The sequence below is a fragment of the Lysinibacillus parviboronicapiens genome (assembly GCF_003049575.1).
Taxonomy (GTDB): domain Bacteria; phylum Bacillota; class Bacilli; order Bacillales_A; family Planococcaceae; genus Lysinibacillus; species Lysinibacillus parviboronicapiens.
Window position 1 is genome coordinate 57,672 of the sequence record NZ_PYWI01000003.1, and the last position, 115,343, is coordinate 173,014.

95 protein-coding genes (1 of these 95 only partly in view) are annotated in these 115,343 nt (G+C 37.3%); 16 read left to right on the plus strand and 79 right to left on the minus strand.

The window, feature by feature from the left end; all coding sequences use genetic code 11:
• Positions 1–25 precede the first annotated feature (25 nt).
• The 7 genes from C9J35_RS04605 to C9J35_RS04635 form a co-directional block, all read right to left on the minus strand.
• Complete coding sequence (locus C9J35_RS04605; RefSeq protein WP_107923592.1) at positions 26–439, minus strand: TIGR03826 family flagellar region protein; 414 nt, start codon at positions 437–439, stop codon at positions 26–28.
• Between the two features lie 381 nt (positions 440–820).
• A complete protein-coding gene (locus tag C9J35_RS04610) occupies positions 821–1,243 on the minus strand; it encodes a ComF family protein (RefSeq protein WP_235616195.1) in 423 nt (140 codons plus the stop codon).
• A gap of 164 nt (positions 1,244–1,407) precedes the next feature.
• On the minus strand, positions 1,408–2,775 hold the full coding sequence (locus tag C9J35_RS04615; RefSeq protein WP_107923594.1) for an ATP-dependent helicase ComFA: 1,368 nt from the start codon (positions 2,773–2,775) through the stop codon (positions 1,408–1,410).
• Between the two features lie 269 nt (positions 2,776–3,044).
• Positions 3,045–3,887 (minus strand): DegV family protein, encoded by an 843-nt coding sequence (locus tag C9J35_RS04620; protein WP_107923595.1) that lies wholly within the window; start codon positions 3,885–3,887, stop codon positions 3,045–3,047.
• Positions 3,888–4,118: 231 nt separating this feature from the next.
• Complete coding sequence (locus C9J35_RS04625; protein ID WP_235616196.1) at positions 4,119–4,667, minus strand: DUF3225 domain-containing protein; 549 nt, start codon at positions 4,665–4,667, stop codon at positions 4,119–4,121.
• Between the two features lie 260 nt (positions 4,668–4,927).
• On the minus strand, positions 4,928–5,602 hold the full coding sequence (locus tag C9J35_RS04630) for a response regulator transcription factor (RefSeq protein WP_107923596.1): 675 nt from the start codon (positions 5,600–5,602) through the stop codon (positions 4,928–4,930).
• A gap of 37 nt (positions 5,603–5,639) precedes the next feature.
• Entirely contained in the window at positions 5,640–6,788 is a 1,149-nt protein-coding gene (locus tag C9J35_RS04635) for a sensor histidine kinase (RefSeq protein ID WP_107923597.1), read from the minus strand.
• Positions 6,789–6,947: 159 nt separating this feature from the next.
• Here C9J35_RS04635 and C9J35_RS04640 point away from each other — a divergent pair, with 159 nt between their 5' ends.
• Positions 6,948–7,583 (plus strand): YigZ family protein, encoded by a 636-nt coding sequence (locus tag C9J35_RS04640; RefSeq protein ID WP_107923598.1) that lies wholly within the window; start codon positions 6,948–6,950, stop codon positions 7,581–7,583.
• Between the two features lie 326 nt (positions 7,584–7,909).
• Entirely contained in the window at positions 7,910–8,962 is a 1,053-nt protein-coding gene (locus C9J35_RS04645) for an LCP family protein (RefSeq protein ID WP_054767425.1), read from the plus strand.
• A 241-nt stretch (positions 8,963–9,203) separates the two neighbouring features.
• Here C9J35_RS04645 and C9J35_RS04650 read toward each other — a convergent pair whose 3' ends face one another.
• The 3 genes from C9J35_RS04650 to C9J35_RS04660 form a co-directional block, all read right to left on the minus strand.
• The gene (locus tag C9J35_RS04650) at positions 9,204–10,118 is read right to left on the minus strand and encodes an IS3 family transposase (RefSeq protein WP_107923599.1); all 915 of its coding nucleotides are present in this window, start codon (positions 10,116–10,118) and stop codon (positions 9,204–9,206) included.
• Positions 10,099–10,392 (minus strand): transposase, encoded by a 294-nt coding sequence (locus tag C9J35_RS04655; protein ID WP_107923711.1) that lies wholly within the window; start codon positions 10,390–10,392, stop codon positions 10,099–10,101. Before C9J35_RS04655 ends, C9J35_RS04650 begins: the two co-directional genes overlap by 20 nt.
• A gap of 290 nt (positions 10,393–10,682) precedes the next feature.
• Positions 10,683–11,759 carry a glycosyltransferase family 4 protein gene (locus C9J35_RS04660; RefSeq protein WP_107923600.1) on the minus strand — a complete coding sequence of 359 codons (1,077 nt, stop codon included), beginning with the start codon at positions 11,757–11,759 and terminating at the stop codon, positions 10,683–10,685.
• A gap of 225 nt (positions 11,760–11,984) precedes the next feature.
• On the opposite strand from C9J35_RS04660, the gene secA2 reads away from it, so the two are divergent.
• The gene (gene secA2, locus C9J35_RS04665; protein WP_107923601.1) at positions 11,985–14,345 is read left to right on the plus strand and encodes an accessory Sec system translocase SecA2; all 2,361 of its coding nucleotides are present in this window, start codon (positions 11,985–11,987) and stop codon (positions 14,343–14,345) included.
• A gap of 5 nt (positions 14,346–14,350) precedes the next feature.
• Positions 14,351–15,250, plus strand: coding sequence for an accessory Sec system S-layer assembly protein (locus C9J35_RS04670; protein ID WP_107923602.1), 900 nt, complete (start codon positions 14,351–14,353; stop codon positions 15,248–15,250).
• Between the two features lie 171 nt (positions 15,251–15,421).
• On the opposite strand, the gene C9J35_RS04675 is transcribed toward C9J35_RS04670, so the two are convergent.
• Complete coding sequence (locus tag C9J35_RS04675) at positions 15,422–16,315, minus strand: C40 family peptidase (RefSeq protein WP_107923603.1); 894 nt, start codon at positions 16,313–16,315, stop codon at positions 15,422–15,424.
• Positions 16,316–16,566: 251 nt separating this feature from the next.
• Between C9J35_RS04675 and brnQ the strand changes: the two genes are divergently transcribed.
• Both brnQ and C9J35_RS04685 read left to right on the plus strand, forming a co-directional pair.
• A complete protein-coding gene (gene brnQ / locus C9J35_RS04680; protein WP_107923604.1) occupies positions 16,567–17,874 on the plus strand; it encodes a branched-chain amino acid transport system II carrier protein in 1,308 nt (435 codons plus the stop codon).
• A gap of 105 nt (positions 17,875–17,979) precedes the next feature.
• Positions 17,980–19,365: a S41 family peptidase gene (locus C9J35_RS04685; protein ID WP_107923605.1), complete on the plus strand. Its 1,386-nt coding sequence runs from the start codon at positions 17,980–17,982 to the stop codon at positions 19,363–19,365.
• A 64-nt stretch (positions 19,366–19,429) separates the two neighbouring features.
• Here C9J35_RS04685 and C9J35_RS04690 read toward each other — a convergent pair whose 3' ends face one another.
• The 5 genes from C9J35_RS04690 to C9J35_RS04710 form a co-directional block, all read right to left on the minus strand.
• Complete coding sequence (locus C9J35_RS04690) at positions 19,430–20,065, minus strand: TetR/AcrR family transcriptional regulator (RefSeq protein WP_107923606.1); 636 nt, start codon at positions 20,063–20,065, stop codon at positions 19,430–19,432.
• A gap of 337 nt (positions 20,066–20,402) precedes the next feature.
• A complete protein-coding gene (gene murJ, locus C9J35_RS04695; protein ID WP_107923607.1) occupies positions 20,403–21,929 on the minus strand; it encodes a murein biosynthesis integral membrane protein MurJ in 1,527 nt (508 codons plus the stop codon).
• Positions 21,926–23,026, minus strand: a complete 1,101-nt coding sequence (locus C9J35_RS04700; RefSeq protein ID WP_107923608.1) for a glycosyltransferase — start codon at positions 23,024–23,026, stop codon at positions 21,926–21,928. The genes murJ and C9J35_RS04700 overlap by 4 nt, the downstream gene beginning before the upstream one ends.
• Entirely contained in the window at positions 23,023–24,168 is a 1,146-nt protein-coding gene (locus C9J35_RS04705; RefSeq protein WP_107923609.1) for a polysaccharide pyruvyl transferase family protein, read from the minus strand. Before C9J35_RS04705 ends, C9J35_RS04700 begins: the two co-directional genes overlap by 4 nt.
• 218 nt (positions 24,169–24,386) lie before the next feature.
• Positions 24,387–26,651 (minus strand): S-layer homology domain-containing protein, encoded by a 2,265-nt coding sequence (locus C9J35_RS04710; protein WP_107923610.1) that lies wholly within the window; start codon positions 26,649–26,651, stop codon positions 24,387–24,389.
• Positions 26,652–26,887: 236 nt separating this feature from the next.
• On the opposite strand from C9J35_RS04710, the gene C9J35_RS04715 reads away from it, so the two are divergent.
• The gene (locus tag C9J35_RS04715; RefSeq protein ID WP_107923611.1) at positions 26,888–28,783 is read left to right on the plus strand and encodes an S-layer homology domain-containing protein; all 1,896 of its coding nucleotides are present in this window, start codon (positions 26,888–26,890) and stop codon (positions 28,781–28,783) included.
• 675 nt (positions 28,784–29,458) lie between these two features.
• On the opposite strand, the gene C9J35_RS04720 is transcribed toward C9J35_RS04715, so the two are convergent.
• A complete protein-coding gene (locus C9J35_RS04720) occupies positions 29,459–30,739 on the minus strand; it encodes an oligosaccharide repeat unit polymerase (protein WP_107923612.1) in 1,281 nt (426 codons plus the stop codon).
• A 281-nt stretch (positions 30,740–31,020) separates the two neighbouring features.
• Between C9J35_RS04720 and C9J35_RS04725 the strand changes: the two genes are divergently transcribed.
• Positions 31,021–32,949, plus strand: a complete 1,929-nt coding sequence (locus C9J35_RS04725; RefSeq protein ID WP_107923613.1) for an S-layer homology domain-containing protein — start codon at positions 31,021–31,023, stop codon at positions 32,947–32,949.
• Between the two features lie 132 nt (positions 32,950–33,081).
• Here C9J35_RS04725 and C9J35_RS04730 read toward each other — a convergent pair whose 3' ends face one another.
• The 5 genes from C9J35_RS04730 to C9J35_RS04750 all read right to left on the minus strand — a co-directional run bounded on the left by C9J35_RS04730 (position 33,082) and on the right by C9J35_RS04750 (position 42,083).
• The gene (locus C9J35_RS04730) at positions 33,082–34,983 is read right to left on the minus strand and encodes an N-acetylmuramoyl-L-alanine amidase (RefSeq protein WP_235616197.1); all 1,902 of its coding nucleotides are present in this window, start codon (positions 34,981–34,983) and stop codon (positions 33,082–33,084) included.
• 317 nt (positions 34,984–35,300) lie between these two features.
• Positions 35,301–36,245, minus strand: coding sequence for a C40 family peptidase (locus tag C9J35_RS04735; protein WP_054767413.1), 945 nt, complete (start codon positions 36,243–36,245; stop codon positions 35,301–35,303).
• A 282-nt stretch (positions 36,246–36,527) separates the two neighbouring features.
• The gene (locus C9J35_RS04740) at positions 36,528–37,610 is read right to left on the minus strand and encodes a CAP and S-layer homology domain-containing protein (RefSeq protein ID WP_107923614.1); all 1,083 of its coding nucleotides are present in this window, start codon (positions 37,608–37,610) and stop codon (positions 36,528–36,530) included.
• A gap of 238 nt (positions 37,611–37,848) precedes the next feature.
• Positions 37,849–38,508 (minus strand): S-layer homology domain-containing protein, encoded by a 660-nt coding sequence (locus C9J35_RS04745; RefSeq protein ID WP_107923615.1) that lies wholly within the window; start codon positions 38,506–38,508, stop codon positions 37,849–37,851.
• A gap of 74 nt (positions 38,509–38,582) precedes the next feature.
• Positions 38,583–42,083 carry a hypothetical protein gene (locus C9J35_RS04750; RefSeq protein WP_107923616.1) on the minus strand — a complete coding sequence of 1,167 codons (3,501 nt, stop codon included), beginning with the start codon at positions 42,081–42,083 and terminating at the stop codon, positions 38,583–38,585.
• A gap of 418 nt (positions 42,084–42,501) precedes the next feature.
• Here C9J35_RS04750 and C9J35_RS04755 point away from each other — a divergent pair, with 418 nt between their 5' ends.
• Together C9J35_RS04755 and C9J35_RS04760 are read left to right on the plus strand one after the other, a co-directional pair.
• Positions 42,502–43,179, plus strand: a complete 678-nt coding sequence (locus C9J35_RS04755; protein ID WP_107923617.1) for a hypothetical protein — start codon at positions 42,502–42,504, stop codon at positions 43,177–43,179.
• A complete protein-coding gene (locus C9J35_RS04760; protein WP_193766973.1) occupies positions 43,176–44,435 on the plus strand; it encodes an efflux RND transporter periplasmic adaptor subunit in 1,260 nt (419 codons plus the stop codon). The genes C9J35_RS04755 and C9J35_RS04760 overlap by 4 nt, the downstream gene beginning before the upstream one ends.
• Before the next feature lie 609 nt (positions 44,436–45,044).
• On the opposite strand, the gene C9J35_RS04765 is transcribed toward C9J35_RS04760, so the two are convergent.
• The gene (locus C9J35_RS04765; RefSeq protein ID WP_054767409.1) at positions 45,045–46,541 is read right to left on the minus strand and encodes an S-layer homology domain-containing protein; all 1,497 of its coding nucleotides are present in this window, start codon (positions 46,539–46,541) and stop codon (positions 45,045–45,047) included.
• A gap of 193 nt (positions 46,542–46,734) precedes the next feature.
• Positions 46,735–49,887, minus strand: coding sequence for an S-layer homology domain-containing protein (locus C9J35_RS04770; protein WP_107923619.1), 3,153 nt, complete (start codon positions 49,885–49,887; stop codon positions 46,735–46,737).
• Positions 49,888–50,536: 649 nt separating this feature from the next.
• Between C9J35_RS04770 and C9J35_RS04775 the strand changes: the two genes are divergently transcribed.
• Positions 50,537–51,961 (plus strand): MBOAT family O-acyltransferase, encoded by a 1,425-nt coding sequence (locus C9J35_RS04775; RefSeq protein ID WP_107923620.1) that lies wholly within the window; start codon positions 50,537–50,539, stop codon positions 51,959–51,961.
• A gap of 10 nt (positions 51,962–51,971) precedes the next feature.
• Complete coding sequence (locus tag C9J35_RS04780; protein ID WP_107923621.1) at positions 51,972–53,153, plus strand: alginate O-acetyltransferase AlgX-related protein; 1,182 nt, start codon at positions 51,972–51,974, stop codon at positions 53,151–53,153.
• Between the two features lie 97 nt (positions 53,154–53,250).
• Here the strand turns inward: C9J35_RS04780 and C9J35_RS04785 are convergent, their stop codons facing one another.
• On the minus strand, positions 53,251–54,255 hold the full coding sequence (locus C9J35_RS04785) for an acyltransferase family protein (protein WP_107923622.1): 1,005 nt from the start codon (positions 54,253–54,255) through the stop codon (positions 53,251–53,253).
• Between the two features lie 174 nt (positions 54,256–54,429).
• On the opposite strand from C9J35_RS04785, the gene C9J35_RS04790 reads away from it, so the two are divergent.
• On the plus strand, positions 54,430–54,690 hold the full coding sequence (locus C9J35_RS04790) for a flagellin family protein (RefSeq protein WP_054767403.1): 261 nt from the start codon (positions 54,430–54,432) through the stop codon (positions 54,688–54,690).
• Between the two features lie 64 nt (positions 54,691–54,754).
• Here C9J35_RS04790 and C9J35_RS04795 read toward each other — a convergent pair whose 3' ends face one another.
• The 26 genes from C9J35_RS04795 to C9J35_RS04920 all read right to left on the minus strand — a co-directional run bounded on the left by C9J35_RS04795 (position 54,755) and on the right by C9J35_RS04920 (position 85,727).
• Positions 54,755–56,452 (minus strand): phospho-sugar mutase, encoded by a 1,698-nt coding sequence (locus C9J35_RS04795; RefSeq protein WP_107923623.1) that lies wholly within the window; start codon positions 56,450–56,452, stop codon positions 54,755–54,757.
• Positions 56,452–57,738 carry a glucose-6-phosphate isomerase gene (locus C9J35_RS04800; protein WP_107923624.1) on the minus strand — a complete coding sequence of 429 codons (1,287 nt, stop codon included), beginning with the start codon at positions 57,736–57,738 and terminating at the stop codon, positions 56,452–56,454. The genes C9J35_RS04795 and C9J35_RS04800 overlap by 1 nt, the downstream gene beginning before the upstream one ends.
• Before the next feature lie 102 nt (positions 57,739–57,840).
• Positions 57,841–58,803, minus strand: coding sequence for a UDP-glucose 4-epimerase GalE (galE, locus tag C9J35_RS04805; protein ID WP_107923625.1), 963 nt, complete (start codon positions 58,801–58,803; stop codon positions 57,841–57,843).
• Positions 58,800–59,684, minus strand: coding sequence for a UTP--glucose-1-phosphate uridylyltransferase GalU (galU, locus tag C9J35_RS04810; RefSeq protein ID WP_107923626.1), 885 nt, complete (start codon positions 59,682–59,684; stop codon positions 58,800–58,802). The genes galE and galU overlap by 4 nt, the downstream gene beginning before the upstream one ends.
• A gap of 61 nt (positions 59,685–59,745) precedes the next feature.
• Complete coding sequence (locus tag C9J35_RS04815; RefSeq protein ID WP_107923627.1) at positions 59,746–60,882, minus strand: aminotransferase class I/II-fold pyridoxal phosphate-dependent enzyme; 1,137 nt, start codon at positions 60,880–60,882, stop codon at positions 59,746–59,748.
• Between the two features lie 25 nt (positions 60,883–60,907).
• Entirely contained in the window at positions 60,908–61,534 is a 627-nt protein-coding gene (locus tag C9J35_RS04820) for an acetyltransferase (protein WP_054767400.1), read from the minus strand.
• On the minus strand, positions 61,531–62,127 hold the full coding sequence (locus C9J35_RS04825; RefSeq protein WP_107923628.1) for a sugar transferase: 597 nt from the start codon (positions 62,125–62,127) through the stop codon (positions 61,531–61,533). Before C9J35_RS04825 ends, C9J35_RS04820 begins: the two co-directional genes overlap by 4 nt.
• Before the next feature lie 40 nt (positions 62,128–62,167).
• Positions 62,168–63,292 (minus strand): glycosyltransferase family 4 protein, encoded by a 1,125-nt coding sequence (locus C9J35_RS04830; RefSeq protein WP_235616198.1) that lies wholly within the window; start codon positions 63,290–63,292, stop codon positions 62,168–62,170.
• A 29-nt stretch (positions 63,293–63,321) separates the two neighbouring features.
• Positions 63,322–64,503, minus strand: coding sequence for a hypothetical protein (locus tag C9J35_RS04835; RefSeq protein ID WP_107923629.1), 1,182 nt, complete (start codon positions 64,501–64,503; stop codon positions 63,322–63,324).
• Positions 64,504–64,626: 123 nt separating this feature from the next.
• Positions 64,627–65,694, minus strand: a complete 1,068-nt coding sequence (locus C9J35_RS04840) for a glycosyltransferase (RefSeq protein ID WP_107923630.1) — start codon at positions 65,692–65,694, stop codon at positions 64,627–64,629.
• 51 nt (positions 65,695–65,745) lie between these two features.
• The gene (locus tag C9J35_RS04845; RefSeq protein ID WP_107923631.1) at positions 65,746–66,999 is read right to left on the minus strand and encodes an O-antigen translocase; all 1,254 of its coding nucleotides are present in this window, start codon (positions 66,997–66,999) and stop codon (positions 65,746–65,748) included.
• 11 nt (positions 67,000–67,010) lie between these two features.
• A complete protein-coding gene (locus C9J35_RS04850) occupies positions 67,011–68,105 on the minus strand; it encodes a DegT/DnrJ/EryC1/StrS family aminotransferase (RefSeq protein WP_107923632.1) in 1,095 nt (364 codons plus the stop codon).
• Positions 68,102–69,073 carry a GNAT family N-acetyltransferase gene (locus tag C9J35_RS04855; RefSeq protein WP_107923633.1) on the minus strand — a complete coding sequence of 324 codons (972 nt, stop codon included), beginning with the start codon at positions 69,071–69,073 and terminating at the stop codon, positions 68,102–68,104. Before C9J35_RS04855 ends, C9J35_RS04850 begins: the two co-directional genes overlap by 4 nt.
• A 10-nt stretch (positions 69,074–69,083) precedes the next feature.
• Positions 69,084–69,926, minus strand: a complete 843-nt coding sequence (locus tag C9J35_RS24050) for a GNAT family N-acetyltransferase (protein ID WP_107923634.1) — start codon at positions 69,924–69,926, stop codon at positions 69,084–69,086.
• Positions 69,916–70,950: a dTDP-glucose 4,6-dehydratase gene (gene rfbB / locus C9J35_RS04865; protein ID WP_107923635.1), complete on the minus strand. Its 1,035-nt coding sequence runs from the start codon at positions 70,948–70,950 to the stop codon at positions 69,916–69,918. Before rfbB ends, C9J35_RS24050 begins: the two co-directional genes overlap by 11 nt.
• 2 nt (positions 70,951–70,952) lie before the next feature.
• A complete protein-coding gene (gene rfbA, locus C9J35_RS04870; RefSeq protein ID WP_107923636.1) occupies positions 70,953–71,840 on the minus strand; it encodes a glucose-1-phosphate thymidylyltransferase RfbA in 888 nt (295 codons plus the stop codon).
• Positions 71,837–73,666 carry a polysaccharide biosynthesis protein gene (locus C9J35_RS04875; protein ID WP_107923637.1) on the minus strand — a complete coding sequence of 610 codons (1,830 nt, stop codon included), beginning with the start codon at positions 73,664–73,666 and terminating at the stop codon, positions 71,837–71,839. The genes rfbA and C9J35_RS04875 overlap by 4 nt, the downstream gene beginning before the upstream one ends.
• 22 nt (positions 73,667–73,688) lie before the next feature.
• Positions 73,689–74,615 carry a Wzz/FepE/Etk N-terminal domain-containing protein gene (locus tag C9J35_RS04880; RefSeq protein WP_107923638.1) on the minus strand — a complete coding sequence of 309 codons (927 nt, stop codon included), beginning with the start codon at positions 74,613–74,615 and terminating at the stop codon, positions 73,689–73,691.
• On the minus strand, positions 74,599–76,161 hold the full coding sequence (locus C9J35_RS04885) for an O-antigen ligase family protein (protein ID WP_107923639.1): 1,563 nt from the start codon (positions 76,159–76,161) through the stop codon (positions 74,599–74,601). Before C9J35_RS04885 ends, C9J35_RS04880 begins: the two co-directional genes overlap by 17 nt.
• Positions 76,162–76,178: 17 nt before the next feature.
• Positions 76,179–76,676, minus strand: a complete 498-nt coding sequence (locus C9J35_RS04890) for a tetratricopeptide repeat protein (protein ID WP_107923640.1) — start codon at positions 76,674–76,676, stop codon at positions 76,179–76,181.
• A gap of 297 nt (positions 76,677–76,973) precedes the next feature.
• A complete protein-coding gene (locus C9J35_RS04895; protein WP_167395921.1) occupies positions 76,974–80,282 on the minus strand; it encodes an S-layer homology domain-containing protein in 3,309 nt (1,102 codons plus the stop codon).
• A 541-nt stretch (positions 80,283–80,823) separates the two neighbouring features.
• The gene (locus tag C9J35_RS04900; RefSeq protein WP_107923642.1) at positions 80,824–81,540 is read right to left on the minus strand and encodes a WecB/TagA/CpsF family glycosyltransferase; all 717 of its coding nucleotides are present in this window, start codon (positions 81,538–81,540) and stop codon (positions 80,824–80,826) included.
• A complete protein-coding gene (locus tag C9J35_RS04905) occupies positions 81,537–82,808 on the minus strand; it encodes a nucleotide sugar dehydrogenase (RefSeq protein WP_107923643.1) in 1,272 nt (423 codons plus the stop codon). Before C9J35_RS04905 ends, C9J35_RS04900 begins: the two co-directional genes overlap by 4 nt.
• Before the next feature lie 236 nt (positions 82,809–83,044).
• Positions 83,045–83,986 carry a nuclease-related domain-containing protein gene (locus C9J35_RS04910; RefSeq protein ID WP_107923644.1) on the minus strand — a complete coding sequence of 314 codons (942 nt, stop codon included), beginning with the start codon at positions 83,984–83,986 and terminating at the stop codon, positions 83,045–83,047.
• A gap of 249 nt (positions 83,987–84,235) precedes the next feature.
• Entirely contained in the window at positions 84,236–85,084 is an 849-nt protein-coding gene (locus C9J35_RS04915; RefSeq protein WP_107923645.1) for a flagellin N-terminal helical domain-containing protein, read from the minus strand.
• 169 nt (positions 85,085–85,253) lie between these two features.
• A complete protein-coding gene (locus tag C9J35_RS04920) occupies positions 85,254–85,727 on the minus strand; it encodes a transcriptional regulator (RefSeq protein WP_107923646.1) in 474 nt (157 codons plus the stop codon).
• Positions 85,728–85,957: 230 nt separating this feature from the next.
• On the opposite strand from C9J35_RS04920, the gene C9J35_RS04925 reads away from it, so the two are divergent.
• The gene (locus C9J35_RS04925; protein ID WP_107923647.1) at positions 85,958–87,532 is read left to right on the plus strand and encodes a hypothetical protein; all 1,575 of its coding nucleotides are present in this window, start codon (positions 85,958–85,960) and stop codon (positions 87,530–87,532) included.
• The gene (locus C9J35_RS04930) at positions 87,532–90,303 is read left to right on the plus strand and encodes a DEAD/DEAH box helicase (RefSeq protein ID WP_107923648.1); all 2,772 of its coding nucleotides are present in this window, start codon (positions 87,532–87,534) and stop codon (positions 90,301–90,303) included. Before C9J35_RS04925 ends, C9J35_RS04930 begins: the two co-directional genes overlap by 1 nt.
• Before the next feature lie 263 nt (positions 90,304–90,566).
• Here C9J35_RS04930 and C9J35_RS04935 read toward each other — a convergent pair whose 3' ends face one another.
• On the minus strand, positions 90,567–90,989 hold the full coding sequence (locus C9J35_RS04935; protein WP_054767386.1) for a single-stranded DNA-binding protein: 423 nt from the start codon (positions 90,987–90,989) through the stop codon (positions 90,567–90,569).
• A 318-nt stretch (positions 90,990–91,307) separates the two neighbouring features.
• Between C9J35_RS04935 and C9J35_RS04940 the strand changes: the two genes are divergently transcribed.
• Complete coding sequence (locus tag C9J35_RS04940; protein WP_054767385.1) at positions 91,308–91,733, plus strand: YwpF-like family protein; 426 nt, start codon at positions 91,308–91,310, stop codon at positions 91,731–91,733.
• Positions 91,734–91,951: 218 nt separating this feature from the next.
• Here the strand turns inward: C9J35_RS04940 and C9J35_RS04945 are convergent, their stop codons facing one another.
• The 27 genes from C9J35_RS04945 to rpiB form a co-directional block, all read right to left on the minus strand.
• A complete protein-coding gene (locus C9J35_RS04945) occupies positions 91,952–92,359 on the minus strand; it encodes a hypothetical protein (protein ID WP_054767384.1) in 408 nt (135 codons plus the stop codon).
• Between the two features lie 111 nt (positions 92,360–92,470).
• The gene (locus C9J35_RS04950) at positions 92,471–92,854 is read right to left on the minus strand and encodes a hypothetical protein (RefSeq protein WP_054767383.1); all 384 of its coding nucleotides are present in this window, start codon (positions 92,852–92,854) and stop codon (positions 92,471–92,473) included.
• A 152-nt stretch (positions 92,855–93,006) separates the two neighbouring features.
• Positions 93,007–93,450, minus strand: a complete 444-nt coding sequence (gene fabZ, locus C9J35_RS04955; RefSeq protein ID WP_107923649.1) for a 3-hydroxyacyl-ACP dehydratase FabZ — start codon at positions 93,448–93,450, stop codon at positions 93,007–93,009.
• 59 nt (positions 93,451–93,509) lie between these two features.
• A complete protein-coding gene (locus C9J35_RS04960; RefSeq protein ID WP_054767382.1) occupies positions 93,510–93,794 on the minus strand; it encodes a DNA-directed RNA polymerase subunit beta in 285 nt (94 codons plus the stop codon).
• A 45-nt stretch (positions 93,795–93,839) separates the two neighbouring features.
• Positions 93,840–94,679: a flagellar hook-basal body protein gene (locus C9J35_RS04965; protein ID WP_107923650.1), complete on the minus strand. Its 840-nt coding sequence runs from the start codon at positions 94,677–94,679 to the stop codon at positions 93,840–93,842.
• 24 nt (positions 94,680–94,703) lie between these two features.
• Complete coding sequence (locus C9J35_RS04970) at positions 94,704–95,537, minus strand: flagellar hook-basal body protein (protein WP_107923651.1); 834 nt, start codon at positions 95,535–95,537, stop codon at positions 94,704–94,706.
• A gap of 21 nt (positions 95,538–95,558) precedes the next feature.
• Positions 95,559–96,554, minus strand: coding sequence for a rod shape-determining protein (locus tag C9J35_RS04975; RefSeq protein ID WP_107923652.1), 996 nt, complete (start codon positions 96,552–96,554; stop codon positions 95,559–95,561).
• 168 nt (positions 96,555–96,722) lie between these two features.
• Positions 96,723–96,983, minus strand: a complete 261-nt coding sequence (locus tag C9J35_RS04980; protein WP_010858004.1) for a sporulation transcriptional regulator SpoIIID — start codon at positions 96,981–96,983, stop codon at positions 96,723–96,725.
• 383 nt (positions 96,984–97,366) lie between these two features.
• Positions 97,367–98,020: a M23 family metallopeptidase gene (locus C9J35_RS04990; protein WP_054767381.1), complete on the minus strand. Its 654-nt coding sequence runs from the start codon at positions 98,018–98,020 to the stop codon at positions 97,367–97,369.
• Positions 98,021–98,057: 37 nt separating this feature from the next.
• Positions 98,058–98,993 (minus strand): stage II sporulation protein D, encoded by a 936-nt coding sequence (gene spoIID / locus C9J35_RS04995; RefSeq protein WP_107923653.1) that lies wholly within the window; start codon positions 98,991–98,993, stop codon positions 98,058–98,060.
• Between the two features lie 183 nt (positions 98,994–99,176).
• Entirely contained in the window at positions 99,177–100,490 is a 1,314-nt protein-coding gene (murA, locus tag C9J35_RS05000) for a UDP-N-acetylglucosamine 1-carboxyvinyltransferase (protein WP_107923654.1), read from the minus strand.
• 402 nt (positions 100,491–100,892) lie between these two features.
• Positions 100,893–101,132, minus strand: a complete 240-nt coding sequence (locus tag C9J35_RS05005; protein WP_107923655.1) for a DUF1146 family protein — start codon at positions 101,130–101,132, stop codon at positions 100,893–100,895.
• A 57-nt stretch (positions 101,133–101,189) separates the two neighbouring features.
• A complete protein-coding gene (locus tag C9J35_RS05010; protein WP_107923656.1) occupies positions 101,190–101,597 on the minus strand; it encodes a F0F1 ATP synthase subunit epsilon in 408 nt (135 codons plus the stop codon).
• A gap of 24 nt (positions 101,598–101,621) precedes the next feature.
• A complete protein-coding gene (gene atpD, locus C9J35_RS05015; RefSeq protein ID WP_054767379.1) occupies positions 101,622–103,037 on the minus strand; it encodes a F0F1 ATP synthase subunit beta in 1,416 nt (471 codons plus the stop codon).
• Positions 103,038–103,086: 49 nt separating this feature from the next.
• A complete protein-coding gene (atpG, locus tag C9J35_RS05020; protein WP_107923657.1) occupies positions 103,087–103,944 on the minus strand; it encodes an ATP synthase F1 subunit gamma in 858 nt (285 codons plus the stop codon).
• Between the two features lie 47 nt (positions 103,945–103,991).
• Positions 103,992–105,500 carry a F0F1 ATP synthase subunit alpha gene (gene atpA / locus C9J35_RS05025; RefSeq protein WP_107923658.1) on the minus strand — a complete coding sequence of 503 codons (1,509 nt, stop codon included), beginning with the start codon at positions 105,498–105,500 and terminating at the stop codon, positions 103,992–103,994.
• Between the two features lie 28 nt (positions 105,501–105,528).
• Positions 105,529–106,065, minus strand: a complete 537-nt coding sequence (locus C9J35_RS05030) for a F0F1 ATP synthase subunit delta (RefSeq protein WP_107923659.1) — start codon at positions 106,063–106,065, stop codon at positions 105,529–105,531.
• Positions 106,062–106,580, minus strand: coding sequence for a F0F1 ATP synthase subunit B (gene atpF / locus C9J35_RS05035; RefSeq protein WP_054767378.1), 519 nt, complete (start codon positions 106,578–106,580; stop codon positions 106,062–106,064). Before atpF ends, C9J35_RS05030 begins: the two co-directional genes overlap by 4 nt.
• Positions 106,581–106,753: 173 nt before the next feature.
• Positions 106,754–106,966 carry a F0F1 ATP synthase subunit C gene (gene atpE, locus C9J35_RS05040; protein WP_010857993.1) on the minus strand — a complete coding sequence of 71 codons (213 nt, stop codon included), beginning with the start codon at positions 106,964–106,966 and terminating at the stop codon, positions 106,754–106,756.
• 63 nt (positions 106,967–107,029) lie between these two features.
• The gene (atpB, locus tag C9J35_RS05045) at positions 107,030–107,743 is read right to left on the minus strand and encodes a F0F1 ATP synthase subunit A (RefSeq protein WP_054767377.1); all 714 of its coding nucleotides are present in this window, start codon (positions 107,741–107,743) and stop codon (positions 107,030–107,032) included.
• Between the two features lie 34 nt (positions 107,744–107,777).
• On the minus strand, positions 107,778–108,149 hold the full coding sequence (locus C9J35_RS05050) for an ATP synthase subunit I (protein WP_107923660.1): 372 nt from the start codon (positions 108,147–108,149) through the stop codon (positions 107,778–107,780).
• Positions 108,150–108,686: 537 nt separating this feature from the next.
• Positions 108,687–109,808 carry a non-hydrolyzing UDP-N-acetylglucosamine 2-epimerase gene (gene wecB, locus C9J35_RS05055; RefSeq protein WP_107923661.1) on the minus strand — a complete coding sequence of 374 codons (1,122 nt, stop codon included), beginning with the start codon at positions 109,806–109,808 and terminating at the stop codon, positions 108,687–108,689.
• 178 nt (positions 109,809–109,986) lie between these two features.
• A complete protein-coding gene (upp, locus tag C9J35_RS05060) occupies positions 109,987–110,616 on the minus strand; it encodes a uracil phosphoribosyltransferase (protein ID WP_107923662.1) in 630 nt (209 codons plus the stop codon).
• A 266-nt stretch (positions 110,617–110,882) separates the two neighbouring features.
• Complete coding sequence (locus tag C9J35_RS05065) at positions 110,883–113,039, minus strand: EAL domain-containing protein (RefSeq protein ID WP_107923663.1); 2,157 nt, start codon at positions 113,037–113,039, stop codon at positions 110,883–110,885.
• A 299-nt stretch (positions 113,040–113,338) separates the two neighbouring features.
• Positions 113,339–114,580: a serine hydroxymethyltransferase gene (gene glyA, locus C9J35_RS05070; protein ID WP_054767375.1), complete on the minus strand. Its 1,242-nt coding sequence runs from the start codon at positions 114,578–114,580 to the stop codon at positions 113,339–113,341.
• Between the two features lie 61 nt (positions 114,581–114,641).
• Positions 114,642–115,184 (minus strand): TIGR01440 family protein, encoded by a 543-nt coding sequence (locus C9J35_RS05075; RefSeq protein WP_054767374.1) that lies wholly within the window; start codon positions 115,182–115,184, stop codon positions 114,642–114,644.
• A gap of 112 nt (positions 115,185–115,296) precedes the next feature.
• Positions 115,297–115,343 carry the 3' portion of a ribose 5-phosphate isomerase B gene (gene rpiB / locus C9J35_RS05080; RefSeq protein ID WP_107923664.1) on the minus strand. The gene runs 391 nt beyond the window's last position, so the window shows 47 of its 438 coding nt (coding positions 392–438); its start codon lies off the right edge, out of view — the gene reads right to left on this strand; its stop codon occupies positions 115,297–115,299.

The following is a 115,343-nucleotide window of genomic DNA, read 5'->3' on the forward strand; positions in this document are numbered from 1 at the left end:
TAGTTAAAGTTCGTCTCCTCCGTCTTCATCTTTTGCGATCAGAATGATATGTTACACGGTCACGTTGTGCAACACCATCACGGAATTCCTTTGCCGCATCAAATGTGCGAAGATCTGACTTTAATTCGTTCTGGCATTTTGTACAGAGTTTTCCCGTTGTCGTTAAATGACCACAGTTATCACATGGATAACCTAAGTTTGGGAACATCGCAGGTTGTAAACGACCTTTTCGAACCCATCTATATAATAGTTCTTCTTCTGCTCCTGTAGCTTCCACAATACGCTCAACAGTTGCTGCCCGGTTTTCCCGTTTACGCAAAAAGCGATAAACGATTTGATATAATTCTTCTTCAGATTGAGCGCATTTATGACAAACTTCTCTTACCCCTATATAATTAAAAAATTCATTACATTTTGGACAATTGCGAACCTCTGCCATCTACTCTTCCTCCTCTTGCATGATAATCATTATATAAAGTGAAACTTCAGTCAGATTCAGTGGGGGTGTCCTTCATCCCTCACTGATTGTTAGTTGAATCAATCAGGTTTTTACGGTTAGTTGATTGATCGCCTACTCTTCCCACTAAAGGTGGGCGTCTTACTGACCGTTACTGCGGGATAAAGTGAAACTTCAATCAGTGGGGGGGTTCTTCATCCCCACTGATTGTTAGTTGAATCAATCGGGCTTTTACGGTCAGTTGATCGCCCCTCTAATCTTTCCACTGAAAGTAGGCGTCTTATTGACCGTTACTGCGGGATAAATTGGCTAAATTATACTATACAATTTGCTCTATCTATTATACATGATGCTTTTTCATTTTCATCCATTAATTAACGTGAAACTACGAACATTTTTGGCACCAGCTTGTAGTAGAATTTCTGTGGCATGTCGTAATGTAGTTCCTGTAGTTTGTATATCGTCAAAAAGGACATATTCTTTATACGCTACAGTTACGCTAGGTAATAACTGAAAAAGTGACGCCGTTTGTAATCGTTCCTCTCTATTTTTCGAGCTTTGTGTTTCGGCCGTTGTTTTTTCTAATAGTTGAATATAGGGAATCTTTGCGGCTTTTAGTAGTTCCTCCATATGGGAAAAGGTACGCTCTTTTTGTTTTAAGGGATGCATCGGTATTGGGATAATAGGCGATTTTTCATGTTTGAATTGATCCTGTAGCTCCTGACGAAATACTTTGGCCAGCGCCACGTCTTGAAGGAATTTATATTGATGCAAATAGTCTTTCATGGCGTCATTATATTGGTACAATGCTGTAGGGGACGGGGCATGTTCGAATCGAGATGCACATTTCTTGCATATGCATGGGGGGAATTGTTTGGTTAAAAGTGTTTTCCATGAAGGTTCTGATTGCAGAAGCTGAGCACATAGTAAGCAATGTGTTTCCTTTTTATTCATAGTGAGAATCCTATCTTATTGTTGTATTGTATCTTAGCTCGTGCCTCATCCATTTCCACTGTAATGCCGTGATGAAAAAATACAACATCGCCGTCTGCAAAAGCTATATTTCGCCCAACACGACCTGCTATTTGAATCAGTGCGCTTGACGTATAAATAGAAGATTCTGCCCCGACAACAGCAACCTGAACATTTTTTATGGTAATACCTCTTTCTAAAATGGTCGTCGTTAATAATCCAGGAATTTCTTCATTGCGTAGCTTGAGTACCTTTTCTTTTCGTTCAGGATCCTCAGCATGTACCGCTAATATATCCGAATGTAATGCTTGAAAAATTGATACAGCTATATCTACTAACTCCACTTTTGGTAAAAAAATTAGGAATGGCTCTTTTTGCGTAAGACGATCCTCTGTCCACTTTTTCAGCTTCAACGGAATTACTCCTTTTTTCAGCTTTTTTTCATAACCCCATAACGAACTATAGCGCGGTACAGGTAATGGATGATTATGATAGCGCTTCGGAATAAAAGAATAGCTACTGTTTTGGTACTGATTCAGTAACTTTTGCGATGGGGTTGCTGTGACAAAAAGTATCGGCGCCTCGGCTGTTTTAGCTTTGTGCACAGCTCTTTTTAATGTTTCATCAAATATATAGGGAAATGCATCAGCTTCATCGACAATCATGACATCAAAAGCCTGCTCAAAACGGTATAGCTGATGGGTAGTTGCCATGATAAGCTGGGCGTAACCTTGTTGCTGAGGAGCGCCCCCATATAATGCATGGATAGTCGTTCGTGGGAAAACTTTGTGAAAGCGAGGAAATAATTCTAACACCACATCTGTTCGCGGCGTCGCAATACATACCCGTAAGCCTTCTTGCAATGCAAAATGGACAACTGGAAAAAGTAACTCCGTTTTACCAGCTCCACACACGGCATGTACTAAATGCGATCGTTTGACTTTTACACTTTCTAGCATTTCATCTGTAGCCTGCTGTTGAAGTTCGGTAAATTGTCCTGTCCATGCTAATAAATGCCTTGTTGGCCTTATTGCGCGTGGACCCCTCCAAACTACTAATTGTGTACAACTACTAACTCTGCCCATAGCAAGGCAATGTCTACAATAAACACATAGCTGCCGACATTTTGAACAGTCGAACGTTGTAAATTGCTGGGGATTGTCATTATGACATCGATTGCATTTTAAATGAGGTGTTTGTTGAATACCTTCTATTATATTAAAGTAGTTTCGTTCGATTGCCTGGTTTAGATCTTGTTCTGCAATTGGTGAATGCTCTCTTAGCCAAATGCGTCCCTCATGAAAATCTCGTAATGCAGGTGGTAATAACCATCCTTTGTATTTCATATTATTTAGCTCCTTTCACCTTGTAATTATCTTTCTATCAGTATTTCAGTTGTTATCGTTGATTGTCGATTTTATCAGCGGTTCCTACATTGTTACCGGCGATGTTCGCTATTATAGTGACGATTCTTGTTATATTATCAGCAATTTTCACCTTTCCACTGGCGATTCTCTCTGCTACCAGCGGTGGTCGTCATCCTATCAGCATTGTCTGCGATCCAAACAAAAAACAGTCCCTACAATAATCTGTAGAGACTGTTTACATATAAACGTTATTTTTTGGTCCAGCCGAGCCCCATTGCACCTTCACCTAAGTGAGTGCCGATAACTGGGCCGAAATAGCTTAATTTAAAGTTTACGTTCGGGTAGCTTGCAGCAAGCTGGGCCATCCATTCTTCGGCTTCTGTTTGACAATTGCCGTGAATGACTGCAGCATCCATTGCCTCGTACTTGCTAGCATCTTGAGCTAGCAATTCTTCGGCACGCTTTAGGGCCTTTTTGCGTGTGCGAATTTTTTCAAATGGTACAATTACCTTGTCCACAAAATGTAGAACTGGTTTCACTTGTAATAAGCCACCAATTAAGGCTGCTGCTGCAGACAGACGCCCTCCACGTTGTAAGTGCGCTAAGTCATCTACAATGAAGTAAGCACGAATATACTGCTGCATGTCCGCTAATGCCGCAAGTATGTCCTTTGCTGAAAAGCCCTCTGCAGCCATTTCTGCTGCGCGTAATACATAAAACCCTTGGACAGCGCAAGAAATCTCGCTATCAAATGAGTACACATCAATGTTATCCACCATTTCGCCTGCTTGGACTGCGCCTTGATATGTACCACTTATGCCACTCGATAAGTGTATGGATACTACCTCGTCATAATCTTTTGCCAGTTGTTCAAAGAGTGACGCAAACTCTCCTACCGGCGGCTGCGTTGTTTTTGGGAATTCCTTTGCACCACGTACTTTATCATAAAATTCAGATGCAGTAATATCAATTTCTTCTGCAAATAATTCACCTGCGATATTTACACTTAACGGAATCATACGAATGTTTAAGCGTGCACGTTCCTCAGGCGTAATATATGCAGTACTGTCTGTAACGATTGCCGTCCTCATCGATGTCCACTCTCCTATGTTCCATAGTTTACAGTAAAAAGAAATGAATGTGAAATCAATTTTACCTCTAATCTTGTTCAGACTTTGATTTGGCTTGTACACTTCACACCACTCAAAATTTGTGACATTTACTAGAGGTTTAACTTTATTCAACAAGAAACTTTGTCGAATAAAACCGAAATTTCACATTCATTACCTATGTATGCTAAAGGGAATTAAATTCCCCTTGTTCTATTTACCCGTGCTTGATTTTGTGTCGTCTCCAATATAAAAGACGCTTGTTACCTTCCAATCTTCATCCTCTTTGACGAAAACTGTTACCTGACGCCCAGCGCTTTCATGTTCAACTTTCGTCTCAAGCTGTAGAGAGTGCATTGTCATGTTAGCGAAAACTTGCGCTTCTTTTTCATCATATTTCGCGATCGTTACATTTGCCACGTCACGCTTAATATCAAATTGGTTGAAAACGTCAGTTGCATACGTTTTCTCTTCATCATAATTAAAACCTTTTGGGTCTTTCGATATTGTTTGCATATAACGATTTATTTCTTCCGCATTTAGAGCTGCAATATATTCATCAAATGCCGCTATAATTGCTCTTTCGTCTTCTGCTGGCACGTTTTCAGCCTTTTCTATGTCTTCTCCCATCATTTCAAAGCCTACTGTACCGTCCTCAATGACTTGGTCGCGCTCTTCCACACTTAAATCGTCATCTTTATTACCACAGGCAGTCAACACGAATAAGGTTAAAACTGCTAGAAAACTTTTCTTTAACATCATAAAACCTCCCGCGCAATATTGTAGCATATAAATGCTTTCGTAGGAATTTTGTTGCGCATTTTCAACTTTTAGTTGTTACATCTTTCTTATGACGCTATAAGCTCTAAAATGTTGCACAATCAATTATGCCTCTAGCAAAAATTGCGTTCGGAGGCTTTATGCCTTCAGACATATTTGCTGAATGTAAAAAAACTGCTTTAAAAACTACTTCATCTTTAAAGTAGCTTTTAAAAACAGCTTTTATTGTTATTGCTATACAATTATCGAACTTCAACCCAGCCGTTTTTGATAGCTGTTACAACAGCTTGTGTACGGTCATTTACGTTCATTTTTTGTAAAATGCTTGAAACGTGGTTTTTAACAGTTTTTTCCGAAATAAACAACGTCTCACCAATTGTACGGTTTGATTGTCCATCAGTCAGTAGTTGCAATACTTCACATTCACGTTTTGTTAATAGATGGAATGGACGGCGAATTTCTGTTTGATGGAAGTTACCCTTGTTTTCATGCTCAGAAAGACGACGGAATTCTGCTACTAAATTTTTTGTTACTTTTGGATGGAGGTAAGAACCGCCGTTCGCCACTACTTTAATTGCTTCGACAATTTCATCAGCATCCATTTCTTTTAACATATAACCAAGCGCACCTGATTTCAATGCATGTGTAACGTAAGTTTCATCATCATGGATGGATAACATAATTACTTTTGCATCTGGAAATTCTGAAATTAAGTCTGCCGTTGCTTCTACACCATTTCTACCTGGCATATTAATATCCATTAATACCACATCTGGTTGATTTTCTGCATATAAATTTACAACATCTGTGCCATCGTCACCTTCAGCAACTACATCAAACGTATCTTCAAAATCTAAAATACGTTTTACCCCTTCACGGAATAGCTGGTGATCGTCTACAATAATAATCTTCGTCATAAGTCTTTTACCCCCTAAATTTCTGCAACAAATTGCTTCACTCTACTTCTAACGGAATTTTAAATAGGACCGTTGTGCCTCGATTTATCTCACTATCAATTGAGATTGTACCATCTAATATTTCAATTCGTTCACGCATGCCTAATATACCAAATGAATGGTCTTTGACGCCGCGTGGATCAAATCCTACGCCATCATCTTTGACGACGATATTTACCGCATTGCTCAACCATTCTAGCTTAACCCATATATCCTTACATTTCCCGTGCTTCATGGCGTTGGTTACACATTCTTGCACTAATCGGAAAATGGATACTTCATAGTTTGAAGGAATACGTTGTTCAGTGCTTCTTGATTGGAAATGAATTTCGACACCTGGATTATATTCAGTCACTGTCGACAAATATTTCTTTAATGTCGGAATAATCCCCAAATCATCGAGCGCCATTGGTCGTAAATCGTAAATAATACGACGCACTTCAGATAATGCATTACGCACCGTTTTCTTTAAATCAGCTATTTCTGCCAAAGCATTTTCAATGCCCTTTTCACGATACGTTCTCTCAATTAAATCTGTGCGCATTAATACATTTGCCAACATTTGAGCAGGGCCATCATGAATTTCCCTTGATAACCGTTTACGCTCCTCTTCTTGTGCAGCGATTATACGGATTCCAAAATCTTGCTTCATTTTTGCTTGTTCAAGCGCTAATCCAACATTTTTTAAATCAGATGTTAAATAATTTAAAACGACATTCACTTGATTGACAATATGATCAGCACGTTCAATCGTATCGAGTAATCCTCTTAATCTTCTCTCTAAGTCATCTCTTTTGTCGCGTAGTTGCTTTTCTTGTGTTTTAATGACTGATAGCTTCACTTGAAAATCATGTGCCGTTTCGTATGCATCTCTAACTTGTTCTTCGGTATAATTATCAAATGCTTTACTCACTAACACAAGTCTTTGCTTTGCAAGCTGCGTACTTTTTTCTAAAGCATCGCCTTCATCGATGACAACTGATATTTGTTTTCGTACAATTTCTAGCTCTTTTTGCATATCTTCGAAGCTTAAACGACTTTGTTCGCTTATAATGAAAATATCATCTTTGGAGCTCATTATTGTATCCAACATTCGATTAAATACGTCATCAAGCGACTCTAAATCGAAGGTATCATTTGAAAACATTGTGTACTCTCCAGTCTAATGTCCTTATGATTACATACTATTTTGAAAGACCAATTTTCATAAGTCTACACCTATTATAGCATCACAATCATAAAATTTAATGCTTTTTCTTAATGAAAATTATAGAATATAACCCTATTTGGAAGGAGAATGACACATATGAGAGAAAACTATTTAACTGTTAAAGGATATGGAGAAAGCGAAATTATTATTTCTAAATCACGCTTCCTCACTTATATAGAACGTGCAGAGACAGAAGAGGATGCAATTACTTTTATTGAACGTATAAAAAAACTACATCATAATGCCACACATAATTGCTCAGCCTATATAATCGGGGAGCATGATCATATTCAAAAGGCGAATGATGACGGGGAACCTAGTGGCACAGCTGGCGTCCCAATGTTAGAAGTATTAAAAAAGCAAGGCTTGAAAGATACGGTCGTTGTCGTTACACGCTACTTCGGTGGCATAAAGCTAGGCGGCGGCGGTCTTATTCGTGCCTATGGAAAAGCTACAACTGAAGGCTTACTAGCTGCACAAGTTGTCGAACGCAAGTTACATCATATTATGAAAATTGCCATCGACTACACATGGCTAGGAAAAGTAGAAAACGAGATTCGCAGTTCTTCCTATACATTAGAAGAAATTCGTTACCAAGAAGGTGTCGACATCATCGTTTCTGTGCTAAAAGAGCAAGAAGATTCGTTCCGAAAGTGGGTAACAGAAATTACTAACGGTCAAGCAAATATTACATTCGAGAATGCACAATTTATCGAATCTGTTGTGAAATAAAATAGTTTTAATTGTCGAACACTGAATATCCATAGTATAATTTTAATATTGAGCTATTTTATAGTCATAAGATAAGCGTAATTTCGAACTAGTTTTATGTAACGTGATATAACCCAGTTAGTAATTATCACATAGACGCAAACTTGCGATTAGTTTTAGCTCTTATTAATTTGCCATGTCGCTTGTACTAACAATAAACTTATGTGGCATCCACTAAAGGCTTAGCTGAATAAATTTTTTCGCGTTGTCCCCAATGTATTACAGTAGAACTCAAGTTATATTAAACGCTTCATTATTCCCAAAATTTAGAGGAGAATATATAAATTATGAAAAGAAACAATTATAAAAAGAAAAAGAGGTCGTCTAAAGCTTCCTTAATGATCAAAGTGGCTTTACTGCTCGTTGCTAGTTTACTAATTTGTGTCACTGCTTACGGTGTCTATATCACGAAGCAAGCTGAACATGCGGCAGACTCAGCGCATGAGGTATTAGAAGGCCGTGAAGTTTCTACACTACGTGAAGAAAAAGTAAAACCGGTGCATGATAATGTTTCCATTTTATTTGTTGGTGTTGATGATAGTGAAAATCGTGGCCAAGGTTCCGAAAACTCGCGTTCAGATGCGCTCATTTTAGCAACTTTAAACAATAAAACAAAGACCATTAAAATGCTAAGTATCCCACGTGATTCTTATGTTAATATTCCTTCAGTAGGCTATAAAGATAAAATTACACATGCACATGCATTAGGTGGTACATTATCAACAATCGAAACGGTCGAAGGTCTATTCGATATACCAATCGACTACTATGTACGTATGAATTTCAATGCCTTTATTGATGTCGTTGATGCATTAGGTGGCGTCGAAGTTGAGGTGCCATATGCTTTACATGAGAAGGATGAATTCGATCGCAATACAATCAACCTTCAGCCTGGCTTACAACATTTGAACGGTAGTGAAGCACTAGCACTTGCTCGTACACGTAAGCAAGACAATGATATCGAACGTGGTAAACGTCAACAAGAAATTTTATCGGCGATTATTAAACAAGTGGCGTCAGTGGGTGCCATTTCTAAATATGATGATGTTATTAAAGCAATCGGTGATAATATGAAGACTGATATGACATTTAGTGAAATGAAATCGTTCTTATCGTATTTAACACAAGGTATGCCGCGCATAGACTCGTTAACGCTAGATGGTGCGGATGATATGTCTACAGGCGTCTACTACTATCAATTAAATCAAGAATCAGTAGATGAAGTAACAAATACACTGAAAAACCATCTCAACTTAAATAGTTCTTCATCCAGCCTAACAAGCGGTAATACTGGTAAAGATAGCGCAGCTGCCGAAGACAACCCTTCAACAGTACAATAAACATCCAAAGCCTTTCCAACATCAATCTCGATGGCGGAAAGGCTTTTTAATGTTTTGATTGCTGTCATTCTTTTTTCTGCGGTCTACTACTTGAAGTGTTTGCCCTGGCTCATTGAGCGATATTGGTCTTACGTCAATAAAATGGACACAAAAAATCGAGCGTATCCTTCCTACCGCCCCTTGGTTGGTCTGCTCTTTCTATCGACACCCTCCAAATTGGAGCCCGGAGATAGAAAGACCTTTAAGCGGATAATGAGCGTACAGATTTATCTTTTTTGGCATTTATACGTTCATACTGATTGGGTGATACATAATCTAGTGTGGAATGACGTCTCTTTTCATTATAAAAATGGACAATATAGTCCTGAATGGCTTTTTTGGCGTCCCGTTTTGTTTGGAAGCGTTGGCGATAAACGCACTCTTTTTTCATGCTTGAGTGGAAGGATTCTATACATGCATTATCATACGGATCTCCTTTTTTACTCATACTTATCTTCATGTTGTGTTCCTTTAATCGATTGATATATCTAGTTGAACAATATTGCACACCTCGATCTGAATGATGCACACAACCTGCTGGTGGTTTTCTTGTCGTTAAGGCATTCTCCAGTGCTTCTAACACCAGCTCCTCCTTCATATGATCCGCAATCGACCAACCAATTATTTTTCTGGAATAAAGATCCATAATACTCGCTAAATAAAGCCAGCCCTCCATTGTACGAATATAGGTAATATCCGCCACCCACACTTGGTTGGGCGCTTCTATATTGAATTGACGCCTTACTAAGTTTGGATAAACGAAATGGCTATGATTAGAATCTGTTGTTTGTTGATACTGTTTTGGCATTACAGCGTATAAACCCAGTTCACGCATAGTATTCGCTACTTTCTTTTGAGATAATTCGTACCCTGCATTCTGTAAATCCTTATGGATACGTGGACTACCATAAGTCCTATAACTTTCATGGAAAGATTGATACACTTTTTGAGCTATTTGTATTTCTTGTTCTTCTCTTTCTGTCAGAGGAGCTACTTGTTTCTGAAGCCAGTTATAATAGCCACTTTTGGAGACACATAGAACTTCACACATCTTTACAATTGTAAATTCATCTATATGTGCTTGAATAACGCATAGATTACGGCCGGTTTTTCGCAAAGATGTGCATCGCCTTTTTTAAGATGGCATTTTCCTCCTCGAGGGCACGCAATCTCTTGTCATAATCGTTTTGCATTCGCTTGAACTCTGTCGGTGTGACATATTGGATCCCTTGTGTTTCGGCTGCTTTTTGCTCCCGATACTCTTTTACCCAACGACGGATAGTTGATTCTCCAATACCTAATTCAAAAGCTAATTGAGTCGCTTTACGACCTTCTTCTACTACTAGCTTGACAACATACGCTCTATACTCTGGTGTCGGTCTTTTATTCATAGTGGACACGTCCTCTAATGTAATTATGACTATCATACATACGCTCATTTTAACGTGTCCATTATTTATACTAACCCCAGTTCTCTTGATTACCTGAGCGGTCGTTCCTTGCCGCTGAGCGGTTCTCTTGGTTACCTGAGCGCTTGCTCCCTTCACCTGAGCTGTTTGCTTGTCCATCTGATTTAGCTCCTTTTCCTGAGATCCATTCTGAGTCCCTAAAACGTCTAACTGGCTACCCGAACCACAAAAAAAGCAATCCTACACTATGTGCAAGATTGCTTTCTGCGTTTTTATTTATTAAATATCCGCACAAAATTTAAGAGCGGTTTATAGTTTTTACCTGCAAGTCCGATGACTTCAACAAAAATTTCAATGGCCGTTAAAATAACTGCGATGAGTAAAATAGCACCCCATAATTTTGCCATCGAGAAGATGATAGCAGCTAACCCAAACATCATGGCAATGCCATAAATAATGAGTACTGTTTGACGATGCGTAAAACCCATGTCCAATAATCGATGATGTAGATGGGATTTATCTGGATCTGACCATTTTTTCTTCATACGCACACGACGAACAATGGCAAAGAATGTATCAGAAATTGGAACACCTAGCATAATAACTGGGATAATTAACGAAATAAATGTGACGTTTTTAAAACCTAGTAATGCTAATACCGATATCATAAAACCAAGGAATAATGCGCCAGTATCGCCCATAAAAATTTTCGCCGGATGGAAATTATAAAATAGGAAGCCAATTGTTGCTGCAGCTAAAATGGCTGCAATCGCTAATACAAACATATTGTTCATAATAATGGCCATACCAGCTAATGTAATAAGGGCAATCGATGAAACACCTGCAGCTAGACCATCTAGACCATCAATTAAATTAATGGCGTTGGTGATACCAACAATCCACAGGATCGTTAAAGGAATACTTAAGAAGCCAAAATCCAATTCGCCAATAAATGGTAGGTTAATATAGTCAATTTGAATACCGCCAACAAAGATAACAATCAGTGCAGCAATCAGTTGGCCAAGCATTTTCGCTTTTGCTGATATTTCACGCATATCATCAACAACACCTGTAGCTACGATAATGGCAGCTCCGATAATAATTGCAATTAAACCATATTCACTAATCTTCAACCTAGGTAGTGCGTTTATTAAAAACGGATATAGCATAGCCACTCCAATTAAAAACGCAAGGAAAATTGCCAATCCGCCAAGTCTCGGCATAATTTTTGCATGTACTTTTCGATAGTTCGGCGCGTCAACAGCACCTATTCTGAACGCTAAACGTTTAACTAGTGGAGTTAACAAAATGGAAGCAACAAACGTTGCTATTAAAGACACGTAAAGCATGTCTCTCCTCCTCAAAAAAAATAATCTACATTTTCAACCATTTTGATTATAGCACGAACAAGCAGTGAAATATACTTTTTCTATTTATTTTCCACCATTTCACAAATGACATATTTCCCTATTATTATGTCCGTATGCTTTATGTCAAATGTAGTCACCATTCGTAAAATTTGATAGAATAATGAAGTGTCTAGCATTTAGACAACTTTAAAGGAGCGTAAATTCATGTTCTCAATTTTTAAACGTACTAACGAGCAAACAAGTGCTCGTCAATTAAAACGCTATTATAAAATAGTAGCGCAGATTAATAATCTTGAAGAAAATTATGTCAACAAGTCAGATGATGAATTAAAAGAAATGACTTTTATTTTCAAGGATCGTTTAGAACAAGGTGAACCAATTACATCAATCATCCCAGACGCATTTGCTGTCGTACGCGAAGCCTCAAAACGTGTATTAGGTATGCGTCATTTTGATGTACAACTTATTGGTGGTCTTGTACTAACTGAAGGAAATATTGCCGAAATGCCTACAGGTGAAGGGAAAACGCTTGTCGCTTCACTTCCATCGTATGTACGTGCATTAGAAGGCAAAGGTGTTCACGTTATTACAGTAAATGATTATCTTGCCAAGCGTGACTTTGAGCTTGTTGGACAAATACATCGTTTCCTTGGCCTAACGGTTGGCCTAAACGTGCCAATGATGGAGCCGGAAGCAAAAAAACAAGCCTACAACGCAGATATTACATACGGTGTCGGTACAGAATTTGGTTTCGACTACTTGCGTGATAACATGGCACATAGCCTGGCTGATAAAGTTCAACGTGCCTACCACTTCGCAATTATTGATGAAGTGGATAGCGTACTAATCGATGAAGCAAAAACACCACTAATTATTGCTGGTAAAATGCCTGCGAACGATGAACTACACCGCATTGCATCCATGCTAGCTAAACGCTTCAAAGAAGAAGAAGACTATGATTTTGACGATGAAACAAAAGCTACATCTTTAACAGATAAAGGTATTGAAAAGGTAGAAGCTGCCTTCAATGTTGATAATCTATATGACCTTGAACACCAAACACTTTATCACTATGTTATCCAAGCTGTTCGTGCTCACGTTATGTTCAAGCGCGACGTTGACTACATCGTTAAAGATGACAAAATTGAACTTGTCGATATGTTCACAGGTCGTATTTTAGAAGGTCGTTCACTTTCGGATGGCTTGCACCAAGCGATTGAGGCTAAAGAAGGTGTAACCATTACTGAAGAAAACAAAGCACAAGCACAAATTACGATTCAAAACTATTTCCGCATGTATCCGAAGCTTTCTGGGATGACGGGTACGGCGAAAACACAGGAAAAGGAAATTCGAGAAGTGTACGGTATGGAAGTTATTCAAATTCCAACAAACCGTCCACGTCAACGTGTCGATCAACCTGACATGATTTTCAAAACACAAGAGGCTAAATATAAACACGTTGCCGCAGAGGCTAAACGTCGACATGAAAAAGGCCAGCCTATTTTAATTGGGACGACTTCTATTCTACAATCTGAAACTGTGGCAGATTATTTAAAAAAAGAAGGATTAAAGTTCCAGTTATTAAATGCAAAAACAGTTGAACAAGAAGTAGAACTTATCTCTGGAGCAGGTCAAAAAGGACGTATTACAGTAGCAACAAATATGGCTGGACGTGGTACAGATATCGTGCTAGGTGAAGATGTGCATGCACTTGGTGGTCTATATGTCATCGGTACTGAAAAACATGAAAGCCGCCGAGTGGACAATCAGCTTCGCGGTCGTTCAGGTCGTCAAGGCGATATCGGTGAAAGCTGCTTTATTCTCTCTATTGAAGATGATATGTTCCGTCGCTACGCAAAAGAAGACGTTGAAAAGTTCTCTGCAAAAATGATTACCGATGAAAATGATGTCATCCAAAACAAAGATGTACAAGAGCTTATTGATCGCACACAACGCATCGTTGAAGGCTCACAATACGGCATGCGAGAATACAATTTAAAATTAGATGATGTCATCAATGATCAACGTACAGTAATTTATGGGCTACGTGACAAAATTTTAGCTGGTGAAGATTTATTAGAACAATTGAAGCAAATGTTTTACGAAACTGTTGATTTTGCGGTACGAGATGCAGCGCCAGATGAATTGCCTTCTGTAGAATGGGATTATGATGGGATGGAGCGATCTTTAAATAGTCTTTTCCTATCTCCCGTCACAATTGATAGAGAAGTAGGAAAAGTAATTCCTATACTAGATTCACTACAAGAGCCAGTTGATGAGCTAACCGCAAAAATGGAAAAATTCGCTAAAAATGACCGTGTTATGGCAGTTATTCCCCAAGTAATGCTTAGCTATTTGGATAGTGGCTGGGTGAAACATTTAGAAGCAATGGCTCATTTAAAAGAAGGTATCGGCTTACGCCATTACCAACAAGAGGATCCAATGCGTATTTATCAACGGGAAGGTCTAGAATTATTCGCTAAAAATTTCCAAGAACTACGTCGTTCTATAATTATCGAAATCACAGGCTTCATGAAAATGATTGAAGCTGAACAGGAGGACTAACATTAATGGGCTTATTTTCATTCTTTAAAAAATCCGACAAAGTTGTTCAAGAGAACACAATCGACTCTAACGAATTATTAGGAACTGATTCTACTAATAACGGGGATAACCGTGATGTCGTAACAAAATTATCATTCCATCCTGAATGGGATGTTCCACAAGAGCAAAAATACATTTTCAATTTCCTTGCTAATGAACTAGAACCATTAAAACCGAATCAATTATCGCTTTCTTCTATTAGTATTGATGAAGACCTAAGTTCTGGAAATTGGCTCGTTCGTGCTTTTTTCCGCTCATCTTTACCCGAAGCAATTGAGCTTGGAGAAATTGAATTATTCATTATGGATAAAAATGATGAGCTTGTCGCATCCAAGAAATTTGATTTTAAAGCACTTGGGACAATTCCAGCTGAAAGTACTCGCCCTTGGGTATTTGAATTTGAAAAATCAACAATAAAAGTTGATGAAGTTCCTGAAGAAGGTTGGAAAATCGCATTTAACCTTGTATCTTTACGTGACCACCAATTAGAATTAGATCCAACTTGGGAAGAGCAATTACCTGCTGAACAGAAAGAGGAGCTTGCGAAAATCGTAAAAACTCTACCAAAACTAGGTGAAACAGAAGTTAATTTCACAGGCCTACAAGCCAAATTCGCGAATAACGGAAGTTTAAATGTTTCTATTTTTATTCGTAATGGACATAGTAAAGCTATCAACCTAGAACAGCTACCTATAGAAATTATTGATGCTAGAGGCATACAAATAGCTAAAGGCTCATTTAAAATGGAACCTGTTTTAACAGTGCAACCAAACTCTACGAAACCTTGGACGTTTATTTTCCCATCGCAATTAGTGAATCCCAAAGGGGCTGACCTTTCTCGCTGGACAGCTCGTGTAACACAATAAATTAAAACTCCCCCTCTCTTCTTCCTTAAGGGGGAGTTTTTTTATATCTATTAAAAATTGTAGCATTCTACCAAAGAGAATCTCCTTTCCTCTCTATCAGCGAATCCGAATAACTGTATGTATATAATCATAAAAAAACAATCCCAACATTTAGCTGAGATCGTTTTTGAATTATTTCATTAAATCAAATCGTTTATAAGCTACTAATCTACTTGACCAGTAAGAATAGGTAACATCAGAAATTTCAACACCTTCTGTACCTGCATGAACAAACTTATTATTCCCAAGATAGATACCCATATGAGAAATGCCTTCTTTATAAGTATTTTCAAAGAATACTAAGTCTCCAGCTATTGGATTCTTCACATTAGTGGTACTACTAGAATAGTAACCTTCACTACTATCTCTTCCAATCTTTAAACCACCCTGGTTAAATGTATAGAAAATAAACCCACTGCAATCTAGACCATCTGGTGTGTTACCTCCATATAGATAGGGTGTCCCAACTAGCTTATTAGCTATTTCTACTGTTTTCTTATAAATAGCTTGTCCACTAGCCGTAGGATCTTTTGTTGTTACTGTTGTTGATGTACCCGCACCTGAAGTCACATTGTTATGTATTGTATCCTCGTCGGGGATGACAGCTACTGGAGAAATCTTTAACACTTGTCCAATATAAATTGTATCTTTTTCTAGTCCATTCCACATTTTAATGTCATTTAGTGCTACATTATACTGTTTAGCAATTTTCGATAGCGTATCGCCCTTCATTACTGTATGAGCGGCAATTGTTGGTTGTGCAGGTGTTGATGGTTTCGAAGGCTTTACTGTTTCACCATTCGTCTGTTTAGTAATTTCTAGTTTTTGTGCAACGTAAATCGTATCATGTGATAGATTGTTCCATTTTTTTATATCTTGAATGGTTACTTGATGATTTTGGGCGATTTTGGATAATGTATCCCCTTTTTGTACTGTATATGTCGCCGCTTCTGCCGTTTGTATTGCGAAAAATGAAGTCGCAATAGTACTTAAAGCAAGAATTCTCCATTTTTTTGACTTTTGCATATCAAATTGCCTCCGTTCATGCTAGAATATTTCCTTGTGTGTCTATCATACTAAAAATTTGTGTATTCAGAAATCGGAAATACTGACTATTTTTCAAACAAATTATCAATCTTATAAAATACTACAGAATCCGACTACTTTACAACGTTTAACTCGTTGCATGATTATCAATCATATGATAACATACACTTCTGTATTTAAAATTTTTAGAAAGTTTAATCTTTTCACTAATAAAGGAGTTTTTAATTTTTATGAAATTCATCAAAGAGAATCTAGCTGTAGGATTACTACTTTTCGCCTTATTCCTAGGAGCAGGAAATATTATCTTCCCACCATTATTAGGTCAACAAGCAGGAGAACATATAACAGTAGCAATGATTGGTTTCTTAATAACTGGTGTAGGTTTACCACTACTTGCTATCGTCGCTGTTGCCAAAGCAGGAGGCGATTTACAACTACTTGCTAATCGTGTTAACCCAGTTTTCGGTATCATTTTCACATCGATTGTTTATCTAGCAATCGGGCCATTTTTCGCAGTACCACGTACAGGCTCTGTGTCCTATGAAATCGGCATTGCACCGTTTCTTTCAGAAACAGCAGCAAATCACTGGGCTCCACTATTCATAACTTCTGTTATATTTTTTGCATTAATACTTTATTTAGCCATAAACCCTTCTAAACTTGTAGATCGCGTGGGAAAAATATTAACCCCTGCACTACTGATTGTTATTTTATTACTAGCAATTAAAAGCTTTGTAACGCCAATGGGTGAATCTAGTTTAGCTGTTGGAAAATATACAACTTCGCCTTTTACTGAAGGCTTTATTCAAGGCTACTTAACGATGGATGTGCTTAGTGCACTTGTTTTTGGTATTGTTATTTTACAGGCTTTACGAGGCATGGGTATGTCTGATACTAAAAAACAAGTCAAAACAACGATTTTTGCAGGAATCGTTGCAGCAATTGGTTTAGCATTTGTATATATCTCACTTGGCTATATCGGAAATACAAGTGTTGATGCCATTGGTGTATCAGATAATGGTGGTATCATCATTGCTAAGTCAGCTGACGTACTTTTTGGTAATCTAGGAAGTGTTATTTTATCAATTACCATTTTACTAGCTTGCATCTCGACTGCTGTCGGTTTGCTGACAGCCAATGCACAGTTTTTCAATAAACTCTTCCCCAAAATTTCATATAGAACATTTTTAATCGTTTTCACGATTTTCAGTTTAGCGATTACAAACGTTGGCTTATCTACAATTATTAACACATCTCTTCCTGTACTTTTGATCATCTATCCATTAGCAATGGTATTGATGGTGTTGTCGCTTTTAGATAACTTCTTTAAAGGTGGACAAATAGTTTATATTTTAGCATTAATCCCAACGTTTATGGTTAGTCTTTACGATGGCTTAAAACTGATGAAAATCGAAATAGTTCCTTATGAAAATTTCTTAAATGCCTTGCCATTGTATGAGCAGAGCCTAGGCTGGCTTGTACCAGCAATCGTTGGCGCAATCGTTGGCTTTATCATTCATAAAATTTCCAAAAAATAATAAAAGCTTAAAAGATACGTCTTTCTTTTACAGACGTGTCTTTTTCTTATTCGCAGATATATGGAAATTCATGTATAATAAAGGGTATTAGAAATGAGGTGTCTTATGAAAAAAGCATTGTGGTCTATGCTTTTCATTGTTAGCTTTTTCATCTTTCCATTGGCTAATGCTTCTGCCGCCAACAGTGAACCGCTTGTAGAAGAAATAAAGGAAATTATCGCAGAAAACTATGTTGGTACTATGAGTGGTAATTTACAAAATGCAAAAACAATCCCAGAAATCATCGACATGCTAGATCCATATTCAACATATTTCACAAAGCAGGAATTTGAAGATTTCATGAATAGCATCAACTTATCTACGATTGGAATTGGTGTAGTGATCGAAGAACATGAAGATGGCATTCATATTTTACAAGTAATTGACGATGGCGGGGCTTTTGCCGCTGGTGTTGTGGCTGGCGATATCATAATCGCTATCAACAATCACTCTATTGTTGGTCGTTCTACACAGGAAGTCTCTTCACTGCTGATTGGTCAGGAAGGATCACAAGTAACTATGACACTCTTACATGAGGATGGCACTACTTCAACAAAAACAGTAACTCGTAAAAAGTTTACACTACCAAATGTAGAATCTGCGTTACTATTTGGAGATGTCGGCTATATTGGCATGTCATCTTTTTCTGAAGACGGTGCACAATTAGTGAAGGATGCCCTTATCCAGCTAAAGCAACGTGGTGCTACTTCCTTTATATTGGATTTACAAAGCAATGGTGGCGGATATGTGACCACTGCTGAACAACTTACAGGCTTATTTCCTAAAGCAAGAATCGCCTACTTATTACAAGAAGCTCATGCCTCTTATGAAGTGCGTGCTACTCATCAAAATGTGAAATTCCCAGCAGATACACGTATTCTTGTCAATCGGTATAGCGCAAGTGCATCCGAAATGCTTGCAGCTTCCTTACAAGATCAACAAGCGGCTATTTTATATGGCGAAACTACTTACGGTAAAGGTGCGATGCAAGGGTTCTACGAATTGCAAGATGGTAGCTATTTAAAACTTACTGTCGGTAAATTTACAGGTCCTGCTGGCAATGTCATAAATGAAATTGGCGTTAAGCCCAACATTCAAACAAACTCTGCACCTATTTTTCAGGCGCATTATGATGCCATCAAAGCACAATATATAGACTATCAAGAGTTAACTAGTTTAAAAAATGTACCTACTACGAAAACATTTACAGTTAAATTCTCACAAGCCTTGTCAACATCCATCCCTGAAGGCAGCGTACAACTTGTCGCCTTAGGCGGAAATGAAATTCCGATTACCACAATAGTCGATCAAGGAAGCTCCTTACTGGTTACTCCTACACAGCCTTTAATCAAAGGGCAAGAGTATATGCTTGTTGTTCATCCAACTGTGCAAAAACCATCAGGAAACAAGCTTAAAAATGGTATTTATCTTCATATAGTCGTGGAAAGCTAAAAATCCCTCTCCCCTTTAAAAAGCTTGTACTTTTAAGGGGAAGGGATTTTTTTATTAAGAATTTTCAATTCTCAAGTTGAAATTGTCGTTGTATCATATCGTACTTATCGTTTCTTATAAAATATAATTTTACTAAATCTTCTGCTAGCTCGCTTGGCTTTCTTTTTTGTTCGAGCAAATTTGTGAAGATCAGACGCTCAAATGAGCCCACTAAGCTATCTGCCAACGTTTTTACATCAACTTCGATTAATTGAAAAAAACGTTCACAATCATGTCGATAAATAAGATGAATAAACTGCTGTGAAAGTTGTGATTTAATTTGGTATGACTGTTCGGATTCAAAAAGGCCAATTTTCGTTAACTTTGGATTTTCAATGATATAAACGAATAACAAACATAGCTTTTGCTCCAGCGTTTTAATAAAGCCTTCTATACCTCTCACCATTTCATCTGAATATTCAGAATTTATAGTCATGATTTCGGTAAAGCCTTTGTGAAAGCTCTTATTCAAATCATTATAAAGAGATTGTTTGCTTTTAAAATATAAATAAAAGGTAGGCTGTGTTAAATTAGCGGCTTTTACAATATCACTAATTTTTGTATCATGATAACCTTTTTCAGAAAATAGGTCTACAGCTTTATTGAGCAATAATTGTTTACTTCGTTCACCATTTGAATTAATCTTTCTGCCTCTTGCCATATTTCCCACCTTATTTCATTCTATAGTAGAAATATTCATGATGCACTCGATTCATGATAGCCGTCGCTTTGCTCCGACATGCAATGCATCAATAATACCGAAATAGCCATTTACACATAAAACTTCCACCATTCAACACTGGTTTCATAAAATTTATTATAATACAACCCCTAATTTTTTACTATAAATTATGATTAATATGACAATTTTTTTATAGCAGTTCAACCCTTTGTAGATAGCTTGCTTTTTTCACTTATTCGAGGCACACGCACTATTGAATTCGATTATAACCTAAAAGGGGTATCTCAGATTCGCCACTAAGATACCCCCTTCTTTATTATTGCTTTAATAATTTTCTTCTTAGCTTATCAGCAAATTCTTTTACTTCCCTGACACCGAATAATAAATAAGAACCTACAAGTACTGCACTAAAGATAACAAGCCCAACTATAAAAGTAATCCACTTATAGTCAAACACTAAATAATGGCTTGAAAAGTACATGACAATTGTAATTATAATCATCGGTGGCAGCGCTCGGAAAAATTGGAGCTCTTTGCTGAAAATACCCATTTTCAGATCGTACTTGAAACTTGCATATATAATCAGCATGAAAAAATTCACAATAGCACTGATTAACGTACCCCATGCAATAGACACCACACCTGTAGAATCTACCAATAAAAAGATCACTGCTATATTAACAGCAAAAACATTAAGTAGACTAAATACTACTGGTGCCATCGAGTCTCCCTTGGCATAGTAAAAGCGTGTAATATATGTGTTCGCTGCAAGAAAATACATGGAAAGTACGAAGACAGCAAGTACTGGCGCTGTTTTAGCCGTTGACTCTACATCAAACTTGTTATATTCGAAAACAACCTGTATGAGATTTTCCGCATAGAAGTAAGAGTAAATTGTCACCGGAACCAGCAATAAGAGTAAATAATGCAATCCTTTAGAGTATAAGCTTTTTATAGAAGCATGATCATTGTTGGCTTCTTTTTGACTTAAAATTGGATAAATAACCGTTGTTACGGCCGTAATTAAAATAGCCTGCGGAAATTGCATCAATTTTGAAGCAAAGTTAACAGATGATACAGCACCTTCTAATGATAATAACCCAGCAATATAACGCTGTAATAATGCATAGAGCTGAATAGTTGCGCCGCCAAGCATAATTGGTACTACCATAATCCATAACTCTTTTGATGATAAATTTCGTTCTAACGAAAAACCTACCTTGTACGTATCTAATTTACGGTAGCCAATAATTAAGAAATATACCATCAATGCCGCACTTGCTAAGGCACTAATCCCGTAGCCAATTGGCCCGATAAAATTCGATAACACAACGGCAATCACTAAGAATATGGCATTGTAAATTAAAATCGCAAAACTCGATAAATGAAATTTTTGATTTACATTTAGTAAGCCACTATACCATGAAGATAAAACAAGTAAAATAGATGACGGCATCATCCAGAAATAAAGATCTTTCGTTAATTTTATGTCACTTTCACTAACGATTTTACCCTGATTAAAACTTTCTAAAATCGGATTTGCAAAGGCAATCCCTATTAAAGTCATGACCGAAGCTGTCAAAAGGACAATTGTAAATGACTGTTTGACGAATAATGCACGATCTGTTGTTTCCCTGTTATAAATGGAAATGACAACAGTTGTAAATGCTCCACCAACCACTAAATATAAGAAGTTAGGAATCATATATGCTGTGAAAATACTGTCGGAAGTATGCCCACTACCATATTGGTAACCAACAATCATCTCACGTAAAAAGCCAAATACACGAGCCACAATATTAATAATCGCAACGGCTCCTATAATTTTTATAAATTTATTCATAAGTCATCCCTACCTTTGATGGCCGACTTATAAATCGCTATACATCTTGCTGTTATATTTTTTTCATCGTGAATAGCTAAGACGTTATCAACCGCTTCACGATTCATATATTGATCTTTTGGCGTGTTCACTGCACGCAGCATCTCCTCGGACAAGTCCATGGCGTTTTCGGGCTCTACTAAATGCCCTGCGCCTTCACCAAGCAGTGATACAAGTCCACCTACGTTAGAAGCAATAACAGGCGTATCTGTCGCTAATGCCTCTAATGCCACAAGTCCGAAACCTTCTAAATGGGAAGGTAACACAAAGACATCACTTGCTTGGAACCACTTTACTAGTTCTTGTTGTTTTAGCGGCTCTATAAATTTGACGTCTTCACTGACTAATGGTTGCAAGGAATGGAAAAATCCTTCATCTCTTCTAGAACCAACGATAATTAACTCTATTGGACGATTTACTTTTGTTTTTAACATTTGGAACGCTTGTAAAAGCTCCTCGACACCTTTTTGCTTAATGACATTTCCAACAAATAAGAATACAAATGGCTCCGAAGCTACTTGTAGCTCCTGACGTACTAGAGCTTGTTTACCTTTTGTGAATACTTCGCGATTGACTCCCATGCTAACAACCGAGATCTTGTCAGGTGCGATGTTAAAATCTTGTTCAATTTGTTGTGCTAAAACCGGACCTACCGCAATAACATGATCACTTTCACGTAAAATGCTGGCCGTCCAATTGCGGATTCTAGCATTCTTCTTCGCCATGCGCTCGATGTCACCGCCATGAGCTGTAACAATGTACGGTATTCCAAACATTTTCTTTAAAAGTAGCGACAGCATACCAGACGGAAAAACATAGTGTGCATGTGTAACATCGATTGATTTTCGATTTTTCAAGCCCTTCATCAGCGTAGAAATACCCCATTTAGCATATTTCATAATGGTGTTTTTCTTGCCAGTTGCTGGGTTTGCATTAACTGCTATTTCAACGTCTAGTCCAGCTTTTTCTAGTGCTGTGACTTGATTTTTCACAAAAATACCGAATGATAAATGATCAGATGTTGGATACATATTACTAATGACGAGTATTTTTTTCATAGACGTGTCACTGCCTTTTTCATTAATTCCTGACCATACATGGCCTCTTTATGAATATGTGTAGCAATTTGTTTCGTCTCAGCAATTGATTGCTCCCAATTGCTACTTAGCCTGCCAACTAATGTGGATAGAGCTTTCTCATCATCCGCTATATCTTGCATTTGAACACATCGCTCTGAAGCGCCTACAAAAGACATAAAATCCTGTACTTTTGTGTGATAAGATATCGCAATAATCGGAGTTTCCGCATTCGTTGCCAAAATAAGCGAGTGTAGACGTGTTCCAATGATAATATCCTGCTCTCCAGTAACTTCAAGAAGTCGCTCCGGCACCAAATTTTCTTCAATAATCTCTGTCTGCCCATGCTGTAGCATCTTTTTCTGAATATCTTTCGTCACCGTAACATCTTGCGGAAATTTCGTAGCAAAAAAAGTAATACGAACATTGTGTTCCGAGATGAGGTTATCTAAATTTTTCGCCATGCTTGTAACGTAGGCATCGTATTTTTCAAGGTCACCCTCTGGCCAGTAGTTCGCATTATAAAATGGAACCGCTGACACACCTATTTTTAACGGTTTTTCAGCGTAGCTATCACGAATCCCTTTTAATGTAAAAGCAGGATCACCGATAATTTCTATTGGCTTTTTTACGCCAATACTTTGTAAAAGCTCTTTAGACTGAGGATCACGCACAGAAATATTAGCTGCGTATTTGCACATCACTCTAATACTAATTTTTCCTGAAAACGTATCAAGTGGCCCTGCGCCACATCCGTAAATAATGTAGGGAATATTACTTTGTTTGGCCATCATTGCATACGCTCCATACAGGTGAGCCTCACGTTTATAAAAATCCATTAAAATGCCACCACCACCAATAATGAGGAGGTCAAATGTTGAAACATATTGTTTATTGTTATTATAAGTATGGATAAACGTTTTAACTAAATTGCTCTTTCTGTAATACAATGGATAGCTATGTACCCCATAACGCTCGGATGTTTGTTGTGTGTTATTACTAAAAACGGTAATGTCGTCGCTTGTTACCGAAAATGTTTGTTTTACTTGTTGAAGAATGCCGTATAATATTGATTCATCACCATTATTATCATTGCCGTAATTCCCCACAATGCCTATTTTCATTAAAAAACATCCTTTTACTTTTTAATACTGAGATTATACCACAATTGTACATTTTCTATCTTTTTAAAAATAGTAAAAAAAAGGGGCGAGTCTCGAAAGTCTTCGAAACGCCCCTTTTCTACTGTGAAATTTCAGTAGGGTAGTGGTTAAAAAGTGCTAAAAGTATCCTCTAGAATGATATTAATTACTAACCTTTAGCCTCTTCTATTTCTACCTATTTATTGATGTATTGCTCTATAAAGGAATAGACCGAAGTGCGCTCGACTAATCGCATCGTTTGGTTTATAAATATTTCCATCATAGCCTGTTGTAATTTTATTCGCTGCTAGTTGCTGGACATATGTGTAGGCCCAATGGTTTTTTGGTACATCTTTAAATGCAATGCTACTTGTACCTTTTAAGTCATAAGCCAACGCTACAATTTTCGCCATTTGAGCACGTGTTAATGTCGCATTCGGGTCAAATGTATTATTTTCTCGACCACTCATAATGCCGGCTTCCACAACAGCTGCAATTTGTTTATAGTACATATGGTTGGCTGGAATATCTTTAAAACTTGGATTTTTCACATTCGCTGTATTTAAGCCTAAGGCACGACTAATGATGACCGCTGCATGAGCACGTGTTAACTTGTCATTTGGTCTAAATGTACCATCCGCTTGTCCAGTAATGATATTATTAGCCGTTAAATACTCAATTTCTTTATAATACACATAATTATTTGGAATATCCTTAAACAAGGCTGCCTTCGCTACAGACACGGTAGCAGATTTACTTTCTGTTCCTAACGTTGCAATTACTTTACCAGTAGTACCTGCATTTTGTGCAGTAAACTTCCCATCCTTAGTAATTGTACCGATGTTGCCCTCCACTGACCATTTCACTTGAGATGGATCATAGACAATAGCTTTACCACTCTCATCCTTGGCATCTACTGTAAAGTTAACAGTTTCTCCAGCACTCACAGTTTTAGAACTTGGTGCAATGGTCATTGTTGTTGGTGCATCTACTATTTTGACTGGGAATGATTGCACCGCTGCACCATCATAACCGATATAAATTCTTTCCTCGCCAGCCTGTGTTGCCGTATAGTTTAAGCCATTAATTTTTAATGTTTCATTTTGTGACGCTAGTGATAAATGTCCATCTAGTGGAAGTGTCGTATAATTATCATCTAATACATATTGAACTGCTACGCTAGACGAAGCACCTACTAAAAGTGTTGCATAATTTGTGCTGTTTGAGAATTTTATATGTGTTGCTTTGCCTGTTGGTGCCGTACTTACTGCTTGTAATGTTGCAGACACAAGGCGTTGTGTATTGCCTGAATTAGAGGGAAGATTTGCTAAAACGACATTATTGCTGCCATAATTGCGAATGCCCATTGTTGTTGAGCCTCCACCGTCTAAGTTAATAGCTCTATCGACACCAAGTGCAACTAAATAATTTGCCAGCTGAACCATATTCATACCTTTACTATGGCTTTGACGGCCATCGACTGTTATGAAATGCACAGTTTGTCCGTTATTACTTGTCGCTACAACTGTACGTGGTGCAACTTCTTTGGCACGAGAGCTTGATGTGCTCATCATAATATATGGTTTACCGTCTTTTACTAAGTATGGACCGCTCGCCAGTATAAACTGAGCATTTTGCCAAAGTTTATCAATAGAGAAGTTGACACTCATCTCATCGCCAACGGCTACTTGGCTTAGTTTACTATGCCATTCGCCACCTTGTAAGGATACAACAAAGCCAGTTGATGGAATAGTTAATTTTTCTTTCGAGCCGTAAGCTTTAATTTGTGTTACTTTCCCTGTTAATGTTTGACCGAACGTATTTTCAGTAATCGGTGAACCTGTATCTACCACAATTTCAAAACCATATTCATTGGTATTTGTTGTTTTACTATAGAACTGTGGTGTGTAAATAATCGCTTCATAAATATTACGATCACGATTTAAACCGGACATTTCGTAATTCGTGCCTTTATGTGAAAGTGACACATCAAAATCAAAATAATCGATAGCGCCACGACCATCTGCTGTCATCCCAAATGCTGTTGGCACATTCATGTATTGATCTGAGCCATTTGAAACTGCCCCACCATTTAAAATCACATTATTTTTAGCTAATAAAAATAATGGGTAGCCTTCTGACATATTATAAAAACTTGCATTAATAGCACCCACTACACGATTTCCCTCACGTGAATGACGATTAGCATTCGCTACAGTCGATTCTTTCCCATTCACTGTTGCAGGCATGCCTAATTGTACTTCTGTTGCTTGTTCACCTACATTAATCGATAGATGATTAATAGAATTTGTATAGGTATTGCTGTATGTATACTGTTTATACTGCACACCTTTTGAAAGCGGATAATCCTTCTTTATTGTTTGAAATGCATAAGCATTTAATGGACTAATAACCATTGACATCATGACAACTAAAAACAGTAATTTTTTTGCTATTTTCTTCATTTTATTTGCGCTCCTCAGTAATGTAGAGCCCTCACCTTCCCTTCTTATGTTTTACCTCTATAACATTAGCAAAAATATGTCAAAATTGCTATGGAACATTTAAGCTATTTTCCAGTTTCGTATAATCGTCATGAAAACTATTTAAATTGACGCATTTTACGATATTTCTAACATTTGACCCTTATCTCAGCTCTCTATCTTTGTTAAAATGGTGTTGAAGTTTAGGAGGGTAAAATATGAGAAAACTATCAATTATTGCATTTCTTTTAACATTAGTAGCCTCGCTATTATGGCAACCCCAAATAGCATCTGCTGATGAACTAACAGGGCATGCCCATGAAACAGGTCTTCGTTATTTAATTTCGAAAGACGCTATCGTGCAAGATGCAAACGGAAGCTATCGACCAAACGACAATGTGACACGTGGCGAATTTGCTTCTTATTTATCAAAGGTGCTAAAACTTGGAGCGAACGACGGAAAAATATTTACAGATGTCCCAGATACATATATGTATTTGGCAGATATTCAGCTTGCTGCGACAGCTGGCATTATCACAGGATACGCTGATGGTACTTTTAAACCCGATGCCGCTATTTCAAGACAGCATATGGCGATTATGTTGGAAAGAGCCATTGACTTTTTAAAAATCCCTAAGGGTACTTCTTCGATTACGTTTAAGGATAATGCAGCGATTATTAAGGACTACCGCCCAGCGGTGGCAGTTGGTGCTCATTTAGGCATTATAAACGGCTCTAATGGCTACTTTATGCCAGAAAAGAATGCCACAATCGGACAAGCTGCGACGTTCATTCAACGTTTAATGCTTCTTTCTGATGATTCAACTGTCGACACATCTACTTACGCTATCAAGGAAATTGCTAATGGTGCTCTTGTTGGTAATCAAGGCTACTCTAGTTTTGATGCAGCTGATAAAGCCCTAACGAAAAATACTCAGGTCATCGTTCAAAAAGATAAAATCGTCAAGATGACTTCAGGCTATGTTGTTACAAATAATTATGTAGCATTGAATTCCGAAACAATTAAAGACCAAATTTCTGTTGCAGGAAATACGGAAATGGAATACATCAGCAGTGACGCGACGCAAGTTAAAGTACAATTAGCCGGTCAAATTGGTTATTTGAAGCAAGCAGATGTTACACTAATCCCATTTTCATTGAGTAAAGGACGCTCTTACTATTCAAACGAAAATGGAGAAATTAAGCACACATTATACGATTACAATACAAATAAATATTCTTCTAGCTACGTATACGGAAAAGCGCCTGCCTTCATGAAGCAAGGCGAAAAATATTTTAGCTGGAACGGTATTTATTTTACAAATGGCAATGGTTCATCTAAGGGTGATGCCTATAACTATTATCAATTTTTACCTGCACGTGCAACAACGCAATATACGGCTGAAGAACTGGATGCCTATATTATGAATAAACTGGCTGAGATTGAAAGTACGGGTATTACATTGTATAAAGATGCAACAACGAAAAGTAAATTGATTGGCTTAGGCCAAACATTAAAAGAAGTTGAAGCAAATTCTAAAATCAATGCGATGCTGATTTTAGCACTTGCCCAACATGAAAGTGCTTATGGTATGAGCGATCATGCACAAAAGTTAAATAACCTCTTCGGTTTATATGTATATGACACAAACCCTCTTAACAAAGAGTTTGAAAGTGTTGCTGCCAATATTAATGAACTAGTTGAGAAGTTCCTACAGCCAAACTACATTACACCAGGTGGCTCATCAGGCAGAAACTATGCTAACGGTGCAGTAGTTGGTTCAAAAGCGCTCGGCTTTAACGTTAAATACGCTTCAGATCCATATTGGGGCGCTAAAATCGCCGGACACTACTACCGCGCAGAAAAAGTTCTAGGCTTTAAGGATGCAAACAATCCTTATACAATCGGTCTAACAACTTCAAATGGCTTAAATGTGCGTACTGACGCATCAACTAGCAATAGCCCACTGTTCACGTACGCACGAAGTGGTATGCCTGTCATTGTCACAAACACTGGCACAAACGGCTGGTATGAAGTGCTTTCTGACAAGCTCCATTCAGGTACGGCATATATTAGCAAAGATTATATCCAAGTTATTAATACAGTAAAATAAAAAATGAGACTGGGACAAAAGAGAAAAAGTGTTAGATTGACTGATGTCGATCTAACACTTTTTTGCTGTGAACGTTGATGTCCACTATGGTGAACGCTTTCCGGGGGCGTGGCCTGAGCCTGTAGTCTCAGGCGTCACGCTAATCCTCCAGGAGTCGCCGCCTTCGCTACCATTCTAAATTTTATTTATTCAAAAGGAAGAACGTCTAAATTTTTCTTCATTCATTTTTGATAGCGAAAATTTAATAATACCTTTGCTTTTCTTTCTTAAAATTTAAAGTTTTGTCCTAGCCTCTTTTAGGCGGTAGACAAACTCAAAAGATTGAGTTTGTCTACCATCTTTTTTTAAAAGATAGAATTATCTATATGGACCCATTGATTTCCGCTAAGGCGGACGCTTTGTGCGGGCATGGCTTAAGTCTCGTTGTCGCTACACTCCTGCGGAAACTTCAGCTCATGCTATTCCCACAGGAAGCTTTGCTCTGTAGCGAAAGGCGAATGCCGTCAGCTTCACTCGCACACGGTCAAAGCAGTTATTTGCTTACATATTTTCACGTTAAACTTTCACTTTTATCCCCAACATTTTCTGATTTATCGATCACTTTTTTTTAGTTTATCGACCATATTTATTCCTTTATCGAAAAAGGACTATCCTATGTAGGACAGTCCTTTACGGTTAATATTGAACTTTTTTTCCATCGGTTTTAATAATCGCAGACGCAATTACGACAAAACCGAGCATTAATATAAAGATTAAATCCAGTAAACCTGTATGCATTGATACTGTAAATAAAGTAATTACAAACGCATAGGCAACAGAGTGGAAGCTGCGAATACCACCTTGCTTCACTTTATTATAGATGAGAGAAATTAAGATACCGTATAACAAGAAGCCAATTGCTACAAGCGCATAGCCACCATCTAGGAACAGCTGCCCTATAAAGGTAGGTGTTGTTGTTCTCGTTGGACGTGTAATATACTTACCTTCTTCTACACTTAAAGAGTTTACAACCTCAGTAACCTTCATACGCGGTGAAATTTGCTCACCAGGTAAAATAGTATTGAAGATACCGCCATGAATCTCTCCTTTTAGGTAACCTTCCTCTTGTGTATACTCTATAATTTTACTTAAAACAATATGACCCGTAACACTTTCACCATTCAATGAACGCATCCATTTAGGTGTTAAATTTACCTTTTGCTCTACTGTCAAAAGTTTTTCTTTATCGGTTTCCGATAACTCAACATCTGGTTGATCGCGATTATTGAATTCCTTTGATGTATCCTCTGTCATAACGCGCAGGAAACCAAACATTGAAAACGCTACACCTATCACTAATAAGGCTGTAAGGAACCAAGTTAATTTCACACGTTTTACAACATAGTGGAAAATAATAATACCTGTAAATAGCATAATGATTAATGGTGTACGATAGCCCATTAATAAGAATAAAAACATGACAACCGCAAAAATCGAACCATAAACTAATGCTTTTTTCCATGTCATATGTTTTTCTAAAATCATTTTGTATGATAATAATAGCAGAATTCCATACCATAGTAATTGGCTAAAGAAGTTAAGTTTTGGATCAAGATTACGTCGGTTAGATTCATCCGAAATCCCCAAACCTCCACCAAAAATCATCATTAAATAAGAAGCTAAGCCGATTAATGTTAATAGCACAACAAAGTGAATCACATATTTCCCTAAAAAGGATAATCCGAATGATGGGATTGTCCATTGTAATTTATCAATGATATAGACACCGATGTAATAGCACACAAGCGCTACTAGTACAGCTGGTAAAATGGAAACGCGCACATTAAATAAATCGAATCGATGAAAATCGAACAGACTTGTGAAGAAATAAAGCACTAATATAAAAGGTAAAAAGAAATACGGTGAAAACGTATCTATCTTGTTAACCTTTGTAAAAACTTGTTTCAGTTTATTCATACATGTAATACATCTAATTTATCTTATTAGATGTTATTGCCCTCCTCTATCATGAATCAATAGTCACTAACTACTATTATATTCTTTAGTTTTCCCTACAAAACAAAGGTTATTATATCATAAATATAGATAGACTTATAGAATGGATTTAATAGATTTAACATAAAAAAACGCAATAATTTCTTTTTTTACCTAAATCTCTACGAATCATCCATTATTTAGTTGTAATATGTGTAGTAGTACTATTTTTTGCAACAATACTAAACAAGGATGTGAATCTTTTGAAAAAAATATTCTTTTCACTATTGGCAACCTGTGCTTTCTTGCTTGTAACAGAGTTATCCTCTTCACAAGCCCAAGCAGCAACACAAAGAATCGGTGTTGTTTTCTCTGAAAGTAGCGAGAAATATGCTAATACGACACACCCTGGTGGTACCTATCAAGGACAAACTGTATCGCCAAAGGTCGACTATAGCTCAACATACAATAAAGAGCTTAAAGCATACCTTCTCTATCAACAACAGGGCTTCAATGTAGAAAAAATTTATGAAAAGGACTTAAACAGCTTAGAAGCTTTAAGCCAGTACGACGCAATCGTTTTTCCATATACAGTGATGATGAATCATCAACAACGCGAAAATGTCAAAATGTACGTACGGAATGGTGGTGGGGCAATTTTCGCCTTCCAAACAGCTCGTAACGAGGCAACAAAATTTCCTAAAGCAGGCCAAATGGATTTGTCCCCATTGATCTATGATGTCGATTCTTGGGTAATGGAATGGGATAACCTAACTGAAGTATTCAATGCGCGCTTTATAGACGATGTTGTGTTGGGGAACGCTACTGTCAGCAACACAAATACTGTACACCCTATCATGCAGAACGCGACAAAAGAGCTTGGTAAAAGCAAACTGAATCTGACTAAAACAGATCAAGAATGGGTTGAAATCATCAAGCCTTGGCAAGGTGGCTCAGCAACACCTATTTTGTATTTCTCAAATTACGATTACACAAGTAAGCCACAAACAATGAAGAAAAATGAATTCGGTGCTGCTCACGCCATTGAATACGGTAAAGGTCGTGTCGTTCAAATTGGTTTTAAAATCTTTGATTATATTAATATTGATGCAAAAGCAGATTGGCAGGACAACGAAAACGGAGTTGCCTACACAACAACAAGTGGTGACAATGATGCAAAAGTATTTATGAAACACGCTTTAAAGTGGACGGCAGAGAATCATAAAGGCAATACACCACGCCGCTATAATCTTTCACTGTATTCTGACGGCGTGCAAAGCTATGTAGCTCCTTCTGGTCAATTTGTGTTCTATTCCACAGTGACTGTGAAGAATAACGGGAATGTACCTGCGCGTGGCACATTAAAAGTAGAGATTTTAGATACAAATGGTTATGTTGTTGGTCAAGGACATGAGCGCTATATTCCGGGTCTAGCGGCTGACGCGACAACAGATAATGCTGATCGTAAAGATATTAGTACCCATTCGGAAAAATATCAAATATTTATGCCTGGTAATTTAGCTGCCGGTACGTATACTATTCGTACATCCTTTATTGAAGGCCGTGATGATCGTAAAAATGTTGACGAAAAATTCGCAACGATTGCAGAAATTAAAACGCTCACACGCCCAAAAGGTTCCAATAAGGCAACAATTGCTGTGGCTTCCATGTTCCAAGATATAACAACTTCAAATAGTGGCTACTATGATGTTAAAAATTTACAGGCCCTTGGTATTATTAATGGGAGTAATGGCAAATTTAATCCACAGGGAACATTAACACGTATGCAAGCCACTGAAATGGTTTTACGTGCGCTTGGTATTACTGCGTCAAGCTCAGCTTCCATGAAAGCAAGTGACGCAAAACACGGTGATTATGGCTACGCACAGTTAGCAACGGGCATACGCTACGGAATTATTTCATTAGAAAACGGTAAAATTAATGCTCATCAGCCAATGACACGTGCTGATATGGCACATGCTCTTGTCAATGGCTTTAAACTACAAGGCTTTTCGACTAATACTTTTTCAGACGTGCCCCCTTCTCATACTTATTACAAAGATATCCAAGCACTATACGCTCTAGGCATTACAACGGGTTACGCAGATAATTCATTTAAGCCTAGTGGTACGGTTACACGTCAAAACTTTGCACAATTCGTTAATCGTACATTGTACGCGAATGCTAAATAGTTTCCGCTTTGTCACTTATTACACTGTCCTTACTGGTAGAATGTTGAACTACAACATTCATATCAGCGACTGCTACTAATAAGACAAGAAAAGAGCTACACAGTTCACAATGAACTATGTAGCTCTTTTAAATTATTGTTTTGCGTAATATTGAGAAATACCTTTATAAATAGATTCTGCAAATAGCTCAACATATTGATCATCTGTCATTTTACCACGATCTTCACTATTTGTGAGGAAGCCTAGTTCGACTAAAATCGCTGGAATTAAAGTGTTACGAATGACATAGTATTGTTGCTCTTTCACACCACGATTTTTCATATTTAAGTTTGTCACAATTTGATTGTTTACAAAAGTAGCTAAATCTATATCCTCTTGATACATATCTCCTGTTGTCACAGCATAATATGTTTCAGTACCTTGTGCAGAAGTGCTCGATGCTGAGTTGACATGGATACTAACAAAGATTTCACCGAAGTTTGCATCCGTAAAATCCACACGATCTTGTAATGATGGGTACGTATCACCTGTACGTGTCATCTTTACCTGTGCACCTGCTGCTTCAAGTTTTTGCTTGACAAGTGTAGTCACTTTTAATGTAATAGACTTTTCTGAAGTTGAACCCACTACAGCACCTGGGTCCTTACCACCATGTCCAGCATCAAGAATGATAATACGGTTTTTCAACGGATTACCTTGGTTTAATAGCTTTAAGTACGATTTGTGCACATAACCTGTTTGGCCTTTAAAAGTAATTTGTGCCCAGTAACCATTTATACTGTTAACATGCACGTATTCGCCTTTGCTTAGCTTACCTAATACCGTAGAAGTCGAATTTGCTTCTTTTCGTACATTCAAACTATCAACAGTTGTACGTCCTAGTAAATCCCCTGATACAGGTGGAGTTGGTGGATCTGGATTCGGATCTGGTTTAGGTTGTTCCACTTCTACATCCTCTGTACTGTTTGCTACAATATATCCTGGCAAACCATTTACTACCGTTAAATAGTAACCACTAACCGTCTTATAGACAGGCAATTTCACTTTACTATTTACGGTTGCAATAATTTTAGATGAAGATGTTGCTTTCACATAAACATTAATACCTTGTGTAGTTGTAACTTGTTTTTGGATACTACCTAAAGCATTACCGTCCGCGTCTAAAAACTGTGCATACGTTTTATAAATATAAGCATAGGCACCTTTATACGTTACTTTTAACCAGTCTCCTTCAACAGCATAGACTGATAGTTTACCGCCTTTATTGACTGTCCCTACAACATTCGTACTAGAATTAGAATCTTTTGACTTACGAATATTTAATCCATCTGTCGTTACTTGAATTAAACCAATAACCTGCTTTGTATCTGGAACAGCATCACCTTTTACAGGTAGTTCTAAACGATATTTTTCACTTTTAGCACGCGCTACAAATAATGCAAATTGCGCACGTGTTACTTGACTATTTGGATTATAATTCTGACCGCTACCTTTTGTAATACCGTTATAGTAAATAGTATTAACATATTGAACGTAAGGATGCGTAATGCCAACGTCCACAAATGGAGAATCTATATTGTCATAAGCACTAGCATCGAGCTTAAATGCCTTTGTTAGTACATAACTCATTTCGTCACGTGTTAAAGGCTTGTTCGGTAAAAATTGCCCTTTTGTATTGGTTGCAAAGAGACCTAACTGAACGGCGCGTTCGACGTAGCCTGAAAGCTCAGTACCAACTGCTACATCTGAAAAGTTTGACTTGCTAACAACTAATGGTTTGTTCCCAGAGGCAACTACAACCATTTTTGCTACTTGTCCACGTGTTACATTATTATATGGTTTATATAACGTTTTGCCGTTTTCCTTATAACCTTTAATAACACCTAAACTAACTAAATAATTAATCTCTTCATAAGCTTCATGCTTTGGGGAAACATCATCAAAACCACCACTTGCATTTGCACTATGTATAGTAAACATAGAAGCTGAAATGAATAAGACGCATAATATAAGACTGATTTTTTTGAGGTACAATGTCTTATTTCCTCCCTTCCTGTTCTCGTGTTTCATTTTAACAAAAATACACAGCCAAAACTATCATACGAATGTAACTTTTCTACTGTTTTTTACATATCCCCTCCCTTTTCTATAAAGTGGAATTAATCGTTGCAGTGACTTTCACCACTTACAAACGATGAAAAGTTGACCCAATCAGATGGGACAACTATTTCATAAAAAGAAGAGAGCCTGCAAGTGCAAACTCTCATCCATTTATACATTATTTAAAAGAACTTCCTTGCAATACTTCAAATGAAACGTAGCCCTTGTTTTATGTGAAGTGGAAATATATATTATTTCTTTAATTGTTTTGCGCGTTCAATAAAAGTTTCAAGCTGAGAAATTTTTAGCATTTCATTATAACCGAAGTTACCGTTATCTTTACCAGCTGTGATGCCATTTGTTGCAATAATTGAAATATACTCAGTTGCCCAGTAGTTTTCAGGAACATCTGCAAATGTGACAACTTCACCTTGATGCTCAAGACCAAAAGCAAGTACTAATACTTTTGCAATTTGTGCACGTGTCATTGGTGAAGATGGGTTAAACTTCCCATTGTCATCACCTTCAAAGATACCTAACTTCGCTACAGCTGCAATCGCACCAGCATGCGCATATGTTGGTTTTACATCTGTGAATTTTGTGTTTTTATCAGATGTATCTAAGTCTAAAGCTTGAGCAAGTTGCACAGCTACTTCAGCACGTGATGCATACACTGTAAAATCAATTGCAGCATCCTTTACTTCAGCCGTCGCTACTTTTGTTACTTCTGCTTGTTGCTCTGTATCAAATGTTGCAACGCGTTTTGCGCCAATGTATCGAGAAGCCCAATAATATGGATCGTCTACACTAGAATAACTAACACCTTTGCCTGTTTGAGAGTGAATCATTTTACCGTCACCTATGTATATAGCTACATGTGAGATACCACTACCACTCGTGTTAAAGAAAAGTAAATCTCCTACTTGAAGATCGCTTTTGGCTACCGCAGTGCCTTGCTGATATTGTGAGCCTGACGTACGGTTAAGTTTAATACCTAAATCTGAAAAGACTTTAGAAGTAAAGCCTGAACAATCTAGTCCGCTTGTAGTTGTACCTCCATATGAATATGGAATACCTAAATATTTAGTCGCTGTATCAGTGACTTCTGATGCAGTCGCCGCCTCAGCGTTATCTATTGGAGTCGCTGAAAATATCATAAAAGATGCAAAAATCGGTAATAACCATTTCTTATTCATACTTTTGTTATACCCCTCTCGAAGAACTTTTTTGCCTATACATAGACTATCACAAATGTTAGTATTTTAATTTTTCAATTGTGTAACGGTTTTAAAAACAGAAAAAAGTGCTGATATACCAACGTTTCGAGGTTTATCAGCACTAATAATTGGGTATTAAATTATGGTTATTCCGGTCTTTTGTAACATTCCTGTAATATTAGAGATGGTTTGTTACAGACAATTACACTTCTATGTAATTCGATTCAGTTGCATAATAGTTAACTAAATCAAATAATAAACTTATTGGCTAGAAAATAATTGCACCCAATAGTAATTTCCTTTGCTATCTTCTGCAATGGCTACACCCGTGTTTGTGTAATGTTCGCGCAGTATGTTTTCACGGTGCGATGGAGAAGCCATCCATGCTTTCACAGCCGCTTGAGGAGTTGGGATATTTCTGCCAATGTTTTCTCCTAAGCTTGTATATGGATAATCGAATAATGTCGCTAAATCCCATGGTGCCCCGTAGTAAGGGGATTCATGCTCAAAATAATGTCGATTCACCATATCCTGTGCCTTGATAACAGCGACTTGTGTTAGTGCTGCATCTAAGCTAAGTGGTTGCAGTTTATTCTTGTGTCGTTCTATGTTAATTAAACGAACCACCTCATTAGACATAGTCGATGAAAAATTAACAGTCGGGATATATGTCTTTGATAAATAATCATAGGCAACTTCAAAATTTTTCACCTTATTCGTAAAAGTAAGGCTACGCTCAATTAACGTGGCAAATTGTGCACGTGTAACCATGAGATTCGGTGCAAATTGCTGTGACTTTACCCCTTGAATAATCCCCACATCAGCTAATGATTCAATATAGTCCTTCGCCCAATGTGCTTCGTTAATATCATTAAATTTGCTGTTATTGGTTGAATCAACTTCGATATTATAGGAAAGAGTTAGCATTTTCGCAATCTGCATACGCTTTAAAGGAGAATCAGGATTGAAGCAATCACCATTTTGCAAAATGCCTAATTCAACTAATGCGCAAATCTCTTTGTAATACTGATGATTGGCAGGTAAATCTTTAAAGTCAGGCGAAAAAGAACTATCCATTTTTAGCTGCATCGAGCGTGCAATCGCAGCGGCTGCCTCCGCCCTTGTGATCGACTGATCGGGCTTAAAAGATCCATCTTCATATGTTGTCATATATTGCTCACCTAACATATGCTGAATCGAGTTACTTGCCCAATGTGTTACTGGGACATCCTTTGCGACTTCCGCCGCTAATGCTACCTCTGTTGTACTCATCAAAGATTCAGCATACGGTGTAGCCTGAAAAATAAGTGATAATATGACAATACTAGATACTTTTTTTAACATCGCTACCTCCCATTATGTAAATACATAGTGTTGTTGTATGTTCAGAAAGATGGAGAGAGATTTATAGATTAATTGTAAACCTATTTAGATGCTAACATTCCAAAACTCCCCTACCTCTGTGGTAGTCCATACCCTTCAAGACCATATATAAACATACCATTATTACCGAATTTTTCCTATAATATTTTTAAAAAACACTCTAAAGGTAAGTTAATACCAAAGAGTGTTTTTTAACGTACTATTCTACACTAATAATATATAGGTGATTATCATTTTTTTGTAAGGTGCGATAAAGGAATAAAGCCATTTGTCCACGGCCAATATCCATATACGGTGAAAAAGTTGTCGAACTGGTGCCTTCCGTAATACCATAATTTAATAACGTTTGAATGTACTGGTTGGTTTCAACATCTTCCGTAAAATCTGCAAAAGGTGCCGATAATGTTGTTGCCTGCTGTAAATTAAACCCTAATGTTAAAATCTTCGCCATTTGACTGCGCTTCATATAATTATTCGGATTATAATTTGTTCCTTTTTGGATAATGCCCTGTGTGGCAAGGGCTGCAATATGCCCATAATATGTATGAGATGTCGGTACGTCATTGAAGCCAGGATTTTCTACATTTTTGGTATCTAATTTCAGCGCTTCAGCTAAAAAATAGGCTGCTTCCCCTCTTGTTAACTGTTGATAAGGGCTGAACGTCGTAGAAGTTGTACCAAATACAATTCCCAAGCCATATAATTCGCTAACTGCTTTGTAAAGTTCGGCCTCGCTACCACTATTTTTAATATCTGTAAATGGCATTGTAGCTGCTTCTGTCGGTAACACTGCAACACAGGGTGCCACCACTGCAGCAGTTATGAGCGCCCATGCTCGTCGTGAATGCTTTTTGTTCATTCTCTCCGCCCCCTTCTCTTTAACTTTACTGACTGCTAAAAAAATGAAAAGAGGGTTTCCCCCCTCTTCTCTAATTAGTTTAATCCTAATGCATTTATATGATCTTGCAAAATACGATAATTATATACTAAATCCTGTTGTTCAAGAGTAAGTGCGCTATACAGTTTTTGTGCAGCAATTACTTTCTTTTCAAATGTTTTACTGTCTGGATCTAATTCCGCAATCGCATTGACAACTTTTAAAACTGCTGCGATATCTTTTTCTGCCTTCTTCAGTGCGTCATAGTTAAGAACTTGTCCCCTTACTTTTGAATCTAATGCCTTATAAGCAGCAACAGCATTGGCAACATCTTGTATATACGTGCTAGATGTTGGGGACAGACTAGCTATTAACTCGACTACTTTCTTTACTTCACTCATGTTTTTCTCAGCATCTAGCAAGATAGAATAATTAGACACCCTTTGCTTGTCTGTTGTACTTAAGCTATCGTAATCTCTACGCACGGACTCAACCATTCCAAAGTACATTTTGTCACTTGGTTTTAACGCAGCAATACTTTTATAAACTTTAATGACATTATCTAATGATAAAAGAAGTTGCTCATTATAGACATATCTACGTTGAGTGGCAGAAAGTTTATCATAAGCATTTAAAATCTTTTGATATTGACTGTCCATATTTTTAGATGTCATAAGCTTGTCAATCTCTTGCACAATGCTAATAACAGGCTTGATAATTTTTTCTTGCTCTTGTAAAGTCTTATAATTTTCCACAGCCATTTGCTGATCTCTTGGCAGTGCATTATAGGCTGCGCGAATCTCTTCAATACGTTTAACATATTGATGAGGTTCAATCGAAGATAGTTCATCAATCATTCGTTGGACATTACCTGCACCTAATATACTTGTTTCAGCAGCTTGTAATAAATGGTAGTTCGTGACATATTGCTGCATGTCCTTGCTTAACGCATCATATAATGCACGTGCTTGTGTAGTATCTGTATGGAATGTTTTGCTAGACGATTTTAACTTACCAATCAACTCAATGACCTTGGCAGTTGGTTCATAGCTTTGTAATGTTGCGATATTATGAACATAACTCTTATGGTCCTTTGTTAACTTATCGTAGGCTTTACGTGCAGCATTCACTTTACTGACGAAGTTACTTGCCCCTGGCTCTAAACCATCAATTTGCACCATGACAGTTAAAATGGGCTTCACTTGTTTTTCACGATCCGTTAATGTTTTTATATTGGCTACAAGCTTTTTTTGCCCTGATGATAGTTTATCGTAAGCTACTCGAGCATTCATAAGCTTTGTTAAATAGTCTGCATCCTCCGGTAATGCTGCATCTATCATTGTGATCACTGTATGTGCAGATGATAGCTCAGTTTCCGCTGTTACAAGCTTTTCATAGTTAATGACAGCCTGTTGCTTCTCTGGAGGCAAAGCATCATAATTTGTGCGCGCTGTTTTTAAATCATTTAAAAACGTCTTACTTGTAGGTTTCAATGTTTCAATTAAACCAATTAATGTGGCCACATCTTCAACTGCTGTTAACTGTGCATAGTTCGTCACACGTTTTTGCGATGCTGCATCTAATGCATTGTAAGCTTTACGTGCTGCTAAAACCTTTTTTGTATAGTCTTTATTCGATGGATTTAATGCGGCAATTAAATTAATGACTTTCACAACATTGGCATTGTTTTTCTCGTATGTCGATAGTGTTTTATATTGCGTCACTAATTTCTTCGCATTTTTGTCCATTGTTTTATATTCTGCAGTAAGTGCCGCTACTTTGGCTACAAATGTAGTATCAGGTTCATTTGCTAACGCAAGTACACGATCATCAAACGCTTTTGCTGTTGCGATATAGCCTTTCGCCGTTTCAAGGTCTCGAGAATTCGTTACTAGTTTTTTGGCTTCGTCAGATAAACCTTCAAAGCTTAGTTTCAATGTTTCAACTGTATCTTTATACGTTTTCTGCGAAGTGTTTAAGGCCATAATTTGCGTAACGACATTCATTGCTTCCACTTGGTCTTTCAAGTTTTTATAGTTTTTCACATATTCTCGTTTTGTCACATCGAGCTTTAAGTAAGCTGTATTCGCAGTCTTCGCTTTTTTGGTATAATCCTTAGCTGCTGGATCAAGCTTTTCGACAAGCGCAATGACATTTAACACTGCTTTATGTGAGTTTTCCCAACTCGTTAACTCTGATAAATTATTAACGATTTTCTTCACACTTGCCGCATCAATTTTTTTTCCTTCTGGAGCTACGGGTGTAATGTATGTCGTACGAGCCTGCTCAATTTGTGTAAGTTTATCTGTAGCTGTGGCAATGCCAGAAATCAGTCCCTCAATCACCTCTGCTGCAGCAATATTTTCTTCTGCCAATTCTAAATCTGCGATATTTCTGACAAAATCTTTTTTATCTACAACTAGGTTATTAAGTGCTGCTCTAGCATCTTTCACTGCTTTACGATAAGCAGCATCATTTGAAATACGCAGTGCTGTAATTTGTTTAGAAATACTTGCAGCATCTTGATATGGCTTAAGTGCATCGTAATTTGTTACTAAACGTTTTGAGTCTGCATCTAATTTGTTATAAGCTGTTTCAATTGTTGTTATAGCACCAATGAAGCTTGTTGCAGAAGTAAAGTCTTCTGGTTTCTTAGTAGTTAGCTGCGTAATACTAGCAACTACTTGGTCAGCTGCTGATAAGTTAGCTAACACCTCTGTATATTTTTTATAGGGCGTCACCGCTGCATTATTTGGGTTATGGGCTGTGATAATTTTCTTTTGATCCGTCGTAAGTGTGCTAAAACTAGTCGTTACTTTCGCTGCCGCTTCCGCAATTTGAGTGGAAGATGATGCCGTATTTTCTAACATCGTGATAAAACCCTCTAAATTGTTAATGGTTACACTTGCTGTCGTAACATCTTCATTCATTTTTACAAGCTTCACAATATCTGTACCGTTCTTTTTAAAATGATCATTTCGTTGAGCTTCATTATAGCCATATTGTAGGGCTGTGCCACGTACTGACGACACAATGCCAGTTGCATCCGGAGAGGCGAGGGCTGTATTAACGGCATTCTCAAAAATTGCTTGGACATGTAAATAGCTACCTGCATCTGGGCTTGTCCCTGAACCTAAAAATGTAGTGTAGTCCTTTTGAACATTTGTCACTTCAGCAACAAATGTTTTACTTGTATAAGACAATGCACTAATACGCTTACCGATTACCTTTAGTTCTTCTAATAAAGCTCGTTGGCTCTCAATATAATTATATTTCGCTGTAATAAATTTAATTTCTTCTGCATTGAAATCTGTTGTACTTAAAACCGCGACATCTCCCTTTGCGATGACCATGTCATTGGCACTTGATGTTTCAGATAGTTTACCGAATTGAGTAATTGTTTTTTCCCTTGTGTCAGTGGCCGCTACTGCATTGATATAGGCGGCTTGCTCTACTTGCTGTGTCTGAGGTTGCTGGGCAACTTCTTGTGCATTGGCAATCGCTGCCGGCGTTAATAATAAACTTGTTAATACACCAACTTTTAATGGTTTTTTCAAAAATATCCACCCTTTCTTATTTGTGTTATATAGGAATATAGATATGTATCATTTATTTGCATGTACTTACTTTAGTATCGGTACTATTTACTTGATTTCAAGCTATTCTCTTAAAGTCACTCACATCCTTTACTAACTTACAGTTTATTGTTATTTTTAGATGGAATAGGCTTTTTATAGGAAGTTATTGTTAGGATACTATATAATTGTTTTATGTGCATGTATCCCGTTTTTTAATGACTAAAGCACATAAAGAAAGCAGGTCGTGCAAGTAGAACTAAGAACCTCTTAAGTGCTCATTAAAGATTTACGTTATCGAGAGAATTACTTGAAAAAGTCAGCAATTATACTATGTTATTTACCAGTAATTAGGTGTATACTACATCTTTAATATGCATTACTAGAAAGGGAGCTATATATGTTTTATCACTATAAGTTTTGGCACAGCTTAACGCATCCCGTTACCTTCACACAAGCACTCGAGGGAGGCGAAATACGAGGCTATAAAAAAAGATCATTAGTTGTGTTTCTACTCTTTATCCTACTATTCGTCATAAGAGAGTTTTGGGGTATGGGGACAGAAAGCTTAACAACGTTATTTGCAATGAATAATCAGGATGAATATTATACCGCTCGACTTCTCTCAATGGTGGGGGCCTTTATATGGGGAATCATTTATTATTGCTTCCAATACTTCGGCGTTACATACATGTTATATCTATTAACGGATATTCCATACAAATGGATTCAAAAAGTACAACTCTATGTAATGGCGTTTTTACTTATTGAAAAGGCAATTTTATTTGCTGTATTCTACGGAGTCGGCTATTCTACAACATTCTCTTTCTTTTCACTTGCACCTATTGCACAGCTATTCATTGATGCAGATGTTGTACTATTTGTTATTAATCAGTTAACGGCAGCAACTGTACTCACGATAATTGTACAATTCACATTTCTTTCTAAATGGGAAGAAGCAGCAGATCGTAAAGCGTTATTGGCGAAAATTATCGTAATACAAGTGTTAATGGCGGTAATTGTTGGCATGATTAGCGTTTTACCACTACAGGAATGGATTACAAGGGGGTTAGGATGATGCGCTTTATTAAATCCAGACCTTGGACAAGCTTGAGTATCATTGTGATAGCGCTGTTAATTGGCGTAAATGCGTATTTTGTTTTCAAGGCTGATAGCAAGGTGGCTCGTTCATACTTTATCGATGAATTTCAAAGAGCCACTACTAGCGACCGTGTAGAAACAGTCAAGAAGGATGCTATAGTAGCACCAGCAGAGACCTATACAATTTCTGCAGAAGCGAAAAGCTTATCAGCGGTTAACGTAAAACGTGGTCAGGAAGTACATGCAACAGATGTATTGGCTACATATAAGACAGAGGAAGTTGATGATGAATTGACGAAGTTGGAGGCTGAGCGCTCTGCTTATGAAACGGAACTAAGCGACTTAGAATCCGCCTTAGCTCAAATTGAATCCGAATTCGGTGGAGCTTCTGATCCGAAAAGCTCTATCAACACCGATCAGATTAGTGACAAATTAAATGTCAATGTCAAATTAGAATTGGCCCAACAAAACTCTCCTTCAACAGCTGTGGCCATTTTAAATCGTCATATTGCTGAGGCGGCTCGTCAAGTAGCGCTAATGGACGCTCAAATTGCTCAAATTCAGGCACGCCAAGGTGTTATTAGCCCTGTTGACGGTGTTATTTCCAAAATTACTGAAGATGCCGGCACAATGACTTTTGAAATTTACTCTTCAGAAAAAGCTATGATTGCCTACTTATCACAGGAAGAATGGCAACAGGTCGTAGCTGGACAAACTGTTAATTTTGACTTACAACATTTTGAGGATGATCTTTCGGGTATCGTACTTGAAAAACAAATGATTGCCACAAATAATGAAACTACATGGGCACATGAATTAGCTAAATCTGTCAAGCTACCACAGCCTTCAAGCTATGAAGTAACGCTACAACCGGATGATTTGCTAGTAGACTTTCCCTTCTCAACCGTCGGTAAAGCTTCTATTATTGTGAATGAAGCATTTGATGCTTATCAGGTCAATTCCGCTTGGGTGAGAACAGCAAAAAATGATGTTCACCGTGTTTATATTATTGATAGAGACGGCAAAATTCGACTTGAGGACATTGATGTTGCATTCAAAACAGCAAACGCCACTATCTTTACTGGCTATATGGATGAAGGGACGCCAATCATAACAAATGAACAGCGCAATATATTAGCGCGTTCATTCCGTACAATGCCCCTTGAAAAAATTGAATGGCAACATTTCAAAGAAATTGGCTGGAAAGACTATGTAAAGTACATCATCTTCTAAAATATGAAAACCTCCCCGTGTTTGTGGGGAGGTTTTTATTAATTTTAGACAAACTGAACTGCCCTAAATTGTAAGAAACCGTTGATTTCCGTTCCAGGCGCTCCCTTTCCGCAGGCACGGCTCCAACTAATTTATGCGGCTGCTTGGCCGCATAAATGGATTTTCCGCTCGTGCTGTTCCTGCAGGAGTGTCACGCCTTCCACTCCAATCAACATGCCTATTGATAGCCTATTCTGCTAAAAATACTTGAGGCATAATAAGCAGGACGTCGAATAATGCACGTGAACAACTTGAAATGCACCTTCAAAAACGCCAAAAGGTATTCAGAATAATTACATTGCAAATACCTTTTGAAAATTTATCAGAAATACATCACTTCATTTATAAACGTACGAGTTGATTGGAGCACAGGCGGCGAGTGTACTGACTGCATTCGCATTTGTTACGGAGCAAAGCTTCCTGGGGAATAGCATGAGCTTAAGGCCCCGCAGGAACGTAGCAACGAGGAGACTGAAGCCATGCCCACGAAATGCATCGACCTTAGCGGAAATCAAGGATACTTATAGATACTTCTATTGTTATCGGAATCTATCAGCATTTTCCTATTAGTTATCTGAATGATCCATTCATTTCCTTCTCTGTAGACAATTCATAGTACATCGACGTTACGCCACTTAGCTCGTAAATCATGCCATGCATGTATAGCTTTTCACCATTTGCTCCCATCAAACGAATCGCAAAAATGGCATCACCCTTGCCTGCTCTGTTTACGATTACACCGTCTGGTGAAGATGTCACGTCAATGATTTTATGATCATGAACAGCACCAGTGTATTGCTCAATTTTATAATCCGTTACAGCAAAACCTACCTCACTGGTCGGAATGAATACACTGCTCATCTCTACTGCATGTGATGTATATAAATCATAACCGTCTGTTTCTGCATGAATACCTACACGTACTGATTTCCCAGCATCATCAGAGAATGTAGCAATATAATCACCCGCCTGCATTAACTTCAGCGCGTAGCTAGCCCCTTTGGGAATACTTTCTTCATCCCAACCTTCGAATTCGAATGGCTGATAGGCATATACTTTATCACTTACTGTGTGACCCGCCGCAGTTGTTAACTTGATATGCTTAGGATTAAAACCTAAGTCTTCTTCAAAAAACAGCGATGTGCTCGGTGCTATTTCATCTGTTTGCTGGCAAGTCATCTGTAACTTTCCATCTACTTTTGTAATCACAATCTTATATTTTTGAGATTCGACTACTTCATAATTTCCTTCGTCATCAATTGTATAACCTGTCAGGACAAAGTAACCAGACCCCTCACTTAACGCTTCAAATTTCACACCATCATTCATAGAATAAATACGGAAAAATTCCTGCTCCTGATCTTCCGTCCAATTATTGTAAGAGAATGCCTCGAGATAATCGGCTCCAAAGTCATGTGTTTTAAACTCTTGGAAGACACGACTGGCCTGCATTGACTCGATACGATGTACAAATAGAGCGAGTTGGGAACGCTTTACTGTTTCTTTTAAACCAAATGTAGTCTCAGTGACACCCTTGGTAATTTGATTGTTATATAAAGGAGCCACTGCATAGTAAGCCTCGGAATATTTAACCACATCGGTAAATGGTAATGTCTGATCATAATCGTAATTATCTAATTGATAAGCTTTTGTTAGCATATTTGCCAATTGCTCACGTGTGATAGGTTGATTGACACCAAAACTACCATCTGCAAAGCCTGTCGCAATTCCTTCATTATATAGTGCAGCAACTGCACCGTAAAATTCATCACTTGGCTTTAAATCGGTGAAGTTTGGATTTTCCACTTTTGTTGTATCTAATTGCAATAATCCTGCCAAGATTTTGGCTGCTTGTCCACGTGTCACATCAGCAAATGGCTTAAATGTGCCATCTGTATAGCCATTGATAATACCACGTTCAGCTAAATCCTTCACTGCAGCACCGTATTCCTTTGAAACATCAACATCACTAAAACTATCTGCAGCCTGTACAGTCGGTACTACTACAATGGCACTCGTCGCTAGCGCTGCAATTAAAGCACCCTGAAACAGTGTATGTTTTTTCACCTGCTCAACCCCTCAACCCATTTTATCCATCATACTATAATTATACATTTAAATAGCACCAAAAGATTCAGGATTTTCCACATAAAATAAATTTTTCACATTCGTGCCTTCAAAACAAAAAACAGTGGAGAGTTCGATTACATCGAACTTTCCACTGTTTAAATACTTTATAACCTCATGTTAAAATCAGGAATTAAAAGTCAACTTTTGCTGTAACTTTTACAGGTGTTGCACTTTGACCACCGATGTTTACACGAGCATTAAATACATCGTTTGCTTTACCTTTTGCAAATGCATCAGTTGTACCGTTTGCGCTGAACACCACATCACCAGAAACTTTAGAGAATGTTAATGTTGTTGTAGCTGTTGCAACGTCGTTAAATTTCGCTTGACCTTTAACAACTCCAGCAGCATCAGCTTCTGCAACTGTTGCCATTACACCGTATTGGTCAGTTACAACTACATCAGCTAATTGGAAGAATGCATCAAGGTTGAAGTCAGTAGCTACATTGTAAGAGTTTGTCGTTACAAAGTTAACTGTTTCGCCAGCAATGTATGCAGCAGCTTTGTTATTCTCAACAACTGCTACTTTTTCTACTGCAGGAGCAACGTTAGAGAATGTTACATCTTTAACGATTTCTTCACCTGTAGCATTGATTGTGATTGTTACTTTTGCAGTTGCAGTTTTTGCATCTTTATCAAAATCAACATTTGCTGCATCATTTGTAGTAACATCGCCATCTGCTACGTTTGAAAGAACTGTAGATTTAACAGTGTAATCAGAACCTGCTTTAAGCGTAACTTCTCCACCATTACCTGTTACTGCTTTCACAACAATATCTTTGCCGTAACCAGCTGGAATTGTATAGCCAGTAGTATTATCACCAGTTACATAGATAGGTTTGATATCTTCTACTTTATAAGAAGCAAATGAACTATCTTTGACAACTGAGAATTGTTTTGAATAAGAGCTTGCTTCTACAGCAGTGTTGTCAGCTGTTTTTACAAGTTTGAATGTAACATTAGCAGCTGTTTTTGTTGCACCAGCTTTGTAAGTTACAGTGATTTTGTTTGTAGCAGCATCTTTGATTTCACCAGATACAGTGAATGGTGCATCAGCATCTGTGAATGGTTGGATTGTGTAACCAGCTGTACCAAGTTTCGCAAGAAGTTCATCAGTAGAGATTACTTGACCGAATTGGTCTTCAACTACGATGTCTTTTGCAGTAATGTCAACTTTAGCATCAGTTAATTCACGGATAGATGTGCTAACTTTGCTATCTAAACCAGTGATTACTTTTGGTGCAGTTGCAGCTTTAGGGATAACTGTTTGAGTAGCAACTTTACCAGTTGAAGAAGTAACAACAACTGTTACTGGTGAGTTTTCTACTACGCTACCAGCAGCTACTTTCGCAAAAAGTTCGCCGTCTTTTTCGAATAATGTACCACCTGTAATCGTAATACCTTTAGAACCGTTTAACGCAACAGTTTCTTTAATAGCATTACCTTGTTTATCTAATACAGATAATGGGAATAAAATATCCGCTCCAGCAGTAATAACTTTTGTTGGTGCTCCTAATGTAACTGAATCAGCACGTACACCTTCAGCAACTTTTACTGCAGCTTGTGCATTTTTACCTGTTGCTTTAGCGATCACAATTACGTTTGTATCACCTGAAGCTACAATGCTAGCAACAGGAAGAACGATTACTTCTTTACCGTCGATTGTTTGTTTTTCAAACGCACCAAATGTTGCAACAGCTTGGTTTGTGTTAGTCACAAGAACTTCAGCGTTAGCACCATTTAAACGATTTAAATCAGTAATTTCTTTACCATATTGGTCTTTCACAGTAACTGGAAGATAGAATTTATCTTTTGCTAAATTAGTATCTTCAGTTAACGTTTTGCCATCTTTGTTGTAAAGAGTACCAATCGTTGCTTCAGAAACAACAGTTTTAGCTGAAACTGTTACTGTTTTTGTAGTAGTAGTTGCAGTTGAACCGTGAATAACTGTAAGGACAACTTTGTCGCCTTCTTTAAGTCCAGCAGCTTTTGTCATTGTGATTGAACCGTCTGCATTTGCTACTGCTGAATCAGCACCTGCTGCAGAAAGAGTTAACGAGGAAGAATTTAATTTAGTGATATCTTCACCGTATTGGTTTGTAACATGGTAACCAATTGTTGCAGTTGAAGTACCAGTTGATGGCGCTACTTCACCAAGAATTTCAATACCAGCTACTTTTTCGTCTTCTGTTTTCACAGAACCAGTTACTGCTTGTTCTGAAAGACCAGTTACGCTAACTGTAAATTCACCTTTAGTGATTTTACTTGTTAATTCAATTGTTGCAACTGTTTTATCTTCGTTCCAAGTAATAGCAGAGAAGTTAGATTTAAAGCCATCTTTTTTAAGTTCAAATTTAGCTTTTTCAGTGTCAACAGCTTTATTGAATGTTACTGCTAAAGTTTTTGCATTAACTGCATCAACAGATTTTACATTTAACTCGGCTACTTCATATGTAACCACAGCTGAGTAAGATTTACCATCGATAACGAAGTCTACTTTTGTCTCTTCATTTTCTGGAAGAGCAGTTTCTAATGTTACCGTATGTTTTGAATCATCAGATAAAGTTACTTCTAAAGTTTTTGCATCTACAACTTTTACTGCTTTCACAGATAAAGTTTCTTCAGCAAGATTTGTAATTGTACGGTTTAAGAATGATGCAAATTGACCGCGTGTTAAAGAATTTTTAGGGTTGAACGCTTTCACGTTTGTAAGACCTGCATACTCTAAGGCGATGATTGCTTCACGATTTTCTTCAGCTGTAGCATTCTCTAAGTCTGTGATTGTAGATTTGAAATCTGATTCTTTGTAATCTGCCACTAAATCTACGTTGTAAACAGTTTTAATGGCACGTACTAAAACAACTGCCATTTGTTCACGAGACATGTTATTTGTATGCATTAATTTGTTGTTAGAGCCTTTGAAAACGCCTGCATCTTTCACAAGTGCTGCATATTGTAATAATTCTTTGTCTGGTGCTGTTGTCGGTAAGTCAGTGAAACGAGCTTCTGTTGCGTAATCTGTAGGAATTTCGTAGTTTTCAGAAACTAACCATTTCCCTAAGAATTTCGTTACATTGCCACGAGTAACAACTGCGTTAGGTTTGAACGTACCGTCTGGGTAACCCCCTACGATTTTAGCGTCTGCTAATGCTAAAATGGCATCCTTATGGTCATTGTCTTCAATATCAGAAAAGCTTGCTGCGCTTGCTACTGGTACGATTGCTGATGCTACTAGGGCCGCTGATGCTGCGCCGACAACCCATTTACTATATTTTTGTTTCATGTGCAAATACCTCCTAGATAAATTAGCCACTTCTGTGACTACGACTCTATTATAAGTCCAGTAGAATGCACATTTCAAAGTGCAATATATGGAATGAAAGATGTGGTAAAACTAGATTTTTAAAGGGTTTATACCCTCATTTTGGATTCAAAATATGTGCATCTGCACAATACACACTCGTTATTTTTCCAATAAACAATACCTATTTCACATAAATAACAATGAAATATCCTCCTATATGACCAATAAAGTTTTTCCATCTTCTTTGTAAAAAAAATTCACTGGACAATCATTAGTGAACAAATAGTGAATTTACGTTACAATAAGATAGGTAATTTATTCATGAATTACCTTTAGATATTAGCTTAGTATTCCTGAAATTAGTAATCTAGCTAGTAGAAATCATGTACTATTAGCAATTTTTAGAGTTCAATCAGTGATTTTGATGATGCAATTGGTAATTGTCGAGATTCTATCAGCGATTGTCGGGGTGCTATCAGCGATTTTGTCGGGGTGCTATCAGCGATTTTGTCGGGCTATCAGCGATTGTCGTGATTCTATCAGCGATTACGACGGCTCTCAGCAAACTTAACTATCAACAATAACAACAACTTGTTTTTTAATTTAATAGGGATGGGGATTTGAAGGAATGGTTTTTAGTAGCCTTATTTTTTTATATGTCTTTTTGCCATTAGTGCTCATTGTGTACTTCATCTCTCCGAAGATGCTACGTAACACGATTTTACTGTTGGCCAGCTTGTTCTTTTATGCATGGGGCGAACCGAAATATGTACTGTTAATGATGCTTTCGATTTTGCTCAACTACGTACTCGGGATCGTCATAGAAAATACGGTGTCACAGTCCAAACGAAAAACACTCCTTTGGTTAGTCATCGTGAGTAATTTAGCAATCTTAGGCTATTACAAATATGCTGGCTTTTTTGTTGACATCCTTAACAATTACTTGGAGCAGCCTATTGAATGGCAAGCCGTACCGCTGCCAATCGGTATTTCATTTTACACGTTCCAAGCACTAAGCTATGTTATTGATGTCTATCGTAAGGATGTAAAGGCACAACGCAATATTTTAGACTTATCACTTTTTATTACATTATTTCCACAGCTTGTAGCTGGACCTATCGTTCGCTATCAAACGGTAGCCGAGCAGATTAAAAAACGTCTTTCCACAGCAGAAGATTGGCTGATTGGTACTCGACGTTTCGTGCAAGGTTTAGCGAAAAAGGTGCTGATTGCCAATCCAATGGGCGAAGTAGCCGATCATGTCTTTAGTTTATCGGGCGGTGACTTAACAACCGGAACTGCATGGATAGGGATTTTAGCGTACTCCCTACAAATTTATTTCGACTTCTCGGGCTATAGTGACATGGCCATTGGTTTAGCACGTATTTTTGGCTTTAAGTTTGAAGAAAACTTCAACTATCCATACATTGCGCAATCCGTAACAGACTTTTGGCGTCGCTGGCATATTTCACTCAGCAGCTGGTTTAGAGATTACGTCTACTTCCCACTCGGGGGTAGTCGCGTTAGTCATGAATGGAAACTCTATCGAAACTTGCTTATCGTCTGGACGTTAACAGGCTTTTGGCACGGAGCAAGTTGGACCTTTATGGCTTGGGGCTTTTATTACGGCATACTAATCTGCCTGGAAAAATGGGTGCTGTTAAAATGGTTGGAACGTATTCCACGCTTATTACGCCATATTTACATACTCATTATCGTCATGATTGGCTGGGTATTCTTTAGAGCGAATGACTTTACATATGCTTTCACATTTATCAAAACGATGTTTGGGCTATCAGATGTACCGCTTTATAATTATGAAACCATTTTACTGGCAAAAGATTATGCTATTTACTTGATTGTAGCCATTATTTTTGCGGTACCAATTTATCGACTTTATCAACATTGGAGTGAGCAAAAGGCTGCTACTTCCCTTGCTTTCGACTGGGGATTACGCCTTACGCAAACAATTTACTATGGCGCGCTGTTACTATTTATCACGATGTTTTTAGTGAACGCAACCCATAATCCATTCATTTACTTTAGATTCTAGGTGGGACATCATGCGAAAAATTCAAACGTACCTTTTACCAATTACCTTTTTTTGCATCATTTTCGGTGGCTTCGTCGTGCATGTGTTAACGGTGGATCGCCCGCAATCAGAAATGGAGAACCGTCCGTTAGAATCAGCAAATATTTCTCCGAGCCCCCAGGAGATCTTTTCTGGGCAATGGTCAAAACAGGTAGAATCCTATATTTCAGATCAATTCCCCGCACGTGATACATGGATGCGCGACTACGTCTTGTTCCAACGTGCCATAGGCAAAACATATTTAAACGATAAGTATGCTGTTGATGATGAAAGTGGTTGGATTATTTCTAAGCCAGCCGCAGCAAAATCTGAAGAGGAGCTTGCCTCCTTTGCTACAGATTTACAGAAGCTAAGTGAAGGGCTAGCTGAAAAAAACATACCTTTCACGTTTTATTCACTACCAGCTAAAGCGACCTACTCACGCGAGCCAAATCCGAGCTATATGCCCGATGATGCAGGTATCGCCAACAATAAAAAATTACATGGGCTTGTCACAGCTGCCGGTGTAGACAATGTGCGTCTCTATGATGAAATGAAGGAAGACTTTTCTGCAGAACGAAGCTTCTTTAAAACGGATCATCACTGGACAATGCGCGGTGCCTACTCAGGTTATGAGGCACTGTTAAAAACAATAAGCGCACGACTTGGTGAAACCATTAAGCCAATTCCATTCGATGAAGCTAATACATTTTGCTTACCTAATCAGTTCGCCGGCTCATGGAATAAAATCCTATACATGACTGTGGATAACAATGAACAAATTTGCTATAACGAGCCTGCTTCATTTGCGACACAGTTCACCATTTACGACGGGACAATCGAAGAGGGCGTCACTGCTCCATATGAGGCAGTGTATGGACGTGCCAAGCAAATGAACCCTGATGCGTTAGTGAATTATGCTGACGCCTATAGCCGAGACTTTGCCGAACTCACGATTGTAAACGACACCTATGATAGTGACAAACATCTTGTAGTCATCAAGGATTCTTACTTTAACACCATCCAATTTCATGTAGCCAGTCACTTTAAAACAGTAACCATTTTAGACTTACGTTATCTAGAGAAAAATGTAATTTCTTATTTACAAAGCATGCAACCAGACTATGTCGTGCTTGCCTACAATGATCGAAACCTAAAATTAATGCCGGAGTGATCGTAATGTGAGTGAAAGTCGTACTTCTAGCGGCGATTTTCATCCATACAAAAAAGCAGTGATTTCTTTTAAATGAGAAATCACTGCTTTTTCATTTTTATGAGACACGCTTTCTGATTTTCCCGACGATCCATTGACTGAATGGTAACAATGAAATCAACTTCGTCAGCACGATGCAAACGACTAACGTCCACAGCATTAACAATGGCACGCGGACAAGTGTGCTATCAAAATGCGCTACAAACCATCCAGTCGATAAGCGCAAAATTTCCCAATGCATGAGATAAATCATAAATGCATATTGACTGATGATGCGAACAACTTTCGTGTGTGGCACCGACTGCCCCCAAGCAATCACAAACAGCACCACACTCACCACTAGTGGCACTAAATCGAGTCGTCTCGAATGCACTTCCGTATATCCGAGTAGCAAACACATGTACAAAAATACAGCAGATAACAGTACCAACACAATCGTCGCAACGCGATACTTCTTTGCCAACTCCGCAATTTGCGAATAATACATCCCTATTGCATAGGCCACTGCGAAATAACCAAGCCAACCCGTAAACAATAAACGAAGCACCATGGCATTGTCTGTAAAAATAGGATACGGCAACAAAATAACCGTATGATGAATGAACGTAATCAGCACACATACTGGTAAAAACCATGTGAACGACCACTTAAAACGCTTCATCAGCGCAAATACTACATATAGCTGCATAATCACAACGACAAACCAGCCAACAAACTCCCCAAAAACTACATTGTTCACATACTTTTCCCACAACAAACCCTTGCGATAAATCGACTCCACAAGGAACGCATCTATAAATGCCCACACTAAAAAAGGCACTAAAATATAGTGAATTCTACTCGACCAAAAGTTAGTTGGTATTTGCTCACGATAACGATTCGCCAATATTAAAATCGACAATACAATAAATGTTGGCGTAGCATAGCACAGCGCAATACGTAAAAACAAATAAATCGTCTGCTCCGGCTCTACACCGACCTCCATAATAACCCATGAAGACGTGTGCAATAGTAAAATGGATAAACACGCCACCACACGTAGGTAATCCCACTCTTTAATCACGACAACATTCTCCTAGTATTTTTTCTCTCTAGTAAGCATGTCATATAATGTCGATGAATGCAATGGCGATACTTGTAAGCTACTTTTCTATGCTATAATGAAGGAGATTTTTAATAGACAGATATGATAATAAAAATAGAGGAAATAAATTAAAAGAAATGTGAGGTGGATGAGATGGAGAAAGCATTAACGCAAATTTTAGGACAACTACAACAAATTAATCAACACATCAACAATATTGAATCACGCCTTGATTCAATTGGAAACCGACTTGAAATACTTGAATCAGAACAGCAACAAATCAAACAAGCTGTTTTGGAAACAAATGAAAAAGTGAACCGACTAGAAGCCATTCAAGAAAGCCAACACCGCATTATCGAATTACTATCAGCTCGCTCCATCCAGCATGAAGCAGAATTAAAAAGAATCCAATAAGAAACCGCCCTCTTCTATGAGGGCGGTTATTAATTTTGCAAAGTTTATATTAGTATGTTAGTACTTACACAAAAACAGCTTGAAGACGCTTCAATTTCTCGCTTGCCTCTTCTTCCGTCTCCCCAACAACGCCAAAATAGAACTTGCATTTTGGCTCTGTACCTGATGGGCGAATAGCAATCCAAGATCCGTCATCTAGTACAAATTTCAATACGTTTTCCTTTGGTAATACAATAGGCTTAGTAGTTCCATCAGCTAAAGTTGAAAGACCTGTTAAATAATCCTCAAAACCTCTCAAAGCTACTCCACCTATCGATTGAGGTACATCTTGTCGAAGATTATTTAAAATCTTCTTCATTTCTTCTTGACCGTTCTTTCCTTCAAACACTTGAGATACAAGTGCTTCTTTAAAAAAGCCATACTCACGATACAAATTATGCAGGCCATCTAATAAAGTCTGCTCATTCTTCGCATAGAAGGCAGCCATCTCTGCTACCTTTAACGCAACTTGTACTGCATCTTTGTCACGCACAAATGTTTCGATTAAATAACCGTAGCTTTCTTCATAACCAAATAGATATGAATAAGCCCCTGTTTTTTCATACTCTGCAATTTTTTCTGCGATATATTTAAAGCCTGTTAACGTATTCACAGTTGCTACACCAAACTGTTTGGCAATCATTGCTCCTAATTCGGAGGTTACAATTGTTTTCAACACAACTCCATTATCAGGAAGCGTACCATTCAACTGTTTTGTTGACAATAAATAATGAAGCAATAATGCACCAAGCTGATTCCCCGTTAATAGTTCATAATCTTCCCCGTTTTTCACTGCCACGCCTAAACGGTCTGCATCTGGATCTGTTGCCAGCAAAAGGTCCGCTCCTACTTCCTTCCCCAGCTCCATTGCTAACGCAAAGGCAGCGGGCTCCTCTGGGTTAGGGTAAGAAACAGTTGGAAAATCGCCATCCTGTATAGCTTGTTGCTCCACAATATGTACCTGTTGAAAACCAAACACCTGCAAGCCTTCAAGAACAGGCACTAAGCCTGCACCATGCAATGGCGTATAAACAAGCTTCATATCTAGAGCAATATTTTCATTGTCCTTTAATGTTAAAAGATGATCTAAATATGTGGTATCCATATTACTTCCAAGCCATGTCAAGAACCCTTGCTGTTCTAGTTGCTCAAGTTCAGATACCTTAATAGAAAATATATCCTCGATATTTTCCATATGTGCCACGATGTCATTCGCAAATTGAGGTGTTAGTTGTGCACCGTCCTCGCCATACACCTTAAAGCCATTATACTGTTTAGGGTTATGACTTGCCGTTATGACAACACCTGCATAGGCATGTAATTGGCGCACTGTAAATGATAACTGCGGTGTTGGTCGTGCTTCATTATAGACATATGAATAAATGCCATGTGCTCCCAGCACACGAGCCGTCTCACAAGCAAATTCATAAGAAAAGTGACGTGTATCATAAGCAATGACAACACCTCTTTTTTTAGCGGCTTCGCCATTCGATTCGATATAACGAGCAAGTCCTTCTGCAACACGACGAATGGTATAAAGGTTCATACGGTTTGTTCCAGCACCTAAAACACCACGCATTCCACCAGTGCCAAAAGATACGTATTGATAAAAGCGATCTTCTATTAAACTATTATCTTCAGCAATAGATGCAAGGTCCTCTGCTAAATAATTTGGAAGATTCGTCTCTATCCATCGATTATATAATTCACGAATATTTACCATTACTTTAACACCTTCTCTTCTTTCAACAACTCTAGCATTTTGCGTTTATACGCTTCAACTCCAGGCTGATCAAATGGATTAACCTCAAGCAAACACGCACTCATCGCACAAGCTTTCATAAAGAAATAAATCAAGTAACCTAGGTGGTACGCATCAAGCTTCGGTAATTCAAGCTGAATAACAGGCACCTTTCCCTCTGCATGCGCAAGTGCTGTTCCCTGTTTGGAGATGGCATTAATCTCATTAAATGTACGATTCGATAAATAATTCAGACCGTCTTCATTACGAGTATCAAATGGCACCGCTAAATCGCCTTCAATTTCATGAAAGTGTAGCAATGTTTCAAACATCACGCGACTACCCTCTTGAATAAACTGTCCAATGGCATGTAAATCTGTCGAGAAATTGACCGTTGAAGGATACAGCCCTTTTTGTTCTTTCCCTTCACTCTCACCAAATAGCTGCTTCCACCATTCATGGAACTTATTTAAACCTGGCTCAAAGGAAGCAAGCAACTCAATCGTAAAGCCTTTCTCATAAAGCATATGTCGCATGACCGCATATTTGTATGCATCGTTATGTGTTAAATCCGATTCCGCTAGCTCTTTAGCTGCATGTCGCGCACCATCCATTAAAGCACGAATATCAACTCCCGCTACTGCAACCGGTAATAAACCTACAGGGGTCAACACGGAATAACGTCCACCAATATTATTCGGAATCACGAATTGGCGATAGCCAGCTTTATCGGCAATCCCCTTCAATATCCCTTTTTCAGCATCAGTAGTCACAATAATGCGCTCAATGGCCTTATCACCATAACGTTCTTCCATATATAAACGCATTACACGAAACGCCAGTGCAGGCTCCATCGTGCCACCTGACTTTGAGATCACATTAACATATACTTGCTTTGTATCTAAATACTCAAGTAGTTCTTTAATATATGCACCGCTCATATTAAGGCCAACATAAACAACCTCAATGCCATCCTTGGCCAGACCAAAATACGGCATTAACGCCTCTTGAATTGCTCGTGCACCTAAAAATGATCCACCAACTCCAACAACGACAAGTACGTCCGCACAAGCGCGTACCTCACTAGCTACTCGTTCAATAGAAGTAAGCAGTGCTTCTTGCTTTTGTAACGGTGAATCCATCCACCCTGTTAATGGATATTGTGGTAAAGCGTAATGAATCCTTTTTACGCGATCTTTATACCGTAATATATCACTATCGTCTAGTGAACAATTCAGCAATGTTGTTTTAACAATTTCTGTTAGCACTATAGAATCCTCACTTCTTTAGGTAGAATTTGATATGTATATTATGCCATATTACAGAAAGAAAACCAACTCGAGCCTTGTCGAGTTGGTTATTTAATGCCATTATTTCTTATGCCAATTCCATGCGCTTTTTACAATATCCGTGATACCAAATTGAGCCTTCCATCCTAATTCACAATAGATTTTATCAGCATTGGCAACTAACTTAGCAGGATCACCTGCTCTTCGTTCTACATATTGCACAATGGCTTTTTTTCCTGTAATACGCTCACATGTTTCAATAACTTCTTTTACAGAGTAGCCGTTCCCATTTCCTAAATTATAAGTTGCCGTTTCAATAGTACCATTTAGCAAACCTTCAAGAGCCAGTAAATGGGCATTTGCTAAATCTGTAACATGGATATAATCACGAATACAAGTACCGTCAGGTGTATCATAGTCAGTACCAAATACTGAAATGGATTCTCTTTGCCCTAAAAAATGCTGAAGAATAATTGGAATTAAATGTGTTTCTGGAGAATGACTTTCACCAATTTCAGCTGTTTCATACGCACCAGCAGCGTTAAAGTATCGTAATACTACATATCTCATCTGATAGCTTTCCGCAAAATCTGCAAGCATTTGCTCCACCATTAATTTAGAGCGCCCATATGGATTAATAGGATTAGTAGGCGTTTTTTCATCAATGAAATCAACAGTTGGCATCCCATACGTTGCAGCAGTAGAAGAAAAGATAAACTTATCAATTTTGTTTTCCTTCATTACTTTTAATAAATTCAAAGTAGCAGTTACATTATTTTCATAGTACTTCATAGGATCAATCACAGACTCACCTACTAAGCTAAATGCAGCAAAATGCAATACCGCTTCAATATTGTATGTATCAAAAATCTGTTGAACGGAAGAAGAATCGCCTAAATCACCTTGTACGAAAGTAGCTCTTGCATCTACAGCCCATTGGTGACCCGTGCTTAGATTATCGAGCACTACTACCTCATGAGTCTTCACTAACTCTTTAACAAAATGACTACCAATATAACCAGCACCACCAACAACTAATATCATAAAGTTTCACCACTTAACTGTTTTGCTTTTTTTAAGATGATTTCTTTTACACCTTCACTTAAATCTTCACGTTCTAAGGCAAAATCAATCGTTGTTTCGATAAACCCTAATTGTTCACCTACATCATAGCGGCGACCCTCAAACTCATAGGCAAATACTCGTTGAATACCATTTAAAGATTCAATAGCATCCGTTAATTGTATTTCGCCACCCTTGCCTTTTTTCTTCTCGTCTAAGAAACGAAAGATTTCAGGTGTTAATACATAACGTCCAATAATTGCATAATTTGATGGTGCATCCTCTAATTTAGGCTTTTCAACAAATTGTGTAACCTGCATTAATCGAGTATTACTGTTTACTGGATCAATAACACCATAACGATGCACATCCTCATCTGGCACTTCTAGCACGCCAATGACACTTGACAATGTTTTCTCATATTGATTCATTAATTGTTTTAAACAAGGCTCTTCGCTTTTCACAATATCATCACCAAGCAATACAGCAAACGGCTCATCACCAATAAATTTACGCGCACACCAAATCGCATGCCCTAGTCCAAGTGGTTCTTTTTGACGAATATAATGGATTTCTACATTCGCAGATTCTTGCACCTTTTCGAGCATATCAAGCTTCCCTTTTTCAATTAAGTTCGTCTCAAGCTCAACAGCATTATCAAAATGGTCCTCGATTGCACGTTTTCCCTTGCCCGTCACAATAATAATATCCTCAATACCAGAGTCAATCGCTTCTTCTACAATATATTGGATAGTTGGTTTATCTACTATTGGTAGCATTTCTTTAGGCATTGCTTTTGTAGCGGGAAGAAAACGTGTACCAAGCCCTGCAGCTGGAATAATGGCTTTTCGGATTTTTTTCATGTTGTTTCACTCCCTTATAAAATGAAAGTCTACTTATTAAATTTAAGTAGACTTAGAATTATTAGATATTTGCTAAAATAAGATCGATCACACGTCTTTGCTCTTCCACGGTCATTTTAGTATCCGAAGGCAAACAAATACCTTTTTCAAATAATTGCTCACTCACAATTTCATTTTCACCGTGAGAATAGAATTGACATCCCTCAAACAATGGTTGTAAATGGAGTGGTTTCCATACAGGACGTGCTTCAATATTTGCCTCATTCAGCTTATCAATTAAATCATATGGTGAAATGGCTATTTTCTCTGGATTTAAAGTCAATGTAGATAACCAACGATTTGAAAATGTACCTTCAAGCTCTGGCATCATTGTTAAGCCGTCGAATTCTGAGAAAGCCTTTGCGTAATGTTCAAAGATTGCACGTTTTTGTGCCACACGTTCATCCAGTACCTCCAGTTGTCCGCGACCAATACCAGCAACAACATTACTCATACGGTAATTGTAACCAACAACACTATGTTGGTAATGCTTTGCTGCATCACGAGCTTGAGTAGCAAGAAATCTCGCACGATTCAAAGCTTCAACATTATTTGATACTAGCATACCGCCACCAGAAGTAGTAATAATTTTATTACCGTTAAATGAGAAAATACTAAATTGACCAAATGTCCCACTTTTCTTCCCTTTATAGGATGAACCAAGTGATTCAGCAGCATCTTCCACTACAGGAACTCCATAAGAATCACAAATCGCTAAAAGTTCATCCATCTTTGCACTTTGACCATATAAATTAACAATAATGACGGCTTTAGGCAATTTTCCTTCAGCTTGTGCATCTTCAAACGCTCTTGCTAAAGCTTGCGGAGACATATTCCAAGTATCCCATTCAGAGTCGATAAAGACTGGCTTTGCTCCTCGATACAAAATTGGATTCGCACTTGCAATAAACGTTAATGTCGAACAAAAAACAGTATCATCACGTTCAACACCAACTAAGTTTAATGCCAAGTCAATTGCTGCTGTTCCCGAACTAACTGCTGCCGCTCCATTTACCTCCACATATTTAGCAAGTTCTTGTTCAAATCCATCCACATTTGCACCAAGTGGGGCAATCCAGTTCGTATCAAAAGCCTCTTGAACATATTTTTGCTCATGTCCACTCATATGAGGGGATGATAATAAAATTCGTTGTGTCATGCTACATGCCTTCTCTCAAAGATTTTCATTCATGAAATTTAATTGGTATCGCTGGTGTACCAACTGCTGTACAATTAGCTGGTAAATCTTTTACTACCACAGCGCCAGCACCAACAGTTGTCCAGCATTCAATTTTCACCAAAGGGATTACAGAACTACTTGCTCCCAAATGCACACCCTCGGCTATTTTTACACCACCAGTAATAACACTTGCTGGTGAAATATGCACAAACTTTTCTACTAGACAATCATGTTCTATCACAGCATTCGTATTAATAATACTATGCATACCTACACAAACATCTGCATTTATAATTGCACCAGGCATTACTACAGTCCCATTTTCTATTACAGCACTTGGACTTACTAAAGCAGATGGATGAAGGCATGTAATATATCTATCTTTTGAAATATTTAATCTTGAAACCACTTCTTTGCGAACCTTATTATTACCAATTGCAATAATAACTTTTACTTTCTTATCTTTCAAAAGTTCATTTAAATACATAATAGGTCCCTTGATAATTTTATTCTCTGTAAATACATCAATATATTTATCATCTAAGATACCTACAATATGGTCACCATTAGCTAAGATAATATCTTTAATTACTTTAGCATGACCGCTATCCCCAATAAGTACAATTTTCATAACGAATCACTACCCTTGAATTTTGTCATGGTTGCTTGACCTTCTTGGCTAATACCTTCTGAGACAAATACTTTTTTCACTGTCAGTAATAGTATTTTAAAATCTAACCTTATTGATTGATTTTCCACATACCATACATCATATTCAAACTTTTGCTCCCATGATATTGCGTTACGTCCATTCACCTGCGCCCAACCTGTTATTCCTGGGCGTACTTCATGCCTCTGTGCTTGTCTTTCATTATAAAGTGGCAAATATTCTACTAAAAGTGGACGTGGACCAACAAAGCTCATATCCCCCTTAAGTACATTCCATAATTGTGGTAATTCATCTAAGCTTAACTTTCGTAATAGTTTACCGAATGACGTTAAGCGGATTTCATCTGATAAAAGTTCTCCATTTCCGTCTCTTTCATCGGTCATTGTACGAAATTTATAAACATAAAAAACTGTTCCATTTAAACCTGGTCTAGGTTGTTTAAAGATCGCAGGAGAACCTAGTCTTACTCTTACACAAACCCATATAATTAAGATGACCCAGCTAAAAACAATAAGTAGAAAAAAACTAATACAAAAATCTATTAGTCGTTTCATTGAATTATATCAACCTTCTCTTTCCGCCAAAATTATTAAACTACAATAATTTAGAATATATGTTTTCCATATCCTTCAAAACATTATTAATACTATATTTTTCAATTTTTATTTTGGCATTATGTCCAAATTCATATCGCATTTCTTCATTTTCAGCTAACTCAATTATGCTTTTTATTAAATTCTCGCTATCGTCAAGATCTACTAGAAACCCAGTTTGCTCATTCGATACTAAATCTGCAGATCCTCTTATATTTGTACTAATAATCGGCTTACCTACTGCCATTCCTTCCATTAAACAGCGGGGTAACCCTTCTTGTTTCGAAACAAGAGTTATTATATCTGAAGCACTAATTATTTTAGGTACATCCGTTCTATATCCTAATAAATGTACATTTGATATGTCATGTTCATTTATAAAAGTTTTAATTTTTTCTTCATCTGGACCTTTACCAACAAACACCAAATGAACATTTTGAGCTTTTGATATAATACTTCCCCAATTTTCCAATAAAAAAAATTGGTTTTTTCTCTTGCTAAGTTCTGCTACGCAAGTAATTAATACAGCATCATTTTCTAGCTTCAGCTCAGTTTTTAAGAAGTTATCACCTTCAGGATTATTCACTTTATACTCTTTTAAATCTACACCTACACCATTCACAAAAAATAAATCTTCATTTTTCTTGAAACCTAGCCTCTCACCTGATATGAAATCTTCCTTATTCATAACAATAAGTGCATCTGTCCATTTTGCCGCTAGTTTCTCAGCAGGATAAAAAGCTAACCAATTTTTTGTACTAGATCCTTTAAAAAAATGAAATCCATGAGCAGTATAGACAATTTTTCCTTGTTGAGCTTTCTTAGCAGCATATCTAATCAAAAAAGAAGCAGTTGGCGTATGTACATGAATCAAATCGAAATAATGAGTAGAAAATAACTTTTTCAGTTGTTTATAGGCGTTAATATTTCTACGTGATAATGGTAGACGTTCAAAATCAATATCGTGACAGATAACGCCCATCTCTTCTATTTCAGCTTTCCTTCCCAAGCTATTGCTTCCAACCGCATGTACTTCATAACCTTTTTCCTGAAACCATTTCATGAAAGGTCTATGAAATGCTGTTAAATGTTGATAAACTGATGCTCCAAATAAGATTTTTTTCAATTTATATAACACTTCCTAGTGAATGAATTTTAAATTTGTTTTAAATTCATTTGTTTTCTTTTCCTGATAGCAAATAAATACTCACCATAATACTTTGAAAAAACAATAAGTAGTGGCAGCCAACCAACGATTCTTAATCTTGATGAAGTGCCTATATTATCGTTAGAAATACTTATTAACAGAAACCAAATTACACTCTGTATAATTAGATATTTTTCTATGTTCGAAAACATTTTTCTTCTTCTAAATAAAAAAATGCTAATTACCAAAAATACAGATCCTTCTGTCAACATAAGTATTAAAGTTGATCCTCCAGTAATCTGCCATGGCAAAGGTCCAATAAAATTACTTATAAAACTATACAGATAGTTAACATAAAACATTATCATATTAGATTGATCTAAAGAGATTCCCATTTGACTCCCCCCTGCATCGAGAGAAGATTGTCTGTATAATAAAGCATCACTAAGAGAAAGGTTCACTATTGGGAATTTTACATTCTTTAAAAATATATAAAATATGGTAAAACCAAATATGAAAATATAAGTATACTTTTTTAATCTAATTTTATTTTTATTGGTTAATTTTATTAGTAAGTAAACTGTTGATCCTAGTAAAAAACTAAGTAAAGCATATTTTCGATATCCCCCCAACATAAACATAGTTAATATAAATAATATGATATTTATTATTTTCGGATATTTTCCGTTTTCAATAAAAATATTAATAAATAAATACATACACCAAAGGAAATAAAAATAAATCCAAATATCACGATACAAGGAAATTGTCGTGTTCAAAATTAAACTAGGGTAAAATGTAAGTAAAATCAGTAAAATCCACGAGGAAATCCAATATATTGCTTTTCTTTTTATAATTTTTTTTAGTATTAATAATGAGACAATCACAAGACCTAGATTAGCAAAATAATTAAAAATACGTAATAAATATACGCTATCAGTATTAAAATATTTCAATATCCATCCTAATATTACAGTATGAACGGAAGTGTATATATATGATAAATCATTTGCTATATTAGTAGCTTGTTCATAATAAAATATACCATCGTCCCCTCCACCAAATAACGGAAGGTTTATACCACCAGTATTTTGTAATAAACCTAAGAAATAGATAATTGTAGTAAGGCCAAAATACATAAGACTATACCCACATATTAAAACAATTGTTTGACTTGCATTTTTATTCATACTTTAAACCTTTCTAGATTTTCTAGTATAGCTCTTATAAAACCCAATTCATATAATTGTACTTAATTAGTTTTTTAACATTTAAATAACGCTAGTAATCAAATCAACATATAAAATGAAATCTTATATGCCTTCCCATTTTTCAACAAATTTTTCAGCTATCAAAATATGATTATGTTGTTCTTCCACATATCTTCTAGATTCTAAGCTTATTTCTTTAATTTTATTTTTATTTAAAATTAACAGTTCTAATTTTGTAACTATATCTTCTACATTCGGTTCAATGTTTATAACGGGGGATTCTTTTAAATTCCATTCCCGTATACACTCATCTTCACATCCACTTAATACAATTTTCCCTTGAGCTAATGAATATAGAGCATTCATAGCATATGAATAAGAGCGGCACTGATCTATTACTATGTGGGTTCTTTTTATAGCCTCTAAATATTCTTCTAAAGGTAGAAATTCTGCACTTATCACTTCTACCTCATTCGGATAACGCTTACTAATGATATTAAGAGCCTCATTAATAAACTCACTTCCTTTACCAATTGGTCTATTGGATGCATGATAAATCACTATTTTCCCATCTAAACACAATTGTTCACATATGATTTTCTTAGTATTTATAGGGAAAGGAATTGTTTCACATATTTTAAAACTCCATGAACTTTTCCTATATGCTTCAGCATATTCATAAGCATTAGGTATAATTAAATTAAATTTACTTAAAATTTTTTTTTGTAAAAACTTATGATAATGTTCTTCATAAGGAAGTTTTTTCCCTGTCTTTAATTCATCATCAAAGGGGGAATATTTTTTCATTCCCCCTTCTCTTATAAATTGACTAAAAACTGTATCATCCCCTGCAGCTAAACAAACAAATTTATTATTATTTTTAAAGAGCAATGGATAGTTTAATAATGTGGATTTTGGTTTAATATAGGGATTTATAAATTGAACTATATCAAAATCCATTAATTTCTTTATCTTCTTCCTATTATTTACTAGTGACTTAATTAAATTAAAAAAACTATCGGTCTGAAGGGAAATATCTACATCCCGAGCAATACTTTTTTTCCCATCCCCCGCTGAGACAATTGTAACCTCATATCCTAATTCTTCTAAACCTTCTTTTAAATTAGTGTGTAACCCACTAAATTCTCCAAATAGTAATATCTTTTTCATGAGTCCTCCAGTGATTGCATTTCATTAATATAGTTATCCCAAGAAGAATTCTTAATGTTTAAGAAAAACAAATCGTCTAAATAGTATTAGCATTACTATTAAGTATACAAAATAATTTAGTGCATAGGCCTGTACCACTCCTTGCAGTCCATTACACATTGTAAGAAACAGGGTAAGTAGATAAAATAATAGAGAAAAAATTACCTCAGTAATTATAAACGTCTTAGTCATACTTTTTGCAATCATTAGATAAGCTAGTGTCCAACTACACATTTTAAAGAAATCTCCGAGTAGTTGATAAAAGAATAACTCTCTCATTGGATAGAAATCTTTTGTAAAAAGAATTGCAACAATAAAATCTCTCAATAAATATATTGCAAAAGCAGTTACCAATACAAATGGAATAATTATTTTATAACCCGATAGTATTTCTTTACGTATTTCAGCTTTATCCGTTAGCTCAGATAGTCTTGGTAAGTAGTACGTTGAAAGAGCTGTAGTTATAACCATTAAATACATTGTCGAAATCATCCACACTGATTGCCAATAGCCAGCTTCTTTTAATGAGAACCCCTCAGTTAAATGATTTCTTATAGCTATCTGTGTAGCGGAAACACAAATAACCGAAACAATTGACATTATAGAAAATGCTAAAAGTGTTTTATAATATTCACTTGAACTGTTTTTTTGCCATTTAAATTGAATATTTAACTTTTTCACTGCAGTCGGTAATGAAATAAATAACAATAGTGCCTGTACAACAATCATTGCTAGTAAGGCACCCCAAAGATTATATTTCACAGTTAAAATTGTTGTGAAAACAAGTGATAATATACTTCCGGTAATATTAACAGTTATAAATAACCTGATTTCTTTTAGCCCATTAATAATTGATAAAATGATTGTATTTAATCCAATAAGCCATAAAGTCCCACCTAATACCTTAAATAAAACATGATATTGTTCTGTTTGAAACATCTTTTCAGAAATAAAATGACTTCCTATAATAAGTACTAAACCTATTATTATTGAAACGAGTAAAGTAATTTTTATAGCAACACTAATATACGCATCTCTTTTTTGAGAATCTTTTTCATTATATTCAGCAACATATTTTGTAACACCTGCGTTAATAGCACCATTACCGAGTGTGGTTACGACAGTTAAAAAATTTTGAAACTGTCCTATTAAAGCAATACCAGCGGGACCTATATAAATTGCAATTACTTTATTTATAACAAGATTTGATGCTAGTTTGATAAAAGTTGAAATAGCTGATAATAAACTTGTTTTCAAAAAATTCATAATATTACCAACTATCCTTCGTAACTATTTACAATTTTAATTACTTTCCACATTTCTTCCTCTGATTGCACAGGAGAAATTGGGAGACTGATAATTTCAGAATGAATTTGCTCTGATTTTGGATAACTTAACTTATTCCATTCACTATAGGCGACCTGTTGATGTGGTGGAATTGGATAATGAATAATCGTTTGGATACCTTTATCTGATAGAAATTGTTGAAATTTCCCTCTATTTTCAACTCTAACTGTAAATACATGCCAAACACACTCTGCTTTATGTTGCGGAATACTTGGTAATTTAATGAGGGGATTTTTGATGTACTCTAAATACATTTCGGCTAAATGACGACGCATTATATTTTCTTGTTCTAAATTGGGTAATTTAACTCGTAGAAAAGCGGCCTGCATCTCATCTAATCTGTGATTAAAGCCCTTATAAATATTTTCATATTTCTTATGTGAGCCATAGTTTCGGTATGCTCTTAATGTTTCTGCTAAAGCATCATCATTTGTTGTAATCGCTCCAGCGTCCCCTAAAGCACCTAAATTCTTTCCTGGGTAAAAGCTAAAGCCGGCTGCATCACCTAAATTCCCTACGCGTTTCTCATTATACTTTGCCCCATGCGCTTGAGCTGCATCCTCAATAACTTTCAAATTGTATTTAGTGGCTAACTCTAATACATGTGACATCTCTACAACACGACCATAAAGATGAACAACTAAGATTGCTTTCGTATTTGGAGAAATTTTTTCTTCTATTAACATCGGATTAATATTACATGTTTCTAGACTCGGTTCAACTAAAATTGGTGTTGCTCCTACTTGAGAAATAGCAAGTATAGAGGCTATATATGTATTTGAAGGCACAATGACTTCATCGCCTTCACCAATTTCATATGCTTGTAATATTAATTTCAATGCATCTAAACCATTACTTACACCGATACAATGCTTTGTACCACAGTATGCAGCAAATTCTTGCTCAAAAGCCTCAACTTCTTCACCAGAAATATACCAGCCGCTATCAATAACACGAGCCGCCGCTTGCTTTAATTCTTCTTCATATTGATTATTTATCTTTTTTATATCTAGAAATGAAATCATCTTAATACCTCATGTATATTATATTCGTATTGATTATATAGAACTGTTCTTGCACCAAAACCTTCCTTTTGGAAAATCAATCCTTCATTTAATTTATAACCATTTTGCTCAACGGAAGTTCCAAAATCAAAATATTCCATATTACTAAAAATATCATCTTGTATTAAGTAATTAAACAAATAATCTAAAGCTGATGTTTGCTTTCCTATATCATTGGATGCAATATACTGTACATGCACCACTTTTCCCACAAAATACAATAATGCACCTGCTACACATTTATCATCCAAATATATAGAAAATAGTTTTATTTGATTTGGAAATCGGTTTTTTAACATTGTTATTTCATCCAAAGTATGAACTGGATGAGTATCGTATCTATTTCCTAGATTATCTTTTAAAATATCCCAAAAATCATTATAATTAAAATCGGTTAAAATTTGAAAAGAGTAACGTTGAGATTTTTTTATACTTTTTTTTCTAGAAGAACTCATCTTTATTTTTTTGTTCAATATTATAGTTGAGGAAGCACCACAAGCGATTTTTTTTGCACCTAATCTAAATAAAGCATATTCATCTTCCTGAGAAGGTATTTCACTGTAAATATACGGAATAGGCTTATAGATTATTTTTGATACATTCTTTTTATTATATAAGTATCGGTTAAGTATCTCAAAATACTCCAATACCTCTGTCAATTTAGTCTCATTTTTTATTAGTAATCCTCCGTATGTCAACCCTTGATGAGAATAAAAAACTGAATTTTCATCTATATTCCCTGGTAATAACGCTACAATTTTATCATCTTCTTTTAATATTAACGAACAGTCATTAAATCTATCCGAATGGTAATGCATATAGCCTGCATTATGTAAAAATGTAGCATTTTTTGATTTTTCAACAAAATCATTCCATTCATCCGTATACCGATAATCCAATTGCTCCACTGTAAACTTTGAAAGTTCCATTTATCTCACCCTATAATTTGTATATCATATAACATACATTATCTTTTTCAAATTGATGTACAAATCCTATTTTTTCATATAATTTTATTGCTCTTATATTATCTTTAACTACCCTTAAATATAAATAAGTTAGATTTATATTCATTGCATATCTTATTGCATAATCCAATAAATATTTCCCATAACCTTTTCCCCAGAATTTTTTTTCAGCAATATAACCCCAATATTCTCCACAGTTTTCGTTTATATTTTTTATCCCTAAAGCACCTATAGGTTCATTATCAAGATAAATACTTTTTATATAATAATTATTTATATTTTTTAATGAAACAAACCAATTCTCTTGAGATTCTTTTGTAAAATCAGGGGTCATAGTTAGGAATTTAATTTCTGGATCGTTCAGCCAACTATAAGAGCACTCCAACGTAGCCCGGTCATATTCTCTAAATTCTAAAGTTTCTCTTTCAATCAAAGATTTAAAAACTTCATATTGCCTAATATAATCTGACTCATCATAAAAATCACTCGCCAATACCATCAAAACACAATCTTCGCTAAATTCATACATTTCATGCCAGATCATTTCTTTTACTATTAAGCCTTGATTCCGTTGATTTAAAACATATTCTTTCTTATCCTGTCCATTATCTAATAACACTTTACATGAACCACTAACACATACTAAAAACTGTTGTAACTTCTTATGAGCATGAAATCCTCTTGGCTTATCATTCATACCATAAATATAGTATACTCGTTTAATATCAAATGGAATGTTACGCTTTGCTTCAAACGAAACTAAATAACCTCTTTCATCTCCTATAGCTTGAAAATCAATTAAATCATTCTTCATTTTTCAACCCACCTTTAAAATATTTTACAATATACCAATCAATCGTTTTCACAATACCTGTTGCAAATGTTTCTTGGGGTTGCCAATTTAACTCACTTTGAATTTTATTTGAATCAATCGCATATCGAAAATCATGTCCGTGTCTATCTTCCACAAATTGTATTTGCTGTCGATAGCTTTTTTCTTTGGGTACACATTGGTCTAAATAATCACAAATGATATAAGCAATATCGATATTCGTTTTTTCATTATGTCCCCCAATTAAATACGTGTCTCCCGCTTTGCCTTGATGAAACACGGCATCAATCCCTGTACAATGATCCTTAACATAAAGCCAGTCACGTACATTTTTACCATTTCCATAAATAGGTAAAGTATTTCCTTGTAATGCATTACGAATCAATTTAGGAATTAGTTTTTCATCATGTTGCTTCGGTCCATAATTATTAGAACAATTAGTCGTTACTACATTTAATCCATAGGTATGATAATAGCTTCTAACTAACATATCCGATGCTGCCTTACTTGCACTGTATGGACTATTCGGGGCATATGGTGTTTGCTCCGTAAAAAATCCTGTATCCCCTAAAGTTCCGTATACCTCATCCGTTGAAACATGGTGAAATCTAGAACTTTTAAATTGTTCTTTATAATTAAATGGAGTATTCATCCAAAAATCACGAGCGCTTTCTAATAGATTTAATGTCCCAATTACATTAGTCTCTGCAAAAATGCTTGGATTTTTTATTGAATTATCTACATGTGATTCTGCTGCAAAATGAATAACATCCGTAATATTATGTTGCTTAAAAATACGCTGTACAATCTCTTTATCTCTAATATCGCCTTTAACAAACTCATAATTCTCTAAATGAATTAAATCATCAAGATTTTTTTCATCTGCTGCATACGTAATACTATCTACATTAATAATGTTATAGTCTTGGTAGCGTTCGTTCATATATTGAATAAAGTTTGAACCTATAAAACCAAGTCCACCTGTTACTAGAATGTTTTTCTTCATGCTTATAACTCCTCGTTATTAAACGTTTCTTCTGCAATATCTAACAAATATTGACCATACTCATTTTTAAGAAGTGGCTGAGCTAATGCAATAAGCTGTTCTTTTGAAATATAGCCCATCCGATAAGCAATTTCTTCTAAACATGCGACTTTAAAACCCTGTCTTTTTTCAACAGTTTCTATAAATACTGATGCCTCTAATAATGACTCATGCGTTCCAGTATCAAGCCATGCAAAGCCTCTACCTAGAAGTTCAACTTGTAGCTTCTCTCTTTGCAAGTATACTTTATTAATATCCGTAATCTCTAATTCACCACGGCTAGAGGGTTTAATAGATTTCGCAATTTCAATGACATCATTATCGTAAAAATATAAACCTGTTGCTGCAAAGTTTGATTTAGGCTTTTGAGGCTTTTCTTCAATTGAAAGAACCCTCTGTTCACTATCAAATTCTATGACACCAAACCGTTCGGGATCCTTAACTCGATAACCGAATACAGTAGCTCCCCTCTCTCTATTTGCAACTTTTTGCAAAATAGCTGGGAATCCTTGTCCAAAGAAGATGTTATCACCCAAAATTAATGCAACTGAATCGTCACCAATAAACTCTTCGCCAATAATAAAAGCCTCTGCCAAACCATTAGGATGCTGCTGTATAGCATATTGTAAAGACAATCCAATTTCTTTCCCATCTCCTAATAATTTCTGAAACATGGACAAATCCTGTGGTGTTGAAATAATCAAAATATCTTTAACCCCTGCAAACATAAGAACTGAAAGAGGATAATAAATCATCGGTTTGTCATATATTGGAAGTATTTGTTTTGAAATTGATTTTGTTAATGGGTATAATCGAGTGCCACTACCCCCTGCTAAAATTATCCCTTTCATACTTTACTCACCTGTCTTCGATTTATTTCATTATTATTGTTAGCTGCTTTTAATAAAGCATTTTTCATTTCTTCTACTGTCATCTCAAGTAAATTCTCTACTAAAAAATTTAGTTCCAATTTCAACATTGGATTAGCTCGACCAATATGAATGCCTGGAAATACATGTTCTTCTTGGATTTCTTCTGTATTCAATAGTTCCTCATACATTTTTTCGCCTGGACGCAAACCTGTAAATACAATTTTTATTTCATCCTCTGTAAAACCAGATAAATGAATTAAATTACGTGCTAAATCTACAATCTTCACAGGCTCTCCCATATCAAGTACAAAAATTTCTCCGTTCCCTCCTAATGTACCTGCTTGTAAGACAAGTCTAGAAGCTTCTGGGATTGTCATAAAATAACGTGTCATATCAGGATGTGTTACTGTCACTGGCCCACCTGCAGCTATTTGCTTTTTAAAAAGTGGTATTACAGACCCTCTTGAGCCTAAAACATTTCCAAAGCGAACTGCTGCAAAATTTGTACTACTTCCCTTTGCTAATGTCTGTACAACCATTTCAGCAATTCGTTTTGTTGCACCCATTACATTCGGTGGATTGACAGCCTTATCGGTAGAAATCATTACAAACTTTCCAACACAAAATTCATGTGCAGCCTCAGCAATGTTTTTAGTACCAAATATATTATTTTTCACTGCCTCACATGGGTTATATTCCATTAGCGGAACATGTTTATGTGCAGCAGCGTGATAAATCACATCAGGTTTATACTGTTTTACAACTTCAAAAATTCTCTCTCTGTCTTGAATATCCGCAATAATTGGCACTAATTTTGTGAATCCCGAACTTCTTTGTTGAAGCTCCATATGAATGGTATAAATCGAATTTTCGCCATGCCCTAAAAGAATAAGTTGCTTTGGACGGAAGTTCATCACCTGACGACAAATTTCAGAACCAATGGATCCTCCTGCCCCCGTAACAAGTATAACTCTATCTGTTAACTTATTCGAAATAGCAATCATATCCAATTTTACTTCATCACGACCAAGTAAATCCTCAATTTGGACCTCTTTCATCTCGTTTACAGCAACTTTACCTGTCATAACATCTTCAATACTTGGCATTACTCTTACAGGAATATTTATTACTGCACAACTCTCATATATACTTTTTATACCAACACGACCTAAAGATGGAATCGCTATGATGATCTCATCAATACCATGCTTTGCTACAAGTCCTGGGATATCCTTTGTCGTACCACATACCGTGACATTCATCACTTTAAGCTGTTGCTTGCTCAAATCATCATCTACAAATACAACAGGCATTCGATCTGGATTTGGAGCATGTACTAAATTTCTTGCAAGCATTGTGCCACCTTGACCAGCTCCCACAATTAACACTCGCTTTAAATTAGCTGTATTTCGAAATGAATCTCTATCATTTAATACACGCAGTAAGAAGCGTGATCCTCCAATCATAATAATATGGAGCATCCATGTGATTGCCATAATACGGAAATATATATCATTTTTGATTATGTATTGCATAAGACTAGCCGTTGCAATAGAAATCGTAACCGCATAGCCAATTGTTAGTAGCTCTCGGACAGAAGCAACGCTCCACATACGATCATAAAGATGAAAGAAATATGCCGCAATGTGATGACTAAATAATAGCGTTACAGCACTAACTAAAATAACCTTATCGGAATAGCCATTGATAGTTGGGTGCAATAACCAATAGCTAAAAAATATAGCTGAAAGGACTATACAAGAGTCAATTATAAAAAATAGCATATAACGCATTTTATAACTCATACCTAGTAACCCTCTCTTATTTCTATTTCTTAATTGAACTATTTTTCCAATATTGACGGAAAAATACGGTGCCTACCCCGAACATCATACCAATCACTAAGCCAATTGCTAAATTTAACAGTTTATTTGGTGAAGCTGATTTTTCAGCTAAAGTGGGCTCTGCAATCACACGAATAAATGGATCTGGTTTAAAACTATCTAATCCTGTTTTTACAGATTGATAGTTGGCTAAGGTTTTTTGATATTCCACGGATTTTGTATTAATTTGTGCTTGCATTTGTAGTAATTGATTTTGCAAATCTCCGTTTACATTAGAAAGTGTTGTCGTTTGGTCATCTGAAATATTTAGTACAATTTCAGAGTTTAATACTGTTTGTAAAATTAAAATTTCAGGTAACTTATTATCTTTAATTATCTTATTATACTGCTCGATGATATTTTCTATTTCTTTTGATAAGGATACTGACTCTGTCTTGTAAGTTGTTTCTAATTCCTTTAACGTTGCCTGAACAGATTCATTCATTTTTTGCTTTGTTACATCCATCAAGATTTGAAGTTGTTGTTGAGCATCCTGTGCCGACTTTGCTTTATATTTTAATTCGACTAAATTCTTAGCAGGATCTGCATCGACAGTAGCCACCATATTTTTTTCACTGTAGACATCTTTTATGTCTGCATCTTTTAAAGCTTGTTTCATGATCGGTTTATTCTGGATACGCTGTGCATATATACTTGGTGTGAATTCAGCAGCAATATAGTTTGATATAATACCTGTGTCCTGTATACCACTTGCTACTTGTACAACTGCCTTTGATTCATATTTTTCTTCTAAAACAAACCAACTAACTATCCCGGCTAGCAACATACAAACCACTGTACAAATAGCAATTATAGCTTTACCCTTCCAAACAATCTCTATTAACTCTCGTAGCTCAATTGTCTCTTCCATCTAACTGCTCCTTATTTTTGAATGTCATTGCTAGTAATATCCCTGCAATAGCCCACATCGATTCAGAAGTTCCTGGTAAGCTATCATTAAATATTCCCTGTATTAAATAAGAGCCCCAAGCTATCCCTAAAATCCAAACAATTGAACTATTATTTTTTATAGTTATTTTTAATGGATTAATTAATGAGAGCGCTATTAAGACTATTACACTTAAAAAGCCCATTATCCCAGTTCCATACAACCAGCCCACATACATGTTATGCGGCTTATCTGTAATAATATTTTCATAGTATAATCCCGAGCGTGCATCAATACTATATTGTGGGAAATTGTACATAAAAGTATCTAATCCATAGCCAAACAAAGGGCGTTCTTTCACTAATTCTATCGATTTCTCCCAAATATAAGCACGTCCTGAACCAGCGGCATACGCTCGCTCCGGCAACACAGGCAATTCAAACTTCTCAGCAGCATAAGCTTTTGTCATCCATTCAAACTCTATATCCTTTTTCATACTAGTTACTGGTGCAGGCTCTTCCTTCAAGTAAGGATTGGACTTTACCACAAAACCAATTGATTCAGTCCAAACACGAGCATCCTTACTAGCCAGCACATGAAACACAGGTGCACTCACGACTAAAAACACCGCAATCATTGTAAAGCTTTGCACTTTCTTTTCTGATCTAAATGCTACAAACAATACGACCATCATCATTACACAAACTGTCAAAAAACCACTTGTCGAAATAGACATAAACATAACTGCAATCGACATTATAGCAACAACTAAATGTCCGATAGCTCGACCAATAGTTCTCTCTAAAACAGCAGCTGTTAGGTACATTACTGTCATAATTGCAAACATTCCACTCATATAGTTCCATTGATTTAAAGTTCCCACTAAAATAGAACCTTCAGTAATATCTGCCCCTTCAGGTAAAAACAACTTTACAAATTTACTAACAGCACTATTTTGTAATAAATCATGCCCGTAAAAATTCATTGAAATAATAAATAAGTTAATGAGCACAAATGGATAGAGTGAATATAAGATATAGTTTAAAGCTTTTTTTGGATACTCAATATTCATTGCAATGAAGAATATAGACAAATAACATAACCAGCTAATTGCTCCCTCTGATTGGTTATACGTTCCATGTATTGCAATTGAGATGTTTGGTGATAAAATTGTTGATAATACAATAGCAACAGCGAATGCTCCTATTGCATAATTCAGTTTTGTTTTACGAATTTCACCATTCATAAACAAAATCTTAGTCATAAACAAAATACCTGCTATTAAAGTAAGTATCAACACAGCTAATGCTTTATAATGCGTAAATAGATCACCTTTTACGCCACCTGTTAGGGCATCTACATTTGTAATAAGAGGGGTTTGCACATCTATTACGCTTGCCATAACGATTAATGGTACGAAGCCAATTACAATTAGAAGTATTCTAAAAATCCATTTGTCCATAGATTTTTGAGATTTTATATCTTCTTCTACATCACGATAAGCTACTTTTTCGTAGAACTTACTCATTTTTTATGTACCTTCCTTTATTGCAAATTTTCGATTTGTGCTAATAGTGTAGCAACATGCTCTTGATAATTTGGTATTTCCTCTGGGGCCCATCCCCATTCTTGACAACGTAGAAGTACAATTTTCGCATCTTCGTATCTTTCAGCAGCTACGAATATCTCTCCTAACTGAATCATAAACATCCCATCTTCTGCCTTATATGGATTTATATCTAAAGTTTTTTGCATATAATTTGCTGATTGCTTTACATTTCCTCTATTGGCTTCAATTATAGCTGCTAAGTAGTTAGCTATCTCAGATTTCGGAGTCTTTTTTAAAACTTTTGAAATAGCTTCCCAAGCCCCTTCATAATTACCGTCTGTTTGTAACTGAACAGCCTGATTATATAAAGCCTCATTCATCGCAAAATTGTCGTCCTGTTTACTAGCCATCACATTCGCAACAATCAATCCAATTACGACAAATGCAACCAGACTAGCGAATATATATGTTCTAACCTTATCAGTAAATTCCATTTCGCCCTACCTTCCTTAACTTATGCCATTTTTTTCACATATTGATATTATACTATAAATTGCCTCTTATATGTTGTGTTACTTAGATATAACTGAGTGTACTTGCTCTACAACTTAACAAATAAATTAGCTTTAAAAATAAAAATAACTTACGTATCAATTCTTAGATTTGATGGAAAGTATTATATATACAACTAAAAAAATCAAAAAATGCTATGTGGAATATCCCACATAGCATTTTTGTTCTAAGAATAGTACTAAGTAAAAGTTCTTAGTTCTTTCTTAGTATTTTGTAAATTATTTTAAAGTTATTGAACCAATAGTTACATCACTATTAGTAAGTTTAGATTTTAGTACAGTTCCATTTACAGTGAATGCAGTAATTGCAGTAGCAGTTGGAATTGCGCTAGCTTGTGCAATTTTCACAACAACTTTTGAGCCAGAGACGCTAGCTACTGTACCAGCTACTGTTCCATTAACTAGAACATTGTCATTAGCTTTTACATTAACAGCTGAAGTGAAAGTAAATGTAATTTGTTGATCAACTGCATCTTTACCTACAACACCATTAATAGTTGTTACAGGAGTTAATGCGCCAATTTTATATGTGAAGTTTTCACCTTTTGTGTTACCTGTTAAATCAAGAGATGTACCATTAACAACTGCTGTTACTCCACCATTTGTTGAATCAGCAGAGATTTTGCCAGCTAAATCAACTAAAGAATTATAGTATTTAGCATCAGCAGTGCCTGCACTTGCATTATAAGTGTAAGATTGGTTGTTAATCACTACAGTTTCACCAACAGTGAATGTAATTGAAGCTGTTGCAGCTGTTGTTGTTGCTGCAGGTGAAGAAGCAACAGTAATATCAGCATTTGTTAATTTTAATGCGCCAACATTTACTTTACCTTCAGAACCAGCACGTGCTACACGGAAAGCTTTCTTGCCATCTTTATCTTCAGTAAATGTTACAACAACACCACCTGCGTAAGCAGTATTATTTACTAAGTCATCTTTAAATGCATCTACACCAACAAGTTCAGCACCGTAAATGTTGTAGAATTTAGCATCTTTTAACGAAATTGGATCTTTACCAGCAAACACTAGCTCTTTATCGTTAACTTCTACAACATCTGCAGTAATTTGAGTGCCTACATCTGTAAGTGAAGTGAATTTAGCAGTTGCTTCTTTAGAAGTAAATGCGTAATCTTTACCATCAGTGTTTTTAGCAACACCTGTAGCAACTACTTTTACTGAAGTAGTTTTACCATTTACTGAAGTTACTGTTAAATCAGTAGTTTTTAGAGTGTCTGAGCTTACAGTATAGCTACGGTTCGGTGAAATAACCTGACCATTTACTTGCACATCATTAGAACCAGTGTTAAAGATTGTATACGTTACATTTTTGATGCTTGTATTAGGCATATCTTTACCACTTTGGTTTACTAATGAAGCTCTGAATGTAGCAGTTTCGTTACCTTTGAAATCAGTAACTGATTTGTCGAACTTAGGTGCTAAGAATGCTTTAACTGCTCCACCATCAAGATATGCATCTTGGAAGTGAGAAATTTGAGCAATAGTTTTTGGTTCGCCTTCATCAAGTTGACCATCTTTAGCGTTTGAACTATTAATGTCAATCCAAGCTACTGGAGTTGCGTAATCATTTTCTTTATCTGAACCAATTACAAACGTAGCTTCACCTTTGTCATTAGTTTTAACAGAAATTTTGCTTGGTGTTGAAGAGATTGATTGTTTATCATCTTTATCAACGTCAATGAAGTAAGCTTTTGTTTCTGTACTAATTACACGGTCTAAATCTTCGTTGAATGCAACGTTTACGATTTCATTTTTAGCTAATTTACCATCTTTATCTTTAACAGTAATTTTGTACTCACGACCATTATCTACGCCACGAGCAGCTACTTCGCCACCTTCACGTGTAACATCGATAGTGTAATCTGCTTGAAGTGCTCCGAATTTTACTTTAGCAGCTGTTGTTTGTAAAGCTGAAGCTGTATATTTTTGGCTATATCCTGTAACTGTAGTAGCTCCAGAAGTAACAATCGGTTCTGCTTCAAATACTACAGGAGTAACTTCTGCATTTGTACCTGAAACTGTAAATGTTGCTTCACCTTTAGAGTCAGTAGTAATTTGTGCTGCTTTAACTACTGAAGCATTGCTTAATTGTGATACAGCAACACCATTTACTGTAGCGTTAGCTAATTTATTAGAAGTTACATCAATGTTTTCTAAGAAAGAAACATTAAATGTTTTGTTTGCTTCTGGTTTACCAGTTGTAGCATTTTTGTAAACAATTTTATATGTTTTGTTAGCGCCGTTATTGATTGTAGCACCTGTTGTTACTTCTTCAATCGCTAGGATTGTGTCAACACCCCAGAATACATGACCAGTTGCGAATTTAGAACGATCACCAGTTGCATAAGCAGTTACTGCATCAGTACCAGCAGCATAACGAGTGTAAGAATATGAAGCTACACCATTCTCATCTGTATATGCTTCACCAGTAATTGTTGGATAAACTGCATCGTTTTTACCTGGAATATAGAAAGTAACTGGAATACCAGCTTTAGATTGTCCTTCAGCTACAGTAACTTGTGCTTTCACAGTAACTTGTTGTCCAAGTTTACCTTGAGCAGCAGAAGAAACCATTTCAACTTTAGTTGGATTTACAGCAGCGATACCTTTGAATGTACCGATTTTGTCTTCGCCAAGAGATACAGTGTACTCTTTGTCAGCTGTTTGAGCAGCAGTTGTTAAAACAACAACTTTTTTGTTTGTTTGTTTTACAGCTGCGTTTTTAACTTCAAGATCAGAGATTAAGAAGTTAAGAGCTTGTACGTTGTCCACTTCTGTATCGAATGTTACTTCAACAGTTGTGTTGTTAATAGCTTTAACAGTTGAAACGCCTGCTTCAGGTTCCATTACATTGTTGATTGTACGGTATAAGAATGAAGCGAATTGACCGCGAGTAATGCTGTTAGCTGGGTTGAATTTAGATACGTTAGTGATACCAGCGTATTCTAAAGCAACGATTGCATTGCGTTGTTCTGCAGAGAATGCAGCTTCAAGATCAGAGATTTCTGTTACGAAACCAGCTTTTTTGTAGTCAGCTACTAAATCTACGCCAGAAATTTCTTTGATTGCACGTACTAAAACAACTGCCATTTGTTGACGTTGCATAGTTTGCGTATGGTTTAAGTTACCGTTTGAACCAGCGAATACGCCTGCATCTTTAGCAAGTGCAGCATATTTAACTAATTCAGCTTCAGCTGTTACTGGTAGATCTGTGAAACGTTCTTTAGTTTCCCAGTCTGCTGGAATTTCTTGGCCTTGAGCTTCTAACCAACGACCTAATAATTTAACCACTTGACCGCGGTTAATAGATTGGTTTGGTTTGAATGTGCCATCAGCATATCCATTGATGATACCTGCTTCAACTAATGCGTTGATTGCTACCTCGTGGTCGTTACCTGCTACATCTGAGAATCCTGCTGCAGAAGCCACTGGTACGATAGCAGAAGCTACTAAAGTAGCTGTTGCAGCCGTAGCTACGAATTTTTTGTATTTCTTTGGTTGGTTAGCCATAGAAAAATTTCCTCCTCTAAGTTCAAAAATTATGTTTATACCACATAGATATGCAGTAAATAAACAACTACACATAAAAGTATAGTTGTATCCCTAAAAGTTGTCAATCATATTTTGGGAAAGTTTCTAATTCATTTCCGGAAAAAATAGGACGTCTAACTCTCTTTTACCATTGTCAGCTATCTAAGGTTATTTTTCAAGTAAAATCACGTAATTTTCCCAACAAAATCTTTCTTTCTATGGATAAATGTTCAATTTTACTATAATCCTGCTGAGATTAACGCATATTTGTATGTTTATAAACTTTAGTGGTTAGTGACAGTAGAATTTTATATCTATGGCTCAAAATATCTTCCGTGTGTCTATATTTTAAAATTAAAAAACGAAAAAAGCTCAAGCATATAATATGCTTGAGCTTTTTTCGCTTGGGCTACCAACCGTTGTTTCCTTGCAGGGAATTCTATATATTTCATAGAGGAAATTCCTATACACCTACAGTCTAACACTTTCAATTTAAAACGACAATACCATTTTTTAAAAATTACTGCCGTTTCTGTCTAGCCACTTCCAGTAAAAATAACGGAAGTGCCACTTGACGCTTGATACGCTTAGGTTCTTTAAGTAAACGGTAAAACCATTCAAGGCCAAATTTCTGGAAAATTTCTGGTGCCCGCTTCACTGTACCCGCAAGTACATCGAATGAACCACCCACGCCTTGATAAATCGTTGGATGCAATTGATTACGATTGGCATTAATCCAATTTTCTTGCTTAGGACTGCCCATTGCTACAAAAAGTAAATCAGGCTGTGCTTCGTTAATACGGTCAATGACCTTCTGCTCGTCTTTTTCATAGCCGTCCTGTATGCCGACTATTTTAATAGAAGGAAATAATGATTCGAGCTTTGCTTTCGCCGCATCTGCTACACCTGGCTTGCCCCCATAAAGGAAAATAGGCTTACCACGTTTTGCCGCTTCTTCGCAAAGCTTCATCATCATATCGACGCCCGTCACGCGTTGACGAATTTGCCCTTTTTGTATTTTTGACGCTAAGATGACACCAATGCCATCCGGAATTTGAAATTCCGCTTCATTTAATAGTTTCTTTAGAGCAGGGTCTTCTTTTGCCTTGATAATTTTTTCTGGATTGATGGCAACGACGAGCGCTTTTTGTTTTTGTTCAATGCGCTCAAATGCCATATCCATTAATTCATCGTAGCCCTCGGTATTGACGTTTATGCCAAGTACTGTTTCTTTCATCGGTTCTTCGCATCCCCTAGTAGATGGAATTCAAAGCACGCTTCTTGCCAATTTTCACGGTTTAAGCAGTTTTTCGTATCGAAGACAATTTTTGTTTTTGCTGTAATGTCAGCTGCATTTAGTGCTTTGAATTCATTGTGGTCTGTTAACACAACAATGATGTCAGCGTCTTTCGTTGCTTCCTCTAGGCTTTGCGTTTGTGTAGCATGTTTGTTTTCTTTAATGTGTGGATCATATGAAATTACATCTAAGCCTAAATTTTGTAGTTCATCAATCACAATTGTTGATGGACTTTCGCGCATATCATCAACATTTCCTTTGAAGGCTAGTCCAAGAACTGCTACTTTGCCACCCGCAATTTTGTGTTGATTTAAGATAGCTTGTGTTTTTTGCGCTGTATGGCTTGGCATACTGTCATTGGTATTACGAGACAGGTGAATGATTTGTGCTTGCTCGCCACCTAGCTCCACAAGGAACCAAGGGTCAACTGCTATACAGTGACCGCCAACACCAGGGCCAGGGAAATGGACATTTACGCGTGGGTGGTAGTTCGCAAATTTAATCGCTTCCCAAATATTTACGTCCAGTTTCTCTGCCATTTTCGCTAACTCGTTGGCAAAGGCAATATTGACATCACGATATGTGTTTTCCATTACTTTTACTAATTCAGCAGTTGTTGCATCTGTAAGGTGGATTGTGCCATTCACAAAGGTTTGGTAAAGCTCTTTTGTCATTTGTGATGATTTCTCATCGATCCCACCAACAATACGGTCGTTGTTCACTAATTCTTCAAAAATACGACCTGGAATTACACGCTCTGGTGAATGGGCTACAAATAAATCAACACCGAATTCAAGGTTTGCTTTAATCAGCTCTGGTAACATCACATGTTCCACTGTTTTCGGTGGTACTGTTGATTCAAGAATTACAAGATTTCCTTTTTTCACAAAAGGTACTATGGAAGCAGTTGCTTGACGCACATATTCTAAATTAGCTGTATTGTCAGGATTAATCGGTGATGGAACAGCGACGATGAATACGTCCGCTTCCTGCGGTGTAGTTGATGCTGTTAAAAATCCTTCATCTACGGCTTTGTTCAGACGCTCCTGTAAACCGTTTTCTTCTATATGAAGTTTTTTCTCTTGTATACTTTTTACTGCTGCTGGGTTTACGTCCACCCCATGTACTTTTATGCCGTGGTTGGCGAACATTACAGCCGTTGGTAAACCGATATAGCCAAGTCCAACGACACAAATTGATTTAGTCATTCTCTATTCTTCCTTCCGTTTCAAAAACGAGTAGTCATTAATTTTATATATGTTGTGTAAATGCAATCGCATTTTTGTTCTGCATAATAGTATACATCTTTCAAGGGAAAGTGTGAATCAATTTGTCATTTTGGAGCGTTTTATGTGCTCTATTTACTTAGGTTGGGGTGTCGGCTAGTTGTATTTGTGTTTTATCAGCATTTTTTGCGGGGATATCAGCGGTTTTTGTTCTTTTATCAGCGATTTCCATTTAAAAGCGAAAGATTGTATTTTGTACTTTTACCATTGCCACTACGGGTTAGTAATAATCTTTGCATTAAGCGTTTTGTTACATATGGGCTATCGATTTTCAAAAAATCGCGACATTCTCTGTTCGTCATCGTATCGCCCACAAGCATATAAAAATCCTTGAGCGCCGACACATGTGCCTCTTTACATCGATGTTCACACTTCTGACAAAACCATGTTGCTTTTAATTTCTGCATGCCAAACTGACCGCAATTTTCACAATAAACACCCCTTTGCAAAACAGACGGTTCAATATGATAGTATCGGCAAAGTGGAAACGGATTCTTTTGCTGCAACTGTGACAAAATGATGTGCAGTATATCGTCCATAGCAATATCAAGTTTCTGTGTTATGAACTTATAGATATACAATGGCAGCTCTTTCCCCATGACGATTGGCAATCCGTTTCCCTCTCCATGAACATCTACATTATTGAAAGGAAAAACTATTGCGCCATATACGGGCATAGTAATGTGATAAGTGTCTAAGAAATGCAGCATTGCTTGCATATACTGCTGAAGTTGAATTTCAGGATGTGTAAAAGTATGAACTTCTCCTGTTTCCGTGGTACGGATAAGCTGACGAGGATTATTTTTGAAATGTAAGGTTCCTCGAATATTTTTTATTTCTAAAATAATGATGCCGCTTGGGGTAATAATCAAAATATCGATTTGCATCGGGAGAATAGTAGGAATTATAACATTGTGGAATATGTGGCAATCGCTGAGTGGTTGTAATTTTTGAAGCTCGTTCAGTATATATTGCTCGCCAAAATCACCCGCTTTCTTCTTTTTTAGTTCCCTTTGTAATTTTTGGTACTGTGGATGTGTTGACGGTAGACGAGCTACGAGTGCTTGCAGTCCAAGTGTGAATGTGGTGAAGGCGCAAATGGTTTAACAATCACAGACATCACTCCTTTTCTACAAACTATAGCAAGAATAGGAATGGAAAAATACTAGTTGCTTCAAATTAAAAATTTGCCCCGTTTTCTAAGTGTAAATGTGCAAAGTTTGATGGTCTATTGGTGCTACTTGCACTTTTAGCAGCAGTTTTTCAGGGTTTACCGGCGTTGTTTGCACTTTTTATCAGCGATATTCACACTTTTACCGGCGATTTCTCCATGAAAAAAGGAACCGCCATTAGTATCGGGGATTCCTTATCTTTCCGCTATCTAACAATTTTAAGATAGATTGCGCCTGTTGCATATGAAGCGCCAATACATATTGACCTGCCTGTAATAAAATTTGTGCTTTTACCATGCTCATCATTTCTTTTGCAATATCTGCATCACGAATACGTGACTCAGCTGCTGTTAAATTTTCGGCCGTGTTCATGTTCGCATTATAGGCATGCTCAAGTCGATTTTGGTAGGCACCTAGCCGTGAACGCTCGTTGGATACTCGCTTTAAAGATTCATCCAACGTAGCAATAGCCTTGTCCGCGTCTTCTCGCGTAGCAATAGAGGTTGTCCCATCCAAACCAAGCGCTCCTGCTCCCATATCATTAATATGCAACTCAATATTTTGGCCAGCATTCGCACCTGCCTGAATTTTAATGCCGTTCGTTGTGTAGTCACCATTTAGTAATGTCTTTGTATTAAACTCGGTATCTTTAGAGAGACGTTGTATTTCCTTTTTTAATTCCTGAAATTCCAAATCAAGCTGCTGACGATCACTATCCGTCAATGTATCATTAGCGGCCTGGACTGCTAGCTCACGCATGCGCTGAACCATGGCATGGGTTTCATTCAGTGCGCCTTCTGCCGTTTGAACAAGTGAAATACCATCCTGAATATTTTTCGATGCCATATTCAATCCTCGAATTTGCGCACGCATCTTTTCAGAAATTGCTAGTCCCGCTGGATCATCAGCTGCACTATTTATGCGGTATCCTGAGGAAATACGCAACATCGATTTGCTCATTGCATTGTAATGTTGGTTCATATTGCGTAGTATCGACATTCCTGTAGCTGACCACTTGCCAAGCATTACTTTACCACCTCCATGAATTGTCTTTGTATTAATATCGGTCTAAGGTAATTTCTGTTAAGTGTGTCATCATTCTTTTAGTGGCGATTGACCTTAGTTCTATAAAAGAAATATAAAAACACCCATTTCTTTTCAATGAAAGTGGGTGCTCATTCCATGTGCCAAGTATTCAAGGTTTGAAACCTCCGAGTTGATTGCTCTTTTGTTGTAGTAGTTTATAAAAGAGATCCTCATTGTGATCTAACAGTGCCATATCGATTAAATAATCAAAGTTTTTTTGCTCTATTTCGATTATTAGTTGCTCCACCTCACCCACTGTTACAGAAGAAACAAGGGGTATTTGCGGTTTCGGTGTAGCGCTTTCAAGGATGGGTGCTAGATGCTCATGTACATTAGTAATGAGTAATAATTGATAGAGTGGTAAACGAATGAATCGATTTCCTTTTTGGAAAACGAATACCTCAGATAAATTTTCGATTTGTTGTGTATGCAAGTTGATGATCATTTCTTTTCCTTCGATGGGTATGAAATGGAAAATCTCATTCTCTTTTAAAATAGAGAAATATTGATAAGCAAATACGAGACGCAATTTATCTCCAGTAATTTTTGTGTAAAATGGCTTCATGTATTGAACTTGCATCATCTTTCATCCCCTCCTAAATTATCTGATTATTCAGATTTTAACATAAATAAATCCACTTGTTAACTATTCTTTACTTCAAATTTTTTCTTTATAATCATTCAGCTTATCATGTCCCCAATTTAATCGTATAATGGGAGGACAGTCTTTTTTACCTGATAAACAGTGACAATGAAAAATCATCTAAAATAAAACTTTAACGAGCAACAGATTTAATTGAGAGGAGTGGAGTTATGGCTTTGTCTATTTCGCAACTAGCTAAGGAACATCAGCAATTTGTACTTGCAAAATTAAAAGAGGCTGAGCAGGATTTACATCCTTCCTCAACCGAAGATGAGGAGCTTGTGCGTCGCGCAGTTTTTTCAGTACGTAATAAATCTATTGCATTTGAACGTTTTAATAGCGCAAGTTCTATATTATATGCAAGTGTACAGGATGTCAGACCCGCTTCCGTAGAAATTGATTTTGTACACGAAACATTATTCTGTAATTGCCCCCAGCTAAAATGGTGTCGCCATCAGCTTGGTGCATTACTTGCACTTTATCAGTACTTTGATTCCGTGCAGAATTGGTCAAGTGCTTGGCGCGCACAAAAATCCGTACAGTTAAAAACGCTTGCCGATGAACGTAGTCCAGAAAGTTGGCAATTAATGGCCAATGAGGTAATGAAACGGATATTGCCACCTGGTCGTATACTCGATGGCTATGCTCTATCTGCTATTCGCACAGATGCACTGGAGCGTCTTCGCAAGCATATGCCCTTTGAACGTGAATGGCAGCCACTTTATAAACTTTTTATGGAGTTGACAATCTTCAATACAATATGGCGTCATTTAAATGAAACACCAGGTCATTCACTTGATTCACCCTATATGAAATATTTTATTGATCAAAGTATTCAATCTTTTGAAAGTACAATGACGGAGCTTAATGGACGCTCACGCCTTTTTGCGACGGATCCTTTTTATGATGCGCTCCAACAAATTGTACGGGACTTTTTATTAGAACGGCGCGAATTATTTGCCAGTCGACTACAAATCTACATGCTGCTATGGGCTGTGCTTTTTTATGAGAAGCCTCGACGTGAACAAGAACTAGCACTTCTCAACGAACTTGGACATACTTCGTCTGAGATATCTTTACAATCGTTGAAGCTCCTGTTTTACGTCCTTTTACAAAAAGAACAGCTATTAGAAAAAAACATTGCACATGTTAACCATGAGAACATGAACGACTTATTTGAGCTTGCTACTTTCGCAAAGCGTGCTGGAGAGCCACATGCACAAGCAGCCATCTTACGTGCGATGCTACCCTTTGCAGAAGGTTTTTTACAGGACACTGTGCCAGTTGTACAACGAGCCCAATATGTACGCCAGTTTCAATTATTATACGAAGACATCCAACTGACTGACGAAGAAGAGACTTCACTATACAGTGCCTTTGGTGTATATGGTCTTCAGCCATTTTCGTTCTTCCTTATTAAAAAAGAGCGTTATCGTGAATGGGCAGCCTTGCATCAATTAAACCTTTCTTCCCTTTCTTATTTAGAAATGTGCGGATTAAAAGATGTGCTACAGGTATCTCCGGCGACTGTACTACCTCTGTATCATGTGTATGCAATGGCAGAGATTACCCAAAAATCACGTATGAATTATAAACAGGCGGTTCGTATCTGGAAAAGTATGCGTAGTGCTGCAAAACGTGCCGGCAAAGCTGGTTATTTTGAAACCTATATGCAAACAATACGTGCAGAGTTTAAACGACTGCGTGCATTACAGGAAGAGATTGAGAAAGGAAACTTAGTATAATGACTTTAAATGCTACCTCTCCGTTTATGAAAAAAATACAGCTCCGTATTGAGACAACTCAAGATGGTTACTTTGCGTTACAGGGCTTTACTGCTGGTGGTGTAGCAATGGAAGCAAGCTCACTTGTTTCTGCATTGTTTTTTAACTATGAAACAAATGTCTATGGCTTACTGGCCAATCGTACAGATCTTTCCCTCGAGGTTTCTACTGCAGAGCTACTCGATATCTTTTCTACTCGCTATCAGCATCCCTTTATTGAATGGCATGGGATAAATGAAGAGAGTCACTTATTATTAGAAAAAGTGTCTGCATTGCAGGTGTACTGGCAAGATTCTACACTGTGGGAGCATGCCAGTATTGCTGATGATTTTTCTTCTCTGTCATTTCCTATAGACGGGGTTGATACGCACCTACTTGAAACAGCAGTACAGCAAAAGCTTATGCATGCAGGATTATTGTTATCAGATTTACCAAAGTTATTACCATTCTTCATGCGCGGAGGCTGGCCAATTGAGCAGGACCGTCAGACAGGCACTGTTATGGCGTCACTCCGTTTAAGTGAGCCTGAGGAAGACTCCGACGTATGGTTGTTAGAAACAGTCCTTAGCACGGCTACGACAAAAAATTATTGGACACCTGCTATTCGCAAGCAATCACTACCAATCGTAGATGCGTTACCGACAAAGTGGCAGGAATTTGCGCATGATATTGTACAGCAACAAACACAAATCGTGGAACTCCTGTCAATTGACGATATACGAAGCGATATTTTTATACATGAGACCCTTGAAGATTTAGAGGTTCGCACTTTTTTACGTGAAGATTTAGCTAGGATACAGGCACTTGGCTTTGATGTTGTGCTACCTGCTTGGCTAAAGGATTTAAAACAATCAAAAATGCGTGTGCGTGTAAGTACTGGTAATGTATCCACTAAAAAGGTGGCTGGATTAGATGATATATTAACATTTAAATGGCAGTTCTCCATGAACGGTGAGTCAATTTCTCCTGAGCAATTTAAAAAACTGGTAGATGAAAAACGTGAGTTTATACGCATTGGTACAGAATGGTTTCGTGTAGATGCTAATTGGATGCAGGAAATGCGCGAATTGATGCAACAAGCTGAAGATGAGAGCTGGACTGTTCGCGAGTTACTATTCCGTGAGTTACCAGAGGATTTATCGCTCCCACTAGAGGAGGAGGATGCTGATGATGCGTTACGAGATGATCCTCTCTTTGCTTTTGAATTGCAGCAATCTCTGAAATCCTATATGGAACAGCTACAAGAGAAAAAAGGTTTGCCATCTGTTCCACTGCCAGTTTCACTGCAAGCAGAGCTACGCCCTTATCAGCAAGAAGGCTTTGAATGGCTTATTTTTATGCGTGAACAAGGTTTCGGCGCTTGTTTAGCTGACGATATGGGTCTTGGTAAAACCGTTCAGCTTATTTCGTACCTGCTGCATGTTAATGAAACGATAGATTCACCTATGCCATCCATTATTATTTGTCCAACATCGGTACTCGGCAACTGGCAAAAGGAACTTGCCCGTTTCGCGCCATCCTTAATTGTGCATACGCATTATCAAGCAAATCGAGCGAAGGAAGATACTTTTGTACAACTTGTTGAGCAAGAGAAGCCGCATGTTATTTTATCTACCTATGGTACTGTGTCTCAAGATACTGAATTTTTACAGGAAATTGACTGGACAGCAGTTGTACTCGATGAGGCACAGAATATTAAAAATATGCAGACGTTACAATCTCGCTCCATTCGCAAATTACACGGGAAACACCATATTGCACTGACAGGTACACCTGTTGAAAACCGCTTATCAGAGCTGTGGGCTATATTTGATTTTATCCATAAAGGTTATTTAGGTAGCTTCGGTCGCTTTAATGAGGATTTTATTTTACCAATTGAACGCGATGAGTCTGAGCCACATAAACAAAAGCTTCGTGCGAAAATACAACCATTTTTACTACGCCGAACAAAACGTGATCCTAATTTACAGCTTAATTTACCGGATAAGCAAGAATCCCACGCTTACTGCCCATTAACAACTGAGCAAGCATCTCTTTATGAAGGCTATATTTTAGAGACGCTTGATCAGCTAGAGCAATTAACAGGCTTTCAGAAAAAAGGCCGTGTCTTAAAAATGCTCAGTAAATTGAAACAATTATGTAATCATCCTGCCCTCTATTTAAAGGAACCGTTCGAGGATGCCACTACGATGCTAACACGTTCTACTAAATTAGAACGTATCGTACAAATGGCGGCGGAAATCGTGGACAATGGCGAGCAATGCCTCATTTTCACGCAGTATATTGGTATGGGGCAATTGCTACAGCATTGCTTCAGTGAATTGCATAATGTTGATGCTCCGTTTTTAACAGGTGCTATGCCAAAGCAACAACGTGACCGATTGGTGGAGGCTTTTCAGGCAGGACAATTCCCTATCTTCATCCTTTCCTTAAAGGCAGGAGGCACAGGGCTAAATTTAACAGCTGCCAACCATGTATTGCATGCCGATCGCTGGTGGAATCCTGCGGTTGAAAATCAAGCCACAGACCGCGCTTATCGTATTGGGCAAACACAATTTGTGCAAGTGCATAAGTTTGTCACAATCGGTACTATCGAAGAAAAAATTGATAAAATGCTGGCGCAGAAATCTGCATTATCGGAAGAACTCATTCAATCTAGCCAGTGGTTAACGGAACTGGAAGATCATGAACTTCGTGATTTGATGACACTGGATTATAATATTTCAACGTAAATAATACGCGCCAAGAGCACAATGTTCTTGGCGCTCTTTTAGTTTGCAAATATCAGTGAACAATGTTTTTACTATTTTCCTACTTACTTCAATTTCATATTTAGTTGTGTGTGAAATGCTCATTGTTGTGCGGTCTTCAACAATGGTACTGTTATTTAAGTACACATCCGTCCTTTCAATTAAATGATTACGGTGCAAGTGCTATAGGAGAATGGCGGATCAGATAATGTTCAAACTTGCTCCGTATGTATAACGTAATTCGGTTATACTACTGGTAACTGCTCTTCTTCTTCTGGCAATACAAAATCTTTTAAGCTGCTTTGCTCATTGGATGTTTGAGGCGGAAAAATTGCCTCATCACTATCTCGTGGCTTGAGCTTATAAAATCGGACATCATCTACGACAACTTCTGTAATATAAATCTTTGAGCTTTCTTCATTTATAAATGATCTTGACTGAATACGGCCATTTGTACCAATTAATGAACCTTTTCCGCAATATTTAACGATGTGCTCTGCCAGTTTTCCCCATACTGTGCAAAGAATAAAGTCAGCCTCCACTTCCCCACGACTATTTTTATAATTGCGGCTAATGGCAAGTGAAAAGTGTGTTTGCACACGATTTCCAGATAATTGTCGTAATACAGGATCCTTTGTTAATCTTCCAACTAGTCCGACCTGATTCATTGATTCACCTCCTTTGTTTTTAATTGCTCTTATCTTACATGAGCGCTTCACCTATTGGCAAAAATCGATTTTTGTTATTTATAGTGATTTTTAAGCATAAATTGGCATTATTATATAAATTTATTCTTCTTCTTTGCTTCTGTTGTTTAGTCAAACGTAGATACCCGAAGTATGTAACGTCAATTTCAAATAAATTAAATTTCGCATTTTTTTCGATTTTACAAATTGGGTGTACAGAGGCCAATGACAGCCTCAATTACACCATGCTTAATCGATTATGTTATACTAAAAGGAATGACCGACTTAGGAGGATACATAATGAAGACATTTAAAATGCTTTCCTTTGATCTTGTTAGCAAAGATGGCATACAACCATTTCCTTTAGTCGATGGCATTATTATTAACCAGGAAAACAGCCATCAATCTTGGATTCTTGAACTGTTTATGGATCAACAATTCCGCTCAGTTTTTGATGAATTATTAGCGGATTCTGCCGTTTTCAACGTACGTGCAGTTATTTCGTCTCCCGATAATGAGCCTGCACCTTTCCGTGTAGCAGTACATGCCGTACAGGAGATTGGTAACCATATCTCCGTGCTTTTAAAAGGGACATTAAAGATAAAACGTTCAAAATATGCTGAGCAATTGCTTGCAGAACTTCTTGCTGAAGGAGTTTCATCAGAAGATTTACTGGACCGCTTCGCACATGGTATGAAAGAACGGCCAAAACTTAAAAATGACTGATACACCTTTGTAACGATGCGTAGTTTTTACGTATCGTTACTTTTATGTTCTCTTAAGTAGAACGACTGCGCCGCACTGATGCGGTATAATCGATGAAATAGTAACAAATCTTTTTATGCTTCCATAATTTCATACTTACCAATGTATAAATCATCGTCATCGGCTTTTCCTTCCATAAAAAAAGTGATTCCGTATAATGGGAATCACTTTTTTAGTAATTATCTGTTATTGTCACGGTCTCGAACGTCAACATTGTCGTCAATAACGTCTTTATTATTGGCGCCATTTGTACCGTTCATATCGTCATTTCTTTCAACACCGTTCGCATTTGGCACATTGTCATAGCCATTTGAACTATTTACATCTGCATTAGAACCAGGTGTTGTTGCTTCTGGAATTACATTATTATCGTTAACTGTGCCACGGTCGACACCATTAACATCGCGGTCATTATAGACATCATTTGGATGATCTGGGTCTACTGCATTCTCAACATCATTAACGCCTCTTCGAATGTCGTTCCCTACATCTTCCATGGGAGTCTCTTCAGTTGCATTGTTTCCCCAGTTACACCCTCCAAGGAATACAGTAGCAAGCATTATGGTGAAAAATGACATTTTCCACATAAAAAAACCTCCTTTCTCCGTTAGATACTATGTCAGCAAATACAACTTGTGCATTTGTGATCCTACATAGATTGCCCGGGAAAGAAGGTTACTATCCGATTTTAGTACAAACTATTTTTGTTTTTCTTTTAACAACTGTTCGATATAAGCTGCTTCTGCTTTACAGTTATATGTATAGCTCGTACCTAGCTCTTTTTGCAAAGCCTCAATTGTTTCGACCTGCTTAGCTGTTGGTTCTTCATTTAAAATTTTGGCAATTACCTCATCGATTTTTTGAGCCATTTCTTCATGGAATTCAGTACTCATCAAAACATCTGCTGGGATTTTGTCGATCCATGCCGCATTTTCCTGAAAATAAGACTGCCAGCTAGCAATGAAGTCTTCCATAGAAAAGCGCTCTTCATCCCAACCAATACTTGCCAAGTATGATTCGAAAGATGTTGAAATCGAACGCGTAATGCTAATTTTAACACCTGAAGACAATTCCTTATACATCTATATAATCCTCCTACGTTTTAAAAAACCTCTAATTACATGTATTTCAAATCACAATCGCATATTTGCCATTGTGCTCTCAGAACATAAATCATTTATAAAAAATTATTCAACTTCATTTTATTTTATAACTTTCAGCCTATAATTGCAAATTAAGCCTGTTTTGGCTGTTCAGGTCCAATCGCAAATAAAATATCTGCCTCACATACAAGCTCACCATCTACAGTGGCAATACCGTGTCCTTTGCCCATTGCACCGCGAAGTTTGACGAATTCCACTTCCAAACGAAGTTGATCTCCTGGCACTACTTGACGTTTAAATCGGCAGTTGTCGACACCAGTTAAAAAGGCTAAACGTCCTTTAAATTGCTCTGCATTTAATAACGCGACCCCACCGACTTGCGCTAATGCTTCTACGATTAATACGCCTGGCATTACTGGGTAACCTGGAAAATGTCCATTAAAGAAGTCTTCGTTAATAGATACATTTTTTAAGCCTACTGCACGTTTACCTTCCTCTAGTTCCACAATACGATCTACAAATAAAAAAGGATAACGATGCGGTAAAATTGCTTGAATTTGTTCTGCTGTTAACATTTCTTTTCCCCCTCGAAATATGTATTTATGTATAACGCAAAGGATGGTAAAGAATATTATTATTCTTTACCATTCATTATGTCAAATATATGCTGCCATGTTTCTGGTTTAAAAACATCCATTGCTTTACCTTCACCTATTACACTGTAGCCTACCATTGCACCTAGGATAGCAGCCATTACGATTAAAACAACAACAAGTACAACACGTAACCAAATCGGAATCAGTCGTATTTGCACCCATCGAACCTCTCGTTGCTCTCCATTTGAGCGTCGTTCCTTCTCTTCTGGTGGCGTTTCGGTTTCTTTTGTCGGCACAGAACGGCGACGTGAATCGTTTGTCATAGATTGTACTCCTTCATTTCTAGCTAAGCATTTAAAATAGGTAACCTATCGAATACCATTAATTAGTCCTAGCATTTGGTCTGCTAATGTTACGGCTCTGGCATTAAATTGATACGAGCGCTGCGTTTGGATTAAATCTGTCATTTCTTTTGATAAATTTACATTCGACATTTCAAGCATACCACTTTGCATGCCGATTTGCTGACGATTTGCTCCCTGTAATTCTGTCAATACTTCGGCCTGCGTATACCCCAACTCAGCTAAGTTATTCGGTAAACCGATATATGTGCCAGAAATATGCTCCATTAATTGTGGCTTTTGGAGTTCTGTTACTGCTAAATCTGTACGAATAATATTACCATTCGCATCAGTTGCCTCCAACACGCCTCCATTGCTGATAGCAAAGCTACTCACATTATCTGGTAATGTAATCGCTTGACCTGATGCATCTGAAAGTGGATAGCCATCAGCATTTACAACCATTGCCGTGCCATTGTTTAATGGTGATAAATAAAAGTCACCCTGACGAGTATACACTGTTTTCGACCCATTTTCACCATCTGGCATCAAAATATTAAAATATTGCTTTGATTTTGTAAAAGCAAAATCAAGGTCGCGATTTGTTGTTTGTAATGAACCCTGTTTATGATTCGTTTGAATTTGGCCAAGCATAGCCCCAACACCATAGCGGATACCAACTGGCGTTTGTCGCTCAGCACGATCTTCCTTATCATTATTGAATTGCTGATAGAGTAATTCATTGAAAGTAGATTCCTGCGTTTTATAGCCATGTGTATTACTGTTAGCAATATTATTACTAATTGTATCTAATTTATTTTGCAATTGACCCATTGTATTTGTTGCGGTAATCATTGTACGTAACATGTGATAATGCCTCCAGTTCGCTTGTTATACTTTTCCGATTTCATTGACAGCCTTTTCCATACTGCGATCATATGCCTGTAATACTTTTTGATTGGCTTCAAACGCGCGGTATGCTGTCATTAAATCTGTCATTGTGCGACCAGAATCAACGTTCGAACCTTCAAGGAAATTTTGACGTAGTGTAAAGGATACACCATTCACACCATAAGCAGTCGGTAAATTTTCACCATCTTGTGTACGAATTAAACCGTTATCTTGTTTTTGTAGCATGTTCGGATTTGCTGCAAAAGATACACCAACACGTGCTACTTGTTGATTGTCTACATAAATGGCCCCGTCTTGGTCTAAGCGGAAATCGTCATTTTGTAGTTGGATGCGCTGACCTGCATCAGATAGCACATATAGTCCTTGGGAATTTACTAAATAACCTTGACCATCTAAAGTGAAATTTCCGTTACGTGTATATGCTTCTCCGCCTTCTGGATGAGCTAAACGAAAGAAAATAGATCCACTAACACCATCTTCATTTTGTGGTAAGTATTCATCGATTAAGGCCATATCTGTCGGTAAATCTGTGCTATAAATTTGGCCTTGTATGTAATTTGGCAATGTTTCCTGCATATATATTCCTGTGTTCAATGCGCCAACTTGACTCATATATTGCGAACCAGCTTGCTGATTAGCAGGTGCATTCGTTTTGCCCACACTTGACATAAGCATGTCCGGAAATGAACGAATTGTCGATTGGTCAGCTTTAAATCCAGGCGTATTAGCATTGGATAAGTTATTCGTTAATAATTCTGTTCTTCTTTGTTGTGTAATCATCCCTGTTGCTACTGTATAAAACCCTTTAAACAAAGGAATCACCTCATTCTATTATTATAAGGAAGCAGGTACTCGGTCAATATTTTCAAGCATAATGCCTGTACCAATTGCAACACAATCCATTGGATGTTCTGCAATGAAAACAGGAACCTTTAACTCTTCTATTAATAGCTGGTCCATGCCGTGTAGCAAAGCACCACCACCAGTAATTATAACACCACGGTCAATAATGTCCGCCGATAACTCGGGTGGTGTTTTTTCTAATACATTTTTTGCCGATTGTACAATCATCGCTACCGATTCATGTAATGCACGTTCAATTTCCTCTGAATGAATAGTAATAGTGCGAGGCAAGCCTGTTACCATGTCACGACCACGAATATCCATAGAGTCACTGCGACCACCTTTAAATACTGTACCAATCGTCATTTTAATAGCCTCTGCTGTTCGTTCACCAATCAGCAGTTTATATTCTTTTTTAATGTACTGCAAAATATCGTTATCAAAAACATCACCAGCAACCTTGATAGATTCACTCGTTACAATATCCCCCATTGATAGGACTGCGATATCTGTTGTCCCACCACCAATATCAACGACCATATTACCACTTGGTTGGAAAATATCCATGCCTGCACCTATAGCTGCAACTTTTGGTTCTTCTTCTAAATATACTTTTTTACCGCCTGATTTTTCAGCAGCTTCACGAATAGCCTTTTGTTCAACACTCGTAATATTTGTTGGACAGCAGATTAGTATACGTGGCTTTGTTAAAAAACCCTTTAAATTTAATTTATTGATGAAGTGTCTTAGCATTGCTTCTGTAACATCAAAATCTGCAATTACGCCATCTCGTAATGGACGAATTGCAGATATATTTCCTGGCGTGCGCCCCACCATTTGGCGAGCTTCTTCCCCTACCGCTAATACCTTATTTGTCTTTCTATCAATCGCCACCACAGATGGTTCGTTCAGGACGATTCCCTTCCCTTTTACGTGGATCAATACGTTCGCAGTTCCTAAGTCAATGCCAATATCTTTCGAAAACATTTTATAATTTCTCCTTCCCGCCAGTTCCAACTACATAACGTTCATTTTTATCTGTTTATCTAGAATATTTTATCATAACCTACTGGTAATTTCACCTAAATTTAGTGAATATGTATGTTTTCCTTCAATTAAATAGATTGACGTAAAATAGTACAAAAAAAGAACGAATCACTCTTGACTCGCTCTTTCTTTCCACTTGTTTTTCGTTGCCTCTCCTCCACGAATGTGACGTACGGCCTTATGGTAGGCGAGAATTTCCTTCACTTGCTCAGCTAATCCTTCATGAATTGTAGGTAATCGCTCTGTTAAATCTTTGTGCACCGTACTTTTTGAATAACCTGTCATTTTCGCGAGGACACGCACAGTTTCACGCGTCTCAATCAATAATTCACCGAGGCGAATGCAGCGCTTCCGAATGTGCTCGTGCACGTTCTTCGTCCTTTCCACACAATTTCACAAAATGGCTTTGGCATCAGATGCACGTCTGCGCATTTCTTCACCTTATGTAAGGACAAAGCTATTCAGAACACGATTTACACTTTCCGTTAATATGCAAACTTTTTTATTAAAATCTGATCGTGCGCGCTAATATTTAAGGATTGATGCCACCACGATGCTATGCATGAAGTAGTTGTCGCATGATTGACATAGCTAACTGTCTTGCACCGATAAACAAATTCCTCTAGAAATTACGTGCTCACGCCGAAAAAGCCACAGTTCGTGGCTTTTTTTAGGTCAGCGCTTTTTGCGTGCAGATATTTTGTCAATGCGAAAGCGCTATGACAGCAACGAACGGGCGCGAATGTAGTTTTTTAAAACGCTAGTAATTTCTTTGGATTAATATATTTTCCGTTTTCTAGCACTTCAAAATGCATATGAACGCCAGCTGCTTGATTCCACTCATTGTCAGTTGCTTTTCCTAGTGCCTGACCTTGTGTCACCTCGTCGCCTTCCTTCACTGCAATGTCCTTCACAGAACTATAGTGCGTTTGCATACCATTCGCATGCTCTAGTACAATTTTATTGCCTGTGAATGCATCTAGTTTTACCTCTAGTACTTTACCACTCATAGCAGCAACTACTTCAAATTCTTCTCCATTCATAGAAAGGGAAATTCCCGAAGAAGTTGTGAACGTTTGATTAAATACCATTAAAGCATTCTCACGTGACTCTTCATTGGCCTCTAGCTCATAAAATTCCTGTGAAACTTGTACTTTACTAAGATTCGTTTCCTTGAATGGATACTTCATGTTTTCAGTACGTGCATTGGTTTCAACTACTGGACCTGGATCCACTTGTGCTAAATCTGGTAACGGAGCCTCTTCTACTTTTGATACGAGACTATTGTAACCAAATAACATACCTGCTAGCATTAGAGCACCGCCCGCATACACTGCTGGCCAAAACCATGGTTTCTTTTGTAACTGTTCTTTTTGAGAAGTTTTACTATTTTTATCCTCTCTCATTTTCATCACCTCTAGTTGCAGTGTGAACAACTAGAAGTTATTTTAAACATGCATCTATTGTTTTTATCTCAATTTGTTGATAATAATAGTGTAAAATTTCTGCAGCGCTTTTTCCTTCGCTCGCCATCGCCTCTGCACCATATTGGCTCATCCCTACGCCATGGCCATATCCTTGGGTTGTTACACCTACTTTGCCTGTATTCTTATCAAATGAAATAGTAAAGTCAGTAGATGGCAAATTTAATAGCGTTCGCACCTCGCGCCCTGTCCATACATTATTACCTAATTGCAATCGTTCAACACGCCCTGAGTCATTGAAAAACAGCTGAAAGCGACTAAAATCAGCTGCTTGCCATTTAATTGGCCATAAAGCATTCCACTCAGCTAATGTCCATTCTTCCATTGCCGTAAATTTTGGGGATGATTGATCGGAATTACTTGCAACACTTTGCAAATACGGAATGTCATTGCCGCTATAACCATAGGCACTCTCCGTTTTACCATTACTTGTAGAATGAAACATTGCCGTGATTAATTCATTATTATAAAGAAGAACTTGTCCTTTCGTTTCTGTAATCGCTTCGACAATTTTCTTTTCATTTCCCGGGAAATTGCTAGTCCAATTGGCTTTTCTTTGATCCTCATCATAGAAAACTTGTCTAGCAACAGTTGGCGCGATTGTTTCTTTGCCGTAATTTGTCGTTTTTAACGCATATGTCCTTGCCGCAATTGCCTGTGCTTTTAATGCCTCTTTTTTAAACGAAACAGGCATTTCTGCTGCTACAACTCCTGTGATATATGTTTCTAAAGGGATTTTTTCCTTCTGTCCCTCCACTTCTATATAGATTTCACAAGCTTGCTCCGTCTTTAGCTGAGGACTATTGTCCACTTTTCTCTCACTTAATGCCACTGGCAACATATATAATGCACCAATTAAACAAATAACTGCTATACTCATTATCCATTTTTTCATAAGGAATAATATGCTAGATTTTATCTCTTTATGTGAGCAAGGAAATGGAAATACTATCATGCCCTCAATCATTAATGGCTTACAGCCCGTCCCTGCACGTTTTCATACAAATTTTGAACATTTTAGTTTACAACATCAAAAAACCTTTTGCTCCCCATGTTAGCAAAAGGTTCTTCATTGTATTTAATTGGCTGGAATATGAATTGTTGATTTTTCATTTGCAACAACTTCCATTGTTGCGACACGCTCAATATCTGCACCAAGTGACGCTAGCTTGCCATGGAAATCTACGTAGCCTCGGTCTAAGTGATGAAGCTTTGTAACACGCGTAACTCCCTCAGATACAAGGCCCGCTAAAATTAGTGCAGCCGCTGCTCGTAAATCTGTAGCCATCACTTCAGCCCCCTGAAGGTTTACAGGCCCTTCGATAAACACAGAACGTCCTTCAATTTTAGCACCAGCATTCATGCGACGAAACTCTTCAACATGCATGAAGCGATTTTCAAACACTGTTTCTGTAATAATACTCGTACCTTCTGCTGTTAACATTAACGCCATCATTTGTGATTGCATGTCTGTCGGGAAGCCCGGATGTGGCATAGTTTTAATATCTACCGCTTTTAAAGCATTCGGTACACGTACGCGTATCCCTTCATCTAGCTCTATAATTTCTACACCCATTTCACGCATTTTTGCAATTAATGCCGTCATATGCTCGGGTTCAGCGTTTTCAATCGTCACATCACCCTTAGTAATTGCAGCTGCAACCATAAATGTACCTGCCTCAATACGGTCAGGAATAATATGATGTTCTGTTCCATATAATGTATCGACACCTTCAATACGAATTGTATTCGTACCTGCACCGATGACACGACCACCCATACTATTTATGAAGTTCGCAAGATCTACAATTTCAGGCTCTTTTGCAGCATTTTCAATCACTGTCGTACCAACTGCTAAAGATGCTGCAGTCATAATGTTTTCTGTCGCTCCAACACTAGGGAAGTCCAAATATACATTTGCTCCCTTTAAACGCCCCTCAGTCTTCGCTTCTACATAACCGTGCCCAAAAGAAATCTTTGCGCCCATTGCTTCAAAACCTTTTAAATGTAATTCAATTGGACGAGAACCGATTGCACAACCTCCCGGTAAAGCAACTCGTGCAAAACCATTTCGAGCAAGTAAAGAACCCATGACTAAAATTGAAGCACGCATTTTACTTACATATTCAAACTGAGCTTCACTAGATAGTTCTTTCGTTGTATCAATATATACAGTATTTTCTTCAGGTATATATGTAACATCAGCATTTAGGCTTTTTAATACTTCGTTAATTGTATAGACATCTGCTAAGTTAGGGACTTCTTTAATTACATTTTCTCCTTTAGAAGCAAGTAAAGCTGCTGCTAGGATTGGTAACACTGCATTTTTTGCGCCCTCTACACGAACTTTTCCCTGTAGCTTTTGGCCGCCAGTCACTATAATTTTTTCCACCCTACGTCCCTCCGAATTCAATCTCTTAACCTATCGAATATTTATTTTAAAAAAAGATGTATAATGTCATATTCAGTAAACAAACAACTCTATAGTACAACTTTTCACACGCTCGTTCAAGCATCAAAATCACTATTTTAAGGCATTTGTTGATATTTTGCTATTTATTTATTGTACGCATTATTTTTTTTTTTGTGAATGACCAATAACCCGAAACAACTGCTTCAATTTCTAATACATACCCATAGTTTTATAAACAAAAAACCAAAATTCAAGAAATTTATTACAGCATACTTGTACATATTTCAAAGGACCTCATATTTCATTTTATGGAGCCCTTTGAAATATGTACGTATATAATTACACCATTAAAAATAGTTGAGCATTTATACATAATAGAATTTAAAATAGGTATGGCAGTTTTCCAGACCAGCTTGAAATTTGTAAAAAGAAATTTGATACGGCCGTACCAATTGCAATACTCAACAATATATAAATTAACTGTATTTGAAATACTTTATTTTTCTTAAACAGCTTTTCTAACATGAAGGCCTGCAAAGCGTAAAATGTAATAGCAATAAAAAATAGATGCGATACAATACCCATTAAAGCTTCTTGCCCTACTGCTTCATATAGTTCCACGTTGGTTCCTCCATTTAAAAAACGGGCAGAAATTGAATCTGCCCGTTAAAAATTGAATTAGATATTACCCTCATGAACGTTGATACGATTCAACGCACGTTTTAATGCTAGGTCAGCACGTTTGAAATCAATGTTATCTTGTTTACCTTGAAGACGTCCTTCAGCACGTTTAACGGCTTCTTTAGCACGTTGCACATCGATACTTTCAGCTACTTCAGCAGAAGGAGCTAAAATTGAAATCTTTTCTGGACGAACTTCAATGAAACCACCGCTTACAGCTACAAGCTCAGTTGAGCCATTTTCTTTTTTAAGCTTCACTGCACCGATTGCAAGTGGAGCTACCATTGGAATATGGCCGGCAAGTACACCAATTTCACCTGAAGTTGTTTTCGCGATTACCATTGTTACTTCAGAATCGTATACTGGGCCGTCGGGAGTGACAATATTGACTGTAACTGTCTTCATATTTTTTCCTCCTCGTCCCTAGTATTAAACCTCTACGCCCATGCTCTTCGCTTTTTCAACTACTTCTTCAATTGAACCTACTAAACGGAAAGCATCTTCTGGTAAGTGATCGTATTTACCTTCAAGGATTTCCTTGAATGAACGAACTGTTTCTTTAACAGGCACATAAGAACCTACTTGACCAGTGAATTGTTCCGCAACGTGGAAGTTTTGAGATAAGAAGAATTGAATACGACGAGCACGTTCTACTGTTTGTTTATCTTCATCAGATAATTCATCCATACCTAAGATAGCAATGATATCTTGTAATTCACGGTAACGTTGAATTGTACGTTGTACACCAGTAGCCACAGCATAGTGCTCAGCGCCTACGATTTCAGGTGATAATGCACGAGAAGTCGAAGCTAATGGGTCAACCGCAGGGTAGATACCCATTTCTGATAATTTACGCTCAAGGTTAGTAGTTGCATCTAAGTGGGCGAAAGTTGTAGCAGGAGCCGGGTCAGTATAGTCATCGGCTGGTACATAGATCGCTTGAATAGAAGTTACAGATCCTTTGTTAGTAGATGTGATACGTTCTTGTAGTTTACCCATTTCAGTTGCAAGTGTTGGTTGGTAACCTACCGCAGAAGGCATACGACCTAATAGGGCAGAAACCTCAGAACCTGCTTGCGTGAAACGGAAGATATTGTCGATGAATAAAAGTACGTCAGCACCTTGCTCATCACGGAAGTATTCTGCCATTGTAAGACCAGTTAATGCTACACGCATACGTGCACCAGGTGGTTCATTCATTTGACCGAATACCATCGCAGTTTGCTTGATAACGCCTGAATCGCTCATCTCGAAGAATAAGTCGTTCCCTTCACGAGTACGCTCACCTACACCAGCGAATACAGAGATACCTGAGTGCTCTTGTGCGATGTTATTGATTAATTCTTGGATTAATACTGTTTTACCTACACCGGCACCACCGAATAGACCGATTTTACCACCTTTGATATATGGTGCTAATAAGTCTACAACTTTGATACCTGTTTCAAGAATTTCAACAGTAGTTGAAAGTTCATCGAAAGATGGTGCTTCGCGGTGAATTGAATCACGACGAACATCAGCTGGAATCTCTTCACCTAAGTCGATTACTTCTCCTAGTACGTTGAATACACGACCAAGAGTAACTTCACCAACTGGTACTGAGATAGCTTTTCCTGAGTCTGTTACTTCTGCTCCACGTTGTAAGCCATCAGTAGATGACATTGCAATTGTACGAACAGAGTCATCACCTAAATGAAGTGCAACTTCTAATGCAAGAATTGTTGGTTCTTCATTAGGACGTTCAATCTTAACTGTTAATGAGTTATAGATTGCTGGTAATTGGCCGTTTTCGAATTTTACGTCAACAACTGGACCCATTACTTGAATAACATGTCCTTTATTCATTACTGTGTACCCTCCTATCGTATTCTTATACGACATTGGTGAGCTGAGCCTATTCTAAGGCTGCAGCTCCACCAACGATTTCTGTAATTTCTTGTGTAATTGCTGCTTGACGTGCACGGTTATATTGCAACGACAGATCTGCGATAAGATCAGATGCATTATCAGTTGCATTTTTCATAGCAGTCATACGAGAAGCATGTTCACTTGCTTTTCCATCTAATAGTGCGCCATAAACTAAGCTTTCCGCGTATTGTGGAAGTAATACTTCAAGAATTGCTTCACCAGATGGTTCAAATTCATAAGAAGCCTTGCTGTTTACAGGTGCAATATCTGTTAATGGAAGAAGTTTTTTCTCTGTCACTTCGTTAGCAATTGCGCTGACAAAGTGATTATAGTACATATAAAGTTCATCATACGTACCGTCAATGAACATACCAACAGCATTACGAGCGATTTCTTTAATATCAGCGAATGTTGGTTGGTCAGGAAGAGCAACAACACTGCTGATGACATTATGATCACGTTTCACAAAGTAATCACGAACAACACGACCTACTGCTAAAACCACGTATTCGTTTTTAGATTTATGACGCTCGTTGATTGTACGTTGCACTTGACGTAGGATACTTGAGTTGTAAGCACCTGCAAGACCACGGTCAGAACCAATGACTAAGTAAGCTGTTTTCTTTACAGGACGAGCAGTTAACATTGGATGTCCACTGTCTTTTGTACCTGCTGCAATCGCGCCTACTACGTCCTGGATTTTTTCCATGTAAGGAACGTACGCTTTAGCATTTTGCTCCGCACGACGTAACTTTGAAGAAGAAACCATCTGCATCGCTTTCGTAATTTGTTTCGTACTCTTTGTAGAATTAATACGACCTTTTATTTCGCGTAAGTTTACCACTGGTATTTCACCACCTTTTGTTTTTTAGTCAAGTGACTATCTCGAGCTTATTCAGATTTAGCGAAAGTTTTTTTGAATGCAGTTAATGCTGCTTCATACTCAGCGTCTGATGCAAGTTCTTTTGTAGTACGAACATGATCTAAAACGTTAGTGTGGTTTGAATCTAACCAGCTTAAGAATTCGTTTTCGAAACGAACGATATCTTGTACTGGAATATCATCTAAATGACCTTTAGTTAATGCATAAAGGATCGCAACTTGTTTTTCAACTTTAAGTGGTTTGTTTAGGTCTTGTTTAAGCACTTCAACCGTACGTTTACCACGCTCAAGTTTAGCAAGTGTGATTTTATCTAAATCTGAACCGAATTGAGCAAATGATTCAAGCTCACGGAATGCAGCTAAGTCAAGACGTAGTGTACCCGCAACTTTTTTCATTGCTTTAATTTGAGCTGATCCACCTACACGTGATACAGAAAGACCGGCGTTAATCGCTGGACGTACACCTGAGTTGAATAAGTCAGATTGTAAGAAGATTTGACCATCAGTAATTGAGATTACGTTTGTTGGGATGTATGCAGAGATATCCCCAGCTTGCGTCTCTACGAATGGAAGAGCTGTGATAGAACCACAGTTGTAAGTTTCATTTAACTTTGCAGCACGTTCAAGTAAGCGGCTGTGTAAGTAGAATACGTCACCAGGATAAGCTTCACGACCTGGAGGACGGCGTAGAAGAAGCGAAAGTTCACGGTAAGCTGATGCCTGTTTAGAAAGATCATCATACACGATTAATACGTGCTTACCTTGTAACATGAATTCTTCTGCCATAGAAACACCAGCAAATGGTGCTAAGTATAGTAATGGAGCTGGTTGAGATGCAGCTGCAGTTACAACGATTGTGTAATCTAATGCACCGTGTTTACGTAAAGTTTCAACTACACCACGTACAGTTGATTCTTTTTGACCGATTGCAACATAGATACAAATCATGTTTTCACCAGTTTGGTTTAAGATTGTATCGATTGCTACAGATGTTTTACCAACTTGACGGTCACCAATGATTAACTCACGTTGTCCACGACCGATTGGTACTAAAGCGTCAATCGCTTTGATACCAGTTTGTAATGGTTCATGTACTGATTTACGAGCCATTACACCGAAAGCTGGACTTTCGATTGGACGAGATTTTGTAGTGTTGATAGGACCTTGTCCATCCACTGGTTGACCAAGTGGGTTTACAACACGGCCAATTAGTTCTTCACCAACTGGTACTTCCATAATACGACCTGTACGACGAACTTCATCGCCTTCTTTGATGTCTGTGTATGGACCTAAGATAACGATACCAACGTTACCTTCTTCTAGGTTTTGAGCCATACCCATAACACCGTTAGAGAACTCTAAAAGTTCCCCAGCCATGGCGTTGTCGAGGCCATGAGCAAGAGCGATACCGTCACCAATACGGATAACTGTACCAACTTCGCTTACTTTAAGTTCAGATTCATAATTCTCAATCTGTTGTTTAATCAGACTGCTGATTTCTTCAGCCTTGATGCCCATGTATGTCACCTCTCACATTTCTAAATTATTAACCGATTAATTCACGTTTTAGACGCTCAAGCTTGTTCGCTACTGAGCTATCATAAATATGGTTACCGATTTGAACACGAATACCACCTAATAATGAAGGATCGATTTCGTTTGTAATGTTTAATGATTGTTTTCCAACAAGTTTTGCAAACGTTGCAGAAATTTTAGCGCTTTCTTCACCAGAAAGTTCACGAGTAGAGAATACAGTTGCGTCTGCAGAACCTTGTGCTTGTGAGGCAAGTTCAGCATATGCATCAGCAATAAGTTTCACTTCGTTTACACGTTTTTTCTCAACAAGTAGTTGAATTGTGTGTACAAACTCAGGTGTTGCAGCAGCAAAGATTTCAGCTACCATTTGTTTCTTACGTTCAATCGAGAACTTAGGTGCGCTTAAAAGCGTTAAGAAATCCGGAGATTCTTTTACAACTTTTGTAAGTTCACTTAAATCTGTTCCAACTTCTGCAAGAATATTTTTTTGCTGCGCTAGTTCAAAAAGCGCTTGAGCATAACGTTTTGCTACAGTTGAATTACTCATTGAGCTTCCCCTGCCTTCGCAATCGTCTCTTCTATAAGAGCACGGTTGTCTGCCTCAGAAATCTCTTTGCTAAGGACTTTAGATGCTGCAAGTACAGATAATGAAACGACTTCATCACGTACTGCTGCAATAGCTTTTTCTTTTTCAGACTCGATTTCACGTAAAGCCGATTCTTTTAAGCGGTTAGCTTCATTGCGAGCTACAGTAAGAATTTCTTCTTTTTGCATTTCGCCTTGCTTCTTAGCGCCCTCAACAATCGATTGTGCTTCTGTGCGAGCTTCTTTAAGAAGGCTCTTTTGTTCTTCTAAAAATTTGTGAGAATCTTTGCGCGCTTTTTCAGCTGCTTCGATTTCACTAGCTACTAATTCTTCACGTTGTTGCATGATGCCCATAAGTGGACCCCAAGCGAACTTTTTAAGTAGAAGCATTAATACTATGAAAATCACTAATGTAGCAATGATGTCACCGCCGTTAAAACCAACGCCTGCACCAAGTACAAGATTATCTAAAAACACGATTGTTTCACTCCCTTCAAGAGCTTTGACTTCAACATAATAATTTGTTTCGAAAACTTACCTATTTTAAAAAGCTATATTTGCACATAGCTTTAATCAGTTCCAAAATGAAGGGCGAAGTTTCATCTGGAGAATCCTGCTTCGCCACTACTAAAATTCAGTAAACAACTGAATTATTTGTTCATTACGATGAATGCTACTACTACTGCGATGATCGGAAGGGCTTCAACTAATGCAACCCCGATGAACATTGTTGTTTGAAGAACGCCACGTGCTTCTGGTTGGCGAGCGATACCTTCTACTGTTTTTGATACGATAAGACCGTTACCGATACCTGCACCAAGTGCACCTAAACCGATTGCGATTGCTGCTGCTAATAAACCCATTTGAAAATTTCCTCCTTGGAATTGTATGTTTTTTTGTTTTAAGCATAAAATTTATGCTTTATATTAATGGTCATCGCTCACTTTATGAGCCATGTAAACCATTGTTAACATTGTGAAGATAAAGGCTTGGATTAAGCCAATGAAAATAGAGAAACCTTGCCATGCCATCATTGGTACGATTGCACCGATTGCACCGACAAACCCAGATGTTGCTAGTCCGGCGATTAACGCAAGTAAAATTTCACCTGCATAAATGTTACCGTAAAGACGCAGACCTAATGTTAATGTGTTTGCAAATTCTTCAATGATTTTAAGTGGGAACATGAATGACATCGGTTTGAAGAATGTACCAACATAATGGCCTGTCCCCTTCATTTTGATACCATAGTATTGCGTTAATACTAAAATCATTGCTGCAAGTGTCATAGTAACAGTTGGGTCAGCTGTTGGTGATTTCCACCAAAGTGTGTGTCCATAAACGATAGAGAACGGAAGACCTACTAAGTTAGATACTGCGATAAACATAATAAGTGTGATACCTAAAATATGAAAACGTCCACCAGTTTTCCAGTCCATGTTGCTTTTAATGATATTCTTTACGAAATCCATAATCCATTCCATAAAGTTTTGCATACCAGTTGGTTTCAATTTTAAGCTTCTAGTTGCAAAAAAAGCGATTAAGAATACGATTGTTGCGGCAACTAGTAACATCATAACTGTTGATAAGTTAAAAGTTAAGAAACTGACTGGTGTCCATAACGGAGCTTCATGATTCATTGTTATTTTTCACCTCTCTTTCTAATAAAGCACATTAGTGGTTCCTTACATGAGATACAATTCTCTCGACAAAGAGAAAAACGTACGGAATCATTAGCCCTATGACCGTGCTAATTAAGTGAAAATAGTTTGGCAACGAAATGGCTATAGCGACTGCCGCCACACCTGATCCGAAGCGAAGCGCTGAACCAAGCGAGCCTATTTTCTTCCCTTCACTAATGGAACGATCAAACTTCTCCATACGGCGAACCAAAATCCAAAAATTATACGTACCAAAAAATGCACCGATTGCGATGCCCGCAAAAACAGATTGATAGGACGTCAAGCCCCAGCCTAATGCGCAAAGTGCGAGCAAAAAAAATAACGCTCTCTTCTGCACAGCAAAAATGTGATGCAAATCTAGCATTGGTTTGTAGTCTCCTGAATCATTTTTTCGAGTAAAGAAAACGTTTGCTGACCACTTTGTGAAATCAGAAAAGAGCAGTGAAAAACACTACTCACAGCGGAATAGTAATGGGAGCGTTATCATGAAATTACAGGTGTAAATTCCTAATAATGCCTTACACCCCTTACTTACTCGGTGTTAAACCGAAACGCACAAAACGTTGCAAATCGACAGTGTTTATTTTAACTGTCAATTTAGTAGAAACTTGATATAACAAGTGTTTCAACGTCTATTAACGATTAGAAACCCTTATCATTCTTACCCTTTGTAAGCATACAATAGGTGATATTTGAAGTCAATTAGTAAAGGAGAAAAACTTCACAGCCACTATACTCTTGTCAAATTGTTGACAAATTTGTGTATGAAATATCATATACTGTGAAATATTTTTCACATCTATGCATAAAAAAGCTAATTTACGACAGAATTTCGTTCGTAAATTAGCTTCATAGTAACAATAGGTACATTTGACTTATTTTTTATTTCAGAAATAGTATATTATTGGCTTTTATGCAAAAATTCCAAGAGAGCTTTTACTATTCGTTCTGAAGCATGTCCATCTCCATAAGGATTTGATGCTTTTGCCATAGCTTCATATGCATTTGTATCTTCTAATAATTGCTTTGCAAGTGAATAAATTGTTTCCTCATCTGTTCCTGCTAGCTTCAGCGTTCCTGCTGCAATTCCTTCTGGACGCTCCGTTGTATCGCGTAGGACTAGTACTGGCTTACCAAGTGACGGCGCTTCCTCTTGAACGCCACCTGAATCAGTTAGAATCATGTATGAGTTTGCCGCAAAGTTATGGAAGTCAAATACTTCGAGTGGTTCAATTAAATGCACTCGCTTATTGTCTCCTAAAATTTCATTAGCAATCTCTCGAACTGCTGGGTTCATATGCACAGGATAGACAACCTGTACATCCTCATGCTCCGATAAAATACGAGTAATTGCTCGGAACATATGGCGCATGGGTTCCCCTAAATTTTCACGTCTATGCGCTGTCAATAAGATCATACGATCATTACCTATTTTATCTAATACAGGATGCGTATAGTGCTCACTTACTGTTGTTGCTAATGCATCAATAGCCGTGTTACCCGTCACAAAAATAGTGTCTTGATTTTTGTTTTCATCCAAAAGATTTTTCTTTGATACTTCCGTTGGCGCGAAGTGAAGGTCAGCCATAACGCCCGTCAACTGACGATTCATCTCTTCTGGATAAGGTGAATATTTATTCCATGTGCGAAGACCTGCTTCCACATGACCAATTGCAATTTGATTATAAAAAGCGGCTAGACTCGCAATAAAAGTTGTTGCTGTATCACCATGTACTAATACGATATCAGGTTTGGATTCCTTCATGACTTTGTCTAAGCCTTGTAAAGCATTCGTTGTCACGTCAATTAAAGTTTGACGATCCTTCATAATATTTAAATCATAGTCTGGTGTAATTTTAAATGTTTCCAATACTTGATCGAGCATTTGGCGATGTTGTGCAGTCACTGTCACAATCGATTCCACTTGCTCAGGATGCTTTTGTAATTCCAATACGAGCGGAGCCATTTTAATCGCCTCTGGTCTCGTACCGAATATCGTCATCACTTTCCATTTTTTCATCAAAACGATGTGCACCGTCCTTTGTTATATTGTACCAGTGCAATTACCGCTATACCTCCAGCCTTGTGTGGTGGTGTAATTGCCAAAGATACTATGAAACGTCCTTCAATAAAGAAGGACGTTTCAAGAGTTATTAAGTTGCTTTCAAGTCAAACCTAACGATGCGTTTGAGCATTACTTATTATTTTGTACCGAATAGACGGTCCCCTGCATCTCCTAAGCCAGGTACAATATAGCCATGGTCATCTAACTTTTCATCAAGTGCAGCAATATAGATGTCTACATCTGGATGCTCTTCTTGAATAACTTTTACACCCTCAGGCGCCGCAATTAAGCACATGAATTTAATGCTTTTCGCACCACGTTTTTTCAGTGAGTTGATCGCCTCTACTGCTGAACCACCTGTTGCAAGCATTGGGTCTACAATGATGAAATCACGTTCTTCTACATCTGCTGGGAGTTTTGCATAGTACTCAACAGGTTTTAAAGTTTCTGGGTCACGATATAGACCAATATGACCAACTTTTGCTGCTGGAATTAGCTTTAAAACGCCGTCTACCATGCCGATACCTGCACGTAGAATTGGTACGATAGCAATCTTTTTCCCAGAAAGAACTTTTGTTTTTGCAATTGTTACTGGTGTCTCAATTTCAATCTCTTCAATTGGCATATCACGTGTGATTTCAAATGCCATTAATGTTGCGACCTCGTCTACCAGCTCACGGAATTCTTTTGTTCCTGTCTTCTTATCACGAATATAAGTTAACTTATGTTGGATTAGTGGATGATCAAATACGTATACTTTGCTCAAAGGGGTTCTCTCCTAACCGTTCGGATTTCATTTTTATCCCGTACTAACGGGTGCTAAAACACCACCTCAAAATGAAGTCTAAGCAAGACGTTTCAGTGGGATTAAGCATCTGTAAGTACCCGATTTATTCAACTAATAGTCGATGGAATACCCCATCGATTTAAGTTTCATTTTATCTCAACTAGTATAACAGAAAAAAGGAGTCGCCTCAAAATTAAATTCAAGATGACTCCTTTTCTAGAATGTTTGCTACATGTAAAAGCGATTTATACATCAAGTATGGCATCAAGACGCTCAAACGACATCGGTTTATAATAGAAGTAACCTTGCCCTACCGTACAACCGAGCGCACGTAATATTTCAACCTGCTCCTCGTTTTCTATACCTTCAGCTACGGATGTCATCCCCAAATTTAAAGCCAGCTGAATAATTGAACGAACAATAGCGAGAGTAGCTGCATCATTAATATCGTTAATAAAACTTCGGTCAATTTTCAATTCAGTAAATGGCAGTCGTTGCAAATAGCTCAAGGAAGAAAAGCCTGTGCCAAAGTCATCCACTGACGTATTAAAACCATAACTTTTAAGTTCTTGTATAATAGCTAGTGCTGTTTGGAAATCTACTAAGCCAATATTTTCAGTTACTTCTAATATAATATAACTTGGCTCGATATTGTATTTTTGGACTAATTTCAATACATCTTTCACGAACAGGGGATAGTAGAAATGATCAGGTGATATATTGACTGCAACTTTCACCAGCTTTTTCCCCAATTGCTGTCGATTAGCTAGCCATGCAAGAACCTGTTCTAATATTTGCGTATCAATTTCTCTCACCTTTCCCGCATTCTCCGCAACTGGAATAAACGCAGTAGGTGATACAAAACCAAGCGTCGGAGAAATCCAACGAGCAAGTGCTTCAATACTTTGAATTTCTCCAGTCCGTAAATCTACTTTAGGTTGGAGATTCACCGAAATCTCTTTGTTCTTGAGTGCATGCGATAAATGATTCAAAACGAGCATTTGTTGCTCTAATACATCATTTCGTTCCTTTGTAAACACTTCCATATGGGTACCAGGTTTATTGGCCGCATAGGATAAGGCGTTATCCGCAAAGCGAATGGCATCAGCAATTTTAATATTCTTATCGAATGAAGCAATTCCTGTTTTTAATGTAATATATATTTGTTTTCCACTTATCGTAAATGGCTGACGTATTAATTCTTTTATCCGTCTATCATAATGCGTCAAATCTTCATAGGAAGTCATATATGAAATAATGAGACTAGAACTCGTAAATCGTGCGATATATTCATTATATTCATGTTTATTGTCATTGAGCCTTTTTGCAATTTGTCTTAATAGCTCATCCCCTGCCTCACGCCCATATAACTCTACAACTTGATGAAATTCACTTGGCTTTAATATTTTTATAAAACCATGTTGTCTTCGCTCTTTCTCTTTTTCGATGCTATTTACAAAGCTATGACGATTGGGCAATCCAGTAGTGATATCCATATAGGCTAAATCCCATATTCTTTTTTGCGTTTTCGCATAGGTATGTGCTAGTGCTACAAGAGACTCAATTTTTTGAAACATCTTCACATAGAAGTTACGATCACTAGGATACTGGCTATGGAATATTGCAAATAAACCTATCACTTGTCGTTGTTGATTGCGAATTGGAACAAACCAGCCTGATTGCTTATTAAATGAATAAGCAAATTTTTTATGTTCTTGTGGTATATCAATTTCTTCAAGATTTTCAACAAAGAAAAACGTCTCTTCCTGCATTGCTCTATGGTAAAATTCATTGAACTCACTTACCTCAGATAATTGACTTCCGTTACCACTAGCCGTGTAAATTTGAAATTGATTTGCTTCCGTTTTTATAAGTATCATGCTGTTCACATAGGGCACGAAAAATTTATTTATAGCCCTACAGACAATATTCATTTTTTTATCAAACGGATTATCCTTTTCAATCGCCTCATACATTGCTTTTTCCAGACAATTTAAAAAATCTTCTGTCTGATGATACGTAACATCCTTCACAAGTAGTAAAACAAATAATGTTTCACCTTTATTATTTTGAAAAGGAAGTGCCTGTATTTCTGACCAAAAAGGTGGCTTTCCAAAGCAATTATGGTGTAGTTTTGCTTGCACCATTGCTCCGTTATGTACTTTTTCCTTAATCATTTCAATCGTTGACATTTGTTCTTTAGCAAGCATCGAAAAATAATCTTTATTGAGTATTTGTGAACTTGTAGAATTCGTAAGCTTACAAAATAAATCATTACATTCTATGATGCTAAAATTATTTTTCACATCAAATATAACGTAGCTTTCATTAGCGTTAACACCTAATTTACGAATAGTAGTTAATAAACTATTATTTTGTATGTCCATTGATTTAGCAATCATCCAACCCCTCCCGTCTGCAACACATTAACCATCTTCTCATTTATATTGTACATAAAAATTCAATAATTTGTCACTTTTATAAAAAAATCTTCTCTTTTAGGACATTATCTGTCCTTCACCCACTATAATATATACCTTCTTATTTAATTTATGTAAAAAAAAGCAAAAATAAGATTATTTTTCTTTATTGATAGAAAATAATATACTCCTTACAGTTTTAACCTGATTTTCTAAAAAAGAAAGGCTGTACCCGAGGTGAATTAATTCACTTTAGGTACAGCCTTGTTCATATTTAATAATTATACATATAAAGGATGTTTGTCAGTTAATGCTTTTACACGATCCTTCGCTTCTGCTTGCACTACTTCATCTTCTGGATTTTTAAGTACTTTAGCGATGATTGCACCTACTTCTTTCATGTCTTCTTCTTTAAAGCCACGAGAAGTAACAGCAGGTGTACCGATACGGATACCAGAAGTAACGAATGGAGATTCTGTATCGTAAGGGATTGTATTTTTGTTTGTTGTGATACCTACTTCATCTAGCGCATGCTCTGCCACTTTACCAGTTAAGCCAAGAGATTTTACGTTAAGTAGTAATAAGTGGTTATCTGTTCCACCAGAAACGATTTCAACACCTTCTGCCATTAACACTTCAGCTAAAGCTTTCGCATTTGCTTTAATCTGTTTTGCATAGTCTTTGAACTCTGGTTGTAATACTTCGCCGAATGCTACAGCTTTTGCCGCGATTACGTGCATTAATGGACCACCTTGGATACCTGGGAAAACAGATTTATTTAACTTTTGTTCCCATTCTTTAGAAGCAAGAATCAATCCTCCACGTGGACCACGTAATGTTTTATGTGTTGTAGAAGTAACAAAATCAGCATATGGTACTGGTGATTGATGTTCACCAGCAGCTACAAGACCTGCAATATGTGCCATATCTACCATGAAATAAGCGCCAATTTCATCAGCGATTTCACGGAATTTAGAGAAGTCAATTTCACGTGGGTATGCAGATGCACCTGCAACAATTAGTTTCGGTTTATGTTCTAATGCTTTTTGACGTACATCTTCATAGTCGATGACCTGTGTATCGTTTGTTACACCGTATTCCACAAAGTTATAAAGCACACCAGAGAAGTTTACAGGTGAACCGTGCGTTAGGTGACCACCATGAGATAAGTTCATGCCAAGAACTGTATCACCAGGTTGTAAAATTGTATGGTATACAGCCATATTTGCTTGTGCACCAGAGTGTGGTTGTACGTTTGCATACTCTGCTCCGAAAATTTCTTTTACACGGTCACGTGCGATATCTTCTACGACGTCTACGTGTTCACAGCCACCATAGTAGCGTTTACCAGGATAGCCTTCAGCATATTTATTTGTAAGAACTGAACCTTGAGCTTCCATAACTGCTTCAGATACAAAGTTTTCTGATGCGATTAACTCAATATTCGCCTGTTGACGTTTTTTTTCTGCTAAAATCCCATCTAATACTGCTTTGTCTTGTACTGCTAATTTTTCGAATGCCATGTTTGAAAAAGCCTCCTAAGTATAATGGTTATTTTAATGTACTTCTAAAAGAGAAGTAGTCTTACATATATACAGCACGCTCGCCGCCTATTAACTTCGGACGTGTTGTTGCAACTGTGACAACAGCTTGTCCTACCATGCGGACAGATGTACGAACTGGAACAGCTACTGCCTTCAAATGCATGCCAATTAATGTTTGACCAATGTCGATACCTGCATTCGCATGCACTGTCTCTATGACAACAGGCTTTACAAATTGTGTATACGCATAGGCTGACATCGATCCACCTGCTGTTCGAACAGGTACAACAGCTACTGGCTCATAGCCAAATTGCTCGGCTATTGCTGCTTCCATCGTTAGAGCACGATTAATATGTTCACAGCCTTGGAACGCTAAATGCAATTGATGTTTCTTTGCAAATGCCTGCAACGGCTCAAAAATTGCCTCTGCGGTTTCAAGCGCGCCTGCTGTGCCAATTTTCTGACCAATCACCTCAGACGTAGAGCAGCCTACGACCAAAATAGTATTTGGTCGTAAGGTTACCTGCTCTTCGAATTCACTGAGTAACTGAGTCAATTGCGTTTGTATCTGCTGTACAACCACTAAGCTCAGCCCCTTATTTAGATGTCTAAGTATTTACGCCTCGTACTTTGAAGATGCTCTGACCATCTTTCATCAGTAAAAGTCTTCTGTTTACGGCATAAATACTATTTTCTCATTGTTCTAATTCAGCAATTTTTTCTACGCGACGGGTATGACGAC

Coding starts and splice junctions, on each gene's coding strand:
- C9J35_RS04760 (WP_193766973.1), top strand. CDS start 43,176: ATGATGCGCTTTATTAAATCCAGACCTTGGACAAGCTTGAGTATCATT.
- C9J35_RS04900 (WP_107923642.1), bottom strand. CDS start 81,540: ATGAAAGAAACAGTACTTGGCATAAACGTCAATACCGAGGGCTACGAT.
- C9J35_RS04770 (WP_107923619.1), bottom strand. CDS start 49,887: ATGAAACAAAAATATAGTAAATGGGTTGTCGGCGCAGCATCAGCGGCC.
- C9J35_RS04645 (WP_054767425.1), top strand. CDS start 7,910: ATGAAAAGAAACAATTATAAAAAGAAAAAGAGGTCGTCTAAAGCTTCC.
- C9J35_RS04875 (WP_107923637.1), bottom strand. CDS start 73,666: ATGAGTTATAAAATGCGTTATATGCTATTTTTTATAATTGACTCTTGT.
- C9J35_RS04790 (WP_054767403.1), top strand. CDS start 54,430: ATGGAGAAAGCATTAACGCAAATTTTAGGACAACTACAACAAATTAAT.
- C9J35_RS05010 (WP_107923656.1), bottom strand. CDS start 101,597: ATGAAGACAGTTACAGTCAATATTGTCACTCCCGACGGCCCAGTATAC.
- glyA (WP_054767375.1), bottom strand. CDS start 114,580: ATGGCATTCGAAAAATTAGCAGTACAAGACAAAGCAGTATTAGATGGG.
- C9J35_RS04840 (WP_107923630.1), bottom strand. CDS start 65,694: ATGAAAAAGATATTACTATTTGGAGAATTTAGTGGGTTACACACTAAT.
- C9J35_RS04945 (WP_054767384.1), bottom strand. CDS start 92,359: ATGTGGAAAATGTCATTTTTCACCATAATGCTTGCTACTGTATTCCTT.
- C9J35_RS04890 (WP_107923640.1), bottom strand. CDS start 76,676: ATGGAATTTACTGATAAGGTTAGAACATATATATTCGCTAGTCTGGTT.
- C9J35_RS04825 (WP_107923628.1), bottom strand. CDS start 62,127: ATGAAACGACTAATAGATTTTTGTATTAGTTTTTTTCTACTTATTGTT.
- C9J35_RS04630 (WP_107923596.1), bottom strand. CDS start 5,602: ATGACGAAGATTATTATTGTAGACGATCACCAGCTATTCCGTGAAGGG.
- C9J35_RS04745 (WP_107923615.1), bottom strand. CDS start 38,508: ATGAACAAAAAGCATTCACGACGAGCATGGGCGCTCATAACTGCTGCA.
- C9J35_RS04660 (WP_107923600.1), bottom strand. CDS start 11,759: ATGCTTTACGTGTCTTTAATAGCAACGTTTGTTGCTTCCATTTTGTTA.
- galU (WP_107923626.1), bottom strand. CDS start 59,684: ATGAAAAAAATCCGAAAAGCCATTATTCCAGCTGCAGGGCTTGGTACA.
- C9J35_RS04795 (WP_107923623.1), bottom strand. CDS start 56,452: ATGGTAAATATTCGTGAATTATATAATCGATGGATAGAGACGAATCTT.
- C9J35_RS04655 (WP_107923711.1), bottom strand. CDS start 10,392: ATGAATAAAAGACCGACACCAGAGTATAGAGCGTATGTTGTCAAGCTA.
- C9J35_RS04615 (WP_107923594.1), bottom strand. CDS start 2,775: ATGAAATACAAAGGATGGTTATTACCACCTGCATTACGAGATTTTCAT.
- C9J35_RS04675 (WP_107923603.1), bottom strand. CDS start 16,315: ATGCAAAAGTCAAAAAAATGGAGAATTCTTGCTTTAAGTACTATTGCG.
- C9J35_RS04975 (WP_107923652.1), bottom strand. CDS start 96,554: ATGTTTTCGAAAGATATTGGCATTGACTTAGGAACTGCGAACGTATTG.
- C9J35_RS04720 (WP_107923612.1), bottom strand. CDS start 30,739: ATGAATAAACTGAAACAAGTTTTTACAAAGGTTAACAAGATAGATACG.
- C9J35_RS04690 (WP_107923606.1), bottom strand. CDS start 20,065: ATGGCAAGAGGCAGAAAGATTAATTCAAATGGTGAACGAAGTAAACAA.
- C9J35_RS04935 (WP_054767386.1), bottom strand. CDS start 90,989: ATGAATCAGGTCGGACTAGTTGGAAGATTAACAAAGGATCCTGTATTA.
- C9J35_RS04775 (WP_107923620.1), top strand. CDS start 50,537: ATGGTTTTTAGTAGCCTTATTTTTTTATATGTCTTTTTGCCATTAGTG.
- C9J35_RS04820 (WP_054767400.1), bottom strand. CDS start 61,534: ATGAAAATTGTACTTATTGGGGATAGCGGTCATGCTAAAGTAATTAAA.
- C9J35_RS05065 (WP_107923663.1), bottom strand. CDS start 113,039: ATGATTGCTAAATCAATGGACATACAAAATAATAGTTTATTAACTACT.
- C9J35_RS04700 (WP_107923608.1), bottom strand. CDS start 23,026: ATGAAAAAAATACTCGTCATTAGTAATATGTATCCAACATCTGATCAT.
- brnQ (WP_107923604.1), top strand. CDS start 16,567: ATGAAATTCATCAAAGAGAATCTAGCTGTAGGATTACTACTTTTCGCC.
- C9J35_RS04915 (WP_107923645.1), bottom strand. CDS start 85,084: ATGCTTGGCAAGTGGTCAGCTACAGGAATGTCGATACTACGCAATATG.
- C9J35_RS04605 (WP_107923592.1), bottom strand. CDS start 439: ATGGCAGAGGTTCGCAATTGTCCAAAATGTAATGAATTTTTTAATTAT.
- C9J35_RS04640 (WP_107923598.1), top strand. CDS start 6,948: ATGAGAGAAAACTATTTAACTGTTAAAGGATATGGAGAAAGCGAAATT.
- C9J35_RS04705 (WP_107923609.1), bottom strand. CDS start 24,168: ATGAAAATAGGCATTGTGGGGAATTACGGCAATGATAATAATGGTGAT.
- C9J35_RS24050 (WP_107923634.1), bottom strand. CDS start 69,926: ATGAAGAATGATTTAATTGATTTTCAAGCTATAGGAGATGAAAGAGGT.
- C9J35_RS04885 (WP_107923639.1), bottom strand. CDS start 76,161: ATGAGTAAGTTCTACGAAAAAGTAGCTTATCGTGATGTAGAAGAAGAT.
- C9J35_RS05030 (WP_107923659.1), bottom strand. CDS start 106,065: ATGAGTAATTCAACTGTAGCAAAACGTTATGCTCAAGCGCTTTTTGAA.
- atpB (WP_054767377.1), bottom strand. CDS start 107,743: ATGAATCATGAAGCTCCGTTATGGACACCAGTCAGTTTCTTAACTTTT.
- C9J35_RS04780 (WP_107923621.1), top strand. CDS start 51,972: ATGCGAAAAATTCAAACGTACCTTTTACCAATTACCTTTTTTTGCATC.
- C9J35_RS04740 (WP_107923614.1), bottom strand. CDS start 37,610: ATGTTAAAAAAAGTATCTAGTATTGTCATATTATCACTTATTTTTCAG.
- galE (WP_107923625.1), bottom strand. CDS start 58,803: ATGATATTAGTTGTTGGTGGTGCTGGTTATATTGGTAGTCATTTTGTT.
- C9J35_RS04755 (WP_107923617.1), top strand. CDS start 42,502: ATGTTTTATCACTATAAGTTTTGGCACAGCTTAACGCATCCCGTTACC.
- C9J35_RS04855 (WP_107923633.1), bottom strand. CDS start 69,073: ATGGAACTTTCAAAGTTTACAGTGGAGCAATTGGATTATCGGTATACG.
- C9J35_RS04620 (WP_107923595.1), bottom strand. CDS start 3,887: ATGAGGACGGCAATCGTTACAGACAGTACTGCATATATTACGCCTGAG.
- C9J35_RS04635 (WP_107923597.1), bottom strand. CDS start 6,788: ATGTTTTCAAATGATACCTTCGATTTAGAGTCGCTTGATGACGTATTT.
- C9J35_RS04835 (WP_107923629.1), bottom strand. CDS start 64,503: ATGAATAAAAATGCAAGTCAAACAATTGTTTTAATATGTGGGTATAGT.
- C9J35_RS04715 (WP_107923611.1), top strand. CDS start 26,888: ATGAGAAAACTATCAATTATTGCATTTCTTTTAACATTAGTAGCCTCG.
- C9J35_RS04735 (WP_054767413.1), bottom strand. CDS start 36,245: ATGAATAAGAAATGGTTATTACCGATTTTTGCATCTTTTATGATATTT.
- C9J35_RS04710 (WP_107923610.1), bottom strand. CDS start 26,651: ATGAAGAAAATAGCAAAAAAATTACTGTTTTTAGTTGTCATGATGTCA.
- atpA (WP_107923658.1), bottom strand. CDS start 105,500: ATGGGCATCAAGGCTGAAGAAATCAGCAGTCTGATTAAACAACAGATT.
- C9J35_RS04610 (WP_235616195.1), bottom strand. CDS start 1,243: ATGAAAGACTATTTGCATCAATATAAATTCCTTCAAGACGTGGCGCTG.
- C9J35_RS04960 (WP_054767382.1), bottom strand. CDS start 93,794: ATGACAAACGATTCACGTCGCCGTTCTGTGCCGACAAAAGAAACCGAA.
- C9J35_RS04685 (WP_107923605.1), top strand. CDS start 17,980: ATGAAAAAAGCATTGTGGTCTATGCTTTTCATTGTTAGCTTTTTCATC.
- C9J35_RS04920 (WP_107923646.1), bottom strand. CDS start 85,727: ATGATGCAAGTTCAATACATGAAGCCATTTTACACAAAAATTACTGGA.
- C9J35_RS04940 (WP_054767385.1), top strand. CDS start 91,308: ATGAAGACATTTAAAATGCTTTCCTTTGATCTTGTTAGCAAAGATGGC.
- C9J35_RS04965 (WP_107923650.1), bottom strand. CDS start 94,679: ATGTTACGTACAATGATTACCGCAACAAATACAATGGGTCAATTGCAA.
- secA2 (WP_107923601.1), top strand. CDS start 11,985: ATGTTCTCAATTTTTAAACGTACTAACGAGCAAACAAGTGCTCGTCAA.
- atpD (WP_054767379.1), bottom strand. CDS start 103,037: ATGAATAAAGGACATGTTATTCAAGTAATGGGTCCAGTTGTTGACGTA.
- C9J35_RS04880 (WP_107923638.1), bottom strand. CDS start 74,615: ATGGAAGAGACAATTGAGCTACGAGAGTTAATAGAGATTGTTTGGAAG.
- C9J35_RS04845 (WP_107923631.1), bottom strand. CDS start 66,999: ATGAATTTTTTGAAAACAAGTTTATTATCAGCTATTTCAACTTTTATC.
- murJ (WP_107923607.1), bottom strand. CDS start 21,929: ATGAATAAATTTATAAAAATTATAGGAGCCGTTGCGATTATTAATATT.
- C9J35_RS04950 (WP_054767383.1), bottom strand. CDS start 92,854: ATGTATAAGGAATTGTCTTCAGGTGTTAAAATTAGCATTACGCGTTCG.
- C9J35_RS04925 (WP_107923647.1), top strand. CDS start 85,958: ATGGCTTTGTCTATTTCGCAACTAGCTAAGGAACATCAGCAATTTGTA.
- C9J35_RS04850 (WP_107923632.1), bottom strand. CDS start 68,105: ATGATTTCATTTCTAGATATAAAAAAGATAAATAATCAATATGAAGAA.
- rfbA (WP_107923636.1), bottom strand. CDS start 71,840: ATGAAAGGGATAATTTTAGCAGGGGGTAGTGGCACTCGATTATACCCA.
- C9J35_RS04990 (WP_054767381.1), bottom strand. CDS start 98,020: ATGAGAGAGGATAAAAATAGTAAAACTTCTCAAAAAGAACAGTTACAA.
- C9J35_RS04895 (WP_167395921.1), bottom strand. CDS start 80,282: ATGGCTAACCAACCAAAGAAATACAAAAAATTCGTAGCTACGGCTGCA.
- atpE (WP_010857993.1), bottom strand. CDS start 106,966: ATGGGTTTATTAGCAGCAGCAATCGCAATCGGTTTAGGTGCACTTGGT.
- spoIID (WP_107923653.1), bottom strand. CDS start 98,993: ATGAAAAAATGGATAATGAGTATAGCAGTTATTTGTTTAATTGGTGCA.
- C9J35_RS04625 (WP_235616196.1), bottom strand. CDS start 4,667: ATGATGTTAAAGAAAAGTTTTCTAGCAGTTTTAACCTTATTCGTGTTG.
- C9J35_RS04905 (WP_107923643.1), bottom strand. CDS start 82,808: ATGACTAAATCAATTTGTGTCGTTGGACTTGGCTATATCGGTTTACCA.
- C9J35_RS05050 (WP_107923660.1), bottom strand. CDS start 108,149: ATGCTAGATTTGCATCACATTTTTGCTGTGCAGAAGAGAGCGTTATTT.
- C9J35_RS04815 (WP_107923627.1), bottom strand. CDS start 60,882: ATGACACAACGAATTTTATTATCATCCCCTCATATGAGTGGACATGAG.
- C9J35_RS04930 (WP_107923648.1), top strand. CDS start 87,532: ATGACTTTAAATGCTACCTCTCCGTTTATGAAAAAAATACAGCTCCGT.
- fabZ (WP_107923649.1), bottom strand. CDS start 93,450: ATGTTAACAGCAGAACAAATTCAAGCAATTTTACCGCATCGTTATCCT.
- C9J35_RS04670 (WP_107923602.1), top strand. CDS start 14,351: ATGGGCTTATTTTCATTCTTTAAAAAATCCGACAAAGTTGTTCAAGAG.
- rfbB (WP_107923635.1), bottom strand. CDS start 70,950: ATGAAGAAAAACATTCTAGTAACAGGTGGACTTGGTTTTATAGGTTCA.